Source organism: Nitrosomonas sp. Nm84 (assembly GCF_003201565.1).
GTDB lineage: Bacteria > Pseudomonadota > Gammaproteobacteria > Burkholderiales > Nitrosomonadaceae > Nitrosomonas.
This window is the reverse complement of sequence record NZ_QJJP01000005.1, coordinates 1-115,343: the sequence shown is the minus strand read 5'-3', so window position 1 is coordinate 115,343 and position 115,343 is coordinate 1. Positions and strand designations below refer to the sequence as shown.

General features: G+C 43.5%; 108 protein-coding genes and 4 pseudogenes (1 of these 112 running past the window's edge). 62 read left to right on the top strand and 50 right to left on the bottom strand.

Going from position 1 to position 115,343, the window contains the following annotated elements; genetic code table 11:
- Positions 1-543, top strand: partial view of an ATP-dependent endonuclease gene (locus C8R34_RS04535; RefSeq protein WP_110338271.1) — the 3' portion only. 1,152 nt of this gene lie to the left of the window's left edge; the window shows 543 of its 1,695 coding nt (coding positions 1,153-1,695); its start codon lies beyond the left edge, outside the window; it ends in the stop codon at positions 541-543.
- 63 nt (positions 544-606) lie between these two features.
- Here C8R34_RS04535 and C8R34_RS16855 read toward each other — a convergent pair.
- A pseudogene (locus C8R34_RS16855) lies at positions 607-796 on the bottom strand (IS256 family transposase); the annotation flags it as partial.
- Positions 797-880: 84 nt separating this feature from the next.
- On the opposite strand from C8R34_RS16855, the gene C8R34_RS04525 reads away from it, so the two are divergent.
- From C8R34_RS04525 to C8R34_RS16850, 3 genes are read left to right on the top strand one after another with little or no spacing between them, the layout of a single operon-like run.
- The gene (locus C8R34_RS04525) at positions 881-1,507 is read left to right on the top strand and encodes an IS5 family transposase (RefSeq protein ID WP_110338269.1); all 627 of its coding nucleotides are present in this window, start codon (positions 881-883) and stop codon (positions 1,505-1,507) included.
- A gap of 10 nt (positions 1,508-1,517) precedes the next feature.
- Entirely contained in the window at positions 1,518-2,120 is a 603-nt protein-coding gene (locus C8R34_RS04520) for a nucleotidyltransferase domain-containing protein (protein WP_110338267.1), read from the top strand.
- Between the two features lie 3 nt (positions 2,121-2,123).
- Positions 2,124-2,555, top strand: a complete 432-nt coding sequence (locus C8R34_RS16850; protein WP_097107503.1) for a hypothetical protein — start codon at positions 2,124-2,126, stop codon at positions 2,553-2,555.
- 603 nt (positions 2,556-3,158) lie between these two features.
- On the opposite strand, the gene C8R34_RS04510 is transcribed toward C8R34_RS16850, so the two are convergent.
- Entirely contained in the window at positions 3,159-4,358 is a 1,200-nt protein-coding gene (locus C8R34_RS04510) for a hypothetical protein (RefSeq protein WP_132467065.1), read from the bottom strand.
- A 787-nt stretch (positions 4,359-5,145) separates the two neighbouring features.
- On the opposite strand from C8R34_RS04510, the gene C8R34_RS04505 reads away from it, so the two are divergent.
- Together C8R34_RS04505 and C8R34_RS04500 are read left to right on the top strand one after the other, a co-directional pair.
- On the top strand, positions 5,146-6,084 hold the full coding sequence (locus C8R34_RS04505) for a hypothetical protein (RefSeq protein WP_110338263.1): 939 nt from the start codon (positions 5,146-5,148) through the stop codon (positions 6,082-6,084).
- A gap of 146 nt (positions 6,085-6,230) precedes the next feature.
- Complete coding sequence (locus C8R34_RS04500; protein WP_110338261.1) at positions 6,231-9,044, top strand: tetratricopeptide repeat protein; 2,814 nt, start codon at positions 6,231-6,233, stop codon at positions 9,042-9,044.
- Positions 9,045-9,220: 176 nt separating this feature from the next.
- On the opposite strand, the gene C8R34_RS04495 is transcribed toward C8R34_RS04500, so the two are convergent.
- The 7 genes from C8R34_RS04495 to C8R34_RS04460 all read right to left on the bottom strand — a co-directional run bounded on the left by C8R34_RS04495 (position 9,221) and on the right by C8R34_RS04460 (position 19,576).
- Positions 9,221-10,636 (bottom strand): ISKra4 family transposase, encoded by a 1,416-nt coding sequence (locus tag C8R34_RS04495; RefSeq protein WP_110338259.1) that lies wholly within the window; start codon positions 10,634-10,636, stop codon positions 9,221-9,223.
- A 12-nt stretch (positions 10,637-10,648) separates the two neighbouring features.
- Positions 10,649-11,278, bottom strand: a complete 630-nt coding sequence (locus C8R34_RS04490) for a plasmid pRiA4b ORF-3 family protein (protein WP_110338257.1) — start codon at positions 11,276-11,278, stop codon at positions 10,649-10,651.
- 399 nt (positions 11,279-11,677) lie between these two features.
- Positions 11,678-12,247 carry a hypothetical protein gene (locus tag C8R34_RS04480; RefSeq protein WP_110338253.1) on the bottom strand — a complete coding sequence of 190 codons (570 nt, stop codon included), beginning with the start codon at positions 12,245-12,247 and terminating at the stop codon, positions 11,678-11,680.
- Between the two features lie 670 nt (positions 12,248-12,917).
- Complete coding sequence (locus tag C8R34_RS04475; protein WP_207896441.1) at positions 12,918-13,688, bottom strand: M48 family metallopeptidase; 771 nt, start codon at positions 13,686-13,688, stop codon at positions 12,918-12,920.
- 8 nt (positions 13,689-13,696) lie between these two features.
- A complete protein-coding gene (locus tag C8R34_RS04470; protein ID WP_110338251.1) occupies positions 13,697-16,891 on the bottom strand; it encodes a type I restriction endonuclease subunit R in 3,195 nt (1,064 codons plus the stop codon).
- A gap of 2 nt (positions 16,892-16,893) precedes the next feature.
- On the bottom strand, positions 16,894-18,078 hold the full coding sequence (locus C8R34_RS04465; protein WP_207896440.1) for a restriction endonuclease subunit S: 1,185 nt from the start codon (positions 18,076-18,078) through the stop codon (positions 16,894-16,896).
- Positions 18,065-19,576, bottom strand: coding sequence for a type I restriction-modification system subunit M (locus C8R34_RS04460; protein WP_110338249.1), 1,512 nt, complete (start codon positions 19,574-19,576; stop codon positions 18,065-18,067). Before C8R34_RS04460 ends, C8R34_RS04465 begins: the two co-directional genes overlap by 14 nt.
- 138 nt (positions 19,577-19,714) lie before the next feature.
- On the opposite strand from C8R34_RS04460, the gene C8R34_RS04455 reads away from it, so the two are divergent.
- Positions 19,715-20,083, top strand: a complete 369-nt coding sequence (locus tag C8R34_RS04455) for a hypothetical protein (RefSeq protein WP_110338247.1) — start codon at positions 19,715-19,717, stop codon at positions 20,081-20,083.
- Here the strand turns inward: C8R34_RS04455 and C8R34_RS16410 are convergent.
- From C8R34_RS16410 to traJ, 5 genes are read right to left on the bottom strand one after another with little or no spacing between them, the layout of a single operon-like run.
- Positions 20,063-20,239, bottom strand: a complete 177-nt coding sequence (locus C8R34_RS16410; RefSeq protein WP_165872522.1) for a hypothetical protein — start codon at positions 20,237-20,239, stop codon at positions 20,063-20,065. The genes C8R34_RS04455 and C8R34_RS16410 overlap by 21 nt on opposite strands.
- 19 nt (positions 20,240-20,258) lie before the next feature.
- Positions 20,259-20,801 (bottom strand): conjugative transfer signal peptidase TraF, encoded by a 543-nt coding sequence (gene traF, locus C8R34_RS04450; RefSeq protein ID WP_110338245.1) that lies wholly within the window; start codon positions 20,799-20,801, stop codon positions 20,259-20,261.
- A complete protein-coding gene (locus C8R34_RS04445) occupies positions 20,801-22,678 on the bottom strand; it encodes a type IV secretory system conjugative DNA transfer family protein (RefSeq protein ID WP_110338243.1) in 1,878 nt (625 codons plus the stop codon). Before C8R34_RS04445 ends, traF begins: the two co-directional genes overlap by 1 nt.
- On the bottom strand, positions 22,675-24,282 hold the full coding sequence (gene traI, locus C8R34_RS04440) for a TraI/MobA(P) family conjugative relaxase (protein WP_110338241.1): 1,608 nt from the start codon (positions 24,280-24,282) through the stop codon (positions 22,675-22,677). The genes C8R34_RS04445 and traI overlap by 4 nt, the downstream gene beginning before the upstream one ends.
- 30 nt (positions 24,283-24,312) lie before the next feature.
- Positions 24,313-24,765, bottom strand: coding sequence for a conjugal transfer transcriptional regulator TraJ (traJ, locus tag C8R34_RS04435; RefSeq protein ID WP_207896439.1), 453 nt, complete (start codon positions 24,763-24,765; stop codon positions 24,313-24,315).
- 314 nt (positions 24,766-25,079) lie between these two features.
- Here traJ and C8R34_RS04430 point away from each other — a divergent pair, with 314 nt between their 5' ends.
- The 4 genes from C8R34_RS04430 (at position 25,080) to C8R34_RS04415 (ending at position 27,799) form a co-directional block, all read left to right on the top strand.
- Positions 25,080-25,556, top strand: a complete 477-nt coding sequence (locus tag C8R34_RS04430; RefSeq protein WP_110338237.1) for a TraK family protein — start codon at positions 25,080-25,082, stop codon at positions 25,554-25,556.
- Positions 25,557-25,621: 65 nt separating this feature from the next.
- Complete coding sequence (locus C8R34_RS04425; RefSeq protein WP_110338235.1) at positions 25,622-26,356, top strand: conjugal transfer protein TraL; 735 nt, start codon at positions 25,622-25,624, stop codon at positions 26,354-26,356.
- Positions 26,353-26,802 carry a conjugal transfer protein TraM gene (locus C8R34_RS04420; protein WP_110338233.1) on the top strand — a complete coding sequence of 150 codons (450 nt, stop codon included), beginning with the start codon at positions 26,353-26,355 and terminating at the stop codon, positions 26,800-26,802. The genes C8R34_RS04425 and C8R34_RS04420 overlap by 4 nt, the downstream gene beginning before the upstream one ends.
- A gap of 187 nt (positions 26,803-26,989) precedes the next feature.
- A complete protein-coding gene (locus C8R34_RS04415) occupies positions 26,990-27,799 on the top strand; it encodes a hypothetical protein (RefSeq protein WP_110338231.1) in 810 nt (269 codons plus the stop codon).
- A 157-nt stretch (positions 27,800-27,956) separates the two neighbouring features.
- Here C8R34_RS04415 and C8R34_RS04410 read toward each other — a convergent pair whose 3' ends face one another.
- From C8R34_RS04410 to C8R34_RS04390, 6 genes and pseudogenes are all read right to left on the bottom strand, one after another.
- Positions 27,957-28,757: a hypothetical protein gene (locus tag C8R34_RS04410; RefSeq protein ID WP_132467064.1), complete on the bottom strand. Its 801-nt coding sequence runs from the start codon at positions 28,755-28,757 to the stop codon at positions 27,957-27,959.
- Positions 28,758-28,767: 10 nt separating this feature from the next.
- Positions 28,768-30,405, bottom strand: a complete 1,638-nt coding sequence (locus C8R34_RS16630; RefSeq protein ID WP_207896438.1) for a type ISP restriction/modification enzyme — start codon at positions 30,403-30,405, stop codon at positions 28,768-28,770.
- Positions 30,389-33,688, bottom strand: a complete 3,300-nt coding sequence (locus tag C8R34_RS04405) for a DEAD/DEAH box helicase family protein (protein ID WP_207896437.1) — start codon at positions 33,686-33,688, stop codon at positions 30,389-30,391. Before C8R34_RS04405 ends, C8R34_RS16630 begins: the two co-directional genes overlap by 17 nt.
- A gap of 118 nt (positions 33,689-33,806) precedes the next feature.
- A pseudogene (locus C8R34_RS04400) lies at positions 33,807-34,166 on the bottom strand (transposase); the annotation flags it as partial.
- A 174-nt stretch (positions 34,167-34,340) separates the two neighbouring features.
- On the bottom strand, positions 34,341-34,595 hold the full coding sequence (locus C8R34_RS04395) for a BrnA antitoxin family protein (RefSeq protein ID WP_110338228.1): 255 nt from the start codon (positions 34,593-34,595) through the stop codon (positions 34,341-34,343).
- On the bottom strand, positions 34,570-34,854 hold the full coding sequence (locus C8R34_RS04390; RefSeq protein ID WP_110338226.1) for a BrnT family toxin: 285 nt from the start codon (positions 34,852-34,854) through the stop codon (positions 34,570-34,572). Before C8R34_RS04390 ends, C8R34_RS04395 begins: the two co-directional genes overlap by 26 nt.
- 232 nt (positions 34,855-35,086) lie before the next feature.
- Between C8R34_RS04390 and C8R34_RS04385 the strand changes: the two genes are divergently transcribed.
- The 5 genes from C8R34_RS04385 (at position 35,087) to C8R34_RS04365 (ending at position 38,505) form a co-directional block, all read left to right on the top strand.
- The gene (locus C8R34_RS04385) at positions 35,087-35,671 is read left to right on the top strand and encodes a recombinase family protein (RefSeq protein ID WP_110338224.1); all 585 of its coding nucleotides are present in this window, start codon (positions 35,087-35,089) and stop codon (positions 35,669-35,671) included.
- Between the two features lie 110 nt (positions 35,672-35,781).
- Positions 35,782-36,051 carry a type II toxin-antitoxin system ParD family antitoxin gene (locus tag C8R34_RS04380; protein ID WP_110338222.1) on the top strand — a complete coding sequence of 90 codons (270 nt, stop codon included), beginning with the start codon at positions 35,782-35,784 and terminating at the stop codon, positions 36,049-36,051.
- Positions 36,038-36,325, top strand: a complete 288-nt coding sequence (locus C8R34_RS04375; RefSeq protein WP_110338220.1) for a type II toxin-antitoxin system RelE/ParE family toxin — start codon at positions 36,038-36,040, stop codon at positions 36,323-36,325. The genes C8R34_RS04380 and C8R34_RS04375 overlap by 14 nt, the downstream gene beginning before the upstream one ends.
- Before the next feature lie 1,111 nt (positions 36,326-37,436).
- Entirely contained in the window at positions 37,437-38,159 is a 723-nt protein-coding gene (locus tag C8R34_RS04370) for a ParA family protein (protein WP_110338218.1), read from the top strand.
- Positions 38,152-38,505, top strand: coding sequence for a hypothetical protein (locus C8R34_RS04365; protein ID WP_110338216.1), 354 nt, complete (start codon positions 38,152-38,154; stop codon positions 38,503-38,505). Before C8R34_RS04370 ends, C8R34_RS04365 begins: the two co-directional genes overlap by 8 nt.
- A 7-nt stretch (positions 38,506-38,512) precedes the next feature.
- Here the strand turns inward: C8R34_RS04365 and C8R34_RS04360 are convergent, their stop codons facing one another.
- From C8R34_RS04360 to C8R34_RS04350, 3 genes are all read right to left on the bottom strand, one after another.
- Entirely contained in the window at positions 38,513-38,869 is a 357-nt protein-coding gene (locus tag C8R34_RS04360; protein WP_132467063.1) for a KfrB domain-containing protein, read from the bottom strand.
- A gap of 767 nt (positions 38,870-39,636) precedes the next feature.
- Entirely contained in the window at positions 39,637-40,668 is a 1,032-nt protein-coding gene (locus C8R34_RS04355; RefSeq protein WP_110338212.1) for a hypothetical protein, read from the bottom strand.
- A 181-nt stretch (positions 40,669-40,849) separates the two neighbouring features.
- Positions 40,850-41,728 (bottom strand): ParB/RepB/Spo0J family partition protein, encoded by an 879-nt coding sequence (locus tag C8R34_RS04350; protein ID WP_110338211.1) that lies wholly within the window; start codon positions 41,726-41,728, stop codon positions 40,850-40,852.
- A 282-nt stretch (positions 41,729-42,010) separates the two neighbouring features.
- On the opposite strand from C8R34_RS04350, the gene C8R34_RS04345 reads away from it, so the two are divergent.
- The 20 genes from C8R34_RS04345 (at position 42,011) to C8R34_RS04250 (ending at position 60,530) form a co-directional block, all read left to right on the top strand.
- A complete protein-coding gene (locus C8R34_RS04345) occupies positions 42,011-42,337 on the top strand; it encodes a helix-turn-helix domain-containing protein (protein WP_375342113.1) in 327 nt (108 codons plus the stop codon).
- Between the two features lie 65 nt (positions 42,338-42,402).
- Entirely contained in the window at positions 42,403-43,365 is a 963-nt protein-coding gene (gene trbB / locus C8R34_RS04340) for a P-type conjugative transfer ATPase TrbB (RefSeq protein ID WP_181415473.1), read from the top strand.
- A gap of 15 nt (positions 43,366-43,380) precedes the next feature.
- Positions 43,381-43,791: a TrbC/VirB2 family protein gene (locus C8R34_RS04335; RefSeq protein WP_110338207.1), complete on the top strand. Its 411-nt coding sequence runs from the start codon at positions 43,381-43,383 to the stop codon at positions 43,789-43,791.
- A gap of 2 nt (positions 43,792-43,793) precedes the next feature.
- Positions 43,794-44,105 carry a conjugal transfer protein TrbD gene (locus tag C8R34_RS04330; protein ID WP_110338205.1) on the top strand — a complete coding sequence of 104 codons (312 nt, stop codon included), beginning with the start codon at positions 43,794-43,796 and terminating at the stop codon, positions 44,103-44,105.
- Positions 44,102-46,639 carry a VirB4 family type IV secretion/conjugal transfer ATPase gene (locus C8R34_RS04325; protein ID WP_110338203.1) on the top strand — a complete coding sequence of 846 codons (2,538 nt, stop codon included), beginning with the start codon at positions 44,102-44,104 and terminating at the stop codon, positions 46,637-46,639. Before C8R34_RS04330 ends, C8R34_RS04325 begins: the two co-directional genes overlap by 4 nt.
- Positions 46,636-47,394 (top strand): VirB8/TrbF family protein, encoded by a 759-nt coding sequence (locus tag C8R34_RS04320; protein WP_110338201.1) that lies wholly within the window; start codon positions 46,636-46,638, stop codon positions 47,392-47,394. The genes C8R34_RS04325 and C8R34_RS04320 overlap by 4 nt, the downstream gene beginning before the upstream one ends.
- Positions 47,395-47,411: 17 nt before the next feature.
- A complete protein-coding gene (trbG, locus tag C8R34_RS04315; protein ID WP_110338199.1) occupies positions 47,412-48,323 on the top strand; it encodes a P-type conjugative transfer protein TrbG in 912 nt (303 codons plus the stop codon).
- Between the two features lies 1 nt (position 48,324).
- Positions 48,325-48,762, top strand: coding sequence for a conjugal transfer protein TrbH (locus C8R34_RS04310; protein WP_110338197.1), 438 nt, complete (start codon positions 48,325-48,327; stop codon positions 48,760-48,762).
- Positions 48,763-50,118, top strand: coding sequence for a TrbI/VirB10 family protein (locus tag C8R34_RS04305; RefSeq protein ID WP_207896436.1), 1,356 nt, complete (start codon positions 48,763-48,765; stop codon positions 50,116-50,118).
- A 17-nt stretch (positions 50,119-50,135) separates the two neighbouring features.
- Positions 50,136-50,933 (top strand): P-type conjugative transfer protein TrbJ, encoded by a 798-nt coding sequence (gene trbJ / locus C8R34_RS04300; protein WP_110338193.1) that lies wholly within the window; start codon positions 50,136-50,138, stop codon positions 50,931-50,933.
- 21 nt (positions 50,934-50,954) lie between these two features.
- The gene (locus tag C8R34_RS04295; protein WP_110338192.1) at positions 50,955-51,161 is read left to right on the top strand and encodes a hypothetical protein; all 207 of its coding nucleotides are present in this window, start codon (positions 50,955-50,957) and stop codon (positions 51,159-51,161) included.
- Positions 51,162-51,193: 32 nt separating this feature from the next.
- Entirely contained in the window at positions 51,194-52,327 is a 1,134-nt protein-coding gene (gene trbL / locus C8R34_RS04290) for a P-type conjugative transfer protein TrbL (RefSeq protein WP_258364352.1), read from the top strand.
- A gap of 26 nt (positions 52,328-52,353) precedes the next feature.
- Entirely contained in the window at positions 52,354-53,088 is a 735-nt protein-coding gene (locus tag C8R34_RS04285; protein ID WP_110338187.1) for an OmpA family protein, read from the top strand.
- 3 nt (positions 53,089-53,091) lie between these two features.
- Positions 53,092-53,535, top strand: coding sequence for a transglycosylase SLT domain-containing protein (locus tag C8R34_RS04280; protein ID WP_110338185.1), 444 nt, complete (start codon positions 53,092-53,094; stop codon positions 53,533-53,535).
- Between the two features lie 139 nt (positions 53,536-53,674).
- A complete protein-coding gene (locus C8R34_RS04275) occupies positions 53,675-53,890 on the top strand; it encodes a conjugal transfer protein TraD (RefSeq protein ID WP_258364351.1) in 216 nt (71 codons plus the stop codon).
- The gene (locus C8R34_RS04270) at positions 53,887-56,280 is read left to right on the top strand and encodes a zincin-like metallopeptidase domain-containing protein (protein ID WP_110338181.1); all 2,394 of its coding nucleotides are present in this window, start codon (positions 53,887-53,889) and stop codon (positions 56,278-56,280) included. Before C8R34_RS04275 ends, C8R34_RS04270 begins: the two co-directional genes overlap by 4 nt.
- 19 nt (positions 56,281-56,299) lie before the next feature.
- Positions 56,300-57,424 carry a JAB domain-containing protein gene (locus C8R34_RS04265; protein ID WP_110338179.1) on the top strand — a complete coding sequence of 375 codons (1,125 nt, stop codon included), beginning with the start codon at positions 56,300-56,302 and terminating at the stop codon, positions 57,422-57,424.
- Between the two features lie 14 nt (positions 57,425-57,438).
- Positions 57,439-57,909, top strand: coding sequence for a hypothetical protein (locus C8R34_RS16845; protein ID WP_165872520.1), 471 nt, complete (start codon positions 57,439-57,441; stop codon positions 57,907-57,909).
- Positions 57,910-58,080: 171 nt separating this feature from the next.
- Positions 58,081-59,196, top strand: coding sequence for a hypothetical protein (locus tag C8R34_RS04255; RefSeq protein WP_132467062.1), 1,116 nt, complete (start codon positions 58,081-58,083; stop codon positions 59,194-59,196).
- A gap of 341 nt (positions 59,197-59,537) precedes the next feature.
- A complete protein-coding gene (locus C8R34_RS04250) occupies positions 59,538-60,530 on the top strand; it encodes a YCF48-related protein (protein WP_110338175.1) in 993 nt (330 codons plus the stop codon).
- Between the two features lie 103 nt (positions 60,531-60,633).
- Here the strand turns inward: C8R34_RS04250 and C8R34_RS04245 are convergent, their stop codons facing one another.
- The 3 genes from C8R34_RS04245 to C8R34_RS04235 all read right to left on the bottom strand — a co-directional run bounded on the left by C8R34_RS04245 (position 60,634) and on the right by C8R34_RS04235 (position 62,896).
- Complete coding sequence (locus C8R34_RS04245; RefSeq protein ID WP_110338173.1) at positions 60,634-62,199, bottom strand: IS66 family transposase; 1,566 nt, start codon at positions 62,197-62,199, stop codon at positions 60,634-60,636.
- A 62-nt stretch (positions 62,200-62,261) separates the two neighbouring features.
- A complete protein-coding gene (gene tnpB / locus C8R34_RS04240) occupies positions 62,262-62,633 on the bottom strand; it encodes an IS66 family insertion sequence element accessory protein TnpB (protein ID WP_258364350.1) in 372 nt (123 codons plus the stop codon).
- Positions 62,600-62,896, bottom strand: a complete 297-nt coding sequence (locus tag C8R34_RS04235) for a hypothetical protein (protein WP_110338169.1) — start codon at positions 62,894-62,896, stop codon at positions 62,600-62,602. Before C8R34_RS04235 ends, tnpB begins: the two co-directional genes overlap by 34 nt.
- A 149-nt stretch (positions 62,897-63,045) precedes the next feature.
- Between C8R34_RS04235 and flhC the strand changes: the two genes are divergently transcribed.
- The gene (gene flhC, locus C8R34_RS04230) at positions 63,046-63,579 is read left to right on the top strand and encodes a flagellar transcriptional regulator FlhC (RefSeq protein ID WP_110338167.1); all 534 of its coding nucleotides are present in this window, start codon (positions 63,046-63,048) and stop codon (positions 63,577-63,579) included.
- A gap of 20 nt (positions 63,580-63,599) precedes the next feature.
- Here the strand turns inward: flhC and C8R34_RS04225 are convergent, their stop codons facing one another.
- A complete protein-coding gene (locus tag C8R34_RS04225) occupies positions 63,600-64,793 on the bottom strand; it encodes a pyridoxal phosphate-dependent aminotransferase (protein ID WP_110338165.1) in 1,194 nt (397 codons plus the stop codon).
- A 78-nt stretch (positions 64,794-64,871) separates the two neighbouring features.
- Between C8R34_RS04225 and uvrB the strand changes: the two genes are divergently transcribed.
- The gene (uvrB, locus tag C8R34_RS04220; RefSeq protein WP_110338163.1) at positions 64,872-66,902 is read left to right on the top strand and encodes an excinuclease ABC subunit UvrB; all 2,031 of its coding nucleotides are present in this window, start codon (positions 64,872-64,874) and stop codon (positions 66,900-66,902) included.
- A gap of 11 nt (positions 66,903-66,913) precedes the next feature.
- On the opposite strand, the gene C8R34_RS04215 is transcribed toward uvrB, so the two are convergent.
- A complete protein-coding gene (locus C8R34_RS04215) occupies positions 66,914-67,162 on the bottom strand; it encodes a hypothetical protein (RefSeq protein WP_110338161.1) in 249 nt (82 codons plus the stop codon).
- A 261-nt stretch (positions 67,163-67,423) separates the two neighbouring features.
- Complete coding sequence (locus C8R34_RS16405; RefSeq protein ID WP_165872521.1) at positions 67,424-67,573, bottom strand: hypothetical protein; 150 nt, start codon at positions 67,571-67,573, stop codon at positions 67,424-67,426.
- A gap of 216 nt (positions 67,574-67,789) precedes the next feature.
- Between C8R34_RS16405 and C8R34_RS04210 the strand changes: the two genes are divergently transcribed.
- Positions 67,790-67,981 carry a hypothetical protein gene (locus C8R34_RS04210; RefSeq protein ID WP_110338159.1) on the top strand — a complete coding sequence of 64 codons (192 nt, stop codon included), beginning with the start codon at positions 67,790-67,792 and terminating at the stop codon, positions 67,979-67,981.
- Between the two features lie 318 nt (positions 67,982-68,299).
- Here C8R34_RS04210 and C8R34_RS04205 read toward each other — a convergent pair whose 3' ends face one another.
- The 6 genes from C8R34_RS04205 to C8R34_RS04180 all read right to left on the bottom strand — a co-directional run bounded on the left by C8R34_RS04205 (position 68,300) and on the right by C8R34_RS04180 (position 72,730).
- A complete protein-coding gene (locus C8R34_RS04205; protein WP_110338157.1) occupies positions 68,300-68,647 on the bottom strand; it encodes a hypothetical protein in 348 nt (115 codons plus the stop codon).
- 50 nt (positions 68,648-68,697) lie between these two features.
- Complete coding sequence (locus tag C8R34_RS04200) at positions 68,698-69,522, bottom strand: RNA methyltransferase (protein ID WP_110338155.1); 825 nt, start codon at positions 69,520-69,522, stop codon at positions 68,698-68,700.
- A 53-nt stretch (positions 69,523-69,575) separates the two neighbouring features.
- Positions 69,576-70,874, bottom strand: a complete 1,299-nt coding sequence (hisD, locus tag C8R34_RS04195; RefSeq protein WP_110338295.1) for a histidinol dehydrogenase — start codon at positions 70,872-70,874, stop codon at positions 69,576-69,578.
- A 42-nt stretch (positions 70,875-70,916) separates the two neighbouring features.
- Positions 70,917-71,561: an ATP phosphoribosyltransferase gene (gene hisG / locus C8R34_RS04190; RefSeq protein ID WP_110338153.1), complete on the bottom strand. Its 645-nt coding sequence runs from the start codon at positions 71,559-71,561 to the stop codon at positions 70,917-70,919.
- An 11-nt stretch (positions 71,562-71,572) separates the two neighbouring features.
- Positions 71,573-72,214 (bottom strand): superoxide dismutase, encoded by a 642-nt coding sequence (locus C8R34_RS04185; RefSeq protein WP_110338152.1) that lies wholly within the window; start codon positions 72,212-72,214, stop codon positions 71,573-71,575.
- 84 nt (positions 72,215-72,298) lie between these two features.
- Positions 72,299-72,730: a biopolymer transporter ExbD gene (locus C8R34_RS04180; protein ID WP_110338293.1), complete on the bottom strand. Its 432-nt coding sequence runs from the start codon at positions 72,728-72,730 to the stop codon at positions 72,299-72,301.
- A 234-nt stretch (positions 72,731-72,964) separates the two neighbouring features.
- Between C8R34_RS04180 and purE the strand changes: the two genes are divergently transcribed.
- From purE to yut, 13 genes are all read left to right on the top strand, one after another.
- The gene (gene purE, locus C8R34_RS04175; protein WP_110338150.1) at positions 72,965-73,453 is read left to right on the top strand and encodes a 5-(carboxyamino)imidazole ribonucleotide mutase; all 489 of its coding nucleotides are present in this window, start codon (positions 72,965-72,967) and stop codon (positions 73,451-73,453) included.
- Positions 73,453-74,622, top strand: a complete 1,170-nt coding sequence (locus tag C8R34_RS04170) for a 5-(carboxyamino)imidazole ribonucleotide synthase (protein WP_110338148.1) — start codon at positions 73,453-73,455, stop codon at positions 74,620-74,622. Before purE ends, C8R34_RS04170 begins: the two co-directional genes overlap by 1 nt.
- Complete coding sequence (locus tag C8R34_RS04165; RefSeq protein ID WP_110338146.1) at positions 74,597-75,484, top strand: phosphoribosylaminoimidazolesuccinocarboxamide synthase; 888 nt, start codon at positions 74,597-74,599, stop codon at positions 75,482-75,484. Before C8R34_RS04170 ends, C8R34_RS04165 begins: the two co-directional genes overlap by 26 nt.
- Positions 75,485-75,888: 404 nt before the next feature.
- The gene (locus tag C8R34_RS04160; protein ID WP_110338144.1) at positions 75,889-76,239 is read left to right on the top strand and encodes a DUF3147 family protein; all 351 of its coding nucleotides are present in this window, start codon (positions 75,889-75,891) and stop codon (positions 76,237-76,239) included.
- Positions 76,240-76,692: 453 nt separating this feature from the next.
- On the top strand, positions 76,693-77,973 hold the full coding sequence (locus C8R34_RS04155) for a hypothetical protein (RefSeq protein WP_258364349.1): 1,281 nt from the start codon (positions 76,693-76,695) through the stop codon (positions 77,971-77,973).
- A 39-nt stretch (positions 77,974-78,012) separates the two neighbouring features.
- Positions 78,013-78,957, top strand: coding sequence for an urease accessory protein UreD (locus C8R34_RS04150; RefSeq protein WP_110338291.1), 945 nt, complete (start codon positions 78,013-78,015; stop codon positions 78,955-78,957).
- Between the two features lie 94 nt (positions 78,958-79,051).
- Positions 79,052-79,354, top strand: coding sequence for an urease subunit gamma (locus C8R34_RS04145; RefSeq protein WP_110338142.1), 303 nt, complete (start codon positions 79,052-79,054; stop codon positions 79,352-79,354).
- Between the two features lie 32 nt (positions 79,355-79,386).
- On the top strand, positions 79,387-79,695 hold the full coding sequence (locus C8R34_RS04140; protein ID WP_110338140.1) for an urease subunit beta: 309 nt from the start codon (positions 79,387-79,389) through the stop codon (positions 79,693-79,695).
- A 33-nt stretch (positions 79,696-79,728) separates the two neighbouring features.
- The gene (gene ureC, locus C8R34_RS04135; RefSeq protein WP_110338137.1) at positions 79,729-81,435 is read left to right on the top strand and encodes an urease subunit alpha; all 1,707 of its coding nucleotides are present in this window, start codon (positions 79,729-79,731) and stop codon (positions 81,433-81,435) included.
- 142 nt (positions 81,436-81,577) lie between these two features.
- Positions 81,578-82,102, top strand: coding sequence for an urease accessory protein UreE (ureE, locus tag C8R34_RS04130; RefSeq protein WP_110338135.1), 525 nt, complete (start codon positions 81,578-81,580; stop codon positions 82,100-82,102).
- 2 nt (positions 82,103-82,104) lie between these two features.
- Complete coding sequence (locus tag C8R34_RS04125) at positions 82,105-82,782, top strand: urease accessory protein UreF (RefSeq protein ID WP_110338133.1); 678 nt, start codon at positions 82,105-82,107, stop codon at positions 82,780-82,782.
- 16 nt (positions 82,783-82,798) lie between these two features.
- Positions 82,799-83,434 carry an urease accessory protein UreG gene (gene ureG / locus C8R34_RS04120; protein ID WP_110338289.1) on the top strand — a complete coding sequence of 212 codons (636 nt, stop codon included), beginning with the start codon at positions 82,799-82,801 and terminating at the stop codon, positions 83,432-83,434.
- 106 nt (positions 83,435-83,540) lie between these two features.
- Entirely contained in the window at positions 83,541-84,524 is a 984-nt protein-coding gene (yut, locus tag C8R34_RS04115; protein ID WP_110338131.1) for an urea transporter, read from the top strand.
- A gap of 66 nt (positions 84,525-84,590) precedes the next feature.
- On the opposite strand, the gene nikR is transcribed toward yut, so the two are convergent.
- Both nikR and C8R34_RS04105 read right to left on the bottom strand, forming a co-directional pair.
- On the bottom strand, positions 84,591-85,052 hold the full coding sequence (gene nikR, locus C8R34_RS04110) for a nickel-responsive transcriptional regulator NikR (protein WP_110338129.1): 462 nt from the start codon (positions 85,050-85,052) through the stop codon (positions 84,591-84,593).
- Between the two features lie 102 nt (positions 85,053-85,154).
- Positions 85,155-87,254 (bottom strand): TonB-dependent receptor, encoded by a 2,100-nt coding sequence (locus tag C8R34_RS04105; protein WP_258364348.1) that lies wholly within the window; start codon positions 87,252-87,254, stop codon positions 85,155-85,157.
- A 105-nt stretch (positions 87,255-87,359) separates the two neighbouring features.
- On the opposite strand from C8R34_RS04105, the gene C8R34_RS04100 reads away from it, so the two are divergent.
- The 3 genes from C8R34_RS04100 to C8R34_RS04090 are packed head-to-tail and all read left to right on the top strand — an operon-like array spanning position 87,360 to position 89,963.
- A complete protein-coding gene (locus tag C8R34_RS04100) occupies positions 87,360-88,334 on the top strand; it encodes a metal ABC transporter substrate-binding protein (RefSeq protein ID WP_110338127.1) in 975 nt (324 codons plus the stop codon).
- The gene (locus tag C8R34_RS04095; RefSeq protein WP_110338125.1) at positions 88,312-89,130 is read left to right on the top strand and encodes a metal ABC transporter ATP-binding protein; all 819 of its coding nucleotides are present in this window, start codon (positions 88,312-88,314) and stop codon (positions 89,128-89,130) included. The genes C8R34_RS04100 and C8R34_RS04095 overlap by 23 nt, the downstream gene beginning before the upstream one ends.
- The gene (locus tag C8R34_RS04090; protein WP_110338123.1) at positions 89,130-89,963 is read left to right on the top strand and encodes a metal ABC transporter permease; all 834 of its coding nucleotides are present in this window, start codon (positions 89,130-89,132) and stop codon (positions 89,961-89,963) included. The genes C8R34_RS04095 and C8R34_RS04090 overlap by 1 nt, the downstream gene beginning before the upstream one ends.
- 35 nt (positions 89,964-89,998) lie before the next feature.
- Here the strand turns inward: C8R34_RS04090 and C8R34_RS04085 are convergent.
- From C8R34_RS04085 to C8R34_RS04060, 5 genes and pseudogenes are all read right to left on the bottom strand, one after another.
- Positions 89,999-90,224 (bottom strand): annotated as a pseudogene (locus C8R34_RS04085) (IS3 family transposase); the annotation flags it as partial.
- A gap of 939 nt (positions 90,225-91,163) precedes the next feature.
- The gene (locus C8R34_RS04075; RefSeq protein ID WP_110338119.1) at positions 91,164-92,507 is read right to left on the bottom strand and encodes a SulP family inorganic anion transporter; all 1,344 of its coding nucleotides are present in this window, start codon (positions 92,505-92,507) and stop codon (positions 91,164-91,166) included.
- 792 nt (positions 92,508-93,299) lie between these two features.
- The gene (locus C8R34_RS04070; protein WP_110338117.1) at positions 93,300-95,528 is read right to left on the bottom strand and encodes a Tex family protein; all 2,229 of its coding nucleotides are present in this window, start codon (positions 95,526-95,528) and stop codon (positions 93,300-93,302) included.
- A 315-nt stretch (positions 95,529-95,843) separates the two neighbouring features.
- Positions 95,844-97,316, bottom strand: coding sequence for a vanadium-dependent haloperoxidase (locus C8R34_RS04065; protein WP_132467061.1), 1,473 nt, complete (start codon positions 97,314-97,316; stop codon positions 95,844-95,846).
- A 386-nt stretch (positions 97,317-97,702) separates the two neighbouring features.
- Entirely contained in the window at positions 97,703-98,041 is a 339-nt protein-coding gene (locus C8R34_RS04060; protein WP_110338113.1) for a putative signal transducing protein, read from the bottom strand.
- A gap of 46 nt (positions 98,042-98,087) precedes the next feature.
- On the opposite strand from C8R34_RS04060, the gene C8R34_RS04055 reads away from it, so the two are divergent.
- The gene (locus C8R34_RS04055; RefSeq protein ID WP_110338111.1) at positions 98,088-98,975 is read left to right on the top strand and encodes a recombination-associated protein RdgC; all 888 of its coding nucleotides are present in this window, start codon (positions 98,088-98,090) and stop codon (positions 98,973-98,975) included.
- A 130-nt stretch (positions 98,976-99,105) separates the two neighbouring features.
- Here the strand turns inward: C8R34_RS04055 and C8R34_RS04050 are convergent, their stop codons facing one another.
- From C8R34_RS04050 to C8R34_RS04020, 7 genes are all read right to left on the bottom strand, one after another.
- On the bottom strand, positions 99,106-99,792 hold the full coding sequence (locus C8R34_RS04050) for a DUF6781 family protein (RefSeq protein WP_110338109.1): 687 nt from the start codon (positions 99,790-99,792) through the stop codon (positions 99,106-99,108).
- A gap of 40 nt (positions 99,793-99,832) precedes the next feature.
- Complete coding sequence (serS, locus tag C8R34_RS04045) at positions 99,833-101,149, bottom strand: serine--tRNA ligase (protein WP_110338107.1); 1,317 nt, start codon at positions 101,147-101,149, stop codon at positions 99,833-99,835.
- A gap of 36 nt (positions 101,150-101,185) precedes the next feature.
- Entirely contained in the window at positions 101,186-102,514 is a 1,329-nt protein-coding gene (locus tag C8R34_RS04040) for a replication-associated recombination protein A (RefSeq protein WP_110338105.1), read from the bottom strand.
- Complete coding sequence (lolA, locus tag C8R34_RS04035) at positions 102,498-103,124, bottom strand: outer membrane lipoprotein chaperone LolA (protein WP_110338103.1); 627 nt, start codon at positions 103,122-103,124, stop codon at positions 102,498-102,500. Before lolA ends, C8R34_RS04040 begins: the two co-directional genes overlap by 17 nt.
- Before the next feature lie 63 nt (positions 103,125-103,187).
- Complete coding sequence (locus tag C8R34_RS04030; protein WP_110338101.1) at positions 103,188-105,488, bottom strand: DNA translocase FtsK; 2,301 nt, start codon at positions 105,486-105,488, stop codon at positions 103,188-103,190.
- 186 nt (positions 105,489-105,674) lie between these two features.
- Entirely contained in the window at positions 105,675-106,574 is a 900-nt protein-coding gene (locus tag C8R34_RS04025; RefSeq protein WP_258364347.1) for a GGDEF domain-containing protein, read from the bottom strand.
- 236 nt (positions 106,575-106,810) lie between these two features.
- Positions 106,811-107,221, bottom strand: a complete 411-nt coding sequence (locus C8R34_RS04020) for an RDD family protein (protein WP_110338097.1) — start codon at positions 107,219-107,221, stop codon at positions 106,811-106,813.
- 264 nt (positions 107,222-107,485) lie between these two features.
- Here C8R34_RS04020 and C8R34_RS04015 point away from each other — a divergent pair, with 264 nt between their 5' ends.
- The 6 genes from C8R34_RS04015 (at position 107,486) to C8R34_RS03990 (ending at position 115,079) form a co-directional block, all read left to right on the top strand.
- On the top strand, positions 107,486-108,193 hold the full coding sequence (locus C8R34_RS04015; protein ID WP_110338095.1) for an energy transducer TonB: 708 nt from the start codon (positions 107,486-107,488) through the stop codon (positions 108,191-108,193).
- Between the two features lie 3 nt (positions 108,194-108,196).
- Positions 108,197-108,961, top strand: coding sequence for a MotA/TolQ/ExbB proton channel family protein (locus C8R34_RS04010; protein WP_110338093.1), 765 nt, complete (start codon positions 108,197-108,199; stop codon positions 108,959-108,961).
- Complete coding sequence (locus C8R34_RS04005) at positions 108,961-109,380, top strand: biopolymer transporter ExbD (protein WP_110338091.1); 420 nt, start codon at positions 108,961-108,963, stop codon at positions 109,378-109,380. Before C8R34_RS04010 ends, C8R34_RS04005 begins: the two co-directional genes overlap by 1 nt.
- A 385-nt stretch (positions 109,381-109,765) precedes the next feature.
- Positions 109,766-109,990 (top strand): (2Fe-2S)-binding protein, encoded by a 225-nt coding sequence (locus C8R34_RS04000; RefSeq protein WP_110338089.1) that lies wholly within the window; start codon positions 109,766-109,768, stop codon positions 109,988-109,990.
- A 439-nt stretch (positions 109,991-110,429) separates the two neighbouring features.
- On the top strand, positions 110,430-112,703 hold the full coding sequence (locus tag C8R34_RS03995) for a TonB-dependent siderophore receptor (RefSeq protein WP_258364346.1): 2,274 nt from the start codon (positions 110,430-110,432) through the stop codon (positions 112,701-112,703).
- A gap of 117 nt (positions 112,704-112,820) precedes the next feature.
- Entirely contained in the window at positions 112,821-115,079 is a 2,259-nt protein-coding gene (locus tag C8R34_RS03990) for a hypothetical protein (protein WP_110338085.1), read from the top strand.
- A 129-nt stretch (positions 115,080-115,208) separates the two neighbouring features.
- Here C8R34_RS03990 and C8R34_RS03985 read toward each other — a convergent pair.
- Positions 115,209-115,343, bottom strand: a pseudogene (locus tag C8R34_RS03985) (IS481 family transposase); the annotation flags it as partial.

The following is a 115,343-nucleotide window of genomic DNA, read 5'->3' as shown; positions in this document are numbered from 1 at the left end:
TTGCATGCGCAAAATAAACAGACTATTAAAACAATCATAAAGCCTCTTCGTGAAATTGGTATTCCAGTTGCGGGAATCGTAGATATCGATATCATAAAAGAAGGCGGTAAAGTATGGACCAGCTTTCTGGATTCTGCCTTTATTCCAAGTATGGAATTAGAATCGTTGGCAACGCTAAGAACGTTAATTAAGAAAAAGTTCGATGAGACAGGAAAAGACATGAAAACAGACGGAGGAGAAACAATATTAGAGAATGGGGATAGAGAAGCATTTAATAATTTACTCAATAAACTAAAAGATTATGGTCTATTTGTTGTTCCTATTGGTGAATTAGAGTCGTGGTTAAGTGATTTAAAAGTGGAAAAGCATGGACCTGATTGGTTGGTTGAGATTTTCGAAAAAATGGGAGAGGATCCTGATATCGAAAGCTATAGGAAACCAACAGATGCTGATGTATGGGCTTTCTTAGATGATGTCACAAAATGGTTTTTAAATACGAAAAGAAAAGGTATTCCTCTGTTACTAAAAAAAGATACAGCCTAAAAATAACTTTTAGCCAGGATCATGCCGAAACGGAGGGTGTCCTTGATTTTGTGTAAACGGCGGTTAATAATGCCGAGGCATTCTTTCTTTAAATTGGATAGTAAACCTATTGAGTGCAGGTTTGCAATCTCTTAGTGGCATAGACCATTTTTTGGCGATATTGAATGAGTGCCAAATAGAACAATTTGATCACAGCTTCATCGTTAGGAAACGATCCACGGCTTTTGCTGACTTTGCGTAGACTCATATTGACTGGCGTTGTTGAATAAATCGAACTGTCGGTAAAAAGATGGCACATCTGGCATAATTCTGCAGGATTTCACCTGCAGAGAAGCCAATGCCTTATAAACACAACGAAAGTCGCCGTCATAAGATCGAAGAATCTCGTTATAAAGTGACGAACTGGCATGAGTATAACAACGGATTGCGGCGACGGGGTGATATCACGATTTGGTTTACGGAAGCGGCAATTGCTGAGTGGCGCCCCACCAGAACGGGAGCTCGAGGCAGGCCGCAGGAATATTCTAATCTCGCCATAGAAACAGCTCTATTTATCCGCCAGGTCTTTCATCTGCCCTTACGTCAAACCGAAGGTTTCATGAACTCGCTTGCCGGTATCATGAAAGTTGACATCACCATTCCTGACTTCAGTAGCCTGTCCAGGCGCAGCATTAAGTTACCTCAGCATACCCTAACCAAAGCGATGGAACCGGGTAGTCTTGTTATTGTTGATTCAACCGGTCTCAAGGTTTACGGCAAGGACGACTGGCACCAGGAAAAGCATGACGTTGCGGCCCGGCGCACTTGGCGTAAATTGCATCTTGCGGTCGATGAGAACCATCACCTCGATGAGCTGGGACATCGAATATGGACCAATTTCACTGGCATGAGCCATGACAGAAGCATAAACTCTCTTGATAAGTCTCAAAAAGGGGTCTATAGTACTCATAATGGGACTTTTTGATAGGTAAGTGATGAGCAGTTCTGCTATTGGTGATGCCCTGTTTACCAAAACCCAACGACGAGTATTGGGTTTGCTGTATGGCAAACCCGAGCGAACCTATTATTTAAACGAGATCGTGCGGCTAGCCGCTGTAGGTAAGGGTTCTGTGAATCGAGAGCTAGAAAAATTATGTTCGGCTGGCCTGCTGACGGTGTCTCGCCAAGGTAACCAGAACCATTACCAGGCTAATGCAGATAATCCGATCTTTAATGAATTAAAGGCAATTACTCAAAAAACGTTTGGGGTCGTGGATATTATCAAGACAGCTTTAGCGCCGCTGTTGCCACAACTAAGCAGTGCTTTTATTTATGGCTCGATAGCCCAAGGCACCGAGCACGCAGCTAGTGACATTGATCTGATGTTGATTGGTGATAATGTGAGTTATAGCGAAATAATGGGGCTTTTAGCACCCGCAGAAAAACAACTGGGCAGGACCATTAATCCGACCGTGTATACGGTTGCAGAATTTACTGACCGGAAAAATAATCATCAGCCTTTTATTACACGTGTTATGGAACAACCCAAGCTGTGGTTGATGGGCGATTACATAACAGTAGGAATGAAAGGCGAGTAGTTAATGGAAGCATTAGATAATCTCGTTACCATAAAAGCGCTTAATCGTGAGCCGCCCAACCAAGTGGAGTTTGATGGTATGGTATTGGCAGCCACCACTAAATTGCAGGATGTCAAGCTGCAAGGTTTGTCATTAGATAGTCAATTTTCTTTGGCTTATGGAGCGGCACATGCATTGGCTTTGGCTGCTCTACGTTGGCACGGCTATCGCTCTGATAAGCGCTATATTGTTTTTCAATGCTTGCAGCATACCGTCGGGTTGGAAAATGATAAATGTCGGGTATTGGATCAATGCCATCGCCGCCGTAACCTTGCCGAGTATGAAGGGCATATGGATATTGATGCACAATTACTTAAAGAACTGATTACTTTGACTAATGATCTGTTAGATCGCGTTAAGGCCTTGGGCGTTATTCAAAGAAGTTCTGATTTATGAAGAGTAAAGGATGGGAATTCGCGTTTTAAGACATTATGACTAAGCATTTAGCCGTCAATGGTTGATCGTTGGGTAAGTCGGAAAACTAAAATCGGGAAGCGGATTTTTATCCTAAAAACTTGTTATATTTTTAGCTTATAGATTATCAAACAACTGGTTATTAATTTATAATCAAATGCTTAGTATCAATAATCTCAATTGCCGATAATCTTTTTTATGTTAAATTAGAAATATAATAGTATTAATATTCAATTACTTACAAAATGGTCTTTTCGGTAACATTCTAACCTACTCTCGACGTGCTGATTTTGTCGGCTACTAAGCGCTCGGCAATAAAGTCTTAGATATTCCATATCAACGCCTGATTCAATCAGGCGTTTTTTTTCCTTTGCTGCATAGCGATAATATTTTCTTTTTTCTGAACTGTTACGTGTATATCGTATGAACCAATAAAAATTGTTAAGTCTCGAAAACATAGGTGTTCATTCAGGAGAATTCAGAGTGTTAAAATTAAAAGGTATTTAGCGGCAGGCAAAAAGAAATATAAACCCGATTATTATTATGGTAACTTGTTATATATTATTTAAAATAATCGCATTCATGCTAAAGCGAAGTCGATGGATAAGCTGCAATCAAACCTTCACGATGTTCTTGAGACATACTGGCTTCCAAATCATCCAGCCATATAAAAAGCTGCTCCCAATTGTTTAGACTAAAAATTTTTGTTCCGTATCTACTTTCTAAATGAATATCAGGATCGGCAACGATAGATGCCATTGCATTATCCATTACAAAAGCGTCACAGTAAGGAGCATACGTGGCAATATGACTAATATCCTTAAAAAAACCCTTAAAATGTGTCAGCGCGCGATCTCGATTTGTGTATGCGCCTTGTTTCAGTTTCTTTTTAAGTACTGCAAAAATTCTCGCAGAAATCCATAGATGCGGTATCTCCGAGAAGTGTGGTGAAATAAAAAAATCAGATATTTTCCTCCATTGCTGATCTTGAGGAATTTCTTTAGAAAAGCAGAAAAGTAGTAATTGAACGACTTGTGAAGTAATTGGCGAATCAAATAGAGCGTTAACATCACCAGATGCAATACGAGCTATATATTTAAAATAAGATTCCATATAGCTCTTTGCAGCCTCCTGCATTTCAAGCTTAACATTTTGATCGAAAGTGGTTGTAGATATCCTCCAGCCGGGGAAAAGGTCGACAAGAGTCTCGACGGACTGATTCTTTAGGCTACGTATTAATTCAATATCACCCAAATAGCGACCTACATCAATTCTAAAGTAATCGTCCCACTCATGAACATCGGGATCAATAGCAATACGCTCTTCAAGATCGAATATCTCCGGCTTGTTGGCAAGAAATACTTGGAATGCTTTAAGAATTTGTGATTCCTCCACGTCATAGGCCAGCTTAAACTGATGGCCTCGTGAAGTGGATTTTATGAATTCCATTAAGTCCTCTTTATTCTTGCCGTCGAAGCCTCTCCACTGATGTGTTTCATCTTCGTGAATTGTTGAGAAAGGGACAACTAAAAGCTGGCTAGCTGAAATCTCACGAATTCGCCCAGCGGCTTTAACAAATCTAGGATCATGCTTCTTGAATGCGCTACTAAAGAAGAACTGATCAAGATAAAGAATCTTTTTTTTAATTTTAGGGAGGGGGATTGTGATACTGTAACTGCAGTTCTCACATCCACGGAGAACACCAAATCCTTTTACAGTTACATTTCCATATTGCAACTTTCCTCTACACTTTGGACAATCTCCCAAAACATGAGTTACCAACATAAGTTATTAATTTTAATAAATATAAAAAATTGCATCCTGACATTACGACCAAGATTGTAAGTACAAATAAGAATGGCCGCGGATTTCTTGAAGCTTGGCATGAATAATGAAAATACGTATAGCAATTTTCTCGCCTGTTGAGTTCCTAATTCGATATAAAGTTGCTTCTATTCTTCCTTCATTGGCGACAGGTTCATATTTTGTTATCTGATTCATAATGCCACAAAATACTCTTTGAAGATCCGCAGGAAATTCGTCAATTCGTAGTGGCAATAAAATACTTGCTACTACTAGCAAGCGGCTTCTGACATTTCCCCTACCGATAGCAAGCTCCCGGACGGCTTGTAAACACGTCCATTGACATTATTCGCTGCAATCAATAAATTATTCTTCAATATACACCTCAATATTGACGGTCTATCAACACGAATAAAAGCACTATGCGTTTAATAATTCCGAAACAATTTCAAAATTATATCTTATAAAAATAAATTTACTGCGTTTAGCAATAAGAGGAAGTCAGGATAAAGAAGAATCACGGTAGGGAACGGGCAACATGCCCCTATTGGGGTCTTACCCTTCGCGCCGGTCGGCGGCGCGACCCTTGGGCTAGAAGACTAGTAAACTAATAATGCTTAAGTGCTTTTTAGGCCTTTAATCGGTTTAAATATGAATTCATTGATCTGGGGTATAGCTTATGCATTATTATTAGAAAATTATTTGTACATTACAATCTGAGCGAAATAAATACTATTTCCGCATTATTACAAATGTTTTAATAGAAATAATGACACTAATCATTGCAGGATACGAAATTAAAGAAGATCCCTGGAGTAAAGTTTGGGGTGATATGGAATCAGAGCTAGGAGTAGATGGACTATTTGCTGTTGCTGATTCTGTAATAACCGTAATGGGCTCAAATGGTGTTACGCCAATACTTAGTGGGCTTCGAAAGATACATCCAGTCGCGATAAAACTATGGAAACCTTATTTTGTTCGTGAAGAATTCCGCGACTATTTTGAAGTTTACCTTGAATCAAATTGCTTTATTGCATTTGCGGGAAGCACACTTATCGCAAGTCACGTTTTAAATAACATTACAGAACATCTTAGCAAGCTACAGATTAGTTATCAATACGGGCCAAATAGTGATGAACCTGGAAAGTATATTGTTCAAATGCATTGTCAGGAAAATATTTTAAAGAGTGCCCAAAATATGACTTGGAGCACTGAGATGTTTCTTGATCGTCATTACGACAAGATTCTTACTGCAGAATATATATTAGACATTATTGAGTACTCAATTAATAAAGCAATATCTTCTGCAAGAAAGTATCAATTAACACCTGAATCGATTAAGAATATGCACACAGAATTCATTGCTGGCGTCCATTGTCCTGCAACTAATCAACACCAATTATATGTTTATAGAATGGATAAAAAATTAGTAGATGGAATGCTAGAAGTATTCGTAAAGGGTGAAAAAATATTAGAAAACAAAGTGGCTGTTATAGGAATGCGGAAACAATTTGAGGATAAGGCACAAAAACACTTTGAGGATGCACTAAACACAAAGGTATCACCTGGTGACGCATTATATAAATTCCTCAATAAAACGATAGATGAAGTCTCAGAAAGTGGTAGTTTCGCAATAGACAAACCATCCGTTTACACTACGTTTAAAGAAGGTATTTTTAAAAAAGATATCGTCACCAGAAACAAATAACGTCAAGAAAATATGGAGAGCATAAAAAAGTGGAGTGTATTTTTTTCAAATCAGGCCGCCATTTTCACTGCAGTACGACATCAGTCTAAAAAACAATGGATTATTTGGATAAATAATCCATTGTTTATCTGTCTTATTAATTTTTAATGAAAATAACTAAAAACATACTCTATATTTTTTGGGGAATATTTTTTTCCGGGTTATTTATCACTCATTTCGCAGAGCACACAAAAGATTTATTCAATGACTCAATCGTTTTTAGTTTTACTCTATTTTTCATAACACTATTTGCCTTATTTAGTAAAGATCATTTAAAAAATCTAACGCAAAAAGAACTTGAGAATGAATACCGGTTAATTAAGGAAACCAGTCACTTAACACCGGCAGATTTTCAGTTTAGAGAGACTCAACCTGGTGAAAAACTTAACAATTCGGATCGCCCCTACTTCATTACGTATATTAATCGCAAGGCAATTCCGTACGACACAATCTCTGAAAATAACGCATTCTATGACGAACAAGATCTAGCCTACTTACTCGAGCAAGACTCCAGCATACTTTTAATCGGCAATCCAACCGAGGGCAAAACTCGCACTTTATTCGAAGTTACGCGCAAATTAAATGATTTTTTAGTTATTCAGTTACTTACAAATAAATCGCCCAGTGATGAGGCATTAAGGTTGCTCGAAGGAAGGAAAGTGCTGTGGCTGTTTGATGATCTTAGTGACTACAACAGCAATACGCATGATTTAAATAATCTATTTAGTCGCCTGAAGCAAATTACAAAGCAATGTGTACTAGCTGCAACATGCCGAAATGGACCAGAGCTTAAAGATGCTATTTCAAATACAGGACAATTGCATAATTTTTATCAGTTATTTGACCACAAATTAACATTAAAACCTGCAGGAAAGGATCAAAAAGAAGAATTAAAGAGAGCCATCGGAGAAACGGAAACACGCGAATTTCCGACTCTCGGCTCAATCTGTATGCATAAGCATTTTGAATTTATGCATATACGCTTTGCTTTTCATATGAATGACCTGGAAAAGAACTGCTTACGCTCAATCATATTGTTGTATGCTGCATTCATAAAACCTTTAACACATCAACGAATAAGAACAGTTCTTAAAGATATATTCGATCATAATGAAGAAAACATTGATATAGCAAAAACACGTGCCTGCTTGAACACTTTGGTCAATAATGGCTTTATCAAGTCTCCAAGAGATGTAGATCCTATCATTCCAGAGGCTGCTTATATTAATAAACCTGAAAGTGAATTTTATTATCCAGAAGGCCGCAGCTTACAAACGGACATGGAAAGACTGGCAGAAAGTCTAACGAAACATAGCGATATAGTAGGTCTTAATCAACTCGCATATGCACTTCGCTTTTATAACAACATGAACTCTGCTGTAATGCTCTGGGAAGAAATAGCAAATAATTTCTTGGATTCACAGGAACTTGTTATGCAGGAGCAGGTTATTATTGCGCTTTTTAATAAAGGCACCACACTTTTTGAACTCAATCGAATCAATGAAGCAATTGAGTGCTATGACTACCTCGTGAAGCTTTTCGGTGATAAGAAAGGATCAGTTTTTCAGGAATATGTGGCCAAGGCTTTATCCAACAAAGGCCTTTTTCTAAGAAATTTAATGCAAATAGACGAAGCTATAAAATGCTATGACACTGTAATACAGCGTTATGCATATGCCCAATATCCATTTTCCGAGATATTGATTGTAATAACTTACATAAATAAAGGCAGTGCATTTGCATTAAGCCATGAATTTCAACTAGCAATAGATTGTTATGATGAAGTCATCAATCGCTTCATTAATACAAACAGCTTTTTGCTCCAAGAACAAATTGCGATAGCTCTTAATAATAAAGGCCTTGCTTTGGTTAATAAATGTCGTTTTCGCGAAGCGATAGATTGTTATGAAGATGTTGTACAGTATCAAAATAACACACAAAAAATCGGAATGCAGGTTCAAATAACCGAAGCACTTATTGGCAAAGGGAAAGCGTTTGAAGAGCTAGATGAAACTGGTAACGCAATAAAATGCTATGCAAAACTTGTAGAGCACTTCGAGGATAATAAAGAACCTGATTTGCAAGAACAAGTAGCTACTGCATTGAATGCTCTAGCAAGAATATTCTTTCATAAAAAAGAATATCAAAAAGGATTTGATTTCATCAACGATGTTTGTCAATACATTACAAAAAACAAGCATATTCCCGGATATAAAAAACACTTTTCCTTAGCACTTTATAACAGTGGCATAACCTTTATACAGTTAAATGAATTTGATCAGGCTCTTGGTATTTTTAATAAAGTCTTAAAGTATTTAGGTAATACAAAAGAACCTAGTCTACAAGAATATGTTGCAAAGATACATATTGAAAAAGGATATATTTTTCATCAGCAAGACCTTCCCAAGAAAGCAATCAAATTCTATAACATGATCATACGGAATTTTAAAGACTCAAGGGAAGAGGATTTGCAGGAATCTGTAGCTAAAGCACTAGTTAATAAGGGTAATGCATATCTAAGTCTAAAGCAAACTAAAACGGCAATTAGATTCTATAATAAGGTCCTTCAGCGATTTCAATCTAACCCAGCTTTTAGTCTACAGATACAAGTTGCCAATGCACTTTTTAATAGAGGCAATGTTCTCTGTCAACAAAATAAAATCAAGGAAGGAATTAATTGTTACGATCAGATCATGGAAGAATATGCAAGTGCACAACATACCAATTTGCAAGAAATTGTGGCTAAAGCTCTGTACAATAAAGGCTATTTTCTCTGTCAGATAGGAGAAAGATTTTCTGCACTTAATACCTTGAATTATATTCTGGATCATTTCAACCATCAATTATCTACGCAAGTATTAACAAAAATAGTTAATGACACACATAATTTAATTAGGTATCTTATCAATACTAAGAATTAGAAAGAATTTTAGTCATTTATATTGTTTAAAATCTGTTTCTATATAAAATTGCAGTCCGAAATAATAAGGTGCGCTGAACATCATGAAGCGCATCAATCGTAGATATTATCCAATAATCGTATTAACTGCTTCAGTTTTTGTTATCTATTCTAGAGAGCATGCAAAACCGGGGGAGGCTAAGCCGCCTTTTTGAGCACGTCATTGTGCTCCACCCGAAAACAGGGATACCACTCTCTAAATGTTTTCTCCAATTCGTCGTTGAGCACCCTGTTTCGCATCTGCAAAAGTAAATGTGCACCCTTCGGGCTCCATTGCATTTGTTGCCGCTTGGCAAAGCGTTTGGCAACGACATAGTTTACGGTTGATTCAACGAAGCCTGAACTGATTCGGTCGCCCTGACGATAGCGCTCACCGTAGTTCGTGATAAATGCTTGATTGTTGGTAATGTACGTATGAAATTCTTCAACCGCTCGCAATAGCTTACGTATAACCGAATTTTTATTTCCCTCATCGACCGCCGCGTCTAGATCAATTTCCAAGCTTTCCAAATGCTGTAGTGCTTCGTAGGTATTGCCGTGCCATAAATACCATTTGATACTTTCAATCGATTTTAAGGTAGGCTCTCTCAATTCGTACCGTTGTTCTTCATCCTCAAACGTCATCGGCAAGCCTTTGGCGATCTGATTAAGTACGGTCAAACGCATCGTGACATGAAACCAATCCAGCAGGTGTTCGGCTTCCGGATTAAGGTAGAGCTGTAGATTACGTACAGTATCGCCGCCATCAGAGAAAAAAACGATTTGCTGATTCAGTTGCATGCCTTGGCCCTTAAGCATCTCGAAGAGCCGTCGTTTAGGCTTGTCGTCATAGGATTGCACGAAGCCAAAACACTTACTGGTACCTTCTTCAGGAATGGATTTACCTACGATCACTTCAAAGTGAGTCTTTTTGTCATTCCAGTTCCTCACGTAACCACCATCAATCCCGACGTTGAGTGGTGCCGCAGGACGAGGCAATGCAGCCCAATCTCGCGGGCAACCTTCGATATATGCAAACCGCTCCTCACCAAGCTCAGCTTCGGTCCGCCTGGCCACGCGTTGCAGATGATTGCGCACACTGGTCGTGCGAACGTGGGTGCCGGCAGGCAATATGTCTTCGAGCAGATTTGCAGCAAGCTCAAAAGATACTAGTGCTGACCATTTCGTTTCCAGATACAAGCGCTCGGGTGAGCAGTGATCGGTGAGCAAATCGACAAGGGGACTGAATGTACGGGTTTTGTGCGGCTTGCAATTACACTGGAACCAGCGCGGGCTGGGAATCTTCAGGTTCCCAAACAACGTGCGAAATACCACCGGATGCTGGCCTTTATGACGGAACGCCTGAGTACAGTTAGGACACTGCTGTCGATTGGAAAGGAAAGCTGCAATTTGTTGTTCAACAACCTGTTTTTGTAGGTTAGCAAGTATATCCTTAGCCTCGGCTAAGGATATACCGATTGCCTCGAGCCCCTCAGTTTCCCGTTCCAGGCAAACCAGTTCATGGATTGTCTCACCTGTTTCACCTTGGGTGATCAATTGAATCTTGAATTTCATGGCTTTCTCCTTTCAGGATGAAAATAGCCAATCGCGGTCGCCCCTCTCGTATTGCTGTAAACGAGCATTAACTTCGCGGCGGGAAAAGCTATCCGGATCAAACGATTGATAGTCCGACAACTCTTCGTCTTCCCTGTCGTTTTCGTCGTCAAAGTCATCATTCATTCCACTGCCGCTAAACAGTGCGCGGTATTTGAGTTCTTTCCGTATTTGCATATAAGCCGGCGCACCACCACAGTCTTCCGGCGGCGCCGCATGTTTGCCATCGATGCAGACCGGGTAAGTTCGCTTAGGATCGAGCGGAAGACGTTTTTCAATACGAACTTCATGCAGCCAAGCATCACCAAAGTCGTATTCATAGAGAAAACGTTCGCGTGTTCGAAAACTAAAAGCGGAAAGAAGCACTTGCTCAGGATTATCGGCAAACCCCATTCCGCCATCATGGTAAACCCCAAAGTCCTTGCCACGGATGTGGAACCGATTCAGATGCACATCATCCCAGCCAATTGCGATCTGAATTATGTAATGGAGATCGGCTATTGTGCTATCACTGCGAACCAACAAGCGCCGCCAAACCATTGGACTAATTTCCTGAATCCAAACTTTCAGTTGATAAACATGAACTGAATCGAGCTCTGGCATAGCTTCACTCTGTGATTTTAACCCGTTTAATTGAATCGATAAAGCCGATCAATTATAGCGCCGAAGGGGATACCAGTCTCACTTTGATGCTTTTACATATTATAAATGAACACAGATAAAATCTAATGAATGTTATTATATTTCTACTACTTGGAGTCTACTTTTATGAATGCCTCCCCCGGTTTTGCATGCTCTCCTTTTTGGTGATCTCGTTTGAGCCATAAGGCCACAAACTCCCACGGATCAGAACAAAGAACCCTCTGTTTTCTAAAGTCAGTGTCAATTAAACTACCGTGTAGCCCAACCGCCTTTCCTGCTATATGTAATTTATGAGAACTCATTCGATTCCATTTCTAATGGGCTCAATGGGATTTTTGGAGTGAGGAACGAACGGAAAAATTAGGATTTCCAATCATTATGATGAATTTTTGCCAAAAGTTCCTCTATCTCACTTTCCTTGCCTGCTAACTCCTCAGAATGCAAGCGATCAATGGCGCTCAATAAATTAGGTTGCGACAGTCCAAGGTCAGATCGGAGCATCTGATGTACCTCCCAAGAAGCTTTCCTAATCTCTTCAAAACTAGTCGTATTTCTGCCGCTAAGAAATCGAATACATTTCTCTCTCAGTCGCAATATTGTCTCACGCGTTTCATGAGTTGCTATCAATCCACATCTGCCGAAAATGTGCGTCTGTAGTGAATTGACTACTTTATTTACTTTTGTCCTCAGAGATTCAACGTCTTGGCCTTGAGTTTCCTTTGAGGAGATTACGCGTAGATCGGCGATCAATTTTTCATAGTATGTGATGCGTTGTTTCACAAGTTCTAGTGCAATTTCCTCTGAGATTCGTCGATCTGCCTGTTTGAATTCTTTTCGAATGCGCCATAAATTAAGCAGTGATGTAATTCCGCCGATCAGAAGCGCAACGACGCCACTGACAATTGCTGAGATAATTCGTGGATCATCCATTATTTTAGTCCTAACGGCCGATTAAATCAGTGCAACAGTAAGCTTTCATAAAACCACCTCCAGCCAGGAAATTATTCCCGTTTTTATAGTTTCCTGGCTTCCTTCATAAGACTTATCCAATCATCAAGCAAATTACCAGAATATCGGCGAGCGATCAAAATCACATTAAAGAAACATATTCAAAAGCATAAATCCTTAAGTTAAAGGCATGCTGTTTTCAGTATGAAGACGATTAATTGCGTTCCGCATTTGCGCTGAATTGTAAACGTTGACTGTGTGAGTAGAGCTCCTACAAGTTCAAATAGCTTTACAGGAAGCTCAGAATCGCTTTAATTCGCGGTACGGATAAGCTTGTCGTTATGATGGTTGATTAAACAGATAAATACCGTGAAACTTTAGAGCATTTTGTTTATTAGCGCCCAACAATTGTCTGGACTTCATCCTTGGTTAACAATGCTCCTGGATCTCCGAATAGGCATGAATTCGGGAGCAACTGTTTAACAGATCCGGCATCAATATGATCAGACCAACAGAAATATTTTATCACTTAATATAGTGCAAGTTGGTAAAAGTATACTGCTGCTGAAATATTACTTTTGATATTACACAAAGATATCAAATGTTGTGTAGGATCAAGCGCAAAACCACGACTGTCTTTGGGCTAACTACCTTAAACAAACCTAACCTCAACCATTTCATTGAGCCGCTTACGCCTCAATACCCAATCCTTCATCACGGCAGTCAGTAATTTATAAAACACCTGGCTGTGGTTACGCTCTTTCAGGTGACAAAGCTCATGCGTAATCACATAATCAATACAATCTTTCGGAGCCGCGATCAGTTCGGGGTTCAGAATAATATTGCCTTTACCTGTACAGCTTCCCCACCGTTTAGGCATAAAGCGAAGATGGATGCTTTGATCATGCTCAATACCAACTTTAGCGACCTCCTGAGTACAAAATTCATAACGTTCTGAAAATACCACTCTGGCTCTCAAGCGATACCATTGCTGCAAAAGCGTTTTTACACGCAATCGGTTTTCTGGATTGTTTGTTTCTATGAATAATTGGCCATACAAAAGTTTGACGCTCTCATTCTTTCCTTCCACCACCTTCAGTCGGTATTGTCGCCCTAAATAACGGTGTGTTTCTCCTGAAACGTATTGCCGTTGAGAAAGAGCAGGAGGATAGGATTCAAACTTCAATTTTTGCTTAAATATCCAGGGCGCTCTTTTCTTAACTCTATCTGCAATAGCTTGCTCATTGGCTGAGATGGGTGCATCAACCATCACCTTGCCATCCGGATAAACATGAATGGCTAATGTCGTACGTTCACAAAAATTAACGACATAGATAATTTCTGTTTGACCAAAGAAAACAGAACGTTGCTTGCCTTGGCTTTCTTTTTCATTATTATCTTTCATCATCAAAGAACCATTCATCGTGCCAATCACCCACGACGCTCAGCGATTGCCATCACTTGACAGGTGATTTGCTCAATCATGTCCATACCCATTGCTAATTCATAACGGCCTTTAAGACTGTAGAGATAATCTTCAATCTCGTTCATCATCAGATTTTTAACGTCTTGGTTCTTAGTCCAGTCACGGATTTTATGATCGCGGATAATGTCTTCTAACCGCACGGCGGTTTCTGCTGCAAGATTCTCAGACGAATAACCGGGCACACTAAAACCAGACATCGGCGCTTGAATAACACCATAATAGGCCTTGGCCTCATCACGATGATTTAAAATATCTGGAAGATCAGAACTCTCTTTTCCACGTAACTCATTCAAAGTCCTGCGAACTCTCTCCAGATATTCCATATCAGAAAGCCGTTTTGCTCGATGTTCGGCTATGGCTTCATCAATCAGCTCAGACAAGCGTTTATACAAGGCAGGATCTTCTTCCATCTTCTCGGTGATGGTTTTCTTAACCCGTGAGGCAATGGCATCAGCCTTAGCAGCGTCACCGTCAATGGATTCAATTTCTTTTTCAAATTCGTCGATGGCAAATACATTGACGGGCTCGATCAGTTGTTTGACTGCATCCGCCCCAATATATTTATTCACCATATTGCGGATTTGCTTTTCATAGGATGAATAATCAACCGCTTCGCCATAGCGTTGTTTTACGGCCTGGCGGAGATTTAAGAAATGTTTCAGATCATCCTTATAACGGGCAATTTTGTTTTCCGGTGTTTCATCCTGAAACCTGGCATTGGCCAGCGCCAATTGTAGGGTTTTAGCAAACAAAGCTAATGCTTCATAAAAACGCTGGCGCCGATCTTCCGGTTCCAAATGGCGTTGCATGGCTTCCAAATCCTTCTGATTTTCAACCTCTTTGAATACTTCCCAAACATTGGTGTGACGTTGCGGCAACAACTTAATTTCTTCGGAAATATCGGTCAGCGTGCCTTCGATATCTTCTGGATCAAATCCTTCGTTTTCAAGTGCCGCATAAGTATCAATGGCGGCATTCAGTTCGCCAAAAATTCCCCGGTAATCAATAATCAAGCCATAATCCTTGCCTTCAAACAAGCGGTTTACACGGGCAATGGCTTGTAGGATGCTATGCTCCTTCAAGCGCTTATCCAGATAAAGTACGCTGTTTCTGGGGGCATCAAATCCAGTGAGCAGCTTATCCACCACAATGAGTATTTCTGGATCATCAGGGGAATATTTAAAGGCATTTATGATGCTTTGCTGGTATTTTTCATCATTGCCATATCTGGCCATCATCGACTTCCAAAAGACTTGCACTTCTTCCAGGGTGTCTTCATCGACCGTTTTATTACCTTCCCGTGTATCTGGTGGCGAAATCACCACTTCCGCCGTTACATCGCCAAACTCATCAAAATATTTTTTATAGCGCAAAGCCATTGCTTTGCTGGAAACAGCAAACTGGCCTTTCTTTCCAATGTTTCTGAAATTATTCTTGAAATGCTGACCAATATCATAGGCAATCTCACCCAAACGTTGTTCGGCTTTACTCAGTTCTTCCTCACGACGGAATTTATTCTTCAAATCCGCTTTCTGTTCTGTGGTCAGGTCTTTGGTAATACGCTCAAACCATTTATCAATCTGGGCTTGATCGCCATGCAGCTCACTCATCCGGCCTTCATAAAGTAAAGGCGTGACAGCGCCATCGGCTACCGCCTGATTCATGGTGTATTTATGTATAAAGCCGCCGAATTTCGTGGCAGTGGCTTTTTCTTTCTTGAGGAGTGGTGTGCCGGTAAAACCGATATAGCAGGCATTCGGAAATACATTTTGCATTTTGGCATGAGATACGCCGTATTGAGAGCGATGGGATTCATCGACCAACACAAAGATATTGCTGCTTTCATCGCTGATTTTGCGTTTACGGCTGGCCGATTCAAACTTATCAATAATCGTGGTGATGATGTTGGCTTTGTTATGGGCGATCAGGTCAATTAAATGTTCGCCGCTTTTGGCCTGTACTACATCTTTGCCACAAGCATGGAAGGTTTTATAAATCTGATCATCCAGATCAACCCGGTCTGTAACCAGAACAATTTTGGGATTGAGAATCTCAGGAGACAATGCAAGCGCTTTGGCTAACATAACCATGGTTAAAGACTTGCCCGAACCAGTTGTATGCCAGATCACGCCACCCGGCCTTTGGCTATCACCTTTTCTGTGTGCGATCCGCTCAAGCGTTGCAGCAACAGCAAAATATTGTTGGTATCGGCAGATCTTCTTTTCTTTATTATCAAAGACAATGTATTGATAGATCAGCTCTAACAATCGCTCGGGCTTAACTAGGCTATGAAGTGCTTTGTCCTGCGGAGAGGGATGGCGCTCACCAGATTGCCAGACTGTTTCCATATACCGACGCTGCCGTTCATCGCGTTCGGTAAAGAGGCGGGCTTTGAATTCCGAACTGGCTGGCATATTAACTAATTCATGTAACTGCCTTTCATGTTCGTCCTTGTTTTCTTCCTTCCAGCCTGCCCAAAATTTGGCGGGTGTGCCGGTTGTGCCATACTGGGCTTTATTCTGGCTGACTGATAACAGGATTTGTGAATAGGTGAACAACTCCGGAATTTCATCGCTGCGCTGATTGCGCAAATGCTGGCTGATGCCTTCTTCAACCGCATTTTTAAGATCTGGCCGTTTACATTCAATTACCGCCAGGGGAATGCCGTTCACAAACAGGACAATATCCGGTCTTCGGGTCAGCTTGCTGTTGCGGCGCTCCAGCACAAATTCATCGCAGACGTGATAGACATTGTTTTCTGGGTGCTTCCAGTCAATGTAGTGCAGGGAAAAACTTTTGGTATAACCGTCAATGGTCTGTTCCAGGCTTTTACCCAAGGTGAGCAGATCGTAAACCTGCTCACTGGTATTCATCAGACTATCAAAAGGAATGCCTGCCAAGGCCTGCACCGCTTTTTGGATATTGCCGTCACTGAAGGGGTATTGTTTGCCTTTAAAGGTGATGGTGTTGAATTTCTGGAGTTGTTCTCGCAAAACGCTTTCCAAGATCAGCTTGGACGTTCTGCCATCCCGCAAGGTTAGGTTTTCTGAAGGGGTGAGATAAGTAAATCCCAGCTTCTCCAGCAAAGTAATGGCGGGCAATAGAGAGGATAAATCTTCCAGATAATCATGTGCGGCCATGATTACGCTTTCACTGCTGCCATCTTTTCAGATTCATCTATTTTGACCCGTTTCTTGCCGGTCAAAAGTTGTTGCATCAGGCCCTTTTTTTGCTCTTTCAGGGTAGATAGTTGTTTTTGGTGATTTTCGATTTCTTTATCGGCGGCGGAAAGGATGGCAGCTATTTTTTGTTGCTCTTCTAATTTTGGCAAGCTAATAATAAGATTTGAGTAAATCGAAATCCAATGCCGTTGATGACCTCCAATTGGGTGATTTAGTATTTGCATTGCCTCGAAAATATATTTAATGGAAACACCCTTTTTTGCAGTCAAAATTTTCATTGCACTAGATTTAGCTTTAAAGGAAAAGTCTACAAACTTACTTGCAGTCGTGAAGTCATCAAAAATGATCACAGGTAAATCTTCTTGATATATTCCAAAATCTTCATTTGTACGGCCTAAGACAAAAGTTTTACCAGCAGTAAGAACAGGCGTTGGATACTCGTCAGAATATTTAGTTGATTTAACTAAAAAAGAGGTTGGCTGTTTATAGTCCAAGAGTTTTCCTAGCTCAATTTTCCTCCACTCCCCCTCAAACCCAACAAACCGTTTCTTCCCAGTCAAAAGCTGCTGCATCAGGGCTTTTTTGCGCTTTTTCTTGGCGGTAATTAGGCATTCCAGTTTTTCAATGGCTTTGTCCCAGGTGGAGAGGATTTGGACGATTTTATGTTGTTCTGGCAGGGGAGGAACCCTTAAAATAATTTCACCACAATCTGGTACTCGCATGTGGGCTACAGTTCCACCATTACTGAAATTTTCAATCTGTTTCTGGCAGAAACGTGTTTGTAGGGAATAAAGAAGAAATAAATTGTTACTTACATGAGGGTCAGAGCGATACATCATCGTTCTTTGGCCTAGAAATACAGAATCTTCACTATCCAATATACCTGATTCTCCGACAGGAGCTTCTCGTGTAAATATTACATCACCTTTTCTTGGAGCACCTCTTCGTATCCAATTAAAATAGGTTTTTTCTTTAACATAACGTACGTGGTGTGTATCTACCTTGCCGTACCTAACATTAGTTGTCCGGATCATTTTATAAGGTGTTTCATATTCAACTACTGGAGCAGTTTTATTTACACAGTCGATGATGCTTTCGCACAAATATTTTATTGGTTGGTATTTCCACCCTTCAGGAACATGCATAACCCAGCTCCTTCAAATATCCAGCCATTTCCTGTTTCACTTCGACCAGTTCACTCTCAAGCTGAACAATTTCTGCCTGCACCCCATCAATATCAATCTCTTCCTCTTCCTCGAAGGTATCAACATAGCGCGGAATATTGAGGTTAAAATCGTTCTCTTTGATTTCGTCGAAACTTGCCAGATAAGCATATTTATCAACGCTTTCTCGTGCTTGATAGGTCGCCACGATCTTATCAATGTCCGATTGCCGTAGCTTGTTCTGGTTTTTGCCATCTCCATATTCCCGGCTGGCATCAATGAACATCACATTGTTATCCGATTTATTACGTTTGAATACCAATACCGCCGCCGGAATGCCGGTGCCGTAAAACAAATTGGAGGGCAAGCCTATCACCGCATCGAGCAGGTTTTCCTCGATAAGTTGCTGGCGAATTTTGCCTTCACTGGAGCCACGGAATAACACGCCATGCGGCACCACCACGCCAACCCTCCCTGAATCTTTGGTGGTGGTTTCGATCATGTGCGAGATAAACGCATAATCACCCTTGGTTCTAGGCGGTAGGCCACGATAAAACCGCTTATACGGATCATTCTCCGCGTTATCATGCCCCCATTTATCGAGCGAGAATGGAGGATTGGCAACCACTACTTCAAATTTCATGGTGCTATCGTCTTCGATGAGCTTGGGACTTCGAATGGTATCGCCCCATTCGATTCTGGCATTGTCCATCCCATGCAAAAACATATTCATTTTTGCCAATGCCCAAGTGGAACCGGTGATTTCCTGACCGTACAAGGCAAAGTCTTTTGTTCCTTTTTTTAAAAGCTGATTTCCGCATTTAATCAGCAAAGAACCCGAACCACAGGCAGGGTCAGAAATACGCTCACCCGCTTGTGGATTGACCAGCTCAGCAATCAATTCGGAAACTTCCGCAGGGGTATAAAATTCACCGGCTTTTTTACCCGCACCGGCAGCAAATTTTGCAATCAGATATTCATAAGCATTACCAATTACATCCAAATTGCCCACACGGGAAGGGCTTAAATCCAGCCGAGTATCGTTAAAATCTTCTAATAAATGCTTTAAGCGGCCATTACGATCTTTGGTCTGACCAAGATTAGCCTCAGAGTTAAAATCAATATTTCTGAATACACCCGAGAGCTTTTGTTTATTGGCTTCTTCAATATGTTCCAAAGCAATATTGATGATTTCGCCAATATTGGACTCGTTACGCTGGTTATAAAGACCTAAAAAACTGCATCCTTCCGGTAAAACAAATCGCTCACGTTGCATACGACGCAAGATCATCTCTTCATCATTACCGTGCTTTTCTTTTAAAGACTGATAGTGTTCCTGCCAGACATCAGAGATGTATTTCACAAACAGCATGACCAGAATATAGTTTTTATATTCTGATGCATCGACAGCGCCCCGGAAGGTATCGCAAGCCTTCCAAAGTACGCTGTTGATTTCGTCCTGATTGATTTTCGTGCTCATGCGTTTTCCTTTTCAGTGTAATGCTCTAAAGTCTGGTCTAATAATTCCTTTAAAAAAACCTAAAGGATTGTCATTCTAGTACGTTTAATAACTAGTTAGCGGTCATATTATTTATCAAAAAATAAAGGATTAATTAGAATGGGAGATTGGTCTGATTATTTCGAGGATTTTCCAGAAGAAAACCCTGCTAATTGGGTTAATGGGCACTTTGATCCTGTATTAAGAGAAAAACTTAATGCGGAGGAAAGGCTACAAGCCGCAGCAAATTCAGAGCTTCTCGGAATGATCAAAAAGGCGAAGAACGAGACAAAAGCCAGATCTTTGCTTATTACCGAAAATTGCCCGCAATGTGGTTTAGATAAGCTAAATACATACAAAATTAGTAAGCATTTTTATTTATGTGAATGCCTGGAGTGCGGCATCTATGGTTCGGGCAAATCACACTATGAAGCTTTAGAAAAAACCAATTCTGCTTTGGGTGAAGGGCTAGATTGGCGAGACAATTGACTCTGCCATATCAAGCGCATCTCCTGAAACACCATGCTTGGCTGCTTCATACTCAGACCGCGTCTCTAAATCACCTAGATTCCCATTGCGTATAATTTCAGGAAAATCTCTCAAATCAACGCGCTCACCGATCCAGATTTTATTCTGCTTGCTCATTCTAAGTCATACAGTCCATTTAATCACTCCAAGTAAAAACCGGCTCAACCACATGTTGAATCTGCGCATGTGCAATCAGCCCAAAATACCGCGCATCAAATGAATTCGGATTGACATCGGACATCAGCAGATATTCCGAATCATTAAGCATCTTCTCTTTCAAACGATACTGAGGCATTTCATGACCATCACCATCCGCGCTGATCTGCGCACTGTTGGGCATCAATTCACCATTAACAACGATCCCTGCCCTACCAATAGAAACCCTGTCCCCCGCTTGCGCAAAAACACGCTTCAGTAACATCCCATAACCCCCCGGACAGTTTCCCGTGCTAATGGTGTTTCGCATCATAGCCATCTCAAAAACTTCACCCCGCGGCGGACAAAAGGAAACATACGCGCCGCGCCCTACCGGCGCATCGATGATCTTGTAAAATCCCACTGGAAAGCTCGGCGTATTATTGTAATAAATACCACTGACATGAAAAACAATACTCAACAGGAATATGCCAGCGCTGACAGACAAAACAATGCCCGCCAGAATACGGAGTCCTTTTTTCATTATTGCTTGACGATTTTGTCACTATAAAGAGGCGCAGCAATCGCCGCGCGCGCCGAGAACACAGGATCCTGGAAATACAACGGCTGCTTCCCATATATGGCCGGATAACCCGCCACATAAATGATCATGTCACCCGCCTTGGTAATCCTGCCGTTTTCATCCTTTTCCGGACCCAGCATGCGTAAACATTCATCCGGAGTGAGTAAAGGACGCTGGATTTCTTGCATAGTCCGAGTCACATTGCCATGCATCATCCCTACCCGTCGCCCACTGGTCGTAATCTGTTCCTTTATGACGGTGGTTTGCCCGGTCAATTTGGATAAATGCTCGGCTGTCTCAATCCGGTTCGGCGGAAAAGCATTCTGGATATGGCAATTGGAACTGATCGCTTCATCGTGTCCGTATCCGGTTTCACGACTTTTAAGCTGATTGATGTCCTGACAAACCAAATAAGCTTTAATGCCGTACCCGGCAATATACGCCAGTGATTCCTGGAAGATTTCCAACTTTCCGAGGCTGGGAAACTCATCGAGCATTAACAACAATCGGTGCTTATAATGCGCGACCGGCTGCCCATTCTCAAATTCCAGCCGATCGGCCAGTTTGCGTACAATCATGTTCGCCATGATCCGCACCAGCGGCCGCAACCGCGTCTTGTCATTGGGCTGCGTCACAATGTATAAACTCACAGGATGCTCATGGTGCATCAAATCACGGATGCTAAAGTCCGAACGGCTGATATTTTTGGCTACCAGCGGATCGCGGTACAGGGTTAAATATGATTTGGCGCTCGATAATACCGACCCTGCTTCTTCACCCGGTCGATCCAGCATATCGCGTGCCGTGGAGCCTACGACCGGATGGTTCTGTCCGTTGACATGGGGATAGGTGGCCATTTCCATCCATAACTCACCGATATCGCGCTCAGGATCGGAAAGTATGGCGTCAACATAAGGTAAGGTAGCGGCAGTACCTTCATTTCTTGATCGATACAAAACATGCAGAATCACACCCACCAGTAACGCCTGACTGGTTTTCTGCCAGTGATCATTTAATCCCCGGCCATCCGGATCAACCATTAAGGTCGCAAGATTCTGTACGTCACCTACTTCAAAACCATCCTGCATGCGGATTTCATCCAATGGATTCCAACAAGCACTACCCTTCGGTGACGCAGGATCAAAGCGAATCACCTTATTACCGGCATGCTCCTTTCTCCAACCGGCTGTAACCGACCACAACTCCCCCTTCAAATCGGTAATAACGGCACTCTGTCCCCATGAAAGCAGTGTCGGAATCACCAGACCGACACCTTTGCCCGAGCGAGTCGGCGCATAACATAAAACATGTTCCGCCCCATTGTGCTTCAGATAGTGCGTAACACCCCGCTCGTCCTGCCATGCGCCCACATAAACAAAATCATTCTGTGGGGATTTCTTGGCAAATAGCTTCTTAAAAAACGAGTCCTTCTTGGGCAACAATCGGGCTGCCTGGATATCGGTGCGGTCCGCCCACCGCGCTGATCCATGTAAGCTACTGTTCGGTCGTGCCGAATTATCGGCAACCATTTTTACAATCAACGTCACAATCAGCCCGACACCCGAAAACACAACTCCCATACTCATCGACAGTTCAAAGATGTCCGGATACTTGAAATACCATTGATCTGCCCAGTCAATAATCGACCACGGCGCATAAATATGATTAAAGTGCGCACCCAGCTGCGGTTGATACTGGAATCGGTAGGCAAAAAACTGCGTTGCAGCCTGCATTCCACCGAGCATAAAGAAAACCGCCATCATCTGAACCAGCCGGTTGTTTCCCTGTGACGCCCTTTTTTCCACAGGGCCGCCAGAATTATGGTTTGAAGTATTCATCGTGACCGCCCTTTCCCCTTTCCTTTACCTTTATGCGTTGATCGGATACTTGTTAAAGGAACATGCGGTTTTACCGAATGATGGATCGAATGATCTTGTGCTTCAAACGTTACATCCAGACCGGCATCCATCGCAACCTGAACCACTTTTTTACGGAAAGATTCCGACCCATTGATTGCCAGCTTGTTACCGTACTGCTGCATGGCCGCCTGTAATATGCCCGCTATTTTATCCTTGGCTGCACCGGCCATAATCACCAGCCCATTACCCCCATCACGAATCGCTGTGGATCCAATTGTGCATATAATCGTGCCCGTTCGGGTAATTGTCTCAATGACATCTGCCTTCGCTGAGTCCGCATGCTTTTGTACCCCAGCTACCTGGTTTTCCGGCACCCTACCCTCTTTTCTGGCGCGCAATATCTCCAACGCTTCCTGGTTTCCCAGTCGCGATTCCTTCACCAGCCAGCTTAACCAGTCCATTCTTCTATTTTTAGCCTTGGAATCTTGATAAGCGGCGGCATAGTCTTTTTTAATCGCTTCAATGCGCAGCTTTAATTCCTGATTAACCGACGCGTACATTATTTTTTTTGATAATCGGCCAGCAGTCACATTTTTGATCAGCAAACGCTTTAACTTGGCTTTGTCTTGGGCTGATTCTATCGCTTGATGTTTTTTATCCCGCAATAGCTTCCATTGCTGCGCACCAGAGATTGCCGCTTCATTTTGTTCTTTCTTGTATTGCGCATAAAGGCGGGCGGTATCATGCTTGTTACGCAGGGGCTTAGGCTCATAGTGCTTTGTCGAGGGTTTGTTTGTTCTGTTTATGCTGGGTGTGCCATCAAGCCCGACATAATCCCCCAACTTCTTTACCAGAGTGGCTTTTGATAAACTTCGATCAACAGAGCTGGCTTTAACCCCAATCCCATTGCCCGAGACAAATACAAACCCATTACCCCGCTCGCGCAATTCCAGCCCATGATCGGTTAATACCTGGTGCAATTCACTCCAGGTTGTCGCAGATTGCATCTGTTCCAGGCATTCCTGCTGCATCCAGCCAATCAGGCTTTCCACACCGGCCTTGAATTCAATATTGGATGACTTGCCCTGCGCACCGCGTTTGATGGTTTCGTGATTGTCAGGCGTCAGTCCATAATCCTGTTCGAGTTTTTCACACAGTTCCGCAATCATTGAATAGTCATAATGTGGGTTATGGATCGTAAGTCTTTCAGGATGGATTTTATTGATCGCAATATGGATATGTAAGTGATCGGTGTCATGATGCACCACACTGAATCGTTGGTGTTCACCAAATCCGAGACCTTCACAGAGTTGATCCTCTATTTTCTGTAATAAAGTGTCAGACAGGTCATCATCGCGGAAACTCACAACCAGGTGATAGGTTTTGTCAGAAGTCGCGCGCATATTCATCTGCTGAGTATTCAATACTTCCGCAATCACGCAGTCCGGCCGGTCCGAATAGCAATTAACCGCCCGCACCATACCGATGCGCTCAGTCTTGTTTTGTGGATCAACAATGTAATTCACCAGTCCGGCAAAGTTGCTTTTGCGCAGTGAATTAATTGGAATGTGTTTGGCGATCATGGTTTTTATTTAATCTATATTGCAGAGTGACTACTTTTTGGAGTGGATGACTTTCATCATGATTTCCGTCATTTGGGTGCGCGTTCTTTCGATATCTTTTAACAGGCCATTAATCGTTTTCTTGTCAAAATGCGCAGATCGCCGATCATCGCTTAGCCACAGTTTTAATAACCCCCCTAGCCTGCCTAAATCACCGTTGATCTTTGCCAATTCATTAACCTTTTGGTTATCGACAATGCTGGTGGGCTCATAGCCCAAACCTAACCTTCTTAAATACTCGGCAGCGCTGAGGCCACATTTCTCGGCTTGGTCTTTGATGACTTCACCCTCCTCCGCCTCAACCGGAACCCTTAGGTGGAGTTTGTATTTTCTTTTTGCTTTCGGTTTGGGTTCTGATTTTGTTTTTGTTTCTTCCATTGGGTTTTGTCTCGGCTTTTTTCTTTTGCTGCCCTTGCCTCGCAGAGCAGGATTATCGTTGAGCACATCGTGCGAATAAGATCGTTGTGATGTTGGATGACAGATTTATCTGTTAGCTAACATCACATATCCTGCCCTGTGTAGTATAAGTATTTAATAGTAAGTATATACTCTTTGTCTGTCGATTAATTACATTTAGTTACATAATAATTCATATTAACTGACACTATATATAGTTTTATATGTATTTATATTGCTTTTATCTCTGCTTTATGGTGTTATAACAAACACTTTTATTCCTCACCTTGCGTGGCACGTCACATATTTATTTGATGAATCTTATCTATCATTCCTAACACTTAGATTAATTACACAATAATATGGACTACGAACTATCCAAAAGACTTATTGAGATTGCAGGAAATGAGAAGAAAGTTAATAGGCGATTTAATTTGGCAGCTTTTATAATTCTGCAGCCACAAATAGATAAAGCTATAAAAGATGGATGGTCAATTAAATTTATTTGGGAAACGCTATCTCAAGATAAAAAGGTGAGTTGTAGCTATAGAACTTTTTTACTGATGGTTAAAAAACAGCGTGATTTATTACATGGCAGCAATAAAGATAACAAAGAAAAACTCGATTCATCATCCGAATCAAAGAATATGGGTGAATCACACAGCAGTACTGATAATGTAATTCCAGAAGATATAAGCAGGTCAATAGACAAACCAGAACTTGAATCAGCTGAGGATCGTATCAAGGTAAGCATTACTCAAGATGACCCTAATAAAGATTACGGGAATCCCAAGGGGTTCGAATGGAGTACCGATTTTGATCCCAAAGATTTTGTTTAGTAAGTGAATGGTAGGGTTAAACGTTTCAATTTTACGGCTGCAATATCTTAAAAAGGAATCATGTAATGGCAAATAAAGTAAATATAGTTTTACAAGGTAAAGGCGGTGTCGGCAAATCTTTTATAGCATCCGTAATGGCACAATATTATTACTCCAAGAATAAAACACCCCTCTGTATTGATACAGATCCAGTTAACGCGACTTTTCATGGATTCAAAGCATTAAATGTGAAACGCTTAGATCTGATGGAAGATGATGAAATCGATCCACACAAATTTGATAGCTTGATTGATTTAATCTCAAAAAGTAAGACGGATGTGATTATTGATAATGGTGCCAGTACATTTGTTGCTTTATCCCATTATTTAATTAGCAACCGCATCCCTGCCCTACTTGAAAAAAGTGGCCTGGAGTTAATCATACATACTGTAATCACAGGCGGACAAGCACTAAGTGATACCTTGAATGGGTTTCAAAAAATGATCAAGCAATTCCCCGAAGATGTTCCTTTTGTGGTCTGGCTTAATCCATTTTGGGGAAAAATTGAACTCGAAGGAAAAAACTTTGAGTCATTGCGGGTTTACCTGGAGAATAAAAATCGCGTGTCTGCCATTATCAATATCCCCAAGTATAAGCCAGAGACTTTCGGCCGTGACTTGGCTGATGCTTTACAAGCCAAGCTGACTTTCGATGATGCCATCAAACAACCCGAATCAACAATTATGTCGCGCCAACGCATTAGCATCATACGCGGTGATCTTTTTGATCAGCTTGAACTGGCATCACCCGTATTAACATGAGTCCGTCAGGCAAACAGGTTGATGAAGTCATTCAGCAAATCGCTTCAGCGCATGGGGTTGTATTGTCCAAAGACGATCCAATCATGATGCTACACACCATGAATGACTATCTTATTAAAGAGAATAAGTCTGCACAGCAGGATTTGTTGGATAATTTCAGGAGTCAAATGGAATTGTTCTCTGACCAATGGTCTATTGAAGCAAAGAATCATTCCGATAGAATACTGAATTCTTCCATTGTCTCAAGTAAGGCCGAGGTTGCTAGGGTAATGGAAGAGCAGTCCAGAGTGATTATAGAACAATGGAAGCATGAATTAAGTTCCGGATTCAGCCAGGTTCACAACACAATCCAGGCATCAAGACAAACGGCGATATTAAATATCATTGCCGCACTCATTACGTCAATTTCTGCCGTCATTATTCTTTATGTATTTTTAACTATGTAGAGGTCGAGTAAGCTGGGGGTGTAATTCCTCCGGCTTACTCGACCACCTATGGGACTTCGGTGTCGTTTGTTTAAACGCACCCTCTCTTAGGCATTCAAGCTATTTTGTCCAACTCTTGCTGATGGAATACTATTTGTTAGGACTTAAAAAGTGATTTAATCTTAAGCCTCTTTATTGATTTCATTGAATGGTTATAGATGCTTTAACAATGTTTTTGAATTTAACAAAATATTTTTCTTTGCTGATGGCTTATAGCATCATAATATCCACATTTTACTTGCTTGGATATTGGGGCTCTTTTGATATAAATATTTTCGAATATATTGAAATATCAGATATTTTGAAGATGTCTATTTATCATCTAATTATTTTTAGTACTCCTTTCATTTTGTCATTTCTCTTAATTGAAATTTTAATAATTCCTTTGAATGCTTCAATTCGCTTTGCTGGAAGTGAAACATCCAAGCTTGCTGAATTAGAATTTCTTTGGAAATATCGCAGATTAATTGCGCTTGTTTGGTTATTGGGTGGCCTATATCCAATTTTATCTATGACTGAGCCAATTCGATGGATCCTCTCTGCGATTTTATTGTTCCCCATAATTACAATAATAGCTCAGAATATCGAAACTGATTTTTTGGTAGATGTTATACAAAATCAGAGACTACGAACAAATGTTTTACTGGCATTAACTTGGATATTTCTGTTTTCCTATCCTTGGGGCACGCTTTCTGCCATTGATAAGAGAAACGCTGATTCGACAATTGAAATAAACGATACTCATCGAGATATTACCTATCTTGGCAAAACTGGATCGCATGTATTCTTTTGGGATAAAAATGATAAGAAGATAGAAATTGTTCGAGAATCAGCAATTGTTACTCTAAAAATAACTTTACAATCTCAGAGCAAATCGTTTTTTGATATTCTAGCGGACTTTCACTCCTTCAATGATAAGAAAGATGTTGCTGAAACAAACTCTATTAAAGAACAGTAATAAACTTAAATATATAAACAAACCGCGAAGGGGGTATGACTGCAAAGCGGTCATACCCCCTTATATGTAGCGGCTTGCAAATGTAATTCGTAGGACTTGCAAGCATCGCTAATTGTTGTTTAAATCGGTGTGGGCTTAATTGCTAACTATAAATTTACTACAAGAATAACTTATACTTATCAACCAATGGCTCGGGTATTTTGTTTAAACAGTTCATCGAACCAAGCAGGCTGAGCACAGGCTCTTGGATTTTCAATCTATCAAAGATAACCAATGAATTGATATCCTCCTTCCCGTCGAAATTTATATGTATAACTTTGAATTCACATTGCTGAATATTATCAATCGTTAGACTTCTATCCCTTGATAATCTCACGAGTTCTCTTTCAGTAATTTCATCTAGCATAATGCCATAATAAAACAGCAAACTTGTACCCTCTGGAACCGAAAGTGTGTTTCTTGCGGAAATGTTATTTTGCGCGTCAGCGTCGTTCATATTACGAAACACAAGCTTATATTCTTTTTCTACTTGGTCATTATCTAAGATGGTAATAGTCATGAATGCTAACGTATTCATCATCGCCATACGCGTCCCTTTATTGGAAGCAATTATTGACACCATAGCATCTGCTCGGTCAATATAAGCTATGGAAATTTCTGAGTTATCAGGCTTAATTGCCTGAAGTATAAGCGGTACCCCCATAGATATTACTGAAACGAAAGCAACAACCAAGGCAAGTGATAGATTCCCAAAATCTAGATGTCTTCTCCAGTTCTGATAACTACCACAATGATGACAGACTCTAGCTGCAGCATGTATTTGCTCATGACAAGTGATGCAATCCTTTTGGGGAGCATGTTTTTGTTTTCTTTCAAATATTCTTTTTAGTATTTTCAATTCCATAGATTTTGTGAATATTATATTGCAGTTAATTTGAGTTCTAGCGGATGTTTGCAAGCTGTTACACCTAAGCCTGACTCACTGCAATATCTAGTCGTGGCAAATTCTTAACAATTTCCATCGTTTTCAGACTGACAGTAATCACGCGCCGAAATAATATGAGCGGATAGGCGGCATCGTGCATGGTTTCAATTGCCCAGTTGTTTGCATCGTTGACGATACCGCTTTCTTTATGTCTGGTCACTGCTTGACGTTCCATCACCCACTCTAAGGCTGGCTTGCCATTCACTACATATTCATAGGCATCTAATGGAATATGCGTCATGGTAATCTTGTGGTTATAAATAACCGTGGATTTGTCAGTTTCCTTATTTTTCTTGCCAAATTTCATTTGTTCTACCCGGTAATCAGCATCGCTAAAATTACCCATGAATAATTCACCGCCTGCAAAATTGACGGGGTAAGATTCTACCGATTCATAATTGATATGCAGCTCTGCCAAATCACGGCCTGCTTGGCTGAATGTCCAAAAATCACTGGCCTTTTTCACACAAGGAATACGCGGCAATTCTTTGCTGAGATTATCGGCATAACGCTTTTTGTAATCTTCAGAATGTAATAATCCATAGATGTAATAAAAAACATCTTCTTTATTGATGGGTTCTGTTGGATAAGCTGATTGGAAATGTATCAGCCCTGCATTGGTTATACCGTCTTTTATGGTGTATTCAGCATCAGTGTTAATTGATATTTTTTGATTTTTTTCAAACAAATCATCATGCACATCACCAGAATTTAATGATTCATCTTGTGCTGAGTTTTTTTCATAGAGTTTGAGGGGGAAGCATTGACCTGATGCAATGGTGTGCAAATTTGGGAGCTTATCTACGATCAACGCGGAAAATCCTACGGTTTCCCCCCTCCCAGTCACACAAATCACCCGATTATCAGCCGTTGCATCGGGAAAAATGCGCGGCATTTGATAAATCATGTCATTCATATGCTTGCTGAAGTAAACATGATTTTTTGTAAATGGTCGATATACACCTGTAACTAAACCATTTTCTTGATATTCATGAAAAACAAATCGGGCAAGATCATTCTTAAAACCACGATTCCAACTAATTTTCGTTGAATCTGCATTTATGAAGTCATTAATATCTGGGTATCTTTCTTCTGTTAAACCTTTGCAAGCCGCTTTATAACGCAGCATTTCATGGTTATAAAAATCAATCATGTTCTTCATGTTGTGTACTAGACTATTCTTAGAAAAGTTATAACACCAGGCATCACGATTAGTTTTAACTCCACTTGAATAATTCTCAAAAACCGTCACCGTACCTTTATCCTTCTTATCCCCCAAACTAATAAATTCACTAAAACTACTATCACGCTGCCCTACCCAGTCATGATGCTTATCCGGTGTAATGGGTAGCCAACCATTCGCTTTTGTTATTCCATCTATGCTTTTGAATGCATTAACTTTGGCAAGCTTATCTTCACGGCTTAAATAATCACCAATGTCGTGCATATAGATTTGTCCATGCTCAGCAGCTTTGGGATTTTTAATCAAAATACTGATAGCAATCGGTGCCCGGCTACCACTTCCAAAAATCTTGCCGCCTTCTTTACGTGATAATTCGCCCGATGTACGCTGATTCCCACGTAAATGAAACACATAAACCCGACTAAATTCTTCGGCCAAGCATTTCCTTAACCCATCGGCTGTATTGGCTTCGATAAATCCCGCATTGCTCACAAATCCAATCTACGCCACTATCCCCAATTCGATCACTTGCCCATCGCATTGCGCGAATATAGGAATCATACAAAGCATTTTTATTGGTAGCAGTTGAATAGGCAGCATAGGTATCACGGATGCTCTCATCTAACTTAGGATAAGCAATATTGGCGTTATTATCATTGGCACTGGTTTGCCCTGCTGAATAAGGCGGATTGCCCATAATCACTCGTATATCCAACGCCTTTTGCTTCTTCCTTCGGGTGCTATTAGCCACCAGCATATTGCTGACTAAATCGTCTTTTTCGTGAAGCTGGAAAGTATCGGTCAAGCAAATGCCATTGAAGGGTTCATAATCTCCGCCCATTATGCTGTGATAAGCCGCTTCAATGTTTATGGCTGCGATGTAATAAGCCAGCAACACGATTTCATTGGCATGGATTTCATTCTCGTATTTATAGGCTAATTGTTGCCGATCAATCAATCCACTTTGTAATAGCCGGGTGATGAATGTGCCCGTTCCTGTAAAGGGATCAAGTATATGCACATTGGGGCTGCCCAGTGTTTGATTGAATTCTTGCTGTAATGCGTCATTGATACTGTGAATAATAAAATCCACCACTTCAACCGGGGTGTACACAATACCCAGCCGGACGGTCATTTTAGGGAAAGCATTTTTAAAAAACTTGTCGTATAACTCAACAATGATGCGTTGTTTGCCTATGGCGTTATCAATTCCAGTCGCCTTCATTCTGACGCTGTCATAGAATTTTTGTAGCGTATCGGTTTCTTTCTCAAGGTTTTGCTCTTGTAAGACATCCAGCACGCTTTGCATGGCCTGTGATACCGGGTTGTGCTGGGTAAAGCTGTAACCTTCAAACAAAGCATCAAATACCGGCTTGGTGATAATGTGCTGTGCCAGCATTTCTATGGCTTCAGTCTCGGTGATGCTCTCATTCAAATCATCGCGCAATTCTTCGAGAAACTTTGCAAAAGCCACATATTCCCGGCCATTCTTGTCTTTCAATAAAGCCGTGATGCGGGTCACGTGCGTTTGCGCAATACGTGCAATATCATTAGCCCAGTTTTCCCAATAATCACGCTTGCCGCATTTCTTTACGATTTTCGCGTATATGGCTTTCTGGAATTCATCAAAAGCAAAGCTGGTTTGGTTTAAGGTTTTATCTTTGCTGATTTCAAAGGATTCATTCTCATTGCTCTCATAGCCACCAGCCCCAATATTGCTGCCTTCCTTTTTTGTGCCTTGCCGATCGGGTAAAGTATTGCTGACCGCAATGATTTCTATCTTGCTGCTGACATCAGCGCCCAAATCCAACTTGTTAATCGTGGCATCAAAGCGGTCATCATGGGAACGCAAGGCATTTAAGATTTGCCAGACAACTTTGTATTTTTCATTGTTTTTTAGGGCTTCTTCAGCTGGCATGCCAGCGGGTACGCCAATGGGTAAAATCACATACCCCATGTTCTTGCCCTCCGCTCGGCGCATGACACGGCCAACCGATTGCACTACATCAATCTGTGATTTGCGCGGGTGTAAAAATAAAATGGCATCTAGTGCGGGTACATCCACCCCTTCCGATAAACAGCGGGCATTGCTCAATATTCGACACGTGTTTTTATCAGTATCTTCTTTTAACCAGCTTAACCGGCTATTGCGTGCCGTGGCATTGAAAGTGCCATCCACATGATCGGCTTCACAATTAAGGGGCTGAAAATCTTCGGGTAGTGATTGGTTTTTGAGATATTCATTAATGACAAGGGCGAATTCATCCTTTATACGCTTTGAACTTTTAATGTCTCGGCAAAATGCCACTGCCCGGCGCATAGGTTCTGAATCAGACACTACATCCGCTTTGATATCCAGTTTGCTTAAAGCGCGATAACAGCCAATGATTTTGGTGGCATCATCCAGTATTAATTCGCTGTCCGTATCGGTTAAACGCTTTTGCACGCCTTCACTTACCAGCGTTTCATCAACGGCCAATACCAGCACTTTATAATCGGTCAGTAATTGTTTTTGTACTGCATAAGAAAAACTTAATTCATACAGCGTTTCGCCATATAAAGCAGGGTTATCCATTGATGCGAGAACGGCATCAACTTCCTTGGCTTTGGTTTTGATGGCATCACCAAAGATGCGCGGGGTGGCTGTCATGTAAAGACGCTTTGCACCCTTGATATAATCTGAATCATGAATCTTTACAAAATTTGATTCATCTTCACCATCTAAAGTGGCACCCGTGGTGCGGTGCGCTTCATCACAGATAATCAGATCAAATGCAGGTAATCCATATTTCATTTGTGCTTCAGATATAACCTGAATAGATTGGTACGTCGCAAAAATGACGGTCATTTCACCATCGTGAGGATGCGCTATTTTTTCAGCTAGCTTTTTTGCATGGGTAGTGGCCGGGTAGGCAAGATCATGAATATTGATATCTGCCAGATCATCGCTGCTTTTGCGCTTGCCAACTTGCACATCGGAACATACGGCAAAAGAACGTAACGGAAGGGCACTTTCAATTGTCCATTCCGTAATGATTTGTGACATTAAAGACAAGGATGGCACTAGAAATAATACTTGCTTGCCTGCACCTGTGATTTCTTCGGCAATCTTTAAACTGGTGAAGGTTTTACCCGTGCCACAAGCCATAATCATCTTGCCACGGTCTGCGAGCGCCATACCTTCTTTAACCGCTTTTATTGCGGCAATCTGGTGATCTCTCGGTTTCTTCTTAGGCTTAAGTTTAACTGTGCTTGGTGTGTATACACTCCAATCAATCGGGCTATTTTCTAGTTCAGATAAGCCAATGCGCAGTGTATTGGTCGATTGTCCACTTAGGGCACTTTCTGCGGGTTCACTCCAATTGCGGCTGGTAGTGTCTACGATCAAACGGCGTGTGAATTCTTTTTTACCGGAGGCGGTAAAGAATGAATCCACGTCAGATTTTTGCATTCGATAGTTTTCATCATAGAATTTGCATTGAATTGCACAAAATCCATTTTCTTTAATCAGACTAGCAACCAGGTCTATACCATCGTCACGCTTTCCTATGCCTTGTTGATCTGCCCATTCCGAATACGTCCATACATCAGAATATTGGGCAGATTGGATAGGATCCTTCTTTATAAAATCCTTAATCAGTAATTCAAAGTACGTGCCTTTTTCTCGTTCGGTGCGTGATGCGCTTCGATAGCTTGCGAGTAGTTCCCGTAAGGCTGACATACTTTCCCCTGAAGTTTTTTTTAGTCGCACATTTTAATCATTATTCAGCTTTTAATATATTGTTTCAGGGTAAATTACATGCCGATTTTGGGGTTTAGGGAACAATGGAACATAAAACTCGGGCATACAACGAGATGATCTTGTCATCAAAGCCCACCCAGCGGGTTTGATGCCTGGGAATGATTTGTGGCTCGAAACTGCCTTCACGGTCACGGGGGATCTCGATGGGCAATTTACCGAATTCACCTTTTAGGGTCTTGCGATTTTTACCATTTCTGACATTGCCGGTGGAATTGGTTACAGTTTCGTGCTTATCGTGACCAAGATGCCCGGCCATTTCTGCTTGCAAGGCACGTTCACTCAACGCTTTGGTGAGTTGCTTGAGAAGACCATTCTCACCGATTAAATCTTCTGGTTTTTTGTAATCAGCCAGCAGGCTATCAATTAAGTCGGTCGGTAGGGATTTGCGTGTAGTCATTTTTACTCCAAAAGCATATAAGCAGTTTCCTGCTAAATGACCATTTACACAAAATTATTTACACCCCCTGCAAAAAATAAGGCGCGTCCATATTGTCTTCGCAACCAATAGCTCTTCAGATTTCTTTTAGATCCACATTTCTTCAAAAATCATTTTTTGCAACAGAGCCTTAATTCACGATTCATTTTTATGGGCTTCGTAAAAGCTTCTCAAAATAGTATTCATTCTGGTTTGGTAGCCTTTACCTTGATTTTTAAACCATTCAACCATATCCGCATCAAAGCGCACCGTTAAACGTTCTTTTTTCTCAGGATGCACAAGTACTGCATTTTTCCAGAAAGTCTCGTCAAGTTCTGGAATGTCGCTGCAATCTATATCTTCATCCTTAATAGCTTTAATTTCCTTAAGACGTTTTTTTAATATGCTCATTGTACAATCTCCTTTCTTTCATCTTGGCCGGTCTCGCTGAAATAATACGCGTTAGACCATTTCTATCTGTGTGAACAACAACGATGATGATTTCCCCGTCAAGCGAACCAATGCTTATTTTTCGCGTCTCGTTGTAATTTTTACGATTATCAATCCATGTAAAAACATCGTTTTTAAAAATTTGGCACGCTTCATTAAAACCAATGCCATGCTTCTTTAGATTTGCTTTGTCTTTATCTGGATTCCATTCATAGCGCATTTGTTATATGTACAATATGTATGCACAAATGTCAAGCAATGTATGTTTCGTGAAATTTTACCAAAAATTCCTACTAAAACCCCCTTTTGACTGTTCCAAAAACGATCGTTTGTGGAACAACAGGCGCCCTACCCTAACTCGATATAAAAACTCCTGATAATGTGTTCCAAAACATTGTTCCGAATAAATCGTTCTGTTAATATCTTAAAAAACCGTTTTAGGAACATAAAATATGTTGATTGGCTATGCACGAGTTTCCACTCTTGATCAAAATCCACAATTACAGATTGAAGCGCTAAAAGAAGCGGGATGTAAAAAGATATTTACTGAAAAAATATCAGGAGCAAGTACAAAACGATTTCAGTTGGAAGATGCTCTTAACTATATGCGTGAAGGCGATACGCTGGTAATCTGGAAACTCTCCCGTCTTGCACGATCGCTGACTCAAATCATCAATACCGTCAAAAGTCTCGAAGATCGCCAGATCGGACTCAAAGTCATCACACAAAATATCGATACCGGCACACCGGAAGGTAGATTGTTCTTTCACATGAATGCGGCTTTTGACCAGTTTCAACGCGAAATCATTGTTGAAAATACCCGAGCAGGTCTGCAATCCGCACGCAGGAACGGTCGTATTGGAGGTAGGCCCACACTAATGACAGTGGATAAAATACGTACGGCACAAGCCATGCTCAAAGATACCGAGAATTACCCATTTATCTCCGACATCATTAAAACCCTTGGTATCGGCAGAACAACCTTCTATCGCCACTTCCCACCCGAGAAAATTGAACAACTCAGACCACAGCAATAAAAATCTATTATAAATGATCCCGATTGTAGACCCGCAGAAAGATCTTGATAGGGTATTCTTTTGGAGGTATTGTAGTGGTATATATTCATACCATACTTGGAGGTAAATTTATGGCCATTGTAAAAACAACGCTGAGTCTTACCGATCAAGACCGGCAATGGATGAATGAAATTATTGCAAGCGGTGAGTATGTGAGTAATAGCGAATATGTTCGTAATCTGATTCGTAGAGATAAAGAGCAACGTACCGAAAGCCCCGCTGAAATCAAGCTTATCCGCGCTAAATTGATTAAAGCCGAACAGAGCGGTTTTACGAATAAGAACCGTGATGAAATACTGGCAGATATTAAAGAAAAAGCGCGCCGCGATGGGGTTTTATAAAATAACCGAAGACGCGCAAGCAGATTTAAATAGGATTTGGCGACGAGGTTTTAAAGAATGGGGAGAATGTCAGGCTGACAAATATTACAATGCTTTTTTTGAACGCTTTGAATTGCTTGCAGAACAGCCCCTTTTGCATCCATCTGCTGACTATATCCGCAAAGGCTACAGAAAAAGCGTTTGCGGCGTTGATACTATTTATTACCGTGTTGTAAGTGACGCGGTTGAAATTATGAATATTCTTGGTCGACAAGATATTGAAAAATGGCTTTAAAAACTACAGCTAATTACCACCAAGTAGCTATCTAAATTTACACTTCGAATTTAAATCCATCATATAGATTACACCTTTACAAAACCTAATTCAGGAAATCATTATTAAGTTAATACATAGTATTGCAAAAACGTAATGCACTTTTGTAAAAATCTCAGTTTTATTAATCTTTTTCCAAAACCATTATTTGTAACAGAATCACCAATACTATCTAACAGATAACTAACAGTTAACCATATCTAACAGATATCTGTTAGATATGGTTAATAACAATTCTGCATATCTTGAAAATATTTCGTGGTAAATAAGAAAATTATCAGGCAACACTTATTACATTAATTTTGTGTAGGAAGAGAAGTTTATATCCATATATGTACTGTCTTGGTGATGACGTGTCTAGGAAAATTTTATTAGTTTTTTTTAGATTCATGTAGGTGCTTATTAGTAATAACTTGGGTGCTGTTTTTTACATTGCCGAAGTAGTTAGTACACACAGTATAGAAAATGTTTTGGTCATTGCAAGTTCTCGATGATTGTTTCTGCCCCCACTAATCTGACCTGATCTATGATTTTCGATTCCTTTTTCATTACTGTTCCGTAAGCTAGCTCTGAAATCAGTTAATTCATAATGCGTTATCCCGAGTTCTGGATGTAAAGATTTCGCATTTTACAAGATTAACTAAAGATAAAATATCATTCATTTAAGCGCTAATTTACGGGACAGGAACGAATCAATGTGCTAAATATAATCCACTTTCTAATTAGTTTAATGTTAGTTATAGTTATTATAAGGTTATCTATAAAATAACTATTAGTTATTTTTATGTATAACATATATTAAACTAATAGGTATATAATGTATAACTTATTGTTATATATATTTTCATGTAGTATATACAATTAGTTGACGAAGATAGGTATAACTAATAGGTAACTGAAATTATAGTTATTTATAAGTTATTTGATGGTTAACTATAGAATAACTATTATTTCATATAACAAAGGGTTATCTAAAAGTTGCTTATTTAGTAACTATAATATAGAGTAACTGTTAGTTATCTATTAGTTAAGGTTATCTATTTAATAACTATTAATATAGGAGTACAGTTATATGCCCGTTATAGTTTTTGCATCAAGTAAGGGAGGAGCCGGTAAGACAACAGCTTGTGTTGTTCTTGCTTGTGAGCTTGCCAGACAAGGTTTTGACAAAAATATAGAGGTTTCTTTAATTGATGCAGACCCAAACCAACATAGCGCAGCATGGGCAAAGCTAGAAGGTAAACCCAGTAATATACGACTTTATGATAATGTTACTGAAGAAAATATTCTAGATGTTATTGATCAGGCACAGGAACAAACTCCATTTGTTCTGGTTGACTTGGAAGGGGTTGCAAGCAGTGCAGTAGTTGGTGCAATAAGTCGTGCAGATCTTGTAATAGTTCCTTGTCAAGCTTCACAGAATGATGCCAAGGAAGCTGTTAAAACCATCAAGACTATTAAATATGGCGCGAATATTGCTCGTCGTGAAATTCCTTTCTCTGTTATGTTTACTCGGTTAAGTGCAGCAATTTTTACTAAAACAGGGAAGTATCTTACACAATCATTTAATGAGGCGGGTATAGATATACTTAAATGTTCTCTAATTGATAGGGAGGCATTTAAATCAATCTTTTCTTTTGGTGGTTCTGTCAATGCGTTAAAGACTGAAAATAAAAAAGAACAAATAAGCCTCGATAAAGCAGCCAAAAACTCTGAGAATTATGCTGAAGAAATTAAAAGGTTATTGAAAAAAGGTATTGAGCAACACTCTGAAAGGAGCATTACAAATGTCTAGTGAACGCGCATCATTGGGTTTAAATGAGGAACAAATAGACCTTGAAGAACTTGTAATTAAAGGACAAAAAGCGCATAAGTTAACCCTGGATCAACAAATGGCAATGGAAAGAGAAGGGGCAAAACTTGGTTTTGTTAGTCGACAGCCAAAAAAACGTCGAAGAGTTTCTCCTTATACTGCACAGTTTGGGGGAAAGTGTCGAGAGGGTATCAAAACTTTATTTCAGGATATAGGTGAACATTTGGGTTGTTATGATACTGAAACCCTTGAGAAAGCTATATTGGCATTAATACAAAAAGAAGGTTTAGACAAATTAGAAAATCGTTTCTATGAAATAACAAAATAATTTATGTTCACAACTTAATAGTTTGATTGAGTTTTTTTGAAACTTCTGTTGTGCTTACTTTGTTGTCTTCATATCTAATATTCATTAAGTGGCCTGGTTTTGGGATTTGGTTGAAGCAGCTTAAATCGTGCTTAATATATTGAGTTTGAGATCCTTTTTGTTGATAAAGCACATTTTCTATTTTGTCGATATAGATTACTTCTCCAATATTATCTTTTGAAAGGTCTGGATCAACTGTATTGTATAAATTATATATTCCGGGTTTGATGCCTTCAGCTTTACTTACTTTTTCTGTTTTCCATTCGCCAGCTGTTTCATTTTGAACTAATTTTTGGCCGTTCATGACGAGTAATCGTTTTTTCATAATATCAAACCTTCATTTTTAAATATAACTAGTTCAGACATCGAAAGTCATGTTTTTCATTTTTTCTTGGCGTTAATTTCTTTAGATTGTTTTTATGGTTGCAATCAAAATTGATTTAAGGTTATTTTTAGGTAAAAGAATATGAATAGTAGGGGGGTATACCCTTATTCGATTATTAATTGCCTTAGAAGTGCATGAGAGTGATTTGATGGGGTTATCTGCTATTTGGATAATGAACCTTTGTTGGGTAATATTATTTTTGATATGTATCAATCTGGAAGTATTTTAAATAATATTGATGTGGATTAAAAGTTAAATCATATAAAAGTCTTGTTTATTTATATGATTAAGAGAAGAAAAGAATAGGAAGTTATCCACAAGATAAAAGTGATTAAATATCAGTATGTTGTATGGTTATTCTTGCATTTAGTGTGAGTTAAACCTATAACATGGTGTTTAAGTGTGGGCTAAACCTATAAGTTATTTTGTTTTGTGTGAGTCAAACCTATATCTTTATTGCTTAAATGTGGTTTAAACCTATATCTTTTGTTTTTATCTGTGGTTTAAACCTATATCTTTTTAATTATAGTGTGAGTTAAACCTATGACTCTTAGCTTAAAGGTGAGTTAAACCTATAACGTAGTGTGGGTTCAACCTATAACATGTATGAGTCAAACCTATAACATATGTGGGTTAAACCTATATCATGTATGAGTCAAACCTATAACATATGTGGGTTAAACCTATATCATGTGTGAGTTAAACCTTTAACTATGTTTTTTGATAAAACGAATACCTGATTTCTGGGCTATTGTTTGTGTATCGCTAGCGCGTTTATTAGAAGCTATTTGTTCTTTAATAAATTGTTGTGTTGCTTTAATTGTATATTTTACATCTGTAATAGCTCTTCCAGTTTTACGTTCGTCAATTTCATAGGCAAGAATTATGCCTTTTTCTTGTAATTCATTAAAAGCAGATCGTATTTTTCTTCTGTTATCAATCTCACGTGTTTGTTGTAATAACCCGCTTGTCTGTTTTATATCTGAGTACATACAAGAATACGTTGTTGTTTGGCTGGCTTGGGTAAAGCGGTTGATAAGTCGTTTGTATATCCAACGGGTTAATTGCTCGTCACAACTCATTAAACGGTCGTAATTAAATTGTCTGTAATCTAGGTTGTTGATACTGTGACTGATGAAAAGGGGTAGCCTTGCGATATGATGTGTATCAGTAGAAGCAAGGTATTCATCACGACCAACGGTTACCAAATCCTGTAAAATAGCTCCTTTCCAGAGTTCTTTACCTTCTTTGCTAAATGTAAGAAGGCAAGAACTCATTACGTTGATAGCATGTTTTATTTCATCAATACTTCTGGCTCGTCCTTTTGTTTTAAGTGCTTTTTGTATCATTCCTAAAGTAAATTTAATCCAACTTTCTGTCTTTTCAGGGTCATGAATAGCATATTGTTGATCACTAAATATCTTCTTTAGTGCTTCTTCTACAAGTTCTTCTGTAACTCCAGGGAAAAAAGCTTTGTATTTTCCTTGTTTTTGTTTAACTAATGCCGGTTGAAAAGAGACCGTATATTCCTTTCCATTTTCTGTATAGGTCCATTCGTAAGGTTTTGCTAGCCCATCAGTAGTACGCAGCTTTTCAACTTGTTTAGCTGTAAAGAAATACTTCGGTATGCGCTCCCAAAGTTCAATTGTGTTAGAAACTTTACTTAGATCGTTGGTTACAAATTGAGAAAATAAATCAAGCTGCAAACTTTTTATAGGATCTTTTGGTGGTTTCTTCATTGGAGGTCTGTGGGTATTTGATGTATTAGATTTGCTGTAAATTATCGGCGAGTTAAGCATGTCTGACTACCCCTTTGACCCAGAAAATAAGTTAAAACTCCTATTAAGAGTTCTATTACAAAAAAAAGAATATTGATATATCGGTTATTTATTAGATTAAAACATCTTATATATCTTTTTATCATTTTGCAAAATTAACTAATTTATCGAGTAAAATTGATAGATTGTTTCGTTCTTGTTGTGTCAAGTTATCAAGTGCTTTAACTGAGCTATCATTTCGTAAGTCAATGCTTTTATGAAACTGACTTAAAAGAGATAATAATTCAACATTGGAGTATTGATATTGGCTTGCCTTCTTGTTGCTTTTCGCAGTTCTAGCACCTAAAAAATCACTTTTAGCTTCTGTCTTCTGCCTTTCTTCAGTCTTGATAAATTGGCGTAAAAGATTGACGGAACTTCGCGTTATCTCTTGTTTTGTGTCTGTAACCCAATCAATAACGATCTCAGGGGATTCTTTAAAGGCCCTTACAAGATCATTGATAATTACTACATCCCGAACTTTTCCAGCATTAAATATTGTTGCAATCGTGCTCGGTAGATTTAGTAATGTGTGATGTTGTGATACATATGCTGGAGATTTGCCAATCATCTTAGCGACTTCCGTATTTTTGAATCCTTTAGAATATTGATAACCGATGAAGTCAGCGATTTCTCTTGGAGTTAAAGCATCTCGTTGTAAGTTTTCAATCATTTGATCGACTTTAGAGTAATCGGTATCTATAAAAGCGGGAATGGTTTTTTTCTTGGCGAGTAAGGATGCTCGAAAGCGTCTAGCACCGTGATTGATGATAAAGCGACCTTCCGATTCTGGATTAGGATGGACTGATATCGGGGTTTTTACACCCCGCAAGCGGATAGTATCTGCAAGTTCTTGTAACGTAATAGGGTCAAATTCCGTACGTGGCTGGTCAGGGTCTTCATCAATCAGGCTTAGATCAAGTTCTAATGAAGTAACCGTATTAAATTTATCCTTTTTTATATCTTTAGTTGTATTCTTCATTTCATTTTATAAACTATTAATCTCTAATTAGGTTACTTAAATATATTTGCTCTGCATAATGAATGTAGAGCGGTATATCATTGTATATTTAAGAATATATTAGTTAAAGTTAAATATGATGCGCATCAATTACTGAATAGTAATTCCACAAACATATTTTTTACCAGATAAAATCTTTCAATACGACCCAAACCCATCGAAACAAGTCTAACGCAGGAGAAAGTAAGCTTGTATAACCAGATATTTTTAACAAATGTAATACGAGTACTGGATGAGTTGAACATGACAAAAGTAGAATTAGCTGAAAAAGCTAATATCTCACTATCTTTTTTGTCCGACCTGACAAAAGATAGGGCCAATCCATCATTAAGAATCATGGAAGCTATTGCAAATGCTCTGGAAACACCACTTCCTATTCTTTTGGAGCAAACAAATCTTTCTGAAGCAGAAATGAAGGAGCTTATGAGCGTTATACCAAAATCAAACTTACCTGAAGGTTTAGTGCGTGCATGTGGAACACTCACGAAGTTTCAAGCTTATCAGGTTCATCTTTGGGACACTGAAAACAAGAAGCAAGTATTAATCCATAAAAAAAGAAAAGAGAAATAGTTGTTGCTTTAATTAGTATCCCGTTATATTGTAAATATAGTTAAACAATAAAACGGGATATATCCATGTTGGAATCTGAGGAAAGCTGCTCGACGCTGAAAGACAGAGCCAAGCGCAAGCTGGATCGTGACATGGGACCATTATTAATCGATGCGTTAAATGATCCCCAAACAGTTGAAATAATGGTCAACGCCGATGGCCGAGTCTGGCAAGAAAAACTTGGCGTACCAATGGCATGTATCGGCAATCTGCGTCCAGCCCAGGCTGAAGCCATTATCAAAACAGTGGCCGGATACCACGGCAAAGAAATCACCCGGTTAAAACCGATTATTGAGGGCGAGTTTCCACTCGACGGCTCGCGCTTCGCGGGTCAACTTACTCCCATCGTGACATCCCCAACATTTGCTATCCGTAAAAAAGCCATTGCGATATTCACGTTAGAACAATACGTTGAACAAAGCATCATGACCCAAGCGCAGTACCACAAGCTTAAATCAGCAATTGCAGCCCACCGTAACATTCTGGTTGTAGGGGGTACGGGTTCTGGCAAAACTACTCTGGTTAATGCCATCATCAATGAAATGGTGCTCAATGACCCATCCGAGCGCATTTTCATCCTGGAGGATACCGGCGAGATTCAATGCGCCGCTGAGAATTTTGTGCAATATCATACAAGTCTTGATGTATCGATGACCCAATTACTCAAAACAACGCTGCGTATGCGACCGGATCGAATATTGGTCGGGGAGGTGAGGGGTGAGGAAGCATTGGATCTGCTCGATGCCTGGAACACAGGGCACGAGGGTGGGGCCGCCACTTTACATGCCAATGATGCATTGTCTGGTTTAACCAGACTCAAGTCACTGATTACCCGAAATAAATCAGCACCAAGAGATATTGAATCACTCATCGGCGAGGCCGTGCATCTGATTGTACATGTGACACGCACTCCATATGGACGGCGTATTCAAGAAATCATTGAAGTTCAAGGTTGTAAAAAAGGCAGTTACCAAATCAAGAAACTATAAACAAAGGGTCACAACATGAATTATCCGCTTGTAACTGTTAAATCTCCCGCCCACCAACTGTCTTTATGGGTCTTCTTTTTGTGTCTTTTGCTGCTCCCTGAAGTCGTTTTTGCTTCGATTGGTGGCGGCGGGGGTCTGCCCTATGAAACATGGCTGGTGAGTTTAAGAAACTCGGTTACTGGACCGGTTGCATTTACGTTATCCATTATCGGTATTGTCGTTGCGGGCGGTATTTTGATCTTTGGCGGGGAATTGAACGCGTTTTTTAGAACCTTGATTTTCATTGTGCTGGTCATGGCACTACTCATTGGCGCACAAAATATCATGACAAACCTGTTTTCTGGCGCAGTCATTACCCCATCCGCGCAAGAATCTCCGGACGTATTGTTTAGACCAGAAATCAAAATAATAGAGGGTAGGGGATAGTCATGGCGCTTCGCACTATTCCTATCCGTCAGGCCGCTAACCGCCCTAATCTTTTCATGGGGGGAGACAGGGAGATGGTGATGTTCTCCGGCCTCCTGGCTTTTACCTTGATATTCAGTGCATTTGAATTTAAAGCATTTGTTTTTGGCGTAATTTTGTGGACTTTCGCTCTGTACGTATTACGCCTGATGGCAAAGAATGACCCGCAATTGCGCCAGGTCTATTTGCGTCACCGCAAATATAGGGAGTACTACGCGTCACGTAGCACTCCTTTCTATAACAACAGCGCAGCGCAGGAGAAACAATACCGATGATAGAGGTCCTGATCTTCTTTTTTTCCGGTAGTGGAATGGTGCTGCTATTTGTTCTGATCATGCGCATACGTGCAGTTGAGAACAACCACAAACTGGACAGACACCGCTCTAAAACACCCGGTTTTGTTGATCTGCTTATCTATGCGTCGGTCGTGGATGATGGCGTGATTGTCGGCAAAGATGGGTCACTGATGACGGCCTGGATTTATCAGGGTTCTGACACAGCAAGCAGTACCCAGGCGGAACGTGAGCATGTTTCTCTACAAATCAATAATGCTTTATCGCGCCTTGGCGCCGGCTGGATGATCCATGTTGATGCGGTTCGTAAATCCGCAGAAGGCTATTCCGACAAAGGATTGTCGCATTTTCCTGATCCAGTTTCAGCCGCCATAGATGGCGAGCGGCGCAGAACTTTTGAGAGCACTGGTACTTTGTATGAGAGTTATTTTGTTTTGACTGCAACCTGGTTACCGCCCATGCTGGCAGAACGACAATTTGTTGATCTCATGTTTGATGATGGAGAAGCTGCGCCAGACAATAAAGCGCGAACCTTTAACCTCATTAACTATTTCAAGCGCGAGTGCTTGAATATTGAATCACGATTGTCCGGCACTATCGAATTGACGCGGCTACTCAGCCACAAAATAACCAATGAGGACAATTCAACCATTACCCATGATGATTTTTTGCGCTGGATACAGTTTTGCATAACGGGTATGGATGACCCAATGGTTTTACCTAAGAATCCCATGTACCTGGATGCGCTGCTAAGTGGACAGGAGTTCTGGGGTGGGGTCGTGCCTAAAATTGGCCGCAATTTTATCCAGGTGGTATCTATTGATGGTTTCCCCCTTGAATCCTCACCAGGAATCCTCAACGCCTTGTCTGAATTGCATTGTGTTTGCCGTTGGTCGACGCGCTATATCTTCATGGACAATCACGAGTCGGTAGCCCACCTGGAAAAGTTCGGTAAAAAATGGAAGCAGAAAGTGCGTGGTTTTTTTGATCAGGTATTTAATACGCATAGCAGCCATATTGATGAGAATGCCTTGAACATGGTGAGTGACGCACAATCAGCTATTTCTGAGACCAATAGTGGCCTGGTTTCACAAGGCTACTATACCAGCGTAGTCGTGTTGATGAGCCAGAGCAGAGAAATACTGGAAGCATCTGCGTTGCAAGCTGTCAAAGCGATTAATCATTTGGGATTTAAAGCGCGTATTGAAACCATCAACACCATCGATGCGTACCTGGGTAGCTTGCCCGGGCATGGGGTTGAGAATGTTCGCCGCCCCTTGTTAAACACCATGAATCTTGCGGATTTAATACCGCTCAACACGATTTGGCCTGGAATGAATGCAGCGCCCTGTCCGATGTATCCGCCGATGGCACCACCGCTCATGCACTGTATTACGCAAGGGGCAACGCCTTTTCGTCTCAACTTGCACGTTGGAGACATTGGACACACTTTCATGTTTGGCCCAACCGGTGCTGGTAAATCAACGCATCTAGCCCTCATAGCTGCGCAACTGCGGCGCTACAAGGGCATGTCCATTTATTGCTTTGATAAAGGCATGTCGATGTATCCACTTACCCAAGCCGTTGGCGGCAAGCATTTTTGCGTGGCCTCCGATGATGACGCGCTGGCGTTTTGCCCCCTTCAATTCCTCGAAACAAAAGGAGATCGCGCCTGGGCGCTGGAATGGATTAGTACCATCATCGAACTCAATAATATTGCCATCACCCCGAATCAGCGCAATGAAATCAGTAGCGCACTGACCAGCATGCATCAAAGTGGCGCTAAAACCTTATCAGAGTTTTCGGTAACGATTCAGGATGAGGCGATTCGTGAAGTGATGCTGCAATATACTGTTGACGGCATGATGGGGCATTTGCTCGATGCCGAAGCAGATGGACTCCAACTGGCTGATTTCACCACATTCGAGATTGAAGAACTGATGAATATCGGCGAGAAATATGCGCTGCCAACCTTGCTCTACCTGTTTCGCCGCATTGAGCGTAGTTTACACGGCCAACCAGCGGCAATCATACTGGATGAAGCCTGGATTATGCTCGGTCATAAGGTATTCCGAGAAAAAATCCGCGAATGGCTGAAAGTCATGCGTAAAGCCAATTGCCTAGTGCTTATGGCGACGCAAAACCTGTCAGATGCAGCCAATAGCGGGATTTTGGATGTGATTGTTGAATCCACCGCCACAAAAATATTCCTGCCGAATGTGCATGCCCGTGATGAAGAGGCATCCGCACTTTATCGGCGCATGGGACTCAATACCCGCCAGATTGAAATTCTCGCAACAGCCAAGGCCAAGCGTCAATATTACTGTGTTTCCGAGAATGGCCGAAGGCTTTATGAGTTGGCATTGGGTCAGATTGCCCTGGCCTTTGTCGGCGCATCGGACAAAGAATCCATCGCCACCATTAAACACTTGATTTCAAAATATGGTGATGATTGGGTTAAGGAATGGCTCGATATGAAAGATCTGACGCTAAATTTTAATGAGGGTAGGGCATGAGTACCATAAAAGATTTTTTCCTGCGCAAGCCGGGCACCGATGAACGATTAAGTGACGAGATCATCGAGGATGGCCGTAGGGCAGGGGAGAATCAAAACCCTTACCTCAATGCGCGCAGAACCTGGAATGATCACATGGGCTCTGTCGCAGCATCGCGCAATATGTGGCAAATCATGGCCATACTCAGTTTCATGATCGTTTTGGCGGCAGTGGGCGGCGTTATTTATATCGGCAGTCAGTCCAAGTTTATTCCCTATGTGGTGCAAATTGACAAAATGGGCGAAGCGGTCGCGGTATTACGCGCGGATATTGCATCACCGGCTGATCCGCGGGTAATTCATGCGTCGGTTGCCGCATTTATTACTGATTTACGCATGGTAACGCCGGACATTGCATTGCAGCGCCGGGCTATTTTCCGGGCATATGCAATGCTCTCACCCAATGCCCCAGCTACTGCTAAAACAAACGTATGGCTCAATGGGACAGAGGATAGCAGTCCTTTTAAGCGGGCGGCCACAGAAACCGTCAGTATCGAGATTATCTCGGTCATACCCCAAACTCCCGAGACATGGCAGGTCGATTGGAATGAAACCACCTATGATCGGCAAGGCCATATTGCAATGACTCCTTTTAAAATGCGCGCGCTGTTAACTATCTATAGCGTTGGATCGACGGCAAATACAACGGAAGAACAAATACGAAATAATCCATTGGGTATTTATATCAATGATTACTCCTGGTCGAAGCAGATTTAGAGGTTAAGGGGACCATAATGAACACGCTCGGAATAATATTTACTGCACTATGTGTCAGTTTCCTTTCTTCGGTTGTTTTGGCAGCGGGCAGTAATTTTCCGGATGCCTATTTTGCAAAAGATAATCCAAAGCTCACGCCACAGGAAAGAGCATCGATTGAAATAGCCCGGAAATGGCAGCAATCCAGCGCCACGGGAATCAAACCGGTTGCCGGACCTGATGGCACCATCCGTTTTTTATTTGGCGCACAACAACCCAGCATTGTCTGCGCAGTGTTGCAGGTTTGCGATATACAACTGCAACCCGGCGAACAAGTCAATTCTATTCACCTGGGCGATCAAGTGCGCTGGCAAGTCGAACCGGCAATAACCGGGCGCGGTGCATTCGAAGTACAACATTTAATCGTCAAACCGCTGGATGTCGGACTGGAAACCTCACTGGTCGTGACCACCGATCGGCGCACGTATCACATGCGCCTTCGTTCACACCGGCAGGAATTCATGCCGCGCGTGGCCTTTATTTATCCCGAAGATGCCCAGGCCAAATGGGATGCCGTCAAACTGAGAGAAAACCGCGCAATGGCCATTAAACAAGCCAGAACCCTACCCGCAACAGGAGAGTATTTAGGCGATCTTGATTTCTTGTATAGCGTGTCAGGCTCGGCCGCCTGGAAACCGCTGCGCGTCTATAACGATGGCAAAAAAACCATTATTCAGATGCCGAGCACATTTTCGCAACAGGAAGCCCCGGTTTTAATGGTGGTACGCAAAGAAGGAGGCTTTTTCTCAAAAGACACGCAGGTCATGGTGAATTATCGTTTGCAGCATGACCGGTACATCGTGGATGCGGTTTTTGATAAAGCGTATCTGATTGCGGGTGTAGGCAGCGATCAAAGCCGCGTAACAATCACCAAAACACAAGGAAATTAATATGTTTCGGTTATCAATGCCTATTTTGCTATTCATGCTGGCTGGTTGTGCCACCACACCATACGGCAATTTTGTGGCGGCGAACGATGAAGCGCACAACAAAAGCATAGCTCATGATGTGACGCAGCAACTGATAGCGCTTTATCCACCGGCTACAACACAATTCAAACTGCAACACCCAACGGCGGATTCATTTGGCGATGCTTTAGTGGATAGTTTACGAACCGGGGGCTACGCCATCATTGAGCATCAAAAGCAGCGCCTCAACAAAGCAGCAGAACCAACAATATCGGATGGCATGACCCTTGGGTATATCTTTGACCGCATGGACGGCTTATACCGCCTTACAGTCCTGGTAGATCAGCATGTGCTGACTCGCGCGTATAGTTCCAAAGAGAACACCATAAACCCTGCAGGTTACTGGGTGCGCAAGGAGTAAATGATGAATATGGCTGCTGATACATCCCCTGATACCGTCTCGTCATCGGGCGTGCGCCGGGTTAACAATCTACCGATTTATATTGTTGTCGGCATTATGTTGGTCTTTTTGTTAATCATGATGATTGTTGCGATGAATCGCTCAGATCAGCAAAACTCTGAGAGTAAGGAAGAAAGAACAGAAGTAGGGTCGACTAATTTATTAGCGGCAATGATCACGGGTGATTTTAAGGATGGGATTATTGAACCCAAAATACCACCCCCTAGAATACCTGACATCCCACAGGAAATACTCATTGCGCGTCCTGATAATCTTGATTTGCCGCCATTGCCTGCAGTAAACACAATGCATCCCGTGATGGAATCACCCGAATATCAGCATATTCGTCAGCTTAAGATGCAACAATTTGAAGAGGCAGTCAAAGCCAAAACAAACGTCACCATCGCAGCACCCAGAAGCGCAGGCTCTGCACCGAGTGCCACACCCAGCCGAGAGGAGGCATTGGCGCGCATAACCGCAGTCAGACAACAAGTCGATGCACAAGTTAAAGACGATCCTACTGCCACTTATTTGGCGCGATTGCAACAAATCAGGGACAGTGGATTGAGCGGTGACCGGAATGGCCTGGATGCCCTGGATAATTTACCGACGGAATTAATCGATGCGGATTCAAAAAGACCCAATAACGATTATACAAATTTTGATGTAACGGGGCAGGGGAGTCGTTGGGAACTGGATAGCAAACCAGCAGCACCCGAAACACCGTATAGCCTGCTGGCGGGATTTGTCATCCCGGCGGTGCTTATTTCCGGTATTAATTCAGAACTGCCCGGCCAGATCATGGCGCAAGTCAGTCAAGATATTTATGACACGCCCGTGGGAAAACACCGTCTGGTACCCCAAGGGGCGCGGCTGGTAGGGGAATATTCCAGTGATGTTGCCTATGGTCAATCGCGTGTACTGGTTGCCTGGCAGCGGATTATTTTCCCCGATGGCAAGACCATGGATATCGGTGCGATGCCGGGCGCTGACGGTATCGGTCAGGCGGGATTCAAGGATCAGGTGAATAATCATTATTTACGCATATTCGGATCGGCATTATTGATGTCAGCCGTGATCGCTGGAGCCACGTACAGTCAGCGTGATGCCGGGGGAGGGGGTGTATTCGGGCGACAAAATGCCGGTAGCATCTTGAGTCAGTCGCTAGGCCAGCAACTGGGCCAAGCCACCACGCGTTTAATGATGAAAAACCTGAATATTGCGCCCACACTGGAAATACGCCCAGGCTTTAGATTCAATGTCATTGTGACCAAGGACATGGTGTTTTCTAAACCGTATCAATCGTTTGATTATTAACTCAAGGAGCATCTAACATGATAAACCGTAAAAACATAACCGCCCTTGGGGTAGCAATACTGCTCGTAATTATTAGCGCTGGGTATTCCTCAAAAAGCCACGCAGGGGGGATGGCTGTGATTGATCTATCGAATATACAACAGACTACGGTCACCGCTTATGAGAGTGTAGAAATGCGGCTCAAGCAGATCGATCAGTATCGAACGCAATTGCAGCAATATGAAAACATGCTCAGAAACACGGTAGCACCGGCAGCTTATGTTTGGGCAAAAGCGGAATATACGATGAACCGGTTAGTCCAAGCATCGAATACACTTAAATATTATCAAGACCAGGGCGGTGTAGAAAACTATCTGAACCGGTACCGAAACGCGAGTTATTACAGTGGTTCACCCTGTTTTAATCTGGAGGGCAAATGCTCAGACTCAGCCTGGGATTTGATCAAGCAAGGGCAAACAACCAGCACCAGCGCGCAAAAAAGTGCTAATGATGCATCATTGCGGGGCCTGGAAATACATCAGGATGGAGTGCCTCTCGATGCCGCGCATTTGCAATTGTTGCAATCACGGGCAGAAACAGCAGGCGGGCAGTTGGAAGCGATTCAGTACGCCAACCAATTAGCTGCCTATCAGTCCAACCAACTGTTGCAATTGCGTACCATGATGATTGCACAGTTTAATGCAGAGAATGCCAGAAATCAGGCGCAAACGGATCGAGAAGCCATGCAGCAAGCCGCACATCAGGCCGCAACCAAACGGCTAAGTCCACAAACTTTGCCACCGGCAAAAGCATGGAATGTTCGAGATATATTTTAATTTAAACCAAAGGAATCAATTATGAAAACCAATCAAACGCTAATTATTACGATAGCGGCTGCATTACTTTTTACACTGATAGGCTGTGGTGATCACGTGGATGGAGACGGAAAGATTGTCCTAAAGGAGCCTAAGCCAGAGCATGTGGATAGAGGGATACACTTTAGCGTAACCCATGGACTGGTTGATCAAGATGGCAATCCTGTCGCATCTGACGAAGCACAGTAATCATTCAATCTAATTGTTAGAGGATCAACCCTGTGAATCAATCGAATCTATGTCTCTTTTTTAGTGCCTTAATTTTGATGTTGTTTTCTACAGCCGCATTTGCGGAGTTGGCCTATATTGATCCGGCAACGAACCAAAGCGTTCTGGAACAGGTTACTCAAAAGTTTTTTAATAAGGCCAAAAACTGGCATACCGCCCTGGAAGCGGCAGCAACACGTCTATTCTGGACGCTGGTGTTAATTTCGATGGTGTGGACGTTTGGCATGATGATTCTACGCAAGGCTGATCTTGGAGATTTCTTTGCGGAATTTACTCGATTTATAATATTTACGGGATTTTTCTTCTGGTTACTGAGCAATGCTGTGTCAGGACACAATATTGGTGGAACCATTATTGAATCCATGCAGGTATTGGGTAATCAGGCTTCAGGGATGACTGGGTCAGGGCACGGTAATGTAATGGATATAGGCTTTCAAATATTTAGACTAGGGTACGATAATTTAAACGTTCTAAGTCCAATTGACAGCCTACTAGCCATCATTCTTTCACTCATTATCCTAATTATTCTCGCGGTCATCGCAGTCAACATGTTGTTGCTGCTAATTTCTTCCTGGGTACTCTTATACGCAGGTATTTTCTTATTAGGTTTTGGTGGCTCGCGCTGGACGACTGATTTCGCCATTAACTACTTTAAAACAGTTTTGGGGATCGGTATTCAGTTAATGGTCATGACTTTGATCGTTGGGATTGGTAGTGATTTTCTGATTAACTATTATGGAAAAATGAATCAAAACATCATGAACTTTGAAGAATTGGGTGTCATGTTAATTTTTGTGATTGCGTTTTATGTTTTGATTTCAAAACTACCGCCCATGATAGCCGGAATTATTACCGGTAGCAGTATTAATGCGGGAGGGGTTGGTAATTATGGTGGAGGTCATGTCATCGGTGCGGCAGCCACATCGATGGCCGTTGCTAGCATGGGACTCTCTAAGGCAGCGGGAGCGATATCGTCGGTTGCATCAATATTAGGTGGAGGCAATAGTGCAATAGATGCTGTTAAGTCGGCAGCTTCGGTAGCAGGAGAGGGAGAATTCAGCGCACCAAGCAAAAGTAAGGGCGTATCAAACTATCCTTTTAAGTCACCAGCACAGAAATCCTACTAATACCCTCAAACAAAGGGAATATAACCATGAAAAAATTACTTACATTTTTGGCGTTACTGTTTTTTCTGGGTGGCTGTGCCACTATGAGCGAATCCCAGCAAAGCACAGCAAAAGGCACCGCCATGGGTACGGGTGCAGGTGCCGCGGTTGGGGCCATTATCGGCGCCATAGCCGGAGACCCGGCGCTGGGTGCAGGAATTGGTGCGGGTGTCGGTGCAGTGGGGGGCTATATCTGGTCCAACCGGATGGAAGAACAAAAAAGGAAAATGGAAGCGGCGACCGAAGGCACAAAGGTTTCTGTGACTCAAACCGCTGACAATCAGCTAAAAGTCAATGTTCCCAGCGATATTTCCTTTGATACCGGGCAATCCACCATAAAACCCGAAATGCATCCGGTACTCAATAGCCTGACCGCAGGACTCATAAGTAATCCAGATTCTCAGGTAACCATTATCGGTTATACCGATGATACCGGCAATGATGCCATTAATAACCCCTTATCGGTCAATCGTGCTGCCAGTACACGTGAATATCTGGTAAGTCAGGGCATTACATCCAATCGTATCAGTATTGATGGTCGCGGTTCTGCTGAGCCGGTGGCACCCAACACTTCCCCTGAAAACAGGGCAAAAAATCGTCGTGTCGAGATTCTGGTGAAAGAAGCGCAACCACAGCCACCACAACAGCAGCCACAAGTACAAGAACAAGAACTGCCGCAGGATCAGGATCAGCAACGATATATTCAGCAACCGGCGCATTAATCCATGATGGATCTGCCACCCGATCAGCAGGATAGAATCGTGTGTTCAATCACGGCGGCGATCAAGTACGAAATACCGGCCAATATACTTTTGGCCATTGCGGAAAAAGAAGGAGGCAAACCGGGACAATGGGTGAGTAACCGCAATGGAACCCATGATGTCGGTTCGATGCAATTCAATACGGCCTATTTGAGCGATTTAGCACGATACGGGATCACTCCCAGTGATGCAGCACTGCCTGGTTGCTATCCCTATGAGCTGGCCGCCTGGCGAATCCGCCTGCATATTAAGCAGGATAAAGGCGATGTGTGGACAAAAGCGTCCAATTATCATTCACGTACGCCAAAAGTCAATGCGACCTATCGGGCTGATTTGATGGCTAAAGCCACTCAATGGGCTGATTGGCTGGAAGATCGTTTCAGGGCACCGTTAAACCCAAAAAAATAAATTACTCACAAATCCTGTGGATAGAACTGTGAATAACCGGCCTATGTTACGCAACGCTAATGTCATTTGAGTTCCGCCTAAATGACAGGCAAAAATCCTATGAAATCTTTGTGGGAATAGAGCAGAAATGAAGGAGTAAATGATGAACAAACCCGAAACCCCAGCATTGGAAACAGATCTGAAAATAATGGACTCCGTGATAGACGAAAAGCTGCAAGATATGGAAACACCCGGTTTTCAGGCTGAATTTGACCCTCAGGAGGCTGAAAGACTGGGAGCTTTTGAGGAAAGTGCTTTAAGTGAACAAGACGCGCTGGATAGCACTATGGATCAACTGCAGGTGAGGGCGAAATGAAGCCAATTAAGAAAGCTTTTCATGAACAAGTGGCCGAAAACCTGATTGAGCAATTAAAGCAGGGCACCGCACCGTGGCAAAAGCCATGGAAGCCGGGTGATCCGCTTTTGACATTACCCCACAATCCCACCACAAATAAGCGCTATCGAGGCATTAATACCCTGAACCTGATGAGCCGATCCTATTCTGATCCGCGCTGGTTGACGTTCAAGCAGGCAGTGAGCATTGGCGCCCAGGTGCGCAAAGGCGAGCAGGGCACGCAGGTACAATATTGGAAATTCACCGAAGATCGCACCCAAAAAGATGCCAACGGCAATTCTGTTCTCGACAGTGAGGGTCAGCAAATTAAAGAACAGGTAAAACTTGAACGCCCAAGAGCGTTTTACGCCACAGTATTTAATGGCGAGCAGATTGATAATCTGCCCCAGCTTGAAATTAAAACACCGGACTGGAATCCGATTGATCGGGCTGAAGAGATATTACAAGCCTCAAATGCGGTCATCAAGCACGGGGAATCCGATCGTGCATTTTACCGTCCGGCCACAGACAGTATCCATTTGCCGCACAAACACCAGTTTCCAACCCCCGATCGCTATTACGCCACAGCGCTACATGAGCTGGGTCACTGGAGCGGCCATGAATTGCGCTTAAATCGTGACTTATCTAACCCATTCGGCAGCGAAGGCTACGCGAAAGAAGAATTACGCGCTGAGATTGCCAGCATGATTTTAGGCAGTGAACTGGGAATCGGCCATGATCCAGGGCAACATGCTGCTTATGTGGGTTCATGGATAAAAGTACTGGAACAAGATCCGAAAGAGATTTTTCGTGCGGCAGCTGATGCTGAAAAAATTCAGGATTACGTACTATCATTATCACGGACGCAGGAAGTGGTTCAGGAGCAAGACAATTTGGACCAGCCCATAATGCTGGCGCAATCATTGATAATGGATACAGAGCAGAATTTACAGAGTAAGGCGAACGAAATGGACAAAAACCCCTCCAGTGAACTTGAATCGAAACTATCCAGCAAAGAAGCTCCTGAAAAACAAGGCATAACTACACGCCAATATCTGGTCGTTCCTTTTAAGGAAAAAGACCAGGCCAAAGCGGCGGGTGCGAACTGGGACAATGCCGCCAAATCCTGGTATGTAGGCAAGAATGCTGACATAAGCGCATTACAGCGCTGGTTGCCGGAGAATGTATCCGCACAACAGGAACCCGCCTTGAATCCTGAAGCGGAATTTGCTGAATTGTTACGTGCCAACAATTGCATTATTGACGGTAATCATCCTGCAATGGATGGCAGCACACACAGAATCAAGGTTGCCGGTGACAAGGCGAGCGAGAAATCCGGTTTCTATGTCGCGCACCTGGATGGTCATCCTGCCGGTTATTTCAAGAATAACCGAACCGGTATCGAGGCGCACTGGAAGGCCAAAGGATATTCGCTCACAGACGAACAAAAAGCAGCCTTTGTGACACAGGCCGCGATCAAGCAGCAAAACAGAAAAGTCGAGCTGCATGAGCAGCAATTGAAAGTGGCTGCAGCAGTCAAGGAATTGCTGCTAATCGCACCAATTGCAGACCCTTTCCATCCTTACCTATCGGATAAGAATGCGCGCCCGTGGAACTTGAGAATCGTACCTGAGAATGCCGATGCTTTGCCCGCGGATTCTATGATCAAAATTGCTAAAGACTGGAAGGAAGCCAAGGCATTGCGTGAAGAAAACCCCAGTAACATCGTTTTAACAGCCGGTGATTTATTACTGTCGGCGCAAGACATCAATGGACAAACCTGGACAGTGCAAACAATACAACCGAGTGGCGCCAAGTTTTTTGTAACGGGTAGTAAAAAGGAGAGCCATTTCCATGTGGTCGATGCTGAGAACAGGGGATTGAGCGCACTGGATGCAGCACCTGCCATCGTGATCTCAGAAGGCTATGCGACTGCAGACACGCTATCCCAAGCCCTGGATGCTCCCGTAGTTGCCGCGTTTGATTCAGGCAATTTGTCCAAGGTGGCTCAAGTCCTGCATGAAAAATACCCGCACAAACCCATTGTGATCGCCGGAGATGATGATTTCCTCCAGGAATCAGTCAATGGCATCAATCCAGGCCGAGAAAAAGCCATCGAAGCTGCAAAAGTGGTGAATGGTGTGGCAGTTTTTCCGACTTTTGCACCTGATGAGCAAGTGTCACTGAAACTCAGTGATTTTAATGATCTGGCCAATAAAAGTACGCTGGGTATTGAGGCGGTTAAACGCCAAGTTGGATCGGTTGTTGAACGAATCATTCGGCAAAACATGGAACAAATGTCGCAACTTCGTACAGATATTGCACAACCAGACGTGGAAGGAAAAAAACAAAAACGCGCACTGACGCAATAACCGACAGGAACACAGCACAATGCGCGATGATTTACTAAAAATCCCTGTAAACCCATCCAGTCATGATGAAGGTGATCTTTATGAAAAAATTGAGACTCGTCCTGACACTACCGAAAAACAAAAGGAAGCGGGGCGATCTGCCTATACAGAACTGCTTGAAGCTCATGCTCGATGGGCCGGTGGCACCTTACTGGGTTGTGATTTCCCGAAAGACTTCCGAGAAAAAGGCGGCACCACTTTCCTGAACCAATCCATTGCGTCTGGTCGGGATCTGGCAGTAATGGCGCAAATATTGCGCGATCCGCGTTATGAAACGCTACGAATCTTCTACACCCGCATGAATCGCATCGTTCATCATACGGCTGTGAGTTCCCGATTACCGGGCTCAGTCTATCTGGAAAGAATCGGACGTGGCAATGATGATCTGGATGTTTGGGTAGAAAAGACCAAATGCCAGGTTAAAGCGGATGGTTACTGGATATTGCACAATCATCCATCGGGCAATGCTACGCCATCGAGTCATGATATCAAATTTACACAAAAACTTGCGTTACTCGTTTCAGGATTCAAAGGCCATATCGTGATCAATACCAGCCAATACAGTGTCATTGATAATATGGGCAAGGTGGATTTTGTGGATTGGATGGGTGATCGGGCAGGGGGTTATCAAAGTAATCATTATAAAAGCCATGAATTACTTCTGGAAAAAATAGCCGCACCGCAGGATCTTGCGAAGATTGGCCATGACTTAAAACAACGGGATCAGTTTTTTAGTTTGGTCGGTATCAATGCAAAAGGTTTTGTATCATCGCTAAGTGAGCTGCCGCTATCTGTACTTAATCGCCCTCAGAATCTGTTACTGGCACGATTACAGAATTTTGCACGCAATTCTGGCGTCAATATGGTATTTGCCGTCACCAATGTTAATGATTTTAGACATCCCATCTTATTTAAGGCATGTGAAGCTGGCATATTAAGGGATGTGATAGCAACGGAAGGGCTGAGTTATCGTTCTTTGAGAGAAGAAAGGTTATTGGCATCGATACCCGAGGAAGTAAGTGCCATTTCCAGAAAGCCCAGAGCCTTTGTGACGGAAGAGGGCGGTTTAACCAAAAACACAAAGAACAAAGGGCGCAGTCGATAACGGACAGGATTCGTATGTGTGGCGGCATTGAATACCAGGACCAGAAGATTTATTTCCCGCAGCCAGGGGCAAGTTTGCCTGTGCGGCTACGAGATGGCAATGTTACCTGGGTAACCTGGGGTAGACGCAAGGATGAAGCTATTGGTAAATTTCCCAATGGTGGCTGGGCACGACTCAGTTCCATTAAAAGCGGCAAATGGAAACCCTGGCACCCAAGACCGGTATTAATTGTTGCTAACCGGTTCATGGAGAAAGATCAGAATAACGAATCCCACTGGATACCCTTGGATACAAGCATGGTGATTCAAGGGTTACTGGCAGAAAGAGATAATGAGCTGCGGGTTTACGTGGTGACCATTGCCACACCGCTTGAATATGCCTGGATACATGATCGTTGGCCGAGGTTGGTGCGCGATCCGAATCCTAATTTTTGCAGCGGTTCCAATAACTGTAACTACTCACAGATCAGCAACAAACGCTCTTGATTTTTCTTCTTATCTTATCCAGAAATATATTTCATTATAAATATATATCCCTTTTTATAAAAAGGGTATATTCTTCATTTTGCCAATCTAATTTTGTAAGATGTAAGGATGTAGCAATAATCGTCGCACGTAATATTTCAATCTTGCGTTTGCTCGCTATTGGAGAAGATCGTGGCCAACAATCTTTCAAATCGAAAGCCTTCCCCCACTAATCCAGAGATTGGGAGCGCATGGCAAACTTCAATTTTAGTAATACTTCTCATGCTGCTCCAAGCGTGCACTCACTTTGCACTTGAGGACTGCGGTGGACAGGTTCTTGGAGAAAATGAAGCTCGTATACGTTCCTCACACTTCAGAATGGTGCTTGAAGATAGATCTGCAGCTGCAGATCGATTTCTTCCATTCGCTGCAATGTCCACCCTGGCATATGCAGAAGACAAGAATTGTGGCAATGAGACTCCAAAGGTCGCTGTTGGCGAAAGGAAGCAATTAGAAGAACTTCTTCATACCAGAGGTTGGCAAGAAAATAATGAAGTCGAATGGATCCCGGCTTGTGAAGATGATACCGGTCTATTTTATAGGGTATATACCAAGGAGTCGGATGATTTGATGCAAGTAGTAATTGCATTCCGGGGAACCTGGGGAGTTAAGGACTGGCTTTACGGAAATCTTTATTGGTTGGTGCGACATTTGCCAATGGGAAACCAATATTCATCTGCAAGTAAAAATACGCAGGAAATTATCAATCATTTCAGCAAATCGGATAAGCCAGTTCAGTTCTATTCAACAGGACACTCACTGGGTGGTGGACTGGCTCAGCAGGCCCTTTATTCACATCCCAAGAACATACTTCAAGCTATCGCATTCGATCCCAGCTCCGCGACAGGTTTTCGCGAGCAGTCACCAAAGAATCAGGTTTCCGCATGCGAGTGCGATTCATCAGAGTTAAAAGGGGAGGCCAGGATATATCGAGTATATGACGCCTATGAGATTCTGGCGAATCTTCGCATCTTTCATAAGATGTTCTTTAATCCGGAACGACATATTCAGGAAGTGCGTTTTCCCAATAAGGCATCTCATTCTATGCAGGGACTTACGTTTTATTTGTTAGATTTATTAGATAAAGAAAAAACAAATGATTCCCATGAATATACTCAACCTTGGTATGCAGGAAAAGGCAATTATGGTGATTCAGGCGAGACATGCACGGTTGCTTTTGAAAATGCATTAAGAGATAGCTGCGGGGTTAAGGTGACAACCGATCAACAGGACAGATGTCCGCAATAATTTTTTGAGGTCTACCAATATTTCTTATCTGTAACTAATCTGTAACGCTGTTGCTGATAAGATATTTATAAAGAAATATTAAAAAGCTTTTTAAAAGTGTTATTTAACACTGAATAGTGATTATCAAATAATAAGGAGGAGGAAAAAAGGGTGCTGAGTATTTTCGTCAAAAAATATATGTTATGAATAGAAGATCATAATTACACGTAAAACCGATAGGGGCTTACTACAATATTTTAATGTTCTAGATCAAATGCCTTTATTCTGTCCGAGGTAGAAAACCTGGCGTCAGAATTTGAAAAAAAGAATTTATTTTTCTCATACATTAAGGGGGAGTCATCATGGCAGTTAAACTTGTTACTCAAGACTTAGGGATTCAAGCAGGATTGTCTGAGGGATTATCCGGAGTTGCGTTTGCCAACTGCTGCGACGGAGTAGCGGTTGGAAGAGACGGCGCCGTGATGACAACCAGCGACGGGGGAGTTTCATGGACTTTCCAACCCTCCGGGTTTAAAGGACATTTTCGCGATGTCGCCTTCGCTGAAGCAAACCGTATGGTTGCCGTCGGGGACGAGGGTACGATTCTTATATCGGATGACAAAGGTGCCACATGGTCCTCGCCTAGTACCATTTCATCCTTTCCCGACCCGACAAACTTTATGCTGCTTGGTGTCGGGTTCAAGGACCAAACCGGTTACGCGGTCGGAACCACTACGGAAGGCATTCAAAGGGCGTTAGTATTAACCACAAACGATAGTGGCGATACTTGGAGCTCTCAGATTGTGTTGCCGGAGTCTGCGACTTTGATGGCCGATGTTACCTTCAACATTATGGACGATGTCCCACACGTTGTCGCCGTAGGTCAGGGAACGACAGGAATCATCGGACTAATTATCCGCGCAGAAATCGGCACAACAAGTTGGAGCATTCCGCAAGTATTGCCTTCGCCAACGACGGATCCACTTTATGGCGTTGATTTTGCTAAGACGCCAAATGAGCGGCACGGCTGGGCAGTTGGCCGATCAGGTGCGATCGTGCATACCACAGACGGTGGACAAACCTGGGCCTTTCAGACTTCTGGAATACCCAATGTAGATCTGCTGCGCGTCGCCGCCATTGATGAAAAGCGCGCCTGGGCAGTCGGCTCTGATGGTATGTTGATCGCAACCAGCGACGCCGGGGAAAACTGGATGCAGCACGACACCGGCCTTGGTTTTCTTCTAAGTGACCTCGCGTTTTGCGGACCTTGTCTTGGCACTATTGTTGGTGGCCCATCTACTGTTTTAACGGTACTCGGACAAACTAGCTGTGGTAGCTTCGGAATCGTCGAGTAGCACAGAAAATCAAACTTGTTATTAGTACTTTATTTAAAGATAGTTTACTTCATAGACTGATTGACAGAGAGATTTAAACGTAAGCGTCCAGCGCCACCATCTATCAATTATTTTTTCTCAGCATTTCAATAAATTCAGGTGGTAACGGTAGCAACTCGTCAATTCGACTGTTAGGCCACGTGGGTAATTTTATGAGCGTATCTTTGAGCCAATCAGATGAGTTCAGACCGTTGAGTTGAGCAGTTCCAAATAGAGTTTGAATAGCTGCTGCACGTTGGCCTGCACGCTCTGAACCGGTAAATAACCAATTCTTTTTTCCAATCGCGATAGGTCTAATGACATTTTCTACGGGATTGTTGTCAATTGGCAGGTGGCCGGTTTGTGCATAGCGGATCAGGCTGCCCCAACGTTTCAGTGTGTAATCCAAGGCTTTGGCGGAACCACCCCCATTTGCTGTTTGAGCGCGGGTTTGCACCAGCCAATCGTGTAATGCCTCCAACTCGGGCAGGCTTTTTTCTTCCCGTAGTTGTTGACGTTCTGCGATGGTCAGATCTTTACCTTCTACTTCAATAGTATATAAGTTGCCGATACGCTGCAACGCTTCCAACGCCATCAGGCTGCTATTAGCCTGGTGCAGATCGAAGAATTTACGGCGTGCATGCGCCCAACAAGCCAGTTCAGTGCAGGACTCCGTCTGTTTTTCGGCGAACAGGGCTTTGTAGCCGCCATAGTCGTCGACCAGCAAATGACCATGCCAGTTTTCCAGAAAGCTTTGCGCATGCCGGCCACTACGACCGGCTTGATAGTCGAAGATGATAATGCGCGGCCCAGGTTCCAAGTCGTTGCTGCGATAGGCCCACAAGTAGGCCTTGCGCGTCTTGCCTTTGCCAGGATCAAGTTGCGCTACTGGCGTTTCATCGGCATGCAGCGTGTTGCCTTGCAACAGATGCCAGGTCAGCCGATCCACCAAAGGTTGGAGTGCAACGCCGCTACGACCGACCCATTCCGCCATTGTTGAGCGTGAAAGCGTGACTTGTTCCCGTGCGGCAATCTGTTCTAAGCGATAGAGTGGTAGGTGATTCAGGTATTTACTGGTCAGCACCCAACTCAGCAGGCCGGGTGCGGCCATACCGCCATCAATAATGGCTAACGGAATAGGCGCGGCAGTAACGATTTCACAGGTCTTGCATGCATATTGTGGACGGATGTGACGGTGAACGAAGAACTTTGCTGGCTCCACATCCAACTGCTCGCTAATATCTTCACCGATCTTAACCAGATTCTGACCACATTGACTGCATTGGCAGGATTCTGGTTCGTGACGGTGTTCAATACGTGGCAGGTGTTCTGGCAATGGTTGGCGGCCAGCGCGGGAACGTGTTGATTTAGCCGAATCGGCTTTTGCTGATGGGTCGAGCTGTTCGATTTCGGCATGTACCGCTGCCAGATCAGTTTGTAAAGTTTCCTCGAACAAATCGGGGTGTGCAGATAATGACTCGCTCTTTTTGCCAAAAAGGTTCCGGCGCAAATAGGCCAACTCCATGGTCAGCGCTTGGATTTTGAGCTGCTGAGAATGAATTTCTTTTTGCGATTGCTCAATCAGCATTTGAACCTGCATTCTAGTATCTGCATCAAGATTCAAATGATCTAATTGTGCAAGCGTTTTCATGGTGCCAATTCTACCACAAAACACACTGAAACGCTTATTAATAGAGGCTTATAGATGTTTTGTTAAGCCTTTAAATGTGCCGGTGGAAACGCCGATAATCGCTGCCAATTGACACCGGCTATTAGCCAATTCCACTGTGCTTGCGTCAACGTAAAACAGCGTTCATCTGACTTTGGCCAAACAAATTTACCCTCATGCAAACGGCGCTGGCACAACCACACGCCGGTGCCGTCCCACAGCAACACCTTGATGCGATTTCCGGCACGATTGCAAAACACAAAAGCTGAACCTGCGCAAGGCGCATGCTCCAAAGACTGCTGTACCAGCATCGACAAACCATCAATACCACGGCGCATATCAACCGGCTCTACTGCCAGCCAGATGTTACCCGGATTAGCAATCAATCCAGGCATTTCAGCAATTTCCCCAGCCATTGGGGTGATATCTCTGCTGGTAGTTCTAGCGTATGACCTTGCGGACAGCGTAAACACAGTGACCCGGATGACGAAGGCTCCAACTTGATCTCAACCGGAATCAAAGTCGACGCAACTGCAGCAACTGGTTGAGAACGATAAACCCGCAACCAGTTCGCGAATGTTTTGGAATTCAGCTTGTGCTGACGACAATACGCTACCTGCGATAAACCACTCGACTGCCAGGTCTCTATATGTTTTTGCGGATCTGTCGGTAATGCCATTGGTTATCCTCTCAAAAAATGTTTGAGGATAATTGAGCGCATTAAAAATTGTTAGATGGTGGCGTTGGACGCTTACCATGCAGCTATTTTAATGGCTGGAAAACCAGCAGAAGCGATAGCATAATTGATATCCAAATGAGGGGTCTATAATGCGCAATAAAAGCATTCTAACCGAAGCCAAGCAAATTCAACTCGCAACCGAGCTCATCACATTGGGTGCGCGATTGCAGGTTCTGGAAATGAATACTGATCTGAGTCGCGAGCGACTTGTTAAGTTGTATAAAGAAATCAGGGGAGTATCTCCCCCTAAAGGCATGTTGCCTTACTCGGAAGATTGGTTCATGAGCTGGCAGCCCAATATGCATTCTTCGTTGTTTATTAACATATATCATTATGTTACAACGAATGCCGGCATCGGTGGTATTGATGCATTGATTAAAAGCTATCGTCTATATATGGAACATATCAAAGTAAACCAGCAGGAAAAAGTCTTAAGCCTGACCCGGGCATGGACTTTGATACGTTTCGTCGATAGCGGTGTATTGTGTATAGCGCCATGTGTCAGCTGTCATGGCCAGTTTGTTGTGCACTCTTTAGAGATTCATTCTAATCATGTGTGCGGTCTATGCAATATACCTTCGCGAGCCGGGAAAACCAAGAAAGCTGCTGTAGCCTTTCATTAGTAGCCCCGGGAATTAAGTGATTATTTAAGTAGGTTTTTAATACGGCTTAATGCCTGCTTTAGGTTTTCTAGTGAAGTAGCGAAGGATAAACGCATATATCCTTCACACCCGAATGCGGAGCCTGGGACAACGGCGACACCGGCATTCTCCAGGAGATATTCGCTAAACGCGATATCGTTCTGTGTGCTAATTAATTTTCTTTTATAAAGATCATCCATCGCTTGGCGGACATCCGCAAACGCATAAAACGCACCATCAGAAGATAGGCAACGAACACCGCTTATCTGATTCAATTGTTCAGTCACAAAAACATTGCGTTCTTTAAACGCAGATACCATCGGGTTAATACAAGATTGGTCACCATTGAGTGCCGCTTCTGCGGCTGCTTGGGAGATGGAGCTGGGATTTGATGTACTTTGCGACTGAATGTTTTCCATTGCAGTGATAATGTGCGCAGGTCCGCCACAATAACCGATGCGCCATCCGGTCATTGAGTAAGCTTTGGATACGCCGTTCAGGACGACAGTTTGCGGAAACAAATCCGGGCAGGCATTGACAATATTAGTAAATATTTGATCCGATAGAAGAATATGTTCATACATGTCATCGGTAGCGATCAGAATTTGTGGATGTTTGCGTAAAACTTCACCCAGCGCTTTGAGTTCATCCATGGTATAGACAGCACCGGATGGATTGCTGGGGCTGTTGATGACAAACATTTTGGTTTTTGGGGTAATCGCTGCTTCCAGTTGCTTTGCCGAAATTTTGAAATGCTGTTCGATGCCGGTATTAATAAAAACCGGTTTGCCCTCAGCGATTAAGACGATATCAGGATAAGAAACCCAATAAGGCGCTGGAATAATGACTTCATCGCCTGGATCGATCACTGATAAGACTAAATTAAAGAAACTCTGTTTACCACCACACGAAACTAGAATTTGCCTGGCTTCAAAATCAAAATTATTTTCACGTTTGAATTTCGCCACAATGGCATTTTTTAAGCCGGGTGTCCCGCCGACGGCGGTATATTTGGTCAATCCTTTATTGATCGCAGTTATGGCAGCATCTTTAATGTGCTGAGGTGTATCAAAATCAGGCTCGCCTGCTCCCAATCCAATGATATCTTTACCTTCGGCTTTTAGTTTCGCGGCACGAGCGGTTACAGCAAGGGTAGGGGATGGTTTAATGGTTTGAACGCGGTTAGAAAGTTTCACAAAAATCCTCGCACTAAAATAGGGTGATCAGCATGTTAGAATGACACGAAGAAGCAATTCAATAATGGAATTATACTCGTGATCGTAACCTTCCCCAATAGTCCATATCAACTACATCAGACATTTGAGCCGGCAGGAGATCAACCGGAAGCCATTGCACAATTGGTTGAAGGTATTAGTGATGGCCTTGCCTATCAGACTTTATTGGGAGTGACTGGTTCAGGAAAGACCTACACGATCGCCAACATGATCGCACGCCTTGGCCGCCCGGCAATTTTAATGGCACCGAATAAAACGTTGGCGGCGCAGTTGTATGCTGAAATGCGCGAATTTTTTCCTGAAAACGCGATTGAATATTTTGTTTCTTATTATGATTATTATCAACCTGAGGCCTATGTGCCTTCACGAGATCTGTTTATAGAAAAAGACTCCAGCATCAACGAACATATTGAACAGATGCGTTTATCCGCTACAAAATCTTTATTGGAGCGCGACGATGCCATCATAGTGGCCTCCGTATCGTGTATATACGGTATTGGCGATCCGGTGGATTATCACGGCATGATCTTGCATTTGCGCACTGGTGAGAAAATTTCTCAACGCGATATTATTAAGCGCCTGACTGAAATGCAGTACGATCGCAATGAATTGGAATTCAAACGCGGTGTATTTCGCGTCAGAGGCGATGTGGTGGATATCTTTCCTGCTGAAAGCGCTGAAGCAGCGGTACGGGTGTCATTATTTGATGATGAAGTCGACAGCATGTCGTTATTTGACCCACTGACCGGTCGTATGCTGCAAAAATTATCGCGTTTTACTGTCTATCCTTCCAGTCACTATGTCACACCGCGAAGTACTACGTTGCGCGCAATGGAAACCATCAAGGCTGAGTTGCGTGAACGCCTGGAATACTTCTATCAGGAACACCGATTGGTTGAAGCGCAGCGCCTGGAACAGCGCACACGATTCGACCTGGAGATGTTGAATGAATTGGGTTTCTGCAAAGGCATTGAAAATTATTCACGTCATCTTTCCGGTAAGAAACCCGGTGAGCCGCCGCCAACCCTGCTCGATTATTTGCCGAAAAATGCATTGATGATCATTGATGAAAGTCATGTTACCGTGCCACAAGTTGGTGGGATGTATAAAGGTGATCGTGCGCGTAAGGAGAATCTGGTGAATTATGGCTTTCGCTTGCCATCCGCCTTGGATAACCGCCCCTTGAGATTCGAAGAATTTGAAAAAAGGATGCCGCAAACGGTGTTTGTATCAGCAACGCCAGCCGATTACGAGAAATTACATAGCGGACAGGTGGTGGAGCAGGTGGTCCGGCCTACGGGCCTGGTCGATCCAATCATTGAAGTACGGCCGGTGACAACCCAGGTGGACGATTTAATGTCCGAAGTCAATTTACGTACAGCCAAGAATGAGCGCGTGCTGGTCACCACGCTGACTAAACGCATGGCCGAGGATTTGACGGATTATTTTTCTGATCACAAGATCAAAGTTCGTTATCTGCATTCGGATATCGATACCGTTGAACGCGTTGAAATCATCCGCGATTTACGTCTCGGTCAATTTGACGTGCTGGTTGGCATTAACTTGCTGCGCGAAGGACTGGATATTCCTGAAGTCTCGCTGGTCGCCATACTGGATGCCGATAAGGAAGGTTTTCTGCGCTCGGAAAGATCGCTGATTCAAACCATAGGCAGGGCCGCGCGTCACATTAATGGCACCGCAATTCTTTATGCCGACAGAATAACAAAATCAATGCGCTTTGCGATCGATGAAACACAGCGCCGACGCGATAAGCAAATGCAGCATAATCTACAAAATCACATTACACCGCGATCTGTCCATAAACGCATCAAAGATCTGATCGATGGCGTCTATAATTATGAATCCGCGCAACAAAACCTCAAAGCCGCACAAGTCCAGGCACGCTATGACGTCATGAACGAAACGCAATTGGCCAAAGAAATTCAGCGCGTTGAAAAGAAAATGCTGAGTGCCGCCAAAAACCTGGAATTTGAAGAAGCAGCGCAATACCGGGATGAACTGAAAAGCCTCAAGAATAAGCTCTTGATTGGTTTTACTGATGTGACCTAAGCTAGCACGCTTTATTTGAGATGTAGGATTGCGTCGATGACATCGTCAAGTGGCTTTTCGCCATTTGATGCGGATGCTTTAAAGTGGGGGGTGTAGCTTATTTTCCTGCCATTCCGCTCGAAAACCCAGCTATTTGGTTCTCCAGTAGAGGAACCGTATTGTACTAACTCAACGTTCTCAAGAATTACAGTAGCACCTGATTTAAAGATTACTTGATAGGTACCTATACTACCTACCACTGCTTTTAAATGCTTTTCCATTATTTTTCCCTTTAGAAAGATTTCGTAAAAGTTACATATTGTAAAAACACATCAACGCTCAGCCGCAATGTTGCTTTGTTGCAGTATTACCCCGGTTGCTGGTAGCTAATAATAGGGGCGTGCCTCATAACAACAGACATCTTCGCGGATGTTAACCACTCAAACCAATCGTCCATAGAATCTACAATCATTGTTTCACAGCTTGACTGTTTTTTAGAAGAATATTCAGTTCCGATAGGATCTCAAATTGTGTGAGATAAGCTATTTTCCTATTTTTATATCTTTTATACTGATTGCTTCCAAAGCGTCGAATTTTTTGGGATCCATCATCTCTTCCAATAATTTTTTTATGTCTGCAACACTGATTTTATATAGATTTATATCTAATTCGATCGTGACTTCAACTTTCATCGATCAGCTCCTTTTAGCAATTACCCTGTCGTAGCATACATAGTTTGATTCTAAAATAATATTTGTTTGTACTGAATTGTAAATTAATCCAGTGATTCAAAATTAATACCTATTGATACGATCAAGCTTATATGAAAAACTATATTTGTAATTATGATACGTCATACGTTTGCCATGATGTTTGCTATAAAATAAATTAACTTTTAGGAGGTTGCCATGAAGATAAGTCAATTACTGCATGTGGGGGTACTTTTGCTTATAATTCCGGTGCTATCTGGCTGTTGGCTGCTCGCAGCGGGAGGAGCAGGGGCTTACGGCGGCTATAAAGCGAAGGAAGAGGGGTACACATTGCAGAATCCAGTCACAAAAGAACAGGAAGAAAAGCCAGCCAGTGACAAGAAGAAGTAATGGATCTATAAAAACGCTTGGTTAAGGTACTAAGATGGCGGTATTGATTGTCTGTATAACTCCATTAAGAATGGCGTCGGCGGCTTTATCGTTAGCTGGGAGATAGTGTGAAAAGAATTATGAAGAATGAAAAGTTAAGTTTGTGTGATTGGACATCAAATTTCATGTGGCATGTCTTGCAACGAAGAACAGCAACGCCAAGCTGCTGTTCTTCGTAATTTTTTGGTTAAAGCTGAATTAATGCATGCGCCATAAATAAAGGCGACAGTATTTGTGGTCTAGATTCTAAGAATAGGGTTTTGCTAATTTCCTCAGGAGTTATTTTTTTACTTCCGTAGAAGTAACGAAAATCAGTGTGCTGAAGGTGCGATTCAGTGTTTTGCTGGTGAAGTTGGTCATTACCATATTTTCAATGAAACGGATATGATCGCCTTTATTGACTTTGGTCGTGGGAGCGGCAATCCAGAAGCGATTGCCGCCATTCTCTAATTCCATATAGGTATAACCGGTGGTATCAATAATATCGATGACTTTTCCTTCATTGTTGGACATTTTTCCATCGGATTCCTGTGCATTTTGTGGTTCATGATGCAGTGCCATGACACTGGCAGAATTAAATAGCAAACATCCAAGCAAGATGATAAGAGACATAAACGAGATTTTCATGGTACTCCAAAGATACTGTGTTGTTCGGTGCAGTATGATACACCGCTATATTATTTAGTTCCAATATCGGGATGCAATGCTGATACTCTATCTTGGCGTACTTTCTCAAAAAAACAAATAGCGGCAGCAGCAGCGGCATTCAATGATTCGGTTTTGCCGGGCATGGGAATGGAGATATTCTCGTCGGCTGCTTGTATTATTTCTTTCGACAATCCTGTCCCTTCGTTACCGAATACAAATGCTACCGGTCCCACCAGTGAAATTTCAAACAGGTTTTTACTGGCTTGAATGGATGTGGCAATAACAGTTCCGGGAGATTGTTGTGCAATCTGATGTAAATCGCAATTTTCATGGATATGCAAGAAAAAATGCGCCCCCATGGCAGCCCGTAGTGTCTTGGGCGACCAAGCATCGGTACATTGTTTGGATAAATAGATATTTTTGATATTAGCCGCGGCTGCCGAACGTAAAATAGAGCCTAGATTTCCAGGATCCTGGATTGTTTCCAACAAAACACTAGAAGTTTCTTTCTCATTGCCGGATTCGTTCTTCAATTCGGGCTTTGTAATAAGCGCGAGAATACCTGTCGGTGTTTTTACAGGGGATATGGCACGAAATAGTGCATTACTGGCGACGATTATTTTAGGTAGCGTATTGCCAAAAAGTATATTGAGAAAACGTTTATTTTCGGTAGTTTCGAAATAGGATTGGCTGACAATTAAACTTTCAGGTGTACCCAGTACTGAACCGTAAATTTGAACGAGATGTATGCCATCCAGCAATGTTAAACCTGTTTTCTTACGATATTGTAATGATCCTTCCAGCTTAATCAATTGCTTAATGAGGGGGTGATCACGTGAGGTAATAATCGTCATGATTGAATCCCACAGTCATCGATAAATTGTCGCAGTAATAATTCAGGATCTTATCAATCTTTATAGCGATATTCTGCTGATAGGGCATGTGCCTGCAATCCTTCCCCATAGGCCAGAACAGAGGCAATTTTTCCAAGTTTTGCTGCACCTTGTTGAGAAACCTGAATGAGACTGCTGCGCTTCTGAAAATCGTAAACACCCAATGGTGAGGAAAATCGTGCTGTTCGAGATGTAGGTAGTACATGATTGGGGCCGGCGCAATAATCACCCAGGGCTTCACAGGCATAGCGGCCGAGAAAAATAGCGCCGGCATGTCTGATTTTATTGACCCAGTGCTCCGGTTGATCAATCGATAATTCCAGATGTTCGGGTGCAATTTTGTTGGCGATTGCGCAGGCTTCATCCAGATCTTTTACCTGAATCAAAGCGCCGCGATTTTGCAGCGAAGCTCGAATAACATCTTTGCGTGGCATTCCGTCTAGCAGACGATTAATACTTTGCATCACCTGGTCGAGAAATGCTGCGTCGGGAGATAGCAAAATGGATTGGGCTAGTTCATCGTGTTCCGCCTGAGAGAACAGATCCATGGCAATCCAGTCAGGGTTGGTTTTGCCGTCACAAATTACGAGAATTTCAGAAGGACCGGCAACCATATCGATGCCGACGATGCCGAATACCCGGCGCTTGGCAGCGGCGACGTAGGCGTTCCCGGGGCCAACAATCTTGTCAACTTGCGGTATTGTTTCCGTGCCATAAGCCAATGCACCAACAGCCTGTGCGCCTCCGATCGTAAAAACCCGATCAACCTTGCTGATTGCTGCGGCTGCCAGGACCAGGTCGCTTCTTTCCCCATTCGGTGTGGGAACAACCATGATCAATTCTTTTACCCCCGCTACTTTTGCGGGAATGGCGTTCATCAACACAGAGGAAGGGTAGGAGGCCTTGCCGCCAGGTACATATAAGCCTACACGATCCAACGGCGTGACTTTCTGGCCGAGTAGCGTATCGTCTGAATCCGTGTATTGCCATGAACTGAGCTGTTGTTTTTCATGGTAGCTGCGGACTCGTTCAGCGGCTTGCTCCAGTGCAATCCGTTGGGGCGACGGTAAAGCTGCCAAGGATCGCTGCAGATGATCTTGTGTGAGCTCGAGATCTTTGGCGGACGCTGCGGAAAGTTTGTCAAAGCGGTTGGTATATTCGATTAACGCAGCGTCCTTGCGGGTACGGATATCGGCAAGGATTTTGGCTACTGTCGAATCGATCGCATCGTCTTGTGCATTTTCAAAGGCCAATAGCTTGTCAAGATTGGCATTAAAGTCAGAATCGACTGAATTAAATCGTTTGATTGGAATCATGGTGTGAAGTGAATTCCTGCTGAGGCGACATTGGTGGCCCTACTGTTTGATAGCATCAGAAAACGCATCCAACACCGGTTGAATGATCTCTCTCTTAAGCTTCAGTGCGGCCTGGTTAATAATCAATCTTGCCGAGATCGGCATGATTTCTTCCACCGCTTTAAGATGATTGGCTTTTAATGTATTGCCGCTCGATACCAGATCAACGATCGCATCAGCTAAACCCACTAATGGCGCCAATTCCATTGATCCATACAATTTGATCAGATCGACATGGACACCTTTGTCGGCAAAGTGTTCTCGAGCAGTCTGTACATATTTGGTCGCGATACGTAATCGCGCACCTTGGCGCACGGCAGAGTCGTAATCGAAACCTTCAGGTACGGCTACCATCATCCGGCAACGCGCAATGTTCAGATCCAGCGGTTGATAAAGACCGATACCACCGTGCTCATGTAACACATCTTTTCCAGCAATACCCAGATCCGCTGCACCATATTGCACATACGTCGGTACATCCGATGCGCGCACAATAATCAAGCGTACATTGCTGCGATTGGTGGTGAGAATTAATTTGCGTGATGATTCTGGATCGTCCAGCGCGATAATTCCTGCTGCTTTTAGCAGAGGTGCGGTATCTTCAAAAATTCGCCCTTTTGACAGGGCGATGGTGATATCAGTCATAAATCGGGAGATTATCCAAGATTGGCCGCAGCAAAATCCCAATTGATCAACTTATCCAATATGGTATTCACGTAATCTGCGCGGCGATTTTGGTAATCTAGATAATAGGCGTGCTCCCATACGTCGATGGTCAATAATGGCCGGATATTTTTGGTCAATGGAGAGTCGGCGTTGCCTGTTTTTGCGACGGTGATCTTGTCTCCATCCAGCGCCAGCCATGCCCATCCGCTGCCGAATTGCGTCATGGCCGCCTGGGCAAATTCCTTTTTACATGCATCGATACTGCCAAACGAGGCTTCAATTTTTTGCTTCAGTGCTGCGGACGGTTCGCCACCGCCATTGGGTTTTAAGCTATGCCAATAAAACATGTGGTTCCATACTTGCGCAGCATTATTGAAAATGGCGGCTTTGTCAGCCTGCCCGGCGGTTGCTTTGATAATGTGTTCCAGTGATTGGCCTGCCAGATCGGTATTGGCCACTAGATTATTCAAATTATCCACATAAGTTTTGTGGTGCTTGCCATAGTGAAAACCGAGTGTGTTGCTTGATATCACGGGCTCCAATGCGTTATTTGCATATGGCAGCGGTGCCAGTATGTACTGTGAGCCCGATTGAGCACTTTTAGAAAAGTTTTCAAGATTGCTACTAGACATTATTTTCTCCTTAAAGAATACGTTACTGATACGACGAATGAGTGATGTCATGTTATGTTGATAAATTGTATTTGATTTGACTGGTTATTTGGCGCTGTTTGTTTCAGTGGTAAAGGTAATTTTATTGTGTCCTGCCAAACGAGCAGCTTCCATAATAGTGATGACCGATTGATGAGTAGCTTTTGCGTCCGCATTGATAATGATAAATGGATCCGATAGATCCTGGGCTGCAGACTGTAATGCATCACGCAGGCTTTCTATACTGGAAAATTTAATGGGCATCCGGTTGATCGTGTAGTCACCCGCAGCGTTGACAGTAATATCGATATTATTGGGTTTCTCGACATTTTTGTCGACCTCTTCCGCATTCGCTTGCGGCAAGTTGATTTCGAGTTCAGCAAATTTTGAATACGTGGTGGTAACAATCAAGAAAATGAGTATCACCAATAACACATCAATCATCGGAACCAGGTTGATTTCTGGCTCGTCGTTTTGTTTTCCGCGCTGAAAATTCATAAAAACTGTTTTTGTAGATAATTTAATGAAAACTGTTACGCTGAAATATAGGCCATTCAACAGGGTGATACTGAGTACGGCTAGTATAATACCAATTGCATTTTTATCGAAGCTATCAAAATAAATCACACGATTATTGCACAGACTTATAAAATAGCCAGCCGTGTTTTTATAGCTTGATTATGCAAGATTCTGTTCATCGTTATTCTCAAATTTATAGCAGACTGAAGTTAAATGATTAAACCATTAATTAGCGTAGTGATGGGTAGTAAAAGCGATTGGGATGTGATGCAGCATGCCGTTGCGATACTGGATGAATTTCATGTTGCTTATGAGGCCAAAGTGGTTTCAGCGCATCGTACACCGGATTTGATGTTTCAATTTGCCGCAGAGGCCAGAGCGCGCGGCATAAAGTGCATTATTGCAGGGGCAGGGGGTGCCGCGCATCTGCCGGGCATGATTGCCGCAAAAACCACGTTACCGGTTTTGGGTGTTCCAGTGAATTCCAAGCATTTACAAGGACTCGATTCACTGCTGTCGATTGCTCAGATGCCTAAAGGCGTGCCCGTTGCGACGTTTGCTATTGGTGAAGCAGGCGCAGCTAATGCGGGGTTGTTTGCGGTTGCGTTATTGGCGGTAGATGATAACGAATTGAATGTGCAATTGAACGAATTCCGGCAGAAGCAGACCGAAGCGGTGCTGGCTTCTGAGTTACCGCGATAATGCGCATTATGCCTGGAGCCATGCTGGGTGTCCTTGGAGGCGGGCAGCTGGGACGCATGTTTGTGATGGCGGCTCAACAAATAGGATACCGGGTGACGGTATTGGATCCCGCCAGTGATAGTCCAGCCGGGCGGGTTGCTGATGATTTCATCTGTGCGGATTATGCGGATCAAGCAGCACTGGAAAAACTCAGCAGCCAATGTGCCGCCATTACCACCGAATTTGAAAATATTCCTGCGAAATCATTACGAACGCTCGCTAAATCTTGTGTCGTCAGCCCGGATGCCTACAGTGTTTCCATCGCACAAAATAGGATTGCAGAAAAACAATTCTTGGGTATCAACGGTTTTGCCGTTGCACCGTTTGCGGTTATACAGCAACAGAGTGACATCGCAACGCAAGATGTCGCGGACTTGCTTCCCGGCATCCTGAAAGTCAGTCAGTTCGGTTATGATGGCAAGGGACAGAAAGCTGTTGCTGATGAAGCAGAATTACTGGTCGCCTATGCGCAATTGAATCATCCGGTTTGCGTGCTGGAAAAATTCATGCCGCTCAAAAATGAGATATCCGTTGTGGTGGCACGCGGCTACGATGGAGAGTTAAAAACTTTCCCGGTTTCTGAGAATCACCATGTTAACGGCATTCTCGATATCAGTATCGTGCCAGCAAGAATCTCGCAGCAATTAGCGCAGCAAGCGCAAAACGTTGCCTGTCAGATTGTTAAAAATCTAAGTTATCAGGGCGTGTTGTGCGTGGAGTTTTTTGTGTTGCAAGATGATGAGTTATTGATCAATGAAATTGCGCCGCGTCCGCATAATAGCGGACATTATTCGATCAATGCCTGTATCACGTCACAGTTTGAACAGCAGGTGCGTACACTGTGCGGTTTGCCGTTGGGAGAAACCGCGCAACATAGCGCTGCCGTAATGGTTAATCTGTTGGGCGATTTGTGGCAACACGGCGAGCCTGATTGGAATCTGGTTCTGCAACATGCATCGGCCAAATTACATTTATACGGTAAGACCGCAGCACGATCGGGTCGAAAAATGGGTCATTACACTGTTTTGGGCGAGAATGTTGACACAGTGTTACAAGAAGCCATCCACATTAAAAATGCTTTAAACACAATTGAATCCAATGCTCATGATAAATCCATCCGCCTTGTTTGAAACCAGCATCCAAAGCCTGCCATTGCTACATCGCGGCAAAGTCAGAGATATCTATGCCGTGAATGGCGATAAATTGCTCATCGTGCAAACCGATCGCTTGTCGGCATTTGATGTGATTTTGCCAACTGCTGTGCCGGGCAAGGGGAAACTGCTGACGGCGCTGTCCGATTTTTGGTTCAAGAAACTGGCGCATGTCATGCCCAATCATTTGACCGGCATTGCACCGGAATCCGTGGTTGCGGAGAACGAACGCGAACAAGTACGTGATCGCGCATTTGTCATCAGGCGCTTAGAGCCATTGCCGATTGAAGTGATTGTGCGCGGCTATGTGGTTGGATCGGGATGGAAAGACTATCAGCAAACCGGCGCCATTTGCGGCATTCAACTCCCTGCTGGATTGAAGCTGGCCGAAAAACTGCCGGGTGGCGCCATATTTACACCGTCAACCAAAGCCGCAGCGGGCGCGCATGATGAGAATATTTCCCTGGCGGAAGTGGAAAACCAACTCGGGAAAGCACTGACTGCAAAAGTCAGTGAAAAGGCTATCCAGCTCTACACAGAAGCATCTGATTACGCAGCGCAACGCGGCATTATCATTGCGGATACCAAGTTTGAATTCGGGCAAGATGACGCAGGCGAGCTGTATCTGATCGACGAAGTACTGACGCCGGATTCATCACGATTCTGGCCCGCCGATCAATACCAGGCCGGGCAAAACCCGCCCAGTTTCGACAAACAATTCGTGCGCGATTGGCTGGAAAAACAGGATTGGAACAAAAAAGCCCCAGCGCCTGAATTACCCGATCAAATTTTGCAGCAGACAATGGAAAAGTATCAGGAAGCACTGCGGTTGTTAACGTGACCATAAATCTTACAAAAATTGATGTTATTTTTGACATAATTTATTGCGTTATTTCGGAGGCTTAATTGTAGCCGGGTGGAAGGAGCGAAATAGATAAAAACAGACTGAAACGTTTAAAAAGTTTGGATATCTTGTTAACAAATTTAAACTACTAGCTAGTGAGGTGAAAAATGATATGGTTTAAGATCTGGCGCTCTCAATAATAAATCATGCTTATAAACTGTATTCAGTTTGATATTTTTGGGGAATAATAAAAGCAATTTAATTGTGACTTATCATGCAAATTTCTGCGAGTTTTTGTGCCTCATCTTTCCTGCTTAAAATAGTATAGAGGACATATAAGTGGCTTAAAACTGATGTCAGTCCGAATTCTGTTCGTTGAACAATGATAACGCTAGGTTCTTATGTTGTATTATGCATCCAAAATTCTTATCTCTGCGATTGTAATCGTGGCTATCGCAGAAGTTGCAAAGCGGAATACCGGCTTTGCCGCACTTATAGCAGCTCTACCTCTTACATCATTGTTAGCGTTCGTTTGGCTCTATGTTGAAGGTTTCCCGCTATCGGAGATTGCAGACCTTTCAATGCAAATTTTCTGGCTGGTGTTGCCTTCACTGCTATTATTTCCAGTCTTATCCATATTACTTAAGCAAGGTATGGGTTTCTGGTTTAGTTTCAGCTTATCTGCTGCTATTACCATTGGCTGTTATTTTATTCTCTTCTATCTTTTGCGTCGGATGGGAGTGCAACTGTAAAAAATAATGTTGCCGTAGTAACGAAGAATTGATGCCGTATCGTGCCATCCCTATCAAATGTTAATGAGCTTACTCGCAGGAAAGCCTACTTAATAAAAATCACTGGGCCTGCGAAATAACTATCCTAGTTTAAAATTCGATGTCCGTAACAGAATGTCAGTAGTATCTTTATCATCGAGTGGCAACTACTCGAAGGCGGCTTGAGAAGCCAAAGCCGTATAGTTAGCCAAATATTATCGCTGCGCCCAGTAGATCGAGAGATTTCATATCCAGATTTCTCTGTCCGATTTTGTTTGATCACAACAAATTTCATACGGAATATAGAAAAAATATTACAGACCTACCTATATAGATTTTTGCTATAGAATGGCGAACCTTAGAATTACGTGTTAGTGATTATTTTCCACAGTCATTCAATTTAATAAATTTATACTGGAAAGGATGGGCAGTTTCATGCAGACAAGAAATAACAGCTTACAAGCAGAAATTAAGATTACTAATTTATATCTCACACTCCTAATCGTTTTTCTCTTGTCTGCGTTCCAAGCAAATGCGATGGACGTATCGATGCAACCACTCTCAGACAAACTCAAAGTGCAAACCAGTGAGACGAGATGGATTAAATTGGGAGCTGGTTACCGAGGAACCGGGACGTGGATGGAAAATTCAAACGGAAATTTAAATAACGGCACTTATAGTAACGATAATGCGCGTCTTTATCTGAATGGACAGTTGAATCAATACCTTAAATTTGAAGTCAATACCGAATGTTTTTTCTGTAATAATACAAGCTCCGGCGATAATCCCAAGATGTCTTACAACATCCTTGATGCCATTGCTAAATTCGAATACAACCGCTATCTCAACATTTGGGGCGGGCGCATGCTAGTACCTACAGAACGTGGAGAATTAAGCGGGCCTTTTTTCCAAGCGACGCATGATGCTTTCAGAACCCCGTTCTTTTCTCAGGATTTTAGTACACATTTCGGCAATGGAGGCGCAGGCCGTTATGGTCGTAGCGATGGCGTGACTTTCTGGGGCAATGCAGAACCGGGCTTCATTCCCGGAACGCTGGGTTATGCCATGGGTGTTTATCGCGGATTGGAATCGTCGCGCACCGTGGGGCCTAATCAGAGTGGCACTGTACTAACGGCTGCGCGCGTCACTTATAATTTTCTGAATCCGGAAAAAAATCCTGGCTATTACACTGCAAGTACCTATTATGGCAAAGCGGGAGATATTTTAGCGCTGGCATTTGGTATGTCTTATCAAAAGGATGGTGCCGGATCGTTTGCGAATCGTAGCGATTTTTTCGGTGCTACAGGTGATTTGCTATTTGAAAAGGTATTGCCTAGAAATATGGGCGTCACTACTTTAAATGCTGAGTATAAACAGTTCTATGCTGACTATTCGACTGCCGCATTTGCTGATCCTGGTTGTTTTTGTATGTTTGATGGCAAGTCGTGGACAGTAACCGGTCTTTACATGCTTCCAACTAAAATTGGCATCGGGCACTTTCAACCTTATGGAAGATTTACCAGTGTTCAGCCTAATAAAAGCAGTAACCGAGAAGAAATTGAAGCGGGTTTGAATTATATTATTGATGGCTTTAATGCACGTGTTTCAGCCTACTATCAACATGGCGACCTCTTGTCTAAAGGGTTGAATTATGCGCCTGGAGTATCGGGTCCAACGCAAGATATTTTCAGAATTTCTTTCCAGTTGCAGATTTAATAACTCAGAGATTATTACTCCTGATAAGGTACTATGAAAATGTCTCTGTCCGCACCAAAAGATGAGTTAACCGTTCAGCAACGGAGTTCCACTATCCTGACCTATCCCAAACAACCCGGTCTGCAAGTGCCTGAAATGTTGATTGATCCAGCGTACAAGCCACTGCAAGCGAAGCTGTCACTCAAATTTGCTGCAATCGATGAAACCACTAGACTTGTCGAGCGGGATCATTTCGGTCCTCTGTTAGTGCAAAAACCGCTTTACCCTGAGGGACGAAAAGTTTGTCATGTGGTCATTATCCATCCGCCAGGTGGAGTCGTCGGTGGCGATCAACTAGAAATTTCAGCACAAGTCGGTGCTTCTGCGAATGCGCAGATTACGACACCGGGAGCTACCAAATGGTATAAAGCCAATGGACACACTTCGCATCAAAAGATCAGAATCGTTGTCAATAAAGGCGGGGCACTCGAGTGGATGCCACAAGAAACCATTTTTTACAATCATGCCAATGTAGATATCGATCATCAAGTTATGCTTGAGGATGATGCTGTTTATGTAGGGTGTGAAATATTATGTTTTGGCCGGACAGCATCGGGAGAAACGTTCGATCAAGGTCAAATCAAGCAGCGCACCAGTATTCGACGCAATGATAAATTAATTTGGCTTGAGCAAATCTGCCTACTAGGTGAAAGTTCCGCAATGAATGGTTCTTTGACATTATCGGGCAACACAGTCTGCGCTTCGCTTATTTTGACGGGGAAGATGTTACCCCAACCACTCATCGATTTGGCACGTGAAGAAGCAGAAAAAATTGCTAATGGTGCAGGCCAGGTGGGTATCTCACAGCTTAAATCAATCATTGTAGTTCGTTATTTAGGCCATTCGAGCGAAGTGGCTCGGCAAATCATATTGCATGTCTGGGGTTTGTTTCGCCCAGAAATTCTTGGAAGTGCTGCAATCGTGCCACGTATGTGGAGTACTTGATTAATTATGCTGTTGACTTAAGGTAGTTTTCTAAAAAATATCAGATGCTGCAGTTATTTTTATAAGTTGTAAATATTTTACCAGGAGAGGAACTATGGACTTAACACCTAGAGAGAAAGACAAACTAATGATATTTACGGCTGGATTATTAGCTGAAAAACGTAGATCCCGTGGTCTACGACTCAACTACCCAGAAGCTGTTGCACTAATTACTTGCGCGGTATTGGAAGGTGCCAGAGATGGTCGAACGGTTGCCGAATTGATGGCAGGCGGACAAAAAATATTGGCTCGCGCTGATGTCATGGAAGGTGTCCCCGAAATGATTCCAGATATCCAAGTCGAAGCAACGTTCCCAGATGGAACCAAGCTGGTGACTGTTCATAATCCGATAGTTTAATCATTAAATAGGAGATCATCATGAGAGTACCAATGATTCCAGGTGAAGTGTTTACTGAATCTGGTGAAATTGAATTAAATGTCGGCAGAAATACTAAAACCTTAGTTGCTTCCAATGGAGGAGATCGTCCAATACAAATTGGTTCCCACTTTCATTTTTATGAAGTGAATTCTGCCATGAAATTTGATAGAGAAGCTGCCTATGGTATGCGTTTGAATATTATGGCAGGAACGGCTATTCGCTTTGAACCTGGACAAGAAAGGACCGTTGAGCTGGTTGACCTAGCAGGCGATCGAATCGTTTATGGATTCAATCAAAAAGTGATGGGCAAACTGAAATAGTTTGTATCGCAATAATTTTACAGGAGTAGCAAAATGAGCGTAAAAATTTCCCGTCAAACCTATGTTGAAATGATGGGCCCAACAACTGGCGACCGTGTTCGTCTAGCCGATACAGAGCTTTTTATAGAGATTGAGAAAGATTTCACCACCTACGGGGAAGAAGTGAAGTTTGGCGGCGGGAAAGTGATTCGGGATGGTATGGGACAATCTCAGCATAATCATGCAGATGTCATGGACACGGTAATTACTAATGCGATCATTATTGATCATTGGGGAATTGTTAAAGCCGATATCGGTATCAAGGGCGGCAAAATTGCTGGCATCGGTAAAGCTGGGAATCCGGATATTCAACCTAATGTTACGATGATTATTGGATCTGCCACCGAAATCATCGCGGGTGAAAATTCGATTGTTACTGCGGGTGGTGTTGATACTCACATTCACTTCATTTCTCCGCAACAAGCTGAAGATGCCATGATGAATGGTATTACTACCATGCTTGGTGGCGGTACTGGACCTGCAGTGGGAACAGCAGCAACTACTTGTACACCGGGCCCTTGGCATATTCATTCGATGCTTAGAGCGTCTGACGGGCTTGTGATGAATACAGGTTTTTTTGGTAAAGGTAATACCAGTTTACCAACTCCACTTGAAGAACAAGTTTTTGCTGGTGCTTGCGGTCTAAAACTCCATGAAGACTGGGGTACGACTTACGCCGCAATCGATAACTGTTTGAACATTGCAGATAAATATGACGTTCAGGTTGCTATCCATACTGACACCATTAATGAAGGTGGCTACTTGGAAAACACCATTGCTGCCATGAAAGATCGAACTATTCATACTTTCCACACAGAAGGCGCAGGTGGTGGGCATGCTCCGGATATTATCGCAGTCGTAGGTCAAGATAATGTTTTGCCATCATCGACGAATCCAACTCGTCCCTATACAGTGAACACTCTTGATGAGCATTTAGACATGTTGATGGTATGTCATCATCTACATGCCAATATTGCAGAAGATCTCGCTTTCGCAGAATCACGTATTCGCAAAGAAACGATCGCAGCCGAAGATATTTTGCATGACATGGGTGCCATCTCGATGATGTCCTCAGACTCCCAAGCAATGGGACGTATTGGTGAAGTCGTATTACGCACGTGGCAAACCGCGCATAAGATGAAGATACAACGCGGCACTCTGCAAGAAGATAGTTCAAGAAATGACAATTTCCGTGTCAAGCGTTATGTTGCCAAATACACAATTAATCCGGCCATTACACATGGTATCTCACATGCGCTTGGATCCATAGAGGTTGGTAAGTATGCAGATCTTGTATTATGGAGACCTGCTTTCTTCGGTGTAAAACCATCCATGATTTTAAAAGGCGGAATGATTGCTGCATCTTTGATGGGTGATCCCAATGCATCGATCCCAACACCTCAACCGGTACATTATCGGTATATGTTTGGTGGATATGGTGGGGGAATTAAGACATCGTGCTTCACATTCGCTTCGCAAGCAGCATTGAATGCTGATTTAATTGATCAACTGAAGCTCGACAAACACATTATTCCAGTCAAAAATACTCGCAATCTGCGTAAGAAAGACATGATTCACAATAGCGCAACACCCAAGATGGAAGTTGATCCGGAAACCTATGAGGTACGCGCGGATGGCCAGTTGTTGACATGTGGCGCGGAAGATGTATTGCCGATGGCACAACGGTATTTTCTATTCTAGTAATAGCGTTAATAAAGTAGACCTTTTCTTTCTAGGAAAATAGTTCATTTCAGGGAAAAGGTCGCTATTGATCAGGATCGTTATTACAGTATTCAATACTGTGATAACGATCATCCGGAATATAACTAATTTTAAGAAATAGATGCTTACACTGAACACTAAAATAGATCATGCTGAACATGTTTTTGCTCAACTCATTTTGCCCTATGAGATGCGTGAGAATAGTCGGCTGAGAACAACACTTGCGTCCGGTGAGGAGGTGGCTATTTTTTCCCTACGAGGCACGACATTACGCAATAACGATTTGCTCAAAAGCGACGATGGGCGTGTGGTGCAGATTATCGCAGCCGACGAGCCAACTTACCGAATCACCTGCCGTACATCCCATGATTTACTGCGTTGTGCTTTTCATTTGGGCAATCGTCATACACAAACACAAATTGGTGAAGGCTTTTTGCGCATTCATCAAGATACTGTATTGAAACAAATGTTGGAAGGATTGGGCGCTGAGGTTACAGAAGAGAATGCTCAATTTGAACCAGAATCTGGCGCGTATGGAAGCGGAACACATCATCATCATGGAGATGGTCATTATCATGCCCACGGCCCGCTAGCTCCAATACCCACAAGACAGAAGATTCATCGGCCTTCCGATACAAAGGAATAATCTTGCAATCCACGTTACTGCTTCGCTTGCTGCAGCTCGCAAGCCCATCGCTACCAATCGGTGCATACACTTATTCGCAAGGCTTGGAATCAGCGATTGAGAAAGGAACAATCCATAATGAAAGCACGGCACGAAAATGGATTGCCGAATCTCTAAGTATCGTCGCAGACTTTGAAGCGCCGATACTGTGGCGCTTGCTTAAGGGTTTTTCTGAACGTGATATTGCAGCTGTCAATTATTGGACCGAGTGCTTTATTGCAGCTCGCGATACAGCTGAATTTAGAGCAGAAACGATCCAAATGGGATACTCCTTAGGCAAGCTGATCACTGATCTAAGAATTGCAGACGATTCGTTGCAGGCGATATTGAACAGCCAATCAGAAATACCATTGCCCACTGCCTTTGCTTGTGCTGCAGTAGCGCTTGCCGTGCCGCATGAAGCAGCGTTGCTGGGAATGCTGTTTTCTTTGGTTGAGAATCAAGTATTGGTTTGTGTTAAATCAGTTCCGCTCGGTCAGGTTTCTGGGCAAAGCCTGCTACTTTCCTTGCATCCTGAAATTGAAGCAGTGTCACTACGCGCACAACGACTCGATGATAATGAATTATCTAATTGGGCGCCTGGTTTGTCATTGCTGTCAATACAGCATGAAACACAATACAGTAGAATTTATCGATCATAATTTTGAGGACATTAACGTGAACAAACAATCAAATCCTCTGCGAGTTGGAATTGGTGGTCCAGTCGGATCGGGGAAAACAGCTTTATGCGAAGCTCTGAGTAAAAGAATGCGCGATCGCTATGAGATGGCTGTGATCACAAATGACATCTATACCAAAGAAGATATGGAGATTCTTTTACGCGCCAATGCGTTGCCTCCTGAGCGACTGATGGGTGTAGAAACTGGAGGATGCCCACACACCGCAATCAGGGAAGATGCTTCCATCAATCTCGAAGCGATTGCACGCATGACGGCTGATTTTCCTAATCTTGATCTTATTCTGGTTGAATCTGGAGGCGATAACTTAGCTTCAACATTCAGTCCTGAGCTGTCGGACTTAACTATTTATGTGATAGATGTTGCTGCCGGTGAAAAGATACCTCGCAAAGGCGGTCCCGGCATAACTCGTTCGGCATTATTGGTGATCAACAAAATAGATCTTGCTCCTTACGTAGGCGCAAGCTTGGAAGTCATGGCACGAGATGCCAAAAAAATGCGCGGTGATCGACCTTTCGTATTTACCAATATGCATACGGGTGAGGGCGTCGATCAAGTTGTAGATTTCATTGTAAGACAAGGATTGTTGGAAGAAGTCAAGCAGCAGGTAAGCTGATGAATGTTTTACGAAATATGAATTAATAATTCGAATCCGAATTGTTATAGTGTTGTTCTAGTTATTTTAGCTATTTTTTCCACACAAACTTTAGGAGCTAATCACCATGGATTGGTCATTATCAATTGACAAAGCGATACCCAAGCCTCTGCGAGTCATTCTTCGTGGCGTAGGACAAGTGTTTTTCTGTTGTAACGCAGTTACAGGCCTTATTTTTTTAATAGCCTTATATGTTGGCGGAGTCACTGCAGGGCTTGCTGCTACAGTTGGTGTCATCAGCAGTACCGTTGCTGCTTATTTACTGGGGTTCTCGGAAGATGACATCGACGCAGGATTGTATGGATTTAACGGCACACTGGTAGGCCCTTGTTTGTTCCTGTTCCTCGAAAACACCCCCATACTCTGGTTATATGTGGTACTCGCATCAATATTGTCATCCGTCGTGTTGGCAGCGCTGATACGAATTCTACAACCTTATAAAATTCCGGCCTCTACTTCTCCGTTTGTTCTTACATGCTGGATGTTTATGGTAGCGGTGTATTCTTTTGATGTATTTTCACGCGGCCCGGTACTGCCGGCACCAGGAATTCCTGCCGATATAGCTGCAGCCTCAGTGGTCACAACAGAGTTCGCCACTTTGACTCAAGATGCTGCTGTCACCTGGTACACAGCCGTCACCAAAGGGATTGGCGAAGTCATGTTTGCTGATAGCGTCATCGTCGGCATTCTATTCCTCGTTGGTATTGCAATCACGTCGCTGCGTGGCGCATTGATGGCATTATTTGGTGCCATCGTTGGAGTTGCCGTGCCAGTTTTACTCGGTGCAGATAAAACGTTGATTGAGATGGGACTCTATGCATTCAACCCGGTTCTGACTATGATGGCAGTCGGATGGGTTTTTCTAAAACCGTCCAACGGTACTGCAATTCTGGCTTTACTGGCAGGTATTTTGACTGTTATCTGTCAAGCAGGTTTGGCTAATTTCCTTGCACCAATTGGATTACCGACGCTGACGTTTCCTTTTGTTTTGGTCATGTGGATGTTCCTGTTTGCCGCCAGCAAGTCCAAGTATTGGGACAATACGAACTAAAATTAATAATGTTCTAAAAAAAATCCCCGCTTAAGCGGGGATTTTTTTATTTCCAATTAAACAATATTAAGTCAACGGGCTGCTGTGCGTGTGTGGTACTGTAGAGTGCGCATGCAACTCTTGTAAAAGTTCAATCGGCACTATATTTAATTTGCCATGCCGCACGCCATTGGTAGCGATCACTTGGTTGGCAAAAAGCCTGACATCCTGAATGGTGCCTCGCAAAATAACGACTTCCAGACAATTGTCATGATCCAAATGGACATGCATGCTCGATAAGGTCAAATCATGGTGGTGGTGATGCGCCGAGGTTACCTGGCTGACCAAATCTCTTTCATGGTGATTATAAACATAACTCAGCGTAGCCATGCAATAACCCTTGTTGTCCTTCTTCAGGCGGGAAGTTTCAAGGTATTCGCGAATAAGATCACGAATGGCTTCCGAACGGTTATTATAACCACACGCATGTGCAACCTTATCGAATTGTGCAAACAACTCATCATCCATTGAAATCGTAAATCGTTCCATAAAAACTCCTGGAAAATGATCGCTAAAGATCAATTATTTAAATATTAAACATAAATCTGCCTGGTGGCAAACAATAAAACACAAGAGAATTTACGATAGCCGTTAAAAATTTGCGACCAGATTAACCCGTACTGAGCTCGTTTCGATCGGATGAAAATGCACGTCATTCACACCAGCAGCAGGTTCGCCAGGAAGTCTGGAAGTATAGTAGTAATCAATCGTGTGCGCGTGCGTGTTCAACAGATTAAATCCTTGTATCATCGCGCGCACATTTTTGCTGATCTTGTAACCGATCTGACCATTCAGCGTGACGATATGATTGGATTGCACGCTGCCATCCTCGGTCAGCGGGCGCTTACCGAAATAGCGCCACTGCATGCTGCCAAAAAGTGGACCAATGTTGTCAACTGAAACTGCTAACTTTCCTACCCCTTGAATCGCTCCCGGAATATGATTACCACTCGGATCGGAGCCTGTGAAACGTGCACGTGCCAAAGCATAATCGACATCGACTGTTAGCCAATGGGTTGGCATATAAAACAGCGACGCTTCAAATCCTTCACGTTTACTCGGGCGGCTGGCTTCTGTTGTTCCGGCATCGCCCACAAACAACAATTCCGAATCCAGATCGAGTCGAAATGCTGCGAAGGAAGCCTGTAAACCTGGGATGATGGCACTGCGAACGCCAACTTCATAACCGGTTGAACGCACCAGGGGATTGACATTGTTAATCGGGTCGCCTGATTTCGGATCGATGGTGGAAGTGGTGCCGCGAGCATCATTGCTATGAAATCCGCTGCCGTAATTAAAATAAAATTCGGTTTGAGCCCAGGGTCCAAAAATCAGGCTTAACTTGGGATTGGTCATACTATCGTAACGATTTCCAGAGTTGGCATTGAGGTTGCTCTGAACATTGAACCAATAATAATCAGACCGCACGCCCGCCACACTGCGAAATTTCTCCAGCCACTGTATGCTGTTCTGATAAAAGATTCCGACGCTATTCTGATTAATATGATCCTTGCGGGTAGTCGATAAAGTTTGGCGCTCTTTTGTACTTAATAGCCCATTGTCTATGACATCGTTTTGAAACTGAACGCCCACCTTATTTTCCACATCAAATCCAGCAATCTTGTTTACCCAAAGATGGCTTAGATTCATCGCGGACTGAAAGCGTTTATCGACCTGGGAAAACTGATCTCCATTCACAGGATCATCCAGGAAGTAGGTGAAATTCGAAAATAATGCCAGGTTATTATGCAGCGTATACACGTTGAAATGAGTGGCACCGAAACGTCCCGTGTGCTGCAAGGCACTGGAGAGACTAAAGCGGTGCGATTCGCCGCCATCACTCGGGTCAATGGCACCCAGCCGAGGAATTAAACCGCTTGCGACGGCTCTTTGCGGAATCTGGTCGGTTGAATTCCAGTTTCCGCCATACCCCATCGCTGTAATATTGAATTTAGTCGGGCCGGTATCCTGACTGTAACGCAATACCGCATTAAATTTTTTGAAATCTTCATGCTTGACCCAGGGGCCATCTTTTGTCAATAGCTCTAATGCATATAAAAAATTTCCACGTCCCACTTCGTGCGATTTGGCTACCAAGCCGCGCATGAACCCTTGTTGTCCTATACCCCAGGTGACAATGCCTTTTGGCAATTTGTCAAGGTAGTTCATACTGACCGCACCCGCTGAGGAAAAATCACCTTGACTGGCATAGTAAGGGCCTTTTTGGTACTGCAGGTTGCTCATTAACTCCGGAATGAGGAAATTGGTATCAGCCCAGCCCTGCCCATGTCCATGCGAGCGCTGATTGACCAGCATGCCATCGACAGTAATCCGTAAATCCGTGCCATGATCGAGATTAAAGCCACGTAGAAAATATTGATTGGCCTTACCTTCTCCACTATGCTGCGTAACGATGAGTCCCGGCACAGTTTCAAGCAATTCTCCGGGTCGGTAAACGGTGCGTGCATTAAGCTGCTCTTTAAGGACAGTACCTTCATTGGCGGAACTTGCAGTGCCGATCAATTCCTTCGTATTGGCTCGAACCTTAATTTCATTCAGTGTCGGCACACCAGCCGCATTGGCAATTGATGGCAGTGCTGTTAGTGCAAGAACAATGTAATTGTTGATGAGTGCTGTAATGATTTGGCGAGTATTGTTATTATTGTCACGTTTATTGCCCTCTAAAAGCACATTTTTTCTTTCTTAAAAGTTGTATGAAATTTAAATCGGGATGTATGATAATAGGTTTTTTTTGTGTGCACAACATTGAGATAAATCAAGGGGGAGGGGATTGATATGGGGAGATTAACTGATAACCACATTGCGATAAGGTTATTATTGTGTTTATTAACGCTTTTCTTTCAGGGTTCACTTCTCGCATCCGATGCGAATGAGAAACTTAAAATCGTAACAACCGTTTCTCCGATTACGAATATGGTGCAAAATATTGGAGGGATTCACACCAGTGTTACGGGCATTGTTCCGGATGGAACGGATTCTCACACATTTGAACCCATCCCTTCGGATATAAAAATATTACAATCGGCTGATTTGATTATCGTTAATGGCTTGGATCTCGAATTGCCCACATTAATACTCGCAGAGAAGGTAAAAAAACCTAAGACTCGCATTCTGCAATTGGGAAACCACGCATTGAAAGAAGACGATTGGCAATATGATTTTAGTTTCCCGCGCGAACACGGGCATCCCAATCCGCATTTATGGCTGAATATCGAATTAGTCATGCGGTATGTGGAGATAATCAAAGAAAGTCTTATCGCGCTTGATCCCATCAATAAAAAAAGCTATCTGGAAAACACCACCATTTATCTCGCCAAGCTGCAGAAATTGGATCAAGCAATATTCAAATGTATCGAAACGATTCCTCAGAATAACCGCAAGTTAGTCACCTATCATGATTCTTTTGCATATTTTGCACCCCGCTATGGCATGACCGTGATCGCCGCCATACAACCCTCGGATTTTTCCGAGCCTGGTCCGCAAGAAGTCATTAGTATCGTTAAGCAGATCAGAAAGACTGCTGTGCCCGCAATATTTGGTTCAGAAGTTTTTTCTAGTAAAGTGATGGAACAAATCGCACGCGAGGCAAATGTCAAATTTATTGATCAGCTTTCAGATGATGAACTACCTGCTCCACCTAATAACTCTTTCATTGGCATGATGATGAACAACATGGTTATCATGACCAAAGCACTGGGAGGCAATTCAATCTGCATGGCCAATATTGATGCAAGCAACATCACTTTTTAATGTGCAGCTCAGCGCTGCCGTCCAATTGAGCAATGTCGTGGCCGGCTATGAACAGAATGTGGTATTTTCTGATTTGTCATTGGATATTGCTGCGGGTCAGTTTGCTGGTATTGTGGGTCCCACAGCCTGTGGCAAAACTACACTGCTTAAAATCATTCTAGGCATTCATCCGGTGATTTCTGGAAAGATACAGTTGCACAATAATCCAATAAGCCAGGTGAAGCCAGGCACTGTCGGTTATGTGCCACAACTTGGCAGCGTCGATTGGAATTTTCCGGTTACTGTCGAAGAAGTCATTGCGATGGGACTGTACACCAATGGGCGCATTTTGCCTTGGCTCAGCAAAGAAGAGCGTAAAAATGTTCACGATCTTGCTCATCGGTTGGGTGTTGAGGGTTGCTTGCAACAGCATATTATCGATATATCGGGTGGTCAACGACAACGTGTGTTTCTTGCGCGTGCATTAATCAGCAACCCTAAGCTTCTGATTTTGGATGAACCCACCTCAGGCGTCGATATCAAAACCCAGCATGAAGTATTGCATTTATTGAGCGACCTCAATCGAGAAGGCATGACCATTCTATTGACCACGCACGATCTGAATGCCGTGGCTTCCCATCTACCTTGGGTTATTTGCTTTAATCGAGGTGTTGTCGCACAAGGTCAGCCGCATGATATTTTTACCAATGAAATCCTAACTCAAACGTATGGCGGCGACATTGTGATCGTTAAGTACGAAGGACACCTGTTAATCGCCAACAGTACTCCCCTTCATTTTAGGGATGAAAAGCACTAATGGAATTTCTCCTCGAGCCACTCGAGTACGAGTTCTTTCGTCGCGCCTTGCTGGCTGCTTTGTTAGTCGGTGCATCCGGTGGCATGATTGGCGTATATGTCGTGCTACGTGGCATGAGTTATGTCGGGCATGGATTATCTCATGCCGCGATTGGTGGCGCCGTGGTGGGCTTTACGCTAAATCTGAATTTTTATGCCGGCGCTTTTGCCATGGGTTTGTTAGCCGTATTGGCCATCAACAAAATCACACAAAACAACAAGATCAAATTAGATGCCGCAATCGGTATTGTAACAACGGCTATGTTTGCTTTGGGCGTCGCGATTGTTAGTAAATTGCGCAACTTTAAGCAGAACTTTGAGGCCGCCTTATTTGGCAATATTCTTGGAATCACTGATCATGACTTGATGGTTATTGGATTGGTAACAACCATCACACTGGTCACCATGTTTTTTTCGTATAGAGCACTCCTCTTTTCTACATTTGATAATGAAGCTGCACGCGTGTTTGGCATCAAAACCGAGTCGGTACAGTTTTTATTTTCTCTTCTGCTAACCTTTTCCGTCATCGCATCCCTTAACGTAATCGGCGTCACCATGGTAGCCGCCACACTGATCGCACCCGCTATGACGGCAAGAATGCTCACAGACAGCTTTAGCAAAATGATCATTTATTCAACCCTGATAGGTTCCATAACCGGTGTAATCGGTATGTATCTCAGCTATGTTTTTAATGTAGCCTCTGGAACAACCATCGTTTTGTTCAGTGCGCTATTGTTCAGCTTGTCATTGCTGGCAAAACCGATTCATAGTCTCTCAATAAACCTAAGGAGGTGAATCGCCCCGGTTTTCCGGAGACTGTTTGGTTTGAGTCAAGCTGCATTAGCTGACTCCTTTAATTGGCGATAATATGCCATTTCAAATTCTGCTGGTGGTCGGCTCCAGTAACCAGCGACTATTGAACCAATCCACCCATTCCAAGGTAGCAAACCCCACTTCTTCGATACTGCGTCAGGAGCCGCGATGTTTTATGACCTCAGTCTTGTATAATCCATTAATCGTTTTGGCTAGTGCATTGTCATAAGAGTCGCCATCACTTCGGTCGGCGGTCGAACATCCTTTCGCAAAATATGCCGATGCCTTACGTAATATTTCGCTGGCACGTTTTAATCCCCGATTTTCTCGCCCCATTCCTTGAACATTGCCAGATCCGATGTCGATATGCCTGCTCGAATCCCAATCTTACCGATCGTTCTCGTACTTCCGCGGCGAATAACTGATTTGATTTTTCATCTTCTCCTCCTCTCAAATCATTTTATCTCCGAAAAACCCGGAACGTTTTACTTTCATATTTTTACCAATGATGCGGCGGTGTAGCTGATCGGCTTGAATGTAACGACGGATTTTGCTTAAAGAACTGCAAGTAGATGATTGATATCGAATTCGATTAAATTCTTTACTGATAAAAAAAACCCTAACTGGAGGGGGGGCAGTTAGGGTTAGAATTCACCGGAGGAAGAGTAAACGGTGAATTAGAGATTAATATGATTTTTCTAAGGTTATTACTTATATTGATTTCTTATCAGGATCATAGGTTGAGAAAGACTGAGATTTTGGTTCCCCAACAAAACAAGCTATTAGCAAATAGTTAACAAATAAGGCTATACCTGCCCATACATCATCACTTAATGTAATGTTTATACTACTGGGATTGATAGCAGGTTGCTTAGTACCGATATACATTGCTAAAAAAACCACCAATATCATCATTAAAGAAAGAATAAAATTCCTATGACTTACCATCGTATTACTTATTTTTAGAGTTAAGAATATTGCAGTTATGAAAATTACATTCGATTGGCTCTTACTAGCATAGCTGAGCAACCTGATTGCCTAGTAAATCCCTCGTGGTTACCCACCAAAAAAGATTTAGAATTAATACTCAAAAGGTTAAGAAACCAAATCTGACTTTTGTTAATATCAGCCGATTCAGTGCTGTAGCAGCATTGAATTGCTGCTACAGCCACGGCTATAGAATTATTCCAAATTCGAGTTATCGTTGTTTTTGAGACTGCGGAAATATTGTTTGACAACTTCTTTGCCTGGCACATTGCCGTGCTTCGTATAAACTACGTAATGAATGATTCCATGAATCATCATCGCAACTAAAAGCCCTTCAAAGATACCGATTTTGAATACGAGACCTGCCGTGATAACTGCCAGAATCAGTGCATATGTACCGTAATGTGCGACGTGAACTAATCCCGCAATCATTTTGTAGCCAGTAAACAACATGATCGCCGCCAATGCGAATTTAGGTAGATAATCAAGATATTGCACGTTGAAAGTGAAGAAACAAATAAAGGAGCCAATAACTAATACCGAAAACTTGGTCATAGCACCTGCTAATTTGTTGGTCGTGCTTTTGGCAAGACCATCTAGATTTGTCATGCCGCCAAATAAACTCGATCCCAAGTTAGCAACCCAAATTGCGAGCAGGCTGTTGTTACTATTTGTTTTGCGTTTGAGGGGATCGATTTTTTCAATCGCTGCATTGCTCATTACTTGCTCGATCACATCCACAATTGCCAACATGGCACAGAACAGAATCATGTAAACAAACATCATCATGGTTACATCTTCTGCGGGTAATGGTAACTTGAATTGCAGATCTACATCCTCAACAGAGATCATAGGAACACTGACGAATTGCGCCAGGATGATACCTCCCACGATGAGTGCAAAATAAGGAATTGCAGGCTGTTTATCTTTAAAAATCGAAAAGAGGAACAAGAAAAACGCAACCGCTGTAGTAGAAATGATTACCATCAATATACGGGCATCATTCCAGAAATTTTCAGTCACCATTTCCGCTGGAATTTCATAGGTAAATTCAGAGAATTTCAAGAAGATTTTTAGCCCTACACCTGCCAGTAAGCCTTCTACTAAATATACCGGCACAGCTACCAGCAAATATTTTTGCCAATTAAACTTCCATATGATGGCTTGCATGATTGCCGTCATGAAAATACAAAATGCCATGTTTTCCCAACCAAACGAAGCCACTCCAAGTGCTAGAACAGGCGCGAGTCCTGCAGCAATACCTGGTGATCCAATATAATTACCGGGCTTGAACCAAGCAAATAGCCATCCGATCAATGAAGCAAACACCACAGTGGCGAGACCGACCTTGATAGGATAATCGGACATGATGGCTATCCCAATTGTTAGCGGAATAGCCATTGCACCGGTTATTAAGCCAGCAGCAGTGTCGCGGAAAAAATATTGAGCTTGAAAAGCAGCAGATTCACTCTCTTTTATATTGACACTTTCAATGCATTGGTCATTTAGTGGTGATTCTTTATCTACATGCGTTGCCATAAGTAAGTTCCTCTTAGATACACAACTTAGTTTTGTTAAAAAATAGTTTAATCATTTAGCTTTTCTAACATCCCTCTTAGATATGGATCGTTTGAAAAGAACTTTTAAACTCCCGATCTTTCTTTTAAGAAAGTCACAAGTTAATCCCTCTTTTAGAGTAGACATTATAGCCTAAGTTCACAAAAAATTCACATATTATTCACAAATAAATCACAAATAAATTACACTTAATTCACAAACAAATCGTGCTCGATAAGTATTGTAAATTTCTTATTCTTATATAAATTATTGCGGCCGAGAAAACTATGTATATATTTGGTTGTTAATTACTAAATGATAAAAAGATAAGTTCAAGATACGATTAGAAGAGGGTGTTTTTAGGAAGAAGATATTACGGCTTGCTACGTGATACTGATAATGGTGTCTTCATATTTATTATTTATGCGACTTTGCTTTGATTGAAAAGGATTTTGTACGACTACGTAAATTATTAGTGATAACGAGAGAAATATAGGAAAGAACTCGGGTGATATGCCGCTGTGATAAAAATCATGGTTCTGTTAAATGGATGTGGATTCTCAGAGCCATCATCACTTTGCGCTTGCAAAGGGATTCACGGAATAATTCTGATATAAATTCCGCCTGAAAGCAGCTGAATATTGATTATATTTTCAATCTATCAATTTTCTATCAGTCTTTGCTTTAAGGAGTGGAGAATTGAATCTGCAGAAATTAAGTACAAGACCTGTAAAATTAGAGGGAAACATTAAAATCGAATGTGGTTGAATAAGATTAGTGCTTTGTGGCCGTTGCACCATCACCCACTCGCATTGTCAACGCAATCCTTCTGCGTTTCTCATCCACCTCCAGCACCTTGACTGTAACCACCTGCCCGACTTTGACGACGGCATGCGGATCTTTAACAAACTTATCTGCCAGCGCTGAGATATGTACCAATCCATCCTGATGTACGCCAATATCCACAAACGCGCCGAAAGCGGCGACATTGGTGACGACGCCTTCGAGCACCATGCCGGGGTGTAGGTCCTGGATGGTTTCGATGCCTTCCTTGAACGTGGCGGTTTTAAAGGTGGAACGCGGGTCGCGGCCGGGTTTTTCGAGTTCGCGCAGGATGTCTTGGATAGTCAATAAGCCAACTTTTTCGTCCGCATATTTTTCCGGACGGATTGATTTAAGGATGGGTTGATTGCCGATCAGCGTTGTGACATCCAATTTAAAATCCTTAAGGATGCGCTCGACGACCGGGTAGGATTCCGGATGCACGGCGGATGCGTCGAGCGGGTTTGCGCCATTGACAATGCGCAAGAATCCGGCGGCTTGTTCAAAGGTTTTTTCGCCGAGGCTGGGGACTTTCAGCAAGTCTTTGCGCTTGGTAAACATGCCTTTGGTATTGCGGTAGGCGATGACATTGTGTGCAATTTTACTGTTGAGGCCGGCAACATAACGCAACAGCGACGGGGAAGCGGTATTCACACCGACGCCGACGGCGTTGACACTGTCTTCCACCACGGTGTCGAGCGAGCGTGCCAATTTATTCTGGTCGACATCATGCTGATATTGACCGACGCCAATTGATTTAGGGTCGATCTTGACCAATTCGGCCAAGGGATCCTGTAGCCGTCGCGCAATCGAGACGGCGCCGCGTAGCGACACATCCATATCGGGCAGTTCTTGTGAAGCGAGCTCGGACGCGGAATACACCGAAGCGCCGGCTTCCGACACCATGATCGACGTCAGTTTGAGTTGCGGATATTTTTTAATCAGATCCTTGGCCAGATGGTCGGTTTCGCGTGATGCCGTGCCGTTGCCGATGGCGATCAGCGATGCCTGATGCTGTTCAGCGAGCTGCTTTAATGTCTGGATCGCATTGTCCCAGTCATTTTTCGGAGGATGCGGGTAAATGGTGGCGGTGGCTAATACTTTTCCAGTCGCATCGACGACAGCGACTTTCACGCCTGTCCGTAAACCCGGATCAAGGCCAATGGTGATGCGCGGACCGGCGGGCGCAGCCAGCAGCAATGCTTTGAGGTTTTGCGCAAATACCTGGATGGCTTCCATTTCAGCGCGTTCCTGCAGGTTGCCCATCAATTCCGTTTCCAGATGCGCAAAAATTTTCGTGAGCCAGCTTGAGCGCACGGTATCGATCAGCCAGGCATCCGCCGGGCGCTTTTGATCGCGAATGTTGAATTGCCGGGCGATCGATATTTCGCACGGATTGAGTGCAGTATTGCGCGCTTTTTCTTCCAGTTCAGTATCCAGCAATAGCTTCAGTTTTAGAACGCCTTCACGTTCACCGCGCAGCAATGCCAATGCGCGATGCGACGGGATTTTGCTGATCGCTTCATGATAATCATGGTAATCGGTGAATTTGGTGTCGGTATCCTTCTTGTCCTTGGTGGCTCTGGCCGTCAGGATGGCATGCGTGCGCAAATATTCACGCAAAGTTTGTAGCAGCGGTGCATGCTCGGCAAAGTGCTCCATCAGGATATGCTGTGCGCCTTCCAAAGCCTGCTCCGTATCTGCAACGCCGGGATTATCGCCTTCCTCGGTGGTGAAAGGCGCTTTAAGGTACTTGGCTGCTTCGGTTTCCGGGTGCAATCTCGGATTATTCAGCAACGAATCCGCTAATGACTGTAAACCGGCTTCATGAGCGATTTGCGCTTTGGTGCGGCGCTTTTTGCGGTATGGCAAATACAAATCTTCCAAGTGCGCCTTGTCTTCCGTATGGGTGATGGCATCGAGCAGCTCCGGCGTCATTTTATTCTGCTTTTCGATCGCAGCAATGATCGCAGATCGCCTTTTTTCCAGTTCACGCAAAGCATGCAAACGTTCTTCAAGCAAGCGCAACTGAATATCATCCAGTCCACCGGTGGCCTCCTTGCGGTAACGCGCGATGAACGGCACCGTAGAGCCATCGTCTAAAAGCTGTATGGTAGCTTGGATTTGTGAAAATTTAACCGAAAGCTCGGCGGCGAGGCGTTGTTCGATGGAAGGCAGCATGAGATTGTGTTTGGGTGATTGAATGCAGATAGGGGATGGTAAACCAAGTGGTTGCTGGATCGCAATCGATCATACGATCATACCAAGAGACCTTAGCAAAATCACATAATTTTCTTATTTAAGTAACGACAGACACCCCAACATCAGCTATCTATTGTACAAATTGTTGGGAGTCGTCGATTCTTTCCGATTTTTCTTGTATCTTCCGTTCTGCAGTGATTGGCTATCATTGCAAAAGATGAGAGCAAAATTCGACATCAGAGGTGTGCGATAGCGGTGTTGCGTGTGTTACTAAATACCTCTGATGCTATCTCGTTAGGGTCGTGGTTCAACACAAGATTTAGCGGGCGCCTTGCCTCCACCTGCAGCAAAAATATCTTCTGCAATTGCTAATCCCAGCGGCACACCGCCGATATTGCGCGTCAGATCGGGCTTGTTGGCGTTGTCGAGTGCGAACGCATCAAACGACCAGTGCACGCCAAGGAACACGCGAGAAAAGCCATTCTCCACGATCATCTGCCAGAGTCCACCCGGAAAGTGTCGCGCATGTCGCGATCGAACATTACCAGCATTGTCGTGTGTTATACCGTTGAGTTCATCGGAAACCAAGGAACGCTTGAATAGCTTGTCGGTGGCGCGATTGTTGTGAGCAATACCATAGAATAACCGAGTTACATGCAGCGCAGCAGCTCCGAAGGTAGCGTGTCCCGATGGGTAAGCCGGGAACGGGGGCGTGAAATTGCGATCGTTGCTGTTGCTTGCGGGGGCACCCAGCGGCAGCCAGCAGGGATCGCAGTCATCACCGATGGCGTGCGAAGGTGTGGGTGCGGCAGGTCCCATCGAAGCACTGTGTTCACGGATACCCAGCACTGGTCGCCAGAAGTCGTGAATATACTTCTGATCCCAAGCTAAAATGCCGGCATCACCCATCGTCACGTTTACGAACGCGAATAAGCGCGCATTGTCATCGACGGTGTTGATCATGCCCGTAGCCGGATTTATTGCAGTTGTCACAAGTTTGCGAATGATTTGGTTGAAGAAACGTGGTGGTGTTCCGATTTCGCGTGGACCGTCGTAGGCCCAGTATAGGCCGATTAATGTTTCTTCCGGTGTGCGTTTCTCGAGGTGGTCTGGCAGTGTGCCTATCCATTCAGGCGCAATGCCCTTGCCTCGAACCTGTTTAAGTGCCTTGTTATACTCCCCACTTCCAAGAGCAGGTGGTTTGTCAAGCTCATGCCGTTTCGTGATTGCGAAACCCTTGCTGCGTGCGCCGTAGAAAGGTGCATGAAAACCCTGCTTCGGATTGGCCGGGTCGGGACGGTGGCCGCCGGGATGCATCGAAGCAGCATAGCCGTCATCGCCTGCACCTGGATCTTTGGCACGGTCGGCCAGTATCGCTGTAGCTACGGCCAGTCCGAAGCCATGACCCTCAGCAAGTCCCGCACCGGATAGGCCTGCAGCTTGGTGCGCTGCATCGAAATGATGCTTCTGGCGCGGGTACAAAGCGCTCAAGCAAGCATGTGCTGCAGCTGCTACTGATGCGGCCGCGCTGGCGCCACCAACCGGTGCGGATGGTGAAGCGAGGTAGCGTGGCAGCGTGGCCGGATTGCTGATGACACCAGCATGCGCGTCATACATTGCCAAATGTACAATGGCCAAGGCACGGGAACTGAGTGTCGGGCCGCCCTGTTCAGGTTTAGGATTGGGATTATCGGTGCCAGGTACATTACTGAAGTCGCGGCGATTGGCCTCGAGTGCGACATTATTCCAATATAAGATGTGATCCATACTGATTTCCTTTTTAAGATTTCTGCTGACAAAACTGTCAGCACAGATGAAGCATTGATTAAAATAGGTTTCCAAATTGGTGCGCGAAAAGTACACTTAACATCGATAATTCCCTAATATTCTTAGAGAGATATGTCAGTTTGCGATGTTGTGGAATCCGATCAATTCTTCCCTATACATTTACCAACTAATTGCATGGGCTATGCTAGGGAATTGGAATAATTGGCGATGTGATAAAAGCCATACTCATCCCAAGATTATTTATAACCGCTTGAGATAATAGATATGAGCAACAAAAATGCTTTTATATTGCCAGCGCTGTCGTGTGTGCAGTCAAGTAAGCGAATGCGCTAATATTTACTGGCTGTGCAGTAGAATTGTTGTGATTACTTGTGCGTGTGATCGAGATACCGAGTGATTTCCAGACCGCTGCCGCATTTCCAACATAGCTGAAAATTAGCCGGATTTTCCTCGCCGCATGATGGGCATTGCACGTTGCCGGTTGCAACTGGGGTATTTTCGTAAGTTTGCACGATGCGTTTGCCGCGCTCGTAGTCTGCGTCGCGCATCACCCATACTTCCGGATACGCATGCGTGAATGGAATTTCACCGGTTACGCCTTGTGCGTGCTGATTAAAAATTTGTGCCGGGATATAGGCGTGTTCAAGCAGATCAAGTACTATCTGCGCTTCCATCAGATTGTTGGCAGAGTAAAGCTTTTTCATACAATCATGATTGCAAAATAAATCAATCAGTTAATCGAGTAAAATTATGTGGTTCAGAAATTTACAAGCTTATCGCATCACCAGCGGGAATATAACATTGAATAGTCTCGAAGAAGCACTTTCACAGCACACCTTGCAACAATGCATGCAAATGGAGATGCAAAGCCGCGGCTGGGTTGTGCCGCGCGAGGAACAACAGAATTTTGTGCATGCGTATGGCCAGCAATGGTTGATTGCTTTGGGGGTGGAGAAGAAATTATTGCCGGCCGGGGTGATTAATCAGCACGCTAAAACCCGCATCACGCAAATCGAGCAAATGCAAGGCTATAAGCCGGGTAAAAAACAAACTCGCGATATTAAGGAAGCGACGATCATCGAGCTATTGCCGCGCGCCTTTACACAATGCCACAAAACCTATGCCTGGATCGATGCGGTGAAGAATCGGTTGATTATAGATACGACGAGTGCCAGTAAGGCCGAAGAATTCGTTGAAGCTTTGATTAAATCGGTGCATGGTTTTACGCTGGCACCGCTGGAAACAAAAATTTCGCCTTCGTCAGCGATGACGCGATGGCTCTCAGGCGACGATTTGCCATCCATCTTTACCATTGATCGTGATTGTGAACTACAAGGCATGAACGATGAGAAGGCGACCGTCAAATATACCCATCATGTGCTGGATGCCGATGAAACGGCGCGGCATATCCGCGCAGGAAAGAAAGTGACCAAGCTCGCGATGACCTGGAATAGCAAAATTTCATTTGTTTTGCATGACAATCTTCAGCTGCGGCGCATTGCACCCCAAGATATCCTGAAAGAGCCTACTGAGAGCACGGAAGAACTGTTTGCCAGCGATTTCGCTATCATGACCGGCGAATTGAGCCAACTGATCACCGATATGATCGATGCTCTGGGTGGTGAAGACCGCGATTAACAGGCAAAGAGAAACGATCTGTGCTGCGGAGGTGATGATTAAAACAGGCGTAACATGCTCATCCGCCTGTTTTCACCTCCGTATCGGCGTTTCAGAAACGTTTTTCAACGGCCTGCGAAGTTCAAACGACTCAGTGCTTGCCGTTTTTTGCCTGATCGTTGATTCCTGCCAAAACGCCGCTTGCAATTTTGCTGACAAAATCAGCCGTCGTATGTGCCAGGGTGGCGCCCGTTTCCATTTGCGCGTGACCAACCGAGGCGATTTGCTGCGTAAAAGTGGCTAATGTTTCCTGCAACTGTGAACCGACGGCGGTGCCGTTATTTTGGGCATGACGACTGAGATCGTGCAGAATATCGGCAATCAATCCTTGCGCGGTTGTGGCGGTATGGTGCAGTGTATCCAGGAATAAGCTTTCCAAACTTTCCAAGTCGGAACGGGTACGAGTCAACTCCTTTTCAGAGAATTTTTTGGCCTGCCCTGCGGCTTCCTCAACGGCGAGTTTGGAGGCTTCGGCAAAACCTGCTAATGCTGAATCCAATCCAGAGATGGCTTCGGTGATTTGTGATTTTGCTGCCAGAGTCTGGTTGGCTACTTGTTGTAATCGCTGTTCTGCCCCGTCGTGTACACCTTGCATAACGGCGATGATAATCCGTTGCAAGGATTCCAGATCGATGTGTTGCGCATTCATCGCTTTCAGCGTCAGGCGATGGACGGTTTCCTGAACATGCGAACCCTGCGCGACCGCCTCACGAATTTCAGCTTCCAGTGTTTCAATATCGCTGTTGTTGCCTGATTTGCTGGTATTTACATTCTGCATGATGATCGGCCCTATAAAGTAATAAGAAATGTTTTATTTTTCATTTTCCTCCCATACCCTCAAGCTGGTCAAGGCCATTTAGGTAAGGTCGCAATACTTCCGGGATAGAGACACTGCCGTCCGCATTTTGATAATTTTCGAGTACCGCTACCAGCGTGCGTCCCACAGCTAATCCGGATCCGTTTAGGGTATGTAGCAACGCCGGTTTGCCGTTGTCATTGCGAAAGCGTGCTTGCATGCGCCGAGCCTGAAATGCTTCGCAATTGCTGCATGAGGAAATTTCCCGATAGGTATTTTGCGCCGGTAACCAGACTTCAATGTCGTAGGTTTTGGCCGCTGAAAAACCCATGTCGCCGGTGCACAATGCCATCACGCGATAGGGTAGTGCCAATTTCTGTAAAATCTTTTCTGCATGACCGACCAGTTGTTCCAGTGCTTCATAGGATTGATCGGGATGAACGATATGCACCAGTTCAACCTTGTCGAATTGGTGCTGGCGTATCAGGCCACGTGTATCCCGGCCATAGCTGCCCGCTTCGGAACGAAAACAGGGGGTATGCGCAACGTATTTCAGCGGCAGCGATTGCAACGGTACGATTTCGTCACGCACCATATTGGTAATGGGCACTTCCGCGGTCGGGATGAGATGAAATTCTGGTGAATTTCCTGTGATGGATGGAGTTACACCACCAGCGTTAACCGCAAACAAATCTTCTTCGAACTTAGGCAGTTGTCCGGTGCCGTGCAAACTATCGCGATTCACCAGATAAGGCACATAGGTTTCCGTGTAACCGTGTTCCTGCGTATGCGTATCCAGCATGAATTGCGCCAACGCGCGGTGCAAGCGTGCCAGCCCGCCTTTCATCAAGCTGAAGCGTGCGCCACTGAGTTTGGCCGCTGTTTCAAAATCCAATAATCCAAGCCCTTCGCCGATACTGACATGATCTTTAATTTCAAAGTCAAATGATCGCGGTTCACCCCAGCGGCGAATTTGCACATTGTGTGTTTCATCTTTGCCTTCCGGCACGCTGGCATGGGGCAGGTTGGGGACTTCGAGCAATATTTTCTGCAAATTGCTCTGAACTTGTTCTAATTGGGTTTCAGCCTGTTTCAGCGCGTCGCCAAGATGCGCCACTTCGGCCATGATCGCCGTGGTATCTTCGCCTTTGCTTTTGGCGTGACCGATTTTCTTAGATGCTGCATTGCGCTGTGCTTGCAGCTCCTGAGTCTGTGTTTGGATTATTTTACGTTCCGCTTCCAAAGCGTTGAATGCTTCCACAGGAAAGACGTAGCCTCTTTTGGCAAGCTGCCGGGTGACATTATCTAAATCGGTGCGTAATTGTTGAATCTCTAACATGCAAAAACTCCAAGATAGCCGGTGTAAATTGATATTTTATATTTTATGCTTGGCTTGTTTGTCCAAGTTGCGAAAATAAGTCAGTTTTTCCTTGATTTTCTGTTCCAATCCGTAAGCCGTCGGCTGATAAAAACTGACGTCAGGCATGTCATCCGGGAAATAATTTTCTCCCGCTGCATAGGCTTCCGGGCAATCATGCGCGTAGCGGTAAGCGTCTCCATAGCCGATATCTTTCATCAACTGCGTGGGGGCATTGCGCAAGTGGATGGGAACACGGCGTGACTTGTCATGTGTCACAAAGGAACGTGCTTTGTTGTAGGCCAGATAAGCGGCGTTGCTTTTCGGCGCACAGGCCAGATACAAAGCAGCTTGAGCCAGTGCCAGTTCGCCTTCCGGGCTGCCCAGTCGCTCATAGGTTTCACAGGCATCCAACGTCAAACGCAAAGCGCGCGGATCGGCCAGACCAATATCCTCAGTCGCCATGCGAATCAAGCGCCGGCCGATATATAGTGCATCGGCGCCGCCATCCAGCATGCGGCACAGCCAGTAGAGTGTCGCATCGGGCGAAGAGCCGCGCACGGATTTGTGCAAGGCGGATATCTGGTCATAGAACGCGTCACCACCTTTGTCAAAGTTGCGAGCATTGCGTGACAAGGCATTGAGGACGGTGTCTTTGCTGATTTGTGGCATTGTCCCGGTTTCAGCTGCGGTGCTGATTTGCTCCAGCAGGTTCAATAGACGTCTGGCATCGCCATCGGAGAATTCGATCAATAGTTGCCGTGCTTCATCTGAAAATTGCAGATTATCCAATGCCAGTTTTTGTGCGCGTTCGAATAACCGGGATAACTCTTGTTCCGACAAAGCGGTGAGAATATATACCTGAGCGCGTGACAGCAATGCATTATTGACTTCAAACGAGGGATTCTCGGTGGTGGCGCCGATGAAAGTGATCAAGCCTTGTTCGACATACGGCAAGAAGGCATCTTGTTGCGATTTGTTGAAACGATGCACTTCGTCAACAAAAAGAATGGTATGTCGTCCGCTTTGCTGCAAAACCAATTGGGCCTGCTCAATCGCATTGCGAATATCTTTGATGCCTGACAGCACCGCGGATAAGGCGATGAATTCGCTGTTGAACTCGGTTGACATGAGGCGCGCCAGCGTGGTTTTACCCGTTCCTGGTGGACCCCATAAAATCATCGAATGCGGTTTGCCCGATTCAAACGCCAATCGTAGCGGTTTTCCGGTGCCCAGCAGGTGGCTTTGCCCGATAACATCGTTCAGATGCTTGGGGCGTAATTGTTCTGCCAATGGCACTTTGGGCTGGTTGGATGAAAACAGACCAGGATCATTCACTGATGACATCCGCCTTGTCGGGAGGTATGAATTTGAATAAATCAGCAGGTAGTGCGGGATTTTTGTCCAGATCTGAGAACGACAATACGGTGGTTTGGCCGAAACTATCGCGCAAGGCCATGATTTTAAGTGCGCCTTCCGGTGAGAATCCCATCTGGATGAATTCGAAGGTGCTTTCTTTGTTTTTTGGGATGGCTTCAAGCCACTCGATTTCGTTTTGCAGACCCAGTTCCGTCAGCACGAAATTGTCTTCGATGGTGCTGCTGCCGGCGAGTAGCGCAGCCGGGCTGCTGCCAATGGCGATGTTGAATTGACGGATGGTGACTTGATTGAGGTCGCGATCATAAAACCAGACCTGCGTACCATCGCCGACGATCAGCTGCTCATAGGGTTTTTCATAGGTCCAGCGGAATTTCTCCGGACGCTCGAATTGCATGGTGCCGTTTGATTCTTGCAGGGTGCGGGCATTCTTGTCATACAGCGTTTGTGAAAAGTTGGCGCGTACCGTGCGGGTTTCCTGAATAAAGGCTTTGAGACTATCGATGGCAGCCGCTTCAATCCCTACCGATATCAGGCTGCCGAGGCATAACAAAAGAATGGCACAGCTTGAACGAACCATAATGTTCCTGTTGTGAAGTTGTCGTGATGTGCTACGCATGGCAAATCTGGTCCGGGAATCTGATCATTCACTGCGTGACGGCGCCAATACTTCCCGGTTACCGTTACTTTGCATGGATGAAACCAAACCGGCACGTTCCATTTCTTCAATCAGCCGTGCTGCGCGATTATAGCCGATACGTAAATTTCTTTGCACCAAAGAGATCGAAGCTCGGCGGGTTTTGACGACGATAGCGACGGCTTCATCGTAGAGCGGATCGGCTTCACCTTCCGTCGATTTTTTTATTTCGAGCGTGCTACCGGCGTCATTTTCTTCGTCATCAATTCTCAGAATTTCTTCGATATAGCAAGGCTCGCCATGTTCTTTGAGGTATTCAACGACTTTGTGGACCTCGTGATCCGCCACAAAAGCACCATGAATGCGTTGCGGGTAACCGCTACCCGGTGGCAAATACAGCATGTCACCCTGGCCGAGCAAGGCTTCGGCACCCATTTGATCGAGAATGGTGCGCGAATCAATCTTGCTGGACACTTGAAAGGCGATGCGGGTTGGAATGTTCGCTTTAATCAGACCGGTAATTACATCGACCGACGGGCGTTGTGTCGCCAATAATAGGTGGATGCCGGATGCGCGTGCTTTTTGCGCCAATCGGGCAATCAAATGTTCAACTTTTTTACCCACAACCATCATCAAATCGGCGAGTTCATCAATTACCACGACGATGAGCGGTAGTTCTTCTAGGTATTCCGGTGGTTCTTCAGGCGGGCTGAATGGATTGACCACCGGCTCTTCTTTTTTGATCGCTTCTTGTATTTTTTGATTGTAGCCGCCGAGATTACGTACGCCGAGTGCCGACATCAATTTGTAGCGGCGCTCCATTTCCGCGACACACCAGCGTAAAGCACTGGCGGCCTCGCGCATATCGGTGACAACCGGTGTGAGCAGATGCGGAATACCTTCGTACACAGATAATTCCAGCATTTTTGGATCAATCAAAATGAGACGAGTTTGTTCGGGAGTAGCTTTATAGATGAGGCTCAAAATAACGGCATTAATCGCGACGGATTTTCCCGAACCGGTGGTTCCGGCCACCAGCGCGTGAGGCATTTTTGCCAGATCGGACACAATCGGGCGACCGCTGATATCTTTACCCAGCGCAATGGTGAGCGGGGAGGCGGAATCGGCATAGGCTTGTGAACTGAGGATTTCCTGTAAGCGGACAACTTGTCGTTTGGGATTCGGCAGCTCGAGTCCCATGCTGGTTTTCCCCGGAATGGTTTCGACTACCCGGATACTGGCGACCGATAACGCGCGTGCCAAATCCTTAACGAGATTGATTACTTGATTGCCTTTGACGCCCACTGCCGGTTCGATTTCATAGCGCGTAATCACAGGACCGGGGAAGGCGGCGACTACTTTGACGTCGACGCCGAATTCCTTGAGTTTACGCTCGATCAGGCGCGATGTGAATTCAAGCGTTTCCTTGGATAACACTTCAAAATCTTTTTCCGGTTCATCCAATAGGTGTAAAGGCGGCAGAGGTGAATCGGGCAGGTCAGAGAATAAGGGTGTTTGTTTTTCTTTGATAATGCGCTGAGATTTGATAATGGTCGTGGTCGGCAACTCAATATGCAACTGCGGCATTTCCTCGATGCGTTTTTTCTCGCTTTCAACGATTTCTTCACGTACGCGCGATGCGATAATTCCTGCGAATTTATCTTGCCGTGTTTCCCATGTTTCTTTCATAAAGAATAGGAAAGTCTCAATATTTTCACCGATTTTCTCAACAAAACGTACCCATGATAACCCTGTGAATTGACTGAAGCCGATGGCGATGAATATTAATAGTGTCAGTGTTGCGCCAGTAAAGCCCAGTATCTTCGAGAGATGGTAGCTGATCGCATCTCCCAACATGCCGCCCGGCATCAATGGCAGGGAGATACTGATGGTATGAAACCGCAGTGATTCAAGACCGCTGCTAGCTGACAGTAGTAATAGAAACCCTCCTGCGGTCAGTAGCAGGGAATGTCGATCAAAAATTCCGGCAATGTCAATACGTCGGTAACTCCAGGCTACTGCTGAAAGAAAGAATGCGACCCACCACCAGGCAGATGCTCCGAATAAGAACAAGAGTAAGTCTGCTAACCAAGCGCCGGCATGCCCGCCCGCATTCTGAATTGGATTAAGATCTCCGCTATGCGACCAACCGGCATCGTCGCGGTCGTAGCTAAAAAATATCAATATCAGATAGAGTGCGGCCCCGGTTAAAACTAGGCAGACAGATTCGCGCAACAGTCGGGCTACTTTAGGTGAGAATGATTGGCCACTTGATTTCTTGGCCATTGGCTTATTCATTAAATTCATAGGTATCTCAGAAACTTACCGTTTTGTCTGATTGGATACACTGAATTATATAAGAGAATCGGAGATAATTTCTTTAATGCATCGTACATGCATTTTATTATTGTGCTTGCGTGTGACGGGATACTGCAGTATTCGTGTTTGTTTAGCTAAGAAAATGGCGTTTTCTCAGGTAAGATCGTAATTAAATCAATCAGATCTTGAACGTGATAAAATTGCTGCGATATGTGGCTTATCTTTATTAATAACTTCAGGCAATGTGGAAACCAGATTTCCTTCGTTACGTTTTGAAATAAATAATGCTTCTTCTGCACGCTTACATAAATCTATTTTGTTATCAGCACCATCAAGTATGGCAATGCCTATGCTGACTATAATTTTATTTTCTGTGCTTTTATCCAATCGGGTAGAAACTTTTTTTCGAATGGCCTCGCAGACTTTTTTTGCCTCGGCTAAATCCGTTTCAGGAAACAAGATAGCGAATACGTTGATATCAATGCGGTAGAAAAGATCTGTTATCCTGATATTGGATTTAATCTCCTGGGAAATTCTTTTTATATAATCGTTCTTGTTTCTGTAGTCATAGTTGTCACAAAATAGCTTAAAAAGATCAATATCAATAATGGCGATAGACAAATTCCGACTATATCGCTTGCTGCGCAATATTTCAGTATCCAGTTCGGTTTCAAAGGCATATCTGTTCTTATAACCGGTAATGGGATCAATAAATATTTGCGTCATGATGGCAGACATATCAATGTTTGCCTTTTTGATCTTGGTGATCATAATCGCGGTGCAAATGATTAATAGTAGAGTAAGTCCACGATTAATGAGAACGATATGCATCGGTGCGGCAATGTTGGATGATAAGAAGAAATCAGCTATGGCAAATATTATGCCCAGAGTAGCAATTAAATAGGTAAATTGCACGCCACTGACCCATAAGCTGGCAAATACAACCAATACGTAAGGCGCGCCAGCCGCAATACCCAGCGGCAGATTTAAGTCGATGATAAAAATAAAGAGCGTTGCAGCTAAGATAATTGCACCATTAGCTTGGATAGCAAATTCTCTAAATAAGAGTTTCAAGAAGTTTGTCGCTGATATTTGGCTACGCATCTGTTTAAATAGGGGATTTTTATATAAATGTAATTAATATTTTTATTTCGCCGGTTCGATTCAAAAAACTAATCTTTACATGTGCGGCTAACGTGTTGCCCTTCCTATATTCCTATACAGTACCACTTCTAACAGCGAGTTTATTATACATTTCTGTTAAGCACAAAGTTAAATTTTTTACATTGATATTATTGGGGAATTTAATTTTACACTCGAATAATTTGCGTTCCTGCAAGCCGATCATGTAGGAATTGATGATCGCGATCAAACAGTGCCCAGATAATGCCTATGCCGAAGAAAAAAATACCAATTAGTGCGAACAAGTAACGTAAAGCAGCTTGTTTTTTTGTTAATCTCTCACCATCTGCAGATACAAGACGCATCTTCCAAGTCTGCATTGCCAACGTTTGCCCACCGTGCGTCCAGTACCAGATGAAGTAGTATCCCATAATAACAAGCAGATAGAACTGAAATAATGGTCTGAAATAAGTAGCGTGAGTGTCACTGAAAATGAGGTGAAAAATAAAACTAGCGATAAATAAAATGGCGAGTAAAAGCAGAAATTCGTAGATCAGGCAGATGATCCGCCGCCAGAATCCGGGTGTTGAGTATGTCATGTCCGATTTAGATGGATTAGGAGTTAGGTGCTGTATATTGAAAATTACCAGTTTGGCGATTGATAATTATTATCGTTTCCGTTATTATACTAACTTAGCAAGTATGGTCTCTTTTTGCTGTATCTGCATATTTTATAACAGCATAGTTGCGTAGCATCGACTTGTAATGTAGCACCCATAAGGACTAAAAGCAAAGTCACCGTGTTGGACCTTTTAAATTATTGAACTAAGTGTAAGAGACTATTCTGGATTCGTTATTCTGCAATGCATTCATTATCTCGGAAAAATATTGAGTACTTGGGGTCACAGCAGCGTCTGATCTCATTGCCTGGTTTTTTGTTTGTGCTGATAGTACACGCTGCATTGTTTTATGTATTATGGAATCAACGCTTAATTCCGTCATCTGAACAAGTGGTTACATTATTTGCCGAATTGATTACAGCACCCACGGCGGACACTGTCCCGAAAGCGCTGCCCGAACCTGCGCCAGTTAAACTTCAGCCGGCAAAGAAACCTGTGGTAAAGCCAAAGCAAGAACGTCTCGTGGCAAAGGCACCGGCCGTTCCCAAACAGGACTATGTTGAATCACTGCCCGAACCATTTGCGGAACCGGTGGTGGAGCAGGCTAAAGAATCTGGATCAATGGTTGATGCGCAGCCTACACAAATGCCGGCAGGGCCGATAACGTTATCTGCAGAATTGTCTGTTTCTTGCCCTACACTGACTGCGCCTACTTATCCTGCCATTTCCAGACGTATGGGTGAAGAAGGTAAATTGGTACTTCGGGTGGAGTTGGATGAAAATGGGCATATTGATAACGCAAAGGTGATAAACAGCAGTGGTTATGAACGTCTCGATACAGCTGCATTAACGGCGGTAAAGAGTTGGCAATGCAATCCGTCGCTGCGTAACGGTCAGCCGGTTCGGGCGGTTGCTTTACAGCCTTTTAATTTTGTATTGCAAGGAAATTAATTAATGGAAAAAGGACTTGGTTTCTCGAATTTCCTCGCCCAAATAGATAACGTTGGTATCAGCGTGTTGGTGTTGTTGATATCACTGTCAGTTGCGAGTTGGTATCTAATTATCACAAAAAGTATCGCTAATTTGATAGCTAAACGCCGGGCCGAGGCTTTTCTTAAACATTTTTGGAGCTTTGATTCCTTACGAGCAGTTAACGTTGAGTTCAAGGATACTGCTCCGAATAATGCGTTTGCAGAGCTTGCTAAGCTGGGTATTGATGCTGCTGCCGACTCTAAAGTTCATAGCTCGCATAAACTGGCCGCAGCGGGCGGTACCAGTGAATTTCTTACACGGACTTTGCGCAATGGCATTGATCAGGAAGCAACTCGTGTTGAGAATGGCCTCACCTTGATTGCCTCTGCGGGTTCGGCCGCGCCTTATATCGGTTTATTTGGAACGGTATGGGGTATTTATCATGCATTGATACAGATCGGGCTTTCGGGGCAAGGTACCTTGGACAAAGTGGCGGGTCCTGTCGGTGAAGCGCTGATCATGACCGCATTAGGACTGGCGGTGGCCATTCCTGCAGTGCTTGCCTATAACGCTTTTGTGCGCCGCAATCGTATTTGGCTTGCGCGACTGGAAGCTTTTGCGCATGATCTGTTCATACTGATTACTGTAGGTGATGATCACCACCATCATCAAACCCATACTACTTCGCTGACATCATCATCCGCTAATAATGAAGTAAGCGGTATTGCTGTTGAAAGGGTGCAATAATGGGGTTTGGTAGCATGCAAGGCAGCGGACGTCAAACGCCCATGGCGGAAATTAATGTGGTGCCATTGGTGGACGTCATGTTGGTCTTGTTAATCATTTTTATTATTACAGCACCACTGCTGACACATTCTGTAAAGATTGATCTGCCCAAAGCAGAGAGTACTGCCAATATCACCCGGCCTGAACATATTGAGTTGGCTATTCGCGCCGATGGTAGCCTTTTCTGGAATGGCGAACCTGCCGAACTGCAGCAACTGGATTCTCGTTTTGCTGCAAAAGTGGCTCAGGCGCCTGAAACAGAATTACATATTCGTGCGGATAAGCTGGCGCATTACGAGCATGTGGCACGGATCATGAGCATTGCAGCTAAGGCAGGTATGACGAGGATTGGTTTTATAACAGACCCATCAGTGCAGTAGGACGCTCCCATTATTTTCATGACAAACCGTATCGTGCACGTTTGGAAGCACTTTGTTAGCCCTTCTAATTCATCATCGCTTGTGTTTACCCATAGTCTTTTAGATATAAGTTGTTTGTTTTAATGATTTGTGTGCCATTCCTGATGGATAGTCATGGTTCCAGGAGGTTATAAGCCTGCAATGGCTATGCTTTTTCTTTGTGCAATTGTACTTTGCTGTAATGATGTGCTCAGGTTTTGCAAATTTAGTCTGAAAGGGCAATAGATTGAGTTGCATTTTATAAAGAGATTGGTATAATTAAGAATCATTCTCATTATTAATAATTATTTGATCTCTGTTTTGTTAGCACTAAATTTATCCGACATATAGATTTAAGGTATTCAATATGTATGTATGTATCTGCAAAGGAGTAACAGAAGGTGCATTGCGTGAGGCCGTCTATCAAGGGGCTGACCGGATGAGGGATTTAAAAGCTTGCTTGGGGGTTACGGAGCAGTGCGGTCTTTGTGCATGCCATGCCAAGCAGGTGCTGGATGAAACATTGTCACAGAAATCGCAATTACAGAATTTTATTTCTCAACCAACTTGTATGTGCGAAACGGCAGCCTAAAAGAAAGGGGAATACACAGGTAGTTGGAATTCTAATTAATAATAGTAAAGACGGTAATTGTGGTTAAGAGAATATGAAAGATGATGTGTTTTGTTCTAAACGCTAAATAAAATATACCTGTTGATATCAATAGTGTCTTGATCAATCAAGATCAAAATCCGGTGTGGTTAGTTGATGAATCCTTCTCAGCATGAATTTCTTCATGATGCTTAGCTGCTTCATGGTGGGGTATTTTGCTACCGATTGTGTGATGTCGGAGAATGGTTGTTTGCTTCAGGATTTAATAGCAGTTGCATAAATAATTTTTCTCTAACCCATTATGATTATCCGTGGTTTTGCTAGAAGTGTATGTTTTTACGCGATATTGATTAGTTTAAGTATAGTAACGTTCTGTTTACCCAATCCTGGTAGTGCGGAATCTCTAAATGCTGCTGCAACAGTGAAAACCTACAGTATTCCCGCTGGTTCCTTGTACGATGCCCTGACCCAATTTTCTCAACAGGCGGGAATAAAACTTGCCATCGATGCTGAAAAGCTGCAGGGAAAAACAACCCAAGGATTAGTAGGTGATTTCGAGATGAAGACTGCGCTTGATCGGTTATTGACTGATTCCGGTCTGCAAGTGGTGCAAAGAGGCGATGGCTATACCATAATCGAAGTGCCTGCAGCAGCGGCGGAACCTGCCGTCACAACATTGCCTTCAATACAAATCACTGCCAGTAATACAAATCGATATGCGGCAGTCAGTACAAGCACAGCAACAAAAACCAACACACTCTTGCGTGATGTGCCGCAAGCCATTTCAGTTATAACGAATGAATTAATTAAGGATCAGTCGATCCGCAGTATTGGTGACGCAGTTCGTTATGTGCCAGGTGTCGGAGTCTCGCAGGGTGAAGGCAATCGTGACGCACTTGTGTTTCGTGGTAATCGCTCAACTGGGGATTTTTTCATTGATGGTATCCGCGATGATGCGGAATTCTATCGTGATCTTTATAACATTGAGCGCATCGAAGTACTGAAGGGTGCTAATGGGATGATTTTTGGTCGTGGCGGCTCAGGTGGTGTTGTCAACCGTGTAACCAAGCAAGCCAATTGGAATCCGATGCGGGAATTTACTTTCCAGGGAGGGTCTTTTAACCAAAAAAGAATGACAGCCGATGTCGGTTATGTGATTAATGACATGGCTGCAATTCGTTTGAATGCTCTATACGAGGATGCGGGCAGCTTTCGAGATGGTGTCAGTATGGAACGGCTCGGGGTTTCTCCGACGGTAACTCTTAAACCGACGCATCGCACCAAAGTTGTCGCGAGTATGGAACGATTTCATGATGATCGTACCGCTGATCGCGGTATTACTTCGGCTAATGGTCGACCCGTAGATGTATCCAGATCCCAATTCTTTGGCGATCCTAAGCGTAGCAATGCAAATATTGATGTGTTGTCATTTAATTCCTTGATTGAGCATAAATTTGACTCTGGATTTACGCTGCATAACCGGACAAATTATACGACTTATGACAAGTTCTATCAGAATGTATTTGCAAATGGCGGACTTGATAATCGTGGACAAGTATCGCTGGGTGCCTATAACAACGCAACAACGCGCGAAAATGTCTTTAACCAAACGAATTTACTTTATTCGTTAAATACCGGACCAATCTCGCATACGCTGATGGCGGGTATAGAAATAGGTCGCCAGGAAACCCACAACAGGCGTGCAACGGGTTTGTTTAATAATGACTTGGCTAGTACCAGTTTGCAGGTTCCTTTAAGTAATTCGATTACAAATGTACCGATTTCTTTTGTGAATAGAAATGCGGGCGGAGACGTTGATGCTTTAAATCGTAGCGTTGTTAATGTGACTTCGCTCTATATTCAGGATCAGATTGAATTAATACCTCAGCTTCAAGCGATCGTAGGTGTGCGCTATGATATGTTTGAGGTGGATTTTCGGCAAAGAAATGGCCAAAGAGATCATTTAAAAACTAACGATGACTTGATTGCACCACGTTTTGGCTTGATCTATAAACCTATTGAACCTATTTCATTTTATGCAAGTTATAGTCAAGCTTATGTTCCCCGTGCGGGTGATCAACTGTCATCATTAAATGTGACTGTAGAAACGCTTAAACCGGAAAAATTCACAACGCTTGAGACAGGGGTTAAGTGGGATATACGCCCTGATTTGGCTTTTACCGCCGCTGTTTATCAGCTGGATCGCACCAATGTCATTAATTCAGTCGTCGGAGGGCAGACATTCTTAACCAAAGGCCAGCGCACCGAAGGGGTTGAAGTAAGTCTTAATGGTCAGCTGACTTCAAATTGGAGTGTGATGGGCGGATATGCCTATCAGGTCGGTGAAATTACCAGTGACATATTTGGTGTTGCAAAAAAAGGCGCATCGGTAGCAGAGCTTCCGCGTCATACATTTTCGGCGTGGAGTCGATATGATTTTACCCCTCGCCTCGGTGCGGCATTCGGTGTGATTTATCGGGGAGATATGTTTGCCTCTGTAACTAATAGAGTCATATTGCCCGATTTTACGAGGGTCGATGCTGCATTGTTCGCACAGATAACGAAACAGGTTCGTGCTCAGTTAAATTTTGAGAATTTATTTAGTACTAAGTATTTTGCTGCAGCGCAGAACGATTTTAATATCACTCCCGGCTCGCCAATTGCAGTCAGAGCTTCCCTGATTGCCAATTTCTAACATCTAACAAGCATAAGTAGCAATAAGTACATATAATTTTGTTGCTTATGTAAATAATAATGATTATCATTGATGTTCTCATGATTGTTAATTAATTCTTAAAAGGAGCTTCTTAGAATGTTTTTACTAAAAGGACTCATAGCTTCAATGAGTAAGCTGTTGTCTATGAGTTTAGTGATTATCGTATGCGGCATGGGCGGTACGGGCGCATTTGCTGCGACCACTGCGAATGTTGAAACAATTCAGACAGCAGTGACTGCTTACCAGACGATTGGAACGTTGCGGAGAGAATCGCCTATTAATGGAGATGCCATTGCTACTGCTTATGCCGGTGCACTACAAACGCTGGTACAGGAAGTTGATACGGCCAATAAGCTCAAGCTGGACAGCGATATTCTGGTTGCAATTGAGGAAATCAAAGATGGAAATGAGCCAAGTTTAGCGGCACAGGTAGTCGACAAGACTTTGCAGCGTGTTTTTTATCAAGTTGTTTTTAATCGCATGACAGATATACGCAGTCAATTCGAGTCTGCAACATCGGCGGAATTAGTTCGAATGCTGGATGAAATGGTGGCGTCTTTTCAAGCGATTTCGGCAAATGTTGCAAGAGCCAACCAAGTGCTGAGCGCGGATAAACAATCTATCGTGGAAGGTAGCAATCCGGCAGCAGATGTTGCGTTTAATGAATCGGTAGCGCGCATTAGAGTGGCGCTGAATAAAAGCAATCCGGAAGAAGATGCTGGTGTTGTCGCTGTTGAGCGTTACGTCACAAGAATATCATCACTGGCCCGAGCTTATTACAATGCGGTTTTGCGCGAAGTAGCGGGTGCTATGGAAAGTAGAAATGCCGATATAGAAGAGATGCGCAAGGAACTCAAAGAGGGGGAGGTTTTTTATCGCACTATCGAAACCTTGGTTGCACGCGATAATCCCGTAGGTAATGCGCTCATTAAAGCTCAATTGACAGGCGATGGCTCAGATCTTGTGGCAGACGATATCGTTAGCGCATTAAACAAAGGGATGCTTGGCCGATCAAGAGGCGAAATGGCTAACATTGCAACAGCTGAGAATCGTGTGGGAAGAATGGCGGAAGCTTCGGGAACAGTGGAATTTGCCAAGATCTTCATGCCTGATCTTGAGTTACGCTTAGGCGCGACTGTGCGTGGCAATCTGGAAACCGCACTTAATGATTTGAATAGTGCAGCTAAAGCAAATGACACTGCAAAATCCACAGCAGCACAAGCTGCAATAACAGCGATTTTTGACAGTTACGAAAACGAACTTAAGTTGGTTGAATACGACGTTTCAAGCAACACAGCGCTTGTTGACAATGCTGTTTCAAGATTTCAGACAATTGGTGATCTGATCGAACAAGATCCGATCGATGCAGGAGCGATTGCTGCGGCATATTCCGGAGAATTGCTGCAAGTAACGCAATTCATTGATCAAATCTACGGATTGACAATTGACCAGGATATTCTGGCTGCTATTGAATCGATCAGAAATGGAAACGAAGTTTCATTAGCTGCAGAAAGGATAGACAAGTCATTGCAACGGGTTTTTGCGATTGGTATTTATGACCGAGTTACCTCTGTGGTCGATAATTTTGACAATTTGACAACGGATGAGCTGGCGTTGGAGTGGGACAGGGCGCATTCGGCCTTTGTAGCAGTCACTGGCACTGCAGCCAAGGAAAATAAAGTGCTGACGGCGGATAAACAAACGTTCGAAACTGGAAGCAACCCGAACTTGGATGATCAAATCACGCTGGCATTTGTGAATGGACGGCAAGCTTTGAACAAAGCAAATGCGGATGACCGGGTCAATATTGCATTGGCACGGGAGAATGTCATTATTCCACTGGTTAGAAGCTTCTTGATCGGCGGCGTATTAGGCGAAGTTGGTGAACTTATTACGAATCGGGATGGAGACGTTGATGCAGCCCGGAAAGAACAGGTTGAAGCCGAGCTTTTCTACCGCACCGTTGATGTATTTATCGCACAGGACAATCCGACAGGCAGTAATCGCATCAAAACTCAATTGGCAGGTGACCTGACCAATATCGTTGCCAATGAGATCATGAGCGAAATCAGCAAGGGAATTATTGGTCAATTAAACAGAAGCATCCAGTTAATTGAGTCGACATTTGGTGTTGATCCGAATCAGGCCATTGTCGCGGCTGAGAGAGTGTCTTTATATGCGAATATCTTTCTTCCCGACTTAGAGTTGCGCTTAAGTTCACAGCAACGTGTAGAGATGGAAAACGCATTGCAAGACTTGAAAGAAGCCACCGCAATTGGTGATTCTGCCAAAGCGGTAGCGGCACGATCGACTATTGCTGAGATCATTGCAGCATACCAGGGTGAGTTGATTTAGTAGTCGGTAGTCTTTAGTAGTTAAAAAAATGCCTTACCGTAAAGTTTCTTTACGGTAAGGCAAAGTTGTTTAGTTGTACTAGCTCAGACCTGATCTGACAGTTACCAGTTTTTTTAGGTGTTTGTCAGTTTAGATTTGAGCTAAATTTTTTTCTGCCCAAATCGATTTGCCATCAAGCAATGTTTCCAATGGTGTTCGTCCACAGCACATTTTTCCTTGATGAGTTCGTTCACTGTTATAGTATTCCATCCATTCGTCTAGATC

Bases quoted from the DNA above. Each gene is read 5' to 3' on its own strand.
- C8R34_RS04525 (WP_110338269.1), top strand. From the start codon at position 881: ATGCCTTATAAACACAACGAAAGTCGCCGTCATAAGATCGAAGAATCT.
- C8R34_RS04520 (WP_110338267.1), top strand. From the start codon at position 1,518: ATGAGCAGTTCTGCTATTGGTGATGCCCTGTTTACCAAAACCCAACGA.
- C8R34_RS16850 (WP_097107503.1), top strand. From the start codon at position 2,124: ATGGAAGCATTAGATAATCTCGTTACCATAAAAGCGCTTAATCGTGAG.
- C8R34_RS04510 (WP_132467065.1), bottom strand. From the start codon at position 4,358: ATGTTGGTAACTCATGTTTTGGGAGATTGTCCAAAGTGTAGAGGAAAG.
- C8R34_RS04505 (WP_110338263.1), top strand. From the start codon at position 5,146: ATGACACTAATCATTGCAGGATACGAAATTAAAGAAGATCCCTGGAGT.
- C8R34_RS04500 (WP_110338261.1), top strand. From the start codon at position 6,231: ATGAAAATAACTAAAAACATACTCTATATTTTTTGGGGAATATTTTTT.
- C8R34_RS04495 (WP_110338259.1), bottom strand. From the start codon at position 10,636: ATGAAATTCAAGATTCAATTGATCACCCAAGGTGAAACAGGTGAGACA.
- C8R34_RS04490 (WP_110338257.1), bottom strand. From the start codon at position 11,278: ATGCCAGAGCTCGATTCAGTTCATGTTTATCAACTGAAAGTTTGGATT.
- C8R34_RS04480 (WP_110338253.1), bottom strand. From the start codon at position 12,247: ATGGATGATCCACGAATTATCTCAGCAATTGTCAGTGGCGTCGTTGCG.
- C8R34_RS04475 (WP_207896441.1), bottom strand. From the start codon at position 13,688: ATGAATGGTTCTTTGATGATGAAAGATAATAATGAAAAAGAAAGCCAA.
- C8R34_RS04470 (WP_110338251.1), bottom strand. From the start codon at position 16,891: ATGGCCGCACATGATTATCTGGAAGATTTATCCTCTCTATTGCCCGCC.
- C8R34_RS04465 (WP_207896440.1), bottom strand. From the start codon at position 18,078: ATGCATGTTCCTGAAGGGTGGAAATACCAACCAATAAAATATTTGTGC.
- C8R34_RS04460 (WP_110338249.1), bottom strand. From the start codon at position 19,576: ATGAGCACGAAAATCAATCAGGACGAAATCAACAGCGTACTTTGGAAG.
- C8R34_RS04455 (WP_110338247.1), top strand. From the start codon at position 19,715: ATGGGAGATTGGTCTGATTATTTCGAGGATTTTCCAGAAGAAAACCCT.
- C8R34_RS16410 (WP_165872522.1), bottom strand. From the start codon at position 20,239: ATGAGCAAGCAGAATAAAATCTGGATCGGTGAGCGCGTTGATTTGAGA.
- traF (WP_110338245.1), bottom strand. From the start codon at position 20,801: ATGAAAAAAGGACTCCGTATTCTGGCGGGCATTGTTTTGTCTGTCAGC.
- C8R34_RS04445 (WP_110338243.1), bottom strand. From the start codon at position 22,678: ATGAATACTTCAAACCATAATTCTGGCGGCCCTGTGGAAAAAAGGGCG.
- traI (WP_110338241.1), bottom strand. From the start codon at position 24,282: ATGATCGCCAAACACATTCCAATTAATTCACTGCGCAAAAGCAACTTT.
- C8R34_RS04430 (WP_110338237.1), top strand. From the start codon at position 25,080: ATGGACTACGAACTATCCAAAAGACTTATTGAGATTGCAGGAAATGAG.
- C8R34_RS04425 (WP_110338235.1), top strand. From the start codon at position 25,622: ATGGCAAATAAAGTAAATATAGTTTTACAAGGTAAAGGCGGTGTCGGC.
- C8R34_RS04420 (WP_110338233.1), top strand. From the start codon at position 26,353: ATGAGTCCGTCAGGCAAACAGGTTGATGAAGTCATTCAGCAAATCGCT.
- C8R34_RS04415 (WP_110338231.1), top strand. From the start codon at position 26,990: ATGGTTATAGATGCTTTAACAATGTTTTTGAATTTAACAAAATATTTT.
- C8R34_RS04405 (WP_207896437.1), bottom strand. From the start codon at position 33,688: ATGTCAGCCTTACGGGAACTACTCGCAAGCTATCGAAGCGCATCACGC.
- C8R34_RS04395 (WP_110338228.1), bottom strand. From the start codon at position 34,595: ATGAGCATATTAAAAAAACGTCTTAAGGAAATTAAAGCTATTAAGGAT.
- C8R34_RS04390 (WP_110338226.1), bottom strand. From the start codon at position 34,854: ATGCGCTATGAATGGAATCCAGATAAAGACAAAGCAAATCTAAAGAAG.
- C8R34_RS04385 (WP_110338224.1), top strand. From the start codon at position 35,087: ATGTTGATTGGCTATGCACGAGTTTCCACTCTTGATCAAAATCCACAA.
- C8R34_RS04380 (WP_110338222.1), top strand. From the start codon at position 35,782: ATGGCCATTGTAAAAACAACGCTGAGTCTTACCGATCAAGACCGGCAA.
- C8R34_RS04375 (WP_110338220.1), top strand. From the start codon at position 36,038: ATGGGGTTTTATAAAATAACCGAAGACGCGCAAGCAGATTTAAATAGG.
- C8R34_RS04370 (WP_110338218.1), top strand. From the start codon at position 37,437: ATGCCCGTTATAGTTTTTGCATCAAGTAAGGGAGGAGCCGGTAAGACA.
- C8R34_RS04365 (WP_110338216.1), top strand. From the start codon at position 38,152: ATGTCTAGTGAACGCGCATCATTGGGTTTAAATGAGGAACAAATAGAC.
- C8R34_RS04360 (WP_132467063.1), bottom strand. From the start codon at position 38,869: ATGAAAAAACGATTACTCGTCATGAACGGCCAAAAATTAGTTCAAAAT.
- C8R34_RS04355 (WP_110338212.1), bottom strand. From the start codon at position 40,668: ATGAAGAAACCACCAAAAGATCCTATAAAAAGTTTGCAGCTTGATTTA.
- C8R34_RS04350 (WP_110338211.1), bottom strand. From the start codon at position 41,728: ATGAAGAATACAACTAAAGATATAAAAAAGGATAAATTTAATACGGTT.
- C8R34_RS04345 (WP_375342113.1), top strand. From the start codon at position 42,011: ATGACAAAAGTAGAATTAGCTGAAAAAGCTAATATCTCACTATCTTTT.
- trbB (WP_181415473.1), top strand. From the start codon at position 42,403: ATGTTGGAATCTGAGGAAAGCTGCTCGACGCTGAAAGACAGAGCCAAG.
- C8R34_RS04335 (WP_110338207.1), top strand. From the start codon at position 43,381: ATGAATTATCCGCTTGTAACTGTTAAATCTCCCGCCCACCAACTGTCT.
- C8R34_RS04330 (WP_110338205.1), top strand. From the start codon at position 43,794: ATGGCGCTTCGCACTATTCCTATCCGTCAGGCCGCTAACCGCCCTAAT.
- C8R34_RS04325 (WP_110338203.1), top strand. From the start codon at position 44,102: ATGATAGAGGTCCTGATCTTCTTTTTTTCCGGTAGTGGAATGGTGCTG.
- C8R34_RS04320 (WP_110338201.1), top strand. From the start codon at position 46,636: ATGAGTACCATAAAAGATTTTTTCCTGCGCAAGCCGGGCACCGATGAA.
- trbG (WP_110338199.1), top strand. From the start codon at position 47,412: ATGAACACGCTCGGAATAATATTTACTGCACTATGTGTCAGTTTCCTT.
- C8R34_RS04310 (WP_110338197.1), top strand. From the start codon at position 48,325: ATGTTTCGGTTATCAATGCCTATTTTGCTATTCATGCTGGCTGGTTGT.
- C8R34_RS04305 (WP_207896436.1), top strand. From the start codon at position 48,763: ATGATGAATATGGCTGCTGATACATCCCCTGATACCGTCTCGTCATCG.
- trbJ (WP_110338193.1), top strand. From the start codon at position 50,136: ATGATAAACCGTAAAAACATAACCGCCCTTGGGGTAGCAATACTGCTC.
- C8R34_RS04295 (WP_110338192.1), top strand. From the start codon at position 50,955: ATGAAAACCAATCAAACGCTAATTATTACGATAGCGGCTGCATTACTT.
- C8R34_RS04285 (WP_110338187.1), top strand. From the start codon at position 52,354: ATGAAAAAATTACTTACATTTTTGGCGTTACTGTTTTTTCTGGGTGGC.
- C8R34_RS04280 (WP_110338185.1), top strand. From the start codon at position 53,092: ATGATGGATCTGCCACCCGATCAGCAGGATAGAATCGTGTGTTCAATC.
- C8R34_RS04275 (WP_258364351.1), top strand. From the start codon at position 53,675: ATGATGAACAAACCCGAAACCCCAGCATTGGAAACAGATCTGAAAATA.
- C8R34_RS04270 (WP_110338181.1), top strand. From the start codon at position 53,887: ATGAAGCCAATTAAGAAAGCTTTTCATGAACAAGTGGCCGAAAACCTG.
- C8R34_RS04265 (WP_110338179.1), top strand. From the start codon at position 56,300: ATGCGCGATGATTTACTAAAAATCCCTGTAAACCCATCCAGTCATGAT.
- C8R34_RS16845 (WP_165872520.1), top strand. From the start codon at position 57,439: ATGTGTGGCGGCATTGAATACCAGGACCAGAAGATTTATTTCCCGCAG.
- C8R34_RS04250 (WP_110338175.1), top strand. From the start codon at position 59,538: ATGGCAGTTAAACTTGTTACTCAAGACTTAGGGATTCAAGCAGGATTG.
- C8R34_RS04245 (WP_110338173.1), bottom strand. From the start codon at position 62,199: ATGAAAACGCTTGCACAATTAGATCATTTGAATCTTGATGCAGATACT.
- tnpB (WP_258364350.1), bottom strand. From the start codon at position 62,633: ATGGCTGGGGAAATTGCTGAAATGCCTGGATTGATTGCTAATCCGGGT.
- C8R34_RS04235 (WP_110338169.1), bottom strand. From the start codon at position 62,896: ATGGCATTACCGACAGATCCGCAAAAACATATAGAGACCTGGCAGTCG.
- flhC (WP_110338167.1), top strand. From the start codon at position 63,046: ATGCGCAATAAAAGCATTCTAACCGAAGCCAAGCAAATTCAACTCGCA.
- C8R34_RS04215 (WP_110338161.1), bottom strand. From the start codon at position 67,162: ATGGAAAAGCATTTAAAAGCAGTGGTAGGTAGTATAGGTACCTATCAA.
- C8R34_RS16405 (WP_165872521.1), bottom strand. From the start codon at position 67,573: ATGAAAGTTGAAGTCACGATCGAATTAGATATAAATCTATATAAAATC.
- C8R34_RS04210 (WP_110338159.1), top strand. From the start codon at position 67,790: ATGAAGATAAGTCAATTACTGCATGTGGGGGTACTTTTGCTTATAATT.
- C8R34_RS04205 (WP_110338157.1), bottom strand. From the start codon at position 68,647: ATGAAAATCTCGTTTATGTCTCTTATCATCTTGCTTGGATGTTTGCTA.
- C8R34_RS04200 (WP_110338155.1), bottom strand. From the start codon at position 69,522: ATGACGATTATTACCTCACGTGATCACCCCCTCATTAAGCAATTGATT.
- hisG (WP_110338153.1), bottom strand. From the start codon at position 71,561: ATGACTGATATCACCATCGCCCTGTCAAAAGGGCGAATTTTTGAAGAT.
- C8R34_RS04185 (WP_110338152.1), bottom strand. From the start codon at position 72,214: ATGTCTAGTAGCAATCTTGAAAACTTTTCTAAAAGTGCTCAATCGGGC.
- C8R34_RS04180 (WP_110338293.1), bottom strand. From the start codon at position 72,730: ATGAATTTTCAGCGCGGAAAACAAAACGACGAGCCAGAAATCAACCTG.
- purE (WP_110338150.1), top strand. From the start codon at position 72,965: ATGATTAAACCATTAATTAGCGTAGTGATGGGTAGTAAAAGCGATTGG.
- C8R34_RS04170 (WP_110338148.1), top strand. From the start codon at position 73,453: ATGCGCATTATGCCTGGAGCCATGCTGGGTGTCCTTGGAGGCGGGCAG.
- C8R34_RS04165 (WP_110338146.1), top strand. From the start codon at position 74,597: ATGATAAATCCATCCGCCTTGTTTGAAACCAGCATCCAAAGCCTGCCA.
- C8R34_RS04160 (WP_110338144.1), top strand. From the start codon at position 75,889: ATGTTGTATTATGCATCCAAAATTCTTATCTCTGCGATTGTAATCGTG.
- C8R34_RS04155 (WP_258364349.1), top strand. From the start codon at position 76,693: ATGCAGACAAGAAATAACAGCTTACAAGCAGAAATTAAGATTACTAAT.
- C8R34_RS04150 (WP_110338291.1), top strand. From the start codon at position 78,013: ATGTCTCTGTCCGCACCAAAAGATGAGTTAACCGTTCAGCAACGGAGT.
- C8R34_RS04145 (WP_110338142.1), top strand. From the start codon at position 79,052: ATGGACTTAACACCTAGAGAGAAAGACAAACTAATGATATTTACGGCT.
- C8R34_RS04140 (WP_110338140.1), top strand. From the start codon at position 79,387: ATGATTCCAGGTGAAGTGTTTACTGAATCTGGTGAAATTGAATTAAAT.
- ureC (WP_110338137.1), top strand. From the start codon at position 79,729: ATGAGCGTAAAAATTTCCCGTCAAACCTATGTTGAAATGATGGGCCCA.
- ureE (WP_110338135.1), top strand. From the start codon at position 81,578: ATGCTTACACTGAACACTAAAATAGATCATGCTGAACATGTTTTTGCT.
- yut (WP_110338131.1), top strand. From the start codon at position 83,541: ATGGATTGGTCATTATCAATTGACAAAGCGATACCCAAGCCTCTGCGA.
- nikR (WP_110338129.1), bottom strand. From the start codon at position 85,052: ATGGAACGATTTACGATTTCAATGGATGATGAGTTGTTTGCACAATTC.
- C8R34_RS04100 (WP_110338127.1), top strand. From the start codon at position 87,360: ATGGGGAGATTAACTGATAACCACATTGCGATAAGGTTATTATTGTGT.
- C8R34_RS04095 (WP_110338125.1), top strand. From the start codon at position 88,312: ATGCAAGCAACATCACTTTTTAATGTGCAGCTCAGCGCTGCCGTCCAA.
- C8R34_RS04090 (WP_110338123.1), top strand. From the start codon at position 89,130: ATGGAATTTCTCCTCGAGCCACTCGAGTACGAGTTCTTTCGTCGCGCC.
- C8R34_RS04075 (WP_110338119.1), bottom strand. From the start codon at position 92,507: ATGGCAACGCATGTAGATAAAGAATCACCACTAAATGACCAATGCATT.
- C8R34_RS04070 (WP_110338117.1), bottom strand. From the start codon at position 95,528: ATGCTGCCTTCCATCGAACAACGCCTCGCCGCCGAGCTTTCGGTTAAA.
- C8R34_RS04065 (WP_132467061.1), bottom strand. From the start codon at position 97,316: ATGGATCACATCTTATATTGGAATAATGTCGCACTCGAGGCCAATCGC.
- C8R34_RS04060 (WP_110338113.1), bottom strand. From the start codon at position 98,041: ATGAAAAAGCTTTACTCTGCCAACAATCTGATGGAAGCGCAGATAGTA.
- C8R34_RS04055 (WP_110338111.1), top strand. From the start codon at position 98,088: ATGTGGTTCAGAAATTTACAAGCTTATCGCATCACCAGCGGGAATATA.
- C8R34_RS04050 (WP_110338109.1), bottom strand. From the start codon at position 99,792: ATGCAGAATGTAAATACCAGCAAATCAGGCAACAACAGCGATATTGAA.
- serS (WP_110338107.1), bottom strand. From the start codon at position 101,149: ATGTTAGAGATTCAACAATTACGCACCGATTTAGATAATGTCACCCGG.
- C8R34_RS04040 (WP_110338105.1), bottom strand. From the start codon at position 102,514: ATGTCATCAGTGAATGATCCTGGTCTGTTTTCATCCAACCAGCCCAAA.
- lolA (WP_110338103.1), bottom strand. From the start codon at position 103,124: ATGGTTCGTTCAAGCTGTGCCATTCTTTTGTTATGCCTCGGCAGCCTG.
- C8R34_RS04030 (WP_110338101.1), bottom strand. From the start codon at position 105,488: ATGAATTTAATGAATAAGCCAATGGCCAAGAAATCAAGTGGCCAATCA.
- C8R34_RS04020 (WP_110338097.1), bottom strand. From the start codon at position 107,221: ATGACATACTCAACACCCGGATTCTGGCGGCGGATCATCTGCCTGATC.
- C8R34_RS04015 (WP_110338095.1), top strand. From the start codon at position 107,486: ATGCATTCATTATCTCGGAAAAATATTGAGTACTTGGGGTCACAGCAG.
- C8R34_RS04010 (WP_110338093.1), top strand. From the start codon at position 108,197: ATGGAAAAAGGACTTGGTTTCTCGAATTTCCTCGCCCAAATAGATAAC.
- C8R34_RS04005 (WP_110338091.1), top strand. From the start codon at position 108,961: ATGGGGTTTGGTAGCATGCAAGGCAGCGGACGTCAAACGCCCATGGCG.
- C8R34_RS04000 (WP_110338089.1), top strand. From the start codon at position 109,766: ATGTATGTATGTATCTGCAAAGGAGTAACAGAAGGTGCATTGCGTGAG.
- C8R34_RS03990 (WP_110338085.1), top strand. From the start codon at position 112,821: ATGTTTTTACTAAAAGGACTCATAGCTTCAATGAGTAAGCTGTTGTCT.